Genomic DNA, 115,343 nt, shown 5'->3' on the forward strand with positions numbered 1-115,343 from the left:
TGAAAAGACATATTGAATTGGATGGTGATGATCATGGACCATTATCATTAAAAATGATTCAGGAACTTTGTGGAGATGATGGGAAAAAATGGAAGGATGTACTGCAATATTCACAAGAGGCCTTACAACAGCGAATAAATTTATGGGATTTTATTGCTTCTAAAATCAAGAAGCAGTCTTTGGCCACCGTATAACCATCGCAAGAATTAGCACAAAACCAAACTAGAATTGCACTATGGCAAACGTATCTTCAGATCAATTGGGATCGTATGCTATTTCAAAATTGCTGGTCAAACAGGCCGTACCTGCCAGTATTGGTATTTTGGTCATGTCACTAAATGTTTTGGTCGATTCAATCTTTGTTGGAAACTGGATCGGTTCCATAGCAATTGCGGCCATAAACGTTGTCTTGCCCGTTTCATTTTTTATAGGTGCTTTAGGTATGGCCATTGGTATTGGCGGTGCAAGTATGATATCTAGGGCACTAGGGGCCAATAACAGGGAAAAGGCGTTAAGAACATTTGGAAATCAAATTTGCTTTACGCTTATGGTAACCGTGATCATGGTTACGGTTGGCCTTGCCTATGTGGATGAACTTATACCTGCTTTTGGCGGTAAGGGATCTATTTTTGAAATGGCAAAAATCTATTATGTCATTGTATTGTATGGAGTGCCTTTATTAGCATTGAACATGATGGGTAATGCCGTAATTAGGGCAGAGGGTAAACCAAAATTTGCCATGATTGCCATGATAATACCATCAATTGGTAATTTATTGATGGATTTTATATTCATCAATGTATTGGATTATGGTATGCAAGGTGCTGCTTGGGCAACATCCATAAGTTATTTTTTATGCTTTAGTTATATTTTATATTTTTTTCTTTCCGGACATTCTGAGCTTAAATTATCGATAAGGCATTTAGGTTTTAATATTGGAGTTCTAAGGGAAATAAGTTCCTTAGGTTTTGTAACGCTTTCAAGACAGGCAGTGGTCAGTGTCATTTATCTTTTAATGAACAATATTCTTTTTGATTTGGGCGGGGAGGCAATGGTGGCAGTGTATGCGATCATAGGTCGTATGCTCATGTTTGCTTTATTCCCAGTTTTTGGTGTTACCCAAGGATTTTTACCCATTGCCGGCTATAATTATGGTGCCGCTAAATATGGCAGGGTCAAAGAATCCATTTATACGGCTATCAAGTATGCAGCCATATTGGCTACAGTGGTCTTTACTGGTCTAATGATTTTTCCTGAAGAAATTGCAGGTCTCTTTCTTAGTCACAAGCCCAATATGAGCGATGTTGAACTTGCTACGAACGCTTTTGTACTGGAGAACACACCTTCCGCAATGCGTTGGGTTTTTGCTGCAACTCCTATAATAGCTGTACAACTGATCGGGGCAGCTTATTTTCAGGCCATTGGTAAAGCCGTTCCGGCTTTATTGCTTACCTTATGTAGACAGGGATTTTTCTTTATTCCCCTTATTCTCATATTGCCTAATTATTTAGGGGAACTGGGTGTTTGGATTTCCTTTCCAATAGCAGATGTGCTTGCTACGATCGTAACAGGTTATTTCTTAAAAAAAGAAATCAGTAACACTCTTTTATAGGAAACAAAGGGCACTTCTTATAAATCATAAAGAATAATACTACAACAGGCGCTATATAGCGTATTTAATCGATAAATACCTAATACTAGGTAGTTTAGGTTCCTTTAAAATATGTTAAATTGTTCTATGAACACAATTTCAACTGATTATGAGAACTTTACTATTTTTTTCATTATGTATTAGTGGACTTGCATTTGGTCAAGTACAACCAAAAACCGGATTATTATTTGATGATGAGGCGTATGAACAAACCCCTGTTAAGGCTAGAAATGTTTCATTTCAAGATGTGGTTACCGAGGTTGCCAATGCTTCTTTAAAGCAATTTGTGCCGCAAATAAAAAACCAATCTACCTACAGTACTTGTGTGGGTTGGGCAAGTGCATATTATGGTAGAACAATTCTAGAATCAAGATTGCGTAATGAAACTGATTCCATACAAATAAACCAACACACATTTTCCCCTGTATTTACCTATTTAAATTCCAATGTCGAAAACGATTATAACTGCTCTGGAGGTGCTTTTATAGGAAAAGCCATGGAAACTATGGTTGAAAAAGGAGTTCCATTCTTCAAAGATTTTGATGTAATGTGCGAAACAACGATATCTGATGAATTATTGAAAAAGGCACAGGCAAATAAAATAAAAGATTTTACCAGGTTGTTCGGCGCAGAGGATGAAGATGTGGATAAAGTAGATAATGTCAAACGTTCTATTATTAACGGTAATCCTGTAATAATGGGGTTCATGGTAGAAAGTTCTTTTTTTAGTGCCAAAAACGTGTATGAACCGGATAACTTAGGAACGGATGGTGGACATGCCATGTGTGTAATAGGATTTGATGACGATAAATATGGTGGTGCTTTTGAGGTCGTGAACAGTTGGGGGGCATCTTGGGGAAATAATGGATATATGTGGATTAGATACAATGATTTTCCTACCTATACTCGGTATGCTTTTGAGATGATTCCATTTAGTGCCAAACCAAAGGAAAAGAAAATGCTGGCAGGTGAACTTCAATTACTTTTAAGAGACGGTAGCACCATGAACATTGCTAGAGGTAAAGGTGATTATGAAGGTTCGGTTTTTGGTTATCAAGATGTGGTGATCGAAGATGATGAAGAAAGTATAGGAGATTATAGTACCGTTGAACGTTTTCCTGTAGACACACGATATAGAATAAAGACAAAAGTAGATCAACCGGCCTATGTATACGTTATGGGGTGGGATTCTGACAATGAAGGTTCATTGCTTTTTCCTGAAACCGATTCTATCAGTCCATATATAAACTCCAATAAGGAAGAGGTTACTATACCTTATGCCCCCAAGGGTAAAAAAGCTTACTTTAGGTTGAATAAAGAAGTAGACTCAGACCATACAATCGTTATATTTTCTTTGGAAAAGATTGATTTGCCAAATGTCAAGAAACAAATGGAAACAATGGAAGGAAATCTAATGGATAAACTATATGTAGTTTTCAATGACAAGCTTATCCCAAAGGATAACATGGTATTTAACGAAGATAGTATGGGGTTCCAAGCTGAATTTGAAGAAGGCTCAATGGCAATGCTGATATTGGATATAAATAGATCTTAAGATGAGTGCTTTAAGGATAGTTCCATTTTGTTTTTTGATTATTATATCATGCAATTGCCAACATAGGGCAACTAAGTCTGTTGGAGAAAATAACAATGAAAACAATAGTGACTATATAGCAGCACTATTGCAAGAAAAGAATTTTACAATTCTAATAAATACTACAAGTATCGTAGAATATGAAATAAGACCAAACTTAATTGTAGGTACGGTAGATGAATATTCAAATAAGTTATTTTTAAAAGATACCTTGAATCAATCGCTTGTTGTTGATTTTATTGACCACTTGAACAATGATACTTCTTATGATTGGAACGTAGTGCCGGAAAATATCACTTTTGACCCAAAAACCCAATATCAATTACATAGCGATTTTGGTAAGTTGACCCTTTTGATTGATGAGCATTATAGATATATGCGCTTTATAAATCTAGAAGGACAAAAAATAGTGCTGTTGTCCCAAGAATTATCCCAATATTTAAAGAACCTGTAATCTAAAGAGTATTGAAATTACTTAAATCGATACTACATAAAATAAAGGGCAAGGACTTTCTTTTGGTCATGAAGGAGGCCTTTAAATGCATGGTTTTTTCTTTTATGGTATTAGGAGTGGTGATGTTGATAGGATTGAACCTCAATTTTTTTAGTCCCTTTAAAAATGCATTTAAGGATTTCAGTTATTTAGATCTGTATTATTCAGATAAGTTAAAGGAACAAAATTTTGATTTAAATGAAAATATTGTCTTGGTTAATATTGACCGACTTAATAGAAAGGAAATAGCAGATGTTTTAAATGACATACAAAGGCAATCCCCTAAAGTAATAGGGTTAGATGTCATCTTTAAGGAAGAACAAGATCCAATTTGGGATGCATTTTTAACCGAAAAGCTATCTAATGATGCATTTGTTTTTGCATATTCTTTTATAGATGATAAGGAAATATCAAACGCAGGCACGTTTAATTCGGTAGACGGTAATAAAGGGTATGCCAATTTCAACTTTAATGCTTCATCTGCAGTGGTTAGAAATTTTCAAGGAATTAGGTCTATAGGTGCACAAACCTATTTCTCGTTTCCGGTTATGATAGCTGAGCATTATATTGGAAAGGAATGGCTCATTGAAAAAAGTCGGTTTTTAAAAAAGGAACGGCCAATTAATTATACTGGTACCAGAGAGAATTTTTTGATTTTGGAAAGTAAGGATATTTTGGGCATTCCCGAAATACCGTTCATCAAGGATAAGATTGTTATGGTAGGGTATTTAGGCAATGAACGTACGCACCTATATGATATAGAAGACAAGCACTTTACCCCCATGAACAAAAAATTTGTAGGGAAAAGCCCACCGGATACCTTTGGTTTGGTCATACATGCTAATATTGTTCAAATGCTGTTGACGAACAATTATATTCAAGTGGTGCCAAACTGGTTTTTATTAGTGATAACCGTAATTTTGACATTTATAGGCTTGGCTTATTTTATTTACTTGAATAAACGGCAGTTGGCCAGTTATATATTAAGGCTAAATTTAGTTCAGTTATTATTTTCGGTTTCATTTGTATGGGTCTCCTTATTACTGTTCAGAAACGGAATACTTTTTAAAATTTCATCTGTAATAGCGGTTGTCGTTTTTAGTTTAGGGCTCATAGGTTATTATAAAAAATTAGCACATTATTTCTATAAAAAATACAAATGGGAGGGTTATTTCTATCACGATTAAAATATCTTGGGGTAATACTGTTGTTATCTAACTGGGCCTTGGCTCAAAACAGTTACTATGTATACAAAAAGTCTGGGCGCCCTTACTTTACCCAAAGTATGCCCGTAAAGCGTGGATTGGTCTTCAAAGATTTGGATACCTTGACCTTACAAAAATTGGATACGGTGTATTTAATTAATCAATTGGGAGAATTGTATGAATTGAACAAAGCCAACATCTATACGCATAATACATTACAACATTATAAAAAACATGAAAAGGAGAGTTCGTTTACCATAAAGTACTTTTCATATGTATGGAGACAATTCATGAACCAGCAAGAAAATAGACAGCGTCCCGGTGTGGTCTATAGGGAGGAAAGAAATATTCAACTAATTAGTCCAATGGATAGTATTAAATGGTCTGTGCCTAAAATAGAATTTACTTGGAAAAATAGAACAGATAGTTTAACTACCTATTTTCATTTACAAGAAATAGAGACTGCGCACATTACTAAAATTGGTGTAAATGCCAATTCTCTTATGCTTTTTAGGGATAATTTAATATTAAATCCTGGCAAGTCCTATAAATGGGCCGTGACTACAACCGCATTTCCAGATTATAAGAATGTAAGGTTCCATAATTTTGAACTTTTAACAAAAGCAGATTATAGGGCATTAGAGGAAGAAATGAAAGCCTTGACCATAGCTTTGCAATTATTGGGCTTTTCTGAAAAAGACATTAAAGAGGCAATTTGTGTGGACTATAAATTTTGCCAACAATAGGGACCAGGGAATATGGCTAAAAAAAAGAAAAAGCTAAGCAAATGGATTTTGATTAGGGACGGACTTTTCAGTACATTACTTTCACTGTTTTGCTGTTATCTATTGTCCCTTTTATTTTTTAATACTTCTTTTTTTAACCCACTCTCCAAGGCACTTCACGATTTTAGTTTTTTGGATGTGTATTATGCTGAACGATTGAATGAGAACTCCAAGATAAATCAGGATATAATTCTCATCAACGTGGAACATAAAAGCCGATATGAACTTGGGTTGGTACTGCAGCGTTTGTTGAAGGCAAACCCAAAAGTAATAGGTTTTGATGTTATATTAAAAGAGTTCAATAAGACTGTAGAAGACACCTTGTTAGCTAAGCAGTTGAACAATAGGAAGGTTATAGGTTCCACTATTATTACACAAGAGCAAGAAGTTTCCAATCACCCTTTTTTCAGATTCGTCAACCCTCCTGGATTTGTAAATTTTAATTTTGATGGAGGTATTGCGGTCATAAGGGAATTTGAAAGCAATATTCAAAAATTTAAGAATACACATCAATCCTTTGCTTCGGCTATAGCCCGGCGTTATTTGTCAGATAAAAAATGGAAGAAACAAAACCTAAATCAAAAATTACAAGGTTCCAATGTGATCAATTATCAAGGAAATTTAACCAGTTTCTTTCATTTTACCACAGATGACCTTATGGATTTAGAAGATATATCTTTTGTTACGGATAAAATTGTGTTGCTAGGCTACCTTGGGACCCCTACCAATAACGCACATGATGTAGAGGATAAACATTTTACCCCCTTGAACAAAATTACAGCGGGAAAAAGTATACCGGATATGTACGGATTGGTCATACATGCAAATATTATCGCAATGATATTGAACAACGGATTCATGTATGAAGTGCCAAGGATATGGCTTTTAATATTGACATTTATTTTCAGTTTTTTAGCAAGTATTTATTTTATATGGCTAAGTAAACGGTTAAAGATTAGTTATAGAACGGTGAGGAAAGCGGTGTTGTTCATTTTTGCCATATGCTTGGTATGGTTAACACTAATATTATTTAAAAAAGGAATAGTATTGAAATCTGCGCCAATTATTGCCGTGACCGTGTTTAGTGCCGGTTTTATAAAATTCTATAAGCATTTAGTGGGGTGGGTAAATACCAAGATTAAATTTAGGTCATACTTAAAGTAATTCATTCGTTCCTAGCAGCATCTATAATGAGGGTTTTAAATTTAGTTTCGTTATCCAATATGGTATAAAAACTTTGAATATAGTTTTTTGCTTGATCAAAAGTTTCCGGATCCTCAAAATATTCTTTATGCTCGTCCATCATGCTATAGATGGCAGCTCGCTGTTCTAAAAAGTGCTGCCGTGTTTTGTAATATATTGCAGTATCCCTTTTAAAACCTCTATACATACGTTCTTTTACATCTGTAATGTTCAATGAGGTGTTCTGTATATTGGAAACAACCGCGTAGCTTGCATTCACTAGGCCAGACATATCAAAATCGTAAGGTACAGGTATTGTTTCACCTTCTTTGAAAATCAATTTTTGATTATGTTGATATGCAGTCGAAAAATCTGTATTACCTATCATAAATTGAAAAAAAGCATTGTTCAAGGATTCTGTTTCTGCTTGGTTCAACGGATGTACAAAACGTTTTAGTAATTGCGCACCTTCTCTTTTGGCAACTAATTTGTCGTCCTCAATGATTATTGCCTTTAATATATATTTTTTAGGTTTTTTTAATGCAAAAGCTTCTTCTCCTTCGTAAAGAGCGGTATTTTTCAGTTCTGTAGGGACAAAGGTTGCCAATGGATGGATTTCAGCTTTATCGCCACGGGTATCAATGTATTCAATAGCTGCCAACCTGGTTTTAAAATGCGTTTCCGCAATAAGTTCATAAATTTTATAAGCCAAATATTCTTTTAGGACATCGTCATTACCTCTCTTTTGTAATAGGCAGGGTAACACCACTTTTAATTTTTTGTGACCCTTAAACAGTGTATTATTTGTTAGGGATTTCTTTAAGGTCATTTTAAGCGGAGGAAAATAGCAAGTAGATCTTCTAAAATTGCCACGTGCATTTAGATAAACCGGTAGAGTATCCCAAGTGTTATTGTTTTTGTAGATGAGGTCAGTGTAGACCGTATTGTGCTTGTCCGTTTCTTTTTTAAGTTGTTTGTTGGTGTATTGGAGTTTTAATGGTAAAAGTTCATTGTGTTCAATAAATAGCTGAGCTGAAATATTTTTAGTTGTTAAAATGAAAATGAATGAAATGATTAATTTCATATTTTTAGTTTTCGACCAACACTTTTATTAATGCTATAGATGCATTACCAAAGGAATTATCTTCAAAAACCTCTTTACTTACTATTTTAAGATAGTATTCGCTGCCAATTTTTGGGTTGGGAACTTCTAGCACTTCAGGTTCAAGCATATTGCTTTTTATTTCTGAAGGAGTCTCCCTTGTTTCCCCAAAAAAAGCATCATAAACCAACCGATCGTTATTTGGGTCAATTGGAGCAATCCAAGTGAAAATTAGTTTACCTTCGTTTCTTTGTCTTATAGTAATTTCTGCTGGAAATGGTGCGCGATTTATTGATGGAAATCCTTCACTATAAAAAGTAAATACTTCACTTTTAACACTTCCATTTCCTGCTGTTATTTGCCATTGGTACCATTTGCCAAAATCTAAGAATACATTTTCTGATGTTTGATCTTTATTTAAATCTATAATTTTTTGCCGCTCTGAATCAAGAATTTTTTTATTTGAATCTAATTCATCTATTAATAGCATAAGATTTTCATTATCGCCATCAACTGACCATTCAAAAGGAATATTGACCAGTAATCCATCAGATTCACCTTCAAGACAAGGAGTGTTGTCAAGTGGTGCTTTTAAGAATATAGCACGCTTATCTTTTACGAATTCTCCAGTGCATCCTATTGAAAATAGACTTAATATTAGTATACATTTTAATAGATGACCTTTCATGATTTTTAATCTTTAATTAATTTAAACTTTATGTTTTGTCCAGACTTAGTAAGAATTTGTCCAAAATATATTCCGGTCGGATAGGATGATAGATTTACTTCAATTGATTCATCAACAATATTTAGGATAGTGTTTAAAAAATTCTTTCCTGAAAAATCTGTAATTATGACCTGTGCTTCCTCTTCTAAAACGAACCCTGAAAATGTCAAAAAACTATCTGTAGGATTTGGAAAAGCATAAATCTTATTTAGAACAACTTGGGTTTTTACCAAACCTTGACAAGCAGCTTCTCCTGTTATCGTGATATCATTAATTCCGTCTAAAATTGGAATTGAAATAATTTTTTCGTTAAAATCATTAAACTCAAAAACATGTTCTTTGAAACCGTTGAAAATAGAATATCTTCTGCTCCCGGAAATTTTTAAGTCAACCATTTTTGAAGTTAAATTCACTTGTTTACCAGAAAGATTTAATCCATTAAGTTCTTTTATGAAAACTTCATATGAAGGGGGTATAATATCTACATTTTCATCAATAAATTTAAATGTTACCAAATGTCTGCCAGATGGGAGATTTGTAAATGTTGCTTCTTTGTTGCGCTCAATTTCTAAGTTCATACCTAAGCCGTTGATTGAAGCTATAAAATCAAAGCCAGAATTGTTTTTTATAGTCACGTCTCCTTCATTTGTATCCGCACAAGTATTTGTAGAAACTGAAACTTGAAGTGCCGTATTATTAAGACTGCTTGTATCAAACTCTGTACTAACAATTTCCATTTTTGCTTTGGCACCAGCTTGATATCTTTCTCCTTCACTTATAGACAAAGTAATAGTTTCTGGTTCTTCAATTCCGGAATCAGGATCTTCTAAAGCCACCACAGTTATTGTTTGAATATTTGATTCTCCACTTTTAAAAACTAAAACCCCTGTGCCATTTTGGGTGAAATCATTATTAGCACCCTCTATGGCAGGGTATAATTCATTATCATCAATAAATGAATAGTTTATATTTAAATCGATTCCCGAGGTGTTTGGAGGGTCAATGCTAATTTCAAAAGTTCCGGTATTGTTCTGAAGTGGATTTTCAAAAATCTGATTATTTAAAGGATTAATATCAACCTTAAATTGAATCTTATCTTGATCGTTTCTTGGAATGACTACAGTACCTCTATTGTTATTTTTATCAACCGTATACCCTTGACCATCTAACAGTGTCAAAATAATGGTTTTTTCATCTTCAGGAATGTCATCTGGAATTGCCTCTATTTCAATTGTTTTTTCCAAATCTCCAACTGAGAACAATACCGATCCTTCAATAGTTATATAGTCGTTACCATTTTCGGCAGTTCCTTCAATGAGATAAGCTATTTCAATATTAGTACTGGCACCATTTAAATCATCTATCTTTATTTTAAAAAGCCCCTTATTATTAATGAAGTCTTCTTCGTCAGCTATCTCATCTTCAATAGTCAATGAAGCTTCTACTGTTGGTAATATGACATAGTCTCTATAATATTGTCTGGTAGCTTGCAAATTAAAGTTGTCACTATATGATTTTAATTCGATTCCAAACCTTTCTGATACTTCGTCATCATCTGGGTTTGTTTGTATTACTAAATCATAATCTGGATTCTGCTCACCAACAGTAGCCGTTATAATTTCTGCCTCTATACCGTTACTATTGATAATATCTTCATGCATTGCAGTAGTATAATAATCATTTTCTAAACCTTCTTCGGCAGCACTTAAATTAGTTGGATTAGTTCCATCACTATATACTATTTCAATTTCATATTCTTCATTTAGCCGAGCACCCTTTTCCGCATTAAATGAGAATTTAATGGCATCTCCTTCTTCAATGGTATTGTGAGCACAACAACCAGCACCAGGACCATCAGCTACACTCATATTTGAATCATCCAACGTATAATATACTATGAATTTACCTTCGTCGTCAATAATTTTTGCTTGTAAAGGATTAGGAAGTGATATTTGAATTTCTTCATTTGGTTCCTGAACAGTTGCTATATAATACTCATGTGCATCATCAAATTCATTTTCTTGAGGTAGGGCTAATGTAATTGACCCACTTGAGGCTCCAATTGGAATAACAATTTGTGAAGTTATAGATTCATTAGGCCCAGGGGGAGTATTGATAATTTCAGAAGGAGAGATTAATTTTATATCATTTTCTGCTGGTATTTGCCCACCTTGATTATAATTAATTATTTCTGCTCTGAGATTTTCAGATAAGCTTAAATCTGGACTGAAAGTTATAGGGAAAGTTAGTTCTTGAGTAGTAATATACTCAGATCCATCATTATTTTTAAGAGTTAAAGTAAAGGTATCGAATCCTTCTCCATCTACTTCTTCGCCATCTCGACCTGCTTGTATTCCATTGCCCTCTGTTCCGCCAGTATTTTCAAGCTCTGCTAAAATTGAATTATTTGGACTAACATCATTTATTTTAATTGTTATTGTAAGTCCATTGTAATCAATAGAATCGGGGTCATAATTGTCAAAAACATATGGGCCATACCCAAATTCATTTCCAGGGAAAAAAAGCGTTATGGCCTCTTGTCCTGGTTCATTAAAATTATCAGTATTTATTTTTAATTCTAAAATACCATCTGGATTTTCACCATTGTTAATTGTTGTAGTAATACTACTATCAAAATTTAATTCGTAATCTTCATTAAGGACTGCTCCATCCTCTGTTATTGAAAAAATTATAGGAATCTCGTAGTTTTCCGCATTATTTGGAGTTCTTGCATTAAAGTTAATTAATAGTGTTTCTCCTTCATTAACAGTGTATTCATTATTATCTATTTCAAAATCACCATTTATTTCTGTATCAAAAATTATAAGTTCCTCACCTGAATAGATTTTAGAGTTTTTAATCACAACTTCAATTATTAGTTTTTCACCAGGATTCAAAACTTCTCCTTCAGGGTTTGTACTATAGTCTACAAGGGAAAATGTATTATCTGGAGGTGATATTTCAACAAAAAATGTTTCATCAAGTTCATCGAGTCTATCATCATTTAAGGCTGTTAAATTTGCTAGATATGACGAGTAGAAATCAAAACCATTATCGTTAGTAGTAATCGTTAAATTTTCATTTATAGTATTATAATCATTATTAGTAGCAATTGCACTATCGTCAAAAGTGGTAATATTGATATTATAATTAGATAATTCAGCAGCTTCTTTATTCAAAACATCAAAACCGAAGTTAATATTTGAACCGCCTTCAATAAGTATATATGGAGCTTGTAGTGCATTTTTACTGTCACTGACAAAATTCTCAAAAAGCTTTACTGCTATTAACGTATTCACTTGATTATGACCTTTATCCTTAATGGTCAAGGTAAAGGTGCTGGGTTCTAATATGGTAAATAAGTTTGTATCTGAAGAAGTTACTGTTATTGTGTAAATTTCATCTCCTTCCTCAATACCGTCATCAAATGCAGTAATGGATATACTACCATCAGGATTTGTAGCACTTACTGTTATGGGACTATTTGGTATGGTTGTTTCATTGCCATTGAACCTAAAATCTGTTACAGTAGAATTTCCATTGAGAGAAATATCAATTACAGGATTATACTGGGTGCCAGTTGAGACCGTATTATCCGCATCAAAATTTAAGGTAAATGTTTCACCTTCCGTAATTTCATAATTGGGGGCATTTCCTGCATTGGATAAGCTGGTAGATACGTTAAATGCATTTGATGCCGAACAATCTTCACTGTAATTAGTGTTAGTGTCCTTTTGCCAACCTGCCCGGTTATTGGCACTATTTACATCGCTTACTTGAATACATGTCAAGGCTGAATTTCCTGTAGCATTAAATGTTATTAAATTGCTGTCTACAGTAGAAATGTCCAATGAGGAAAGAGTATTTGAAAACAAATTTAATTCCTCTAATGTGGTCGTTTCCGGTAAGGTTAAAGATTCTAGATTATTGTCGGAGAGATCTACGGTAGTCAATAATATATTATTGGATATTGCTACCGTGTTTATGTTGTTGCCACCAGCTAATAACAGCGTTAACGAACTGTTGCTATTGGTATTTAAACTAGTTAAGTTATTTCCGAATATATATAATGCATCCAATAATGAATTTTGGGATACATCTATTGTGTTAAGATTACAAAAAGCAACATTTAAACTTGTTAGTTGGGTTAATTGGGAAAGGTTTGCAATTTCACTAAAATTATTATAGCGGACATCTAAATAAGCAACGTTAGGTATACCTGTAAAGCTAATGGTACCGTTATTGCCAATAGTATTGTTTTGTAGTTCCAAAGTTGTCACATTGGTTAAAACTACGGCATTGTCTATGAACGAAATGGGTTTGCCGCTTAAATTACATTCATTTGCCTTAATTATTTGCAACGTATTATTTTGAAGCGGAAGTGCGTCTAAATCATTAAAACTAACGTTTATTTCCTGTATTGATGAAAAGTCTTCTATTCCTGTTAAATCATTGATTCCTTCATTGGATATATCCAAAATGGTTATGGAGCTGATATCCGCAGTCAACACTCTGCCATTGGGTGCACCTCCTTCCGTATCTATTCCTTGGTCCAATAAGCTTTGTTCAAAATTTATATCTGGAATTAGAGTGTAAATACTTGGACAGTTGGCATTGAATACCGTTGATCCGTTTCTTCTAAAGTTGGTATTATTGTTTAAACTAGTGGCCCTTGCAGCATCTTCTACTTGTACACAGTTTAATTGTGGATTGTTCTGTAAGTTCATATTGGTAAGTGAGCCCAGCCCGCTAATATCCAATGACAACAAATTGTTATTGGCAATATCAAATATCCTTAAACTGGTATTGGTAGAAAGATCTATTGAAGAAATGTTGTTAAAGTCAAGTCCGGCTATTTCTAAATTTGTAAGCCCGTTAATATTAAGGTTTTCTATATTGTTATAAAACGCCCTGATATCCACTATGGTAGTCAAACCTTCTAGGTCTAAGCTCGTTAACTCGTTACCCTGTACCCATAGCTCTACTAAACTTGTAAAATCTTTAATACCGGTTAAATCCGTTATTCCTAGACCGATCTCATTTTCGTTAATATTAAAATTATCATCGTTCGTTAGGTTCAGGAATGTAATATTCTGAATATTGGACGTAAGCACACTGCCATCAAGTACGTCATCGTAATTTTGGTCAATTAAAGCCTGTTCAAAATTGGAATCGGGTATTAAGGTAACTTGTGCAAAGCCTATATTGACAATTAAAAAATATAGTATGAGTAATATTATCCTTTTCATTTTTTATAGTTTAAGCGCTATATCTATTATCTAAAAATATCTTGAAACAACGGGAGATTAAGCCCAACGTAAACATGCTTCATTTTACCATCCATTACTATACTGCTTAAAGCAGCAGAGCCTATTGTTAATGGACCATACCGAAGGCCAAATCCTGCATATACATCACTGGAACCTTGCTCATAGGTAATGGGCAAGTATAAACTGAATTTTTGTGTCTCATATCTTGGTGTTAGCGTAATTAAGTCTAACCTACTATTTGTATATAGATCATTATTCTTAGTCAAAGACTTTATATAGTTGATATTTAGATAATAGCTCTTATCATTAAATATGATATAGTCCAAACCAATATTTAAGGTTTGGGGAAGAACAAAGGTTACTTTTCCCTGTTGTGGATTGGGAGAAACATTGGGATTGTTCTTCAATGCATTGATCAACCCATTGTCTATGATTTCATTTTTTTCTACAGAAACTGTGGATCCATTGGTATTGATCAATTGATTTAAACCAACTCCTCTTTTGGGTTCTATATTGGCCATATGTTCATAGGTTATTTGACCTATATCCAAAATTGCGGCACTGATCTTTAATTTATAGGTATTAACGGCCCCAGCGTTGCTCCTGACATCTACCCGGTTGGTTTCTCTTGGACGCCACTCATAAACTAAGCCAATATCACCCCCATAACCCGTTCCATTATTATCAAAATTGCCAAAGGCGGTTGAATAGAATTTTTTTGGTTCATTTGGCAAATTTGTTTCTGTCGTTGAAAGGTATGTTAGATCTAGATCTGTAATGGTTACGTTGCCAGAAGCTCCAGGGGTATAGCTGCCGGATATGGTTCCCCTAGCTTCAACGGCTTTGCTGCCCATTAGATATTTTGCGGTACCACCAATTTTAACGAAATGATAATTAGAGTTTACAAGAACCAAGGCGTAGTTTAAACCTACTTCTTTCCAATGATTGGTAGTGTTATTAATGGTTGAATTAAAGGAAGCCTCCTCTGTATTGTCAAAATTGCTATTTAGTGCAGAAAATAATTGCCCGTTAAAACCTGTATAGTCAGAGAACGCCCTTGATCTTAAAATGAGGCTTACGGAATGGTTGTTACTAATATTGTATAAAACAGAGGGTAACATAATGTCTGAATCTGCAACCATAAAATTGGTGTTAGAGGATTGGTCTATGTTTTCCGAGAAGTTTAGGCCATTGAAAGCGTTTGGATTGGTTTCCAAGTCAAAATAATCAATAGCACCATAGTCCGCAATTCCTATTTGATGATAGGATATTCCATTGATATGCCATCTATATTTGGATTGTACACTATTGGCCGGATTGGTCGTTACGCCATAAATGCCATTGTAATTATCAAATCCAAATCCATGTCCGGTTTGTGAAAATGATATAAGCGGAAGCCAAAAAAGTAATGATAAAATCAGGAGTTGATTTTTTTTCATTTTGGTATGGGTAGTTTGGTGGTTCTATTATTTCTTAGGGGATTTTAAATGTATAAAAAGAATCTTACAATAAATAGTGCATTTCGTCGATTACACCGAATAAACAGTGGTTTTATCGATTACTCAAATGTAGAACCCATAGGATTGGTTAAAAATACCCAATATTGGGTATTTTTAACCTTAATGACTAATAATCAGATTCTTACAAAAACATATTAAGTAAACTTAAAGAGGTAGGAATTTTCCTTTAAATTTTAAAATGTAGAGGCTTGTTTAAGTTCAAGGTCAGTAATTTTTCTTTCTTGAAATATGGTTTCGTTTTCTTGAAGTATATCACTTTTATAAAAAGTAATCTTTTTGGAAATTATAGTTGGTAGTAAAATTACATCTACAGATTCATATCCGCTAAGTACCATTTCTGTTTTTCTGGTATATCCATTTTTAGGCTGTCCTCTTTTATATTCCGTAATTTCTTCTTCTTCTTCTATAGCATGTAGCAAACCGCTATAAGTACTATAATAATATCTTTTAGTCAATACAATCCGTTTTCCTTTTTTATTGAGATTGCCATGTTCCATGGTTATTTCAGGAAGCTCTATGGTAAAACATTCCTCATCATCTACATCTTTTCTTCTTCTATAATCAGTAATTTCAGGATTGGATATCCACAAAAAATCATCAAAAAAATAAAATATACTAGGTCTTATTTTTCGTTTAAAATCATAGGGGTCTTGATTTACTGTTGTTCCTATTTTTGGAGCTCCTTGATTCCATTTTTCTTTGTCTAAATACTTAAAGGAAAGAGAATCGTTATTCACAATTAGATATTCTTCCGGATCACTAAAATTTCTAGAAATGACTCTAGTTTTGTTTGAACTAAGCTCATATTCATAAGCATATTCTTTTGCTTTTTGCCCAACCTTAACACCAATTTTTTCAGATATTACTTCTTTAAATTGTATTTGTTTTACCAGCCCCATATTTTTAAGACCTCCCATTTTTTTAAAATAGCGGGTAAATATTAGTTCAGGGTTTATATCCCGGTCTGAAGTGTTTTCATTCAAAACAACGTTTTTGGTAGGATTATTAACATTCATCCAGCCGGTTTTTACAGCTTCAAGGCGTTTGACTTTTCCAGGATGTGTTCTACTGTCTTCAATTAGTGTATAATTATCGAACATGCTTTGAGCCTCTTCCAAAGTGCTTCCCATCATAGCCATAGTTTTACCGGCAAAACGATCAGCGTCAATTTCCCATCTGGGGTTACTGCCTTTCTTGTTTAATGCATGATATAGTAAAAAATGGCCAACTTCATGTGCCAAAACGCCAATAGAGGCCCAATCTGTTTTGGATGAGTTATCCATGCCATTTAACCATTTTGGATCGTAAAGAATATACGGTTGTGAATTGCCGTTTTCATCTTGCTCTATTGTTGCAATTGCATTGTTTATCTCAGCACATTTTCTCAGCTTAAACACTTTCTTTAATTGCATTTGTGCCATCATTTGGTCGACAATTAGTTCAGCTTCTGGGTCGGCCATCTCACTTTGATAGCCAAAACAGAGTTCATCTATATCTTCGATTACTATATCTTGTTGAAAACCTTGTGCGTTACTTTGGGCATGTAACAACAGTATTAACAAAATTGGAACTAAATATTTCATTTCTATCCTTTAGGTATACAAAATAAGAAATTATGCGAATTATTTCATTTTTAGAGACTTAGACTTTATTTTTCCTCTTGTGGTAAACAGGTATTTTTAAACCTAAATAAACATTTGCCATATTAGATTTTTTTGAAAGATTGGTAAATACTGTACCTGATCCTAAATATAATGGTCCCACCCTAATGCCGGCACCAATTGCAGTCTTTCCCAAGTTGCTAGTGGAAATTGGTAAATATGCACCAAAAATGCGTGACTCATATCTTGGTGTAAGCGTTATTAGATTTAATCCGTTGTTGTTGAAAAATGCAACTTTATTGACTAAACTTTGGTTGTAGTTTAAATTTAGATAAAACTTTTTATAAATGTTATAGTCAATATTTAAATTCATGGAAGTGGGTAGGGATAATTTAATAGGTTCCCTTAGAACATTTTGGGAGGCATTATTATCCAAAACTTCAATAAAATCTTCCTCAAGTTCTTGGGCATTTACATTGGCGTCTATCGTGTAGTTTGTAATTTGAGCATTGGTATAAGTTATGCTTCCAATATCAATTATAGAAAGCCCAATTTTAATTTTGTACTGATTAAATCCCCTTGGATTGTTTGCATTTGAATCTGCCAAGGTTGTAGCATTTCTATATTCATAAATAAATCCAATATCGGTACCAAAACCGTAGGATAGTTCTTTAAAATAATCAACCGCCTCTTGTTCATCATCAAAACTAACGGCGTATGAAAAATTTCCGTTCAGGGCAACCTGTTCGTTTTGGGTATCGTAAGCACCTGTCAAAGAACTGGAATTTCCTTGAACGGCCCCTCCGCCAACAAGGTATTTTAATGTAATGCCCCCTTTAAAAAGATTGTTAGTGTTGTTGAACAAAACTCTTCCATAAGTACCCCCAATCTCTGCCCAAGCGTGTGTAGTAAAGTCTAGATTCTCTTGTTGAAAATTGAAATTGCTATTTGGAAAACCATCGTAAATACCTTCGAACAATTCTCCGTTGATATTATTGAAATTACTGGCTAAACGCAAACGTGTGTATATTGCTAGGCTATTTTTTTCGTTTAATGAAAACATAAACGATGGTCCTAGTACCTCTGCATTGACTATAATTTCATTGTCGTTCAATGGATATCTTTCCAAGCCGGCAAAACCATCGTCCCCAAAAATACCGGAAAGGTTTTCCAAGCTTAAATATGTATAATCCGTGGCTAACAAACTATTTGCAGAAAATAGGTTTACCTCTGTTTTTATTCGTGAATCTGCAATAGTTCCCGGATTAAGGAATATTCCATGAATTCCACTGTAATTGTCGGTTTGATAACCAAGGGCATCCTGGGCATGTAATTGTTGACCTAAAAACAATAGTAGTGTAAAAACAAGGTATTTCATGATATATAATTTTATATACCATTCAAAACTAAAAGACCATATCCATAAAGTAAATACCCTTTGATGGGTATTTATTGAGTAGAGGGAATAGCCCTAATATATATGGAGGTTAAGAAATGTAGTAAACAATAAAATTAAAAAAACCATATGCTTACACTAATAAAACATAGGTGTAAACGTATGGTTTTAAAATTTTCCTATACTTATTTATAAGCTTGTAATCAATTCATTGGCCGCGCATGTAGTAACTCCATTCCTGTAGACGACCTTGGCTTAAAACCAGTCCAATCCTTTTCGTTAGAATTTTTCTGTAGCTCTAAATATTTGGAATTATTCTCGTTCTTAAGATGTTGTCCCAGAAAAGCGGTCACAAAATGTTGGTTGACATTGTTTAATTTTCGTTGGTCCCATGATGGTTCTGCATACCTGTAATACTCATCTATATGCAGACCTGGCGCCAAAGCTTCTGCCGGTGGTGGATTAGGGGCTACATTATGTCTTGCATTCATATAGGTCAACAAATAACGGTCGGCATTTACTGCACCCTGGTATATGGCTTTAATTCCCTTTTCATAACCAGAGATATCATCTTGGCTGCCGGCAATAAAGAAAGTAGGGGTTTTTAATCCTTTTAATCCTTCGGCATCCCAAACACCACGTTCCATTCCCCATGGTGCAAATGCTACGATTGCCTTAATTCTGGCATCGGTCATTTTTTCGTAAGCAGCATTTCCGGCTGTATGTACTGAGATTGCAGTGCTGCCGCCGGTCATTCCTGTAAAGAATTGTGCAAGACCAGCGCTATAACCGGCCCCGCCGACATTTAATACGCCGTAGCCTCCCATGGAGTACCCTATAATTGCGGTATTTTTAGCGTCTACTACACCTTCTAAATTATTTTTAGAGCCTTTTGCACCCATTTTTTCCATTTCATTGATTACAAAACGAATATCCTTTGGTCTATTCAATAATGTGCTTTGAAATGCATTGGCGTCTTTGAAAGTAGAATCGGTATGATCTATGGCGGCAACGATATACCCTTTAGATGCAAGGTTTTCGGTTAAATAGGTCATTAAGTATCTAGAGCCAACATAACCGTGAGAAACAACAACCAAAGGAAACTTATTCCCGGTCTTTGGTGCGGCATCTCTGTATGCCCGTCCCTTAAAGGTAAATGGAGTTAAAGGTCTTAACGAATCTCCCCTAGTCCCCATGACTTCATTATATACAACGGTTATAGCATCGTCGCCTACATTGGCAGGATACCAAACCTCTATAGTAATTGGCCGATCATATAAAGGATCTTTGCCTTCCTTGGTATTTAAAATATCTACCTGGCCTTTGTTTACAAGATTTATGGTCTGAACACCTACTTTATATTTTCCCCTTGCGCTAAGTTCTGGTGCATCTGGTAATTGGTCTCCGTAAAGAAAATCATTGGTTTGGGCATTAACCGTATTTATTGTCAATCCGTTGAATAGTATGGCAATTAACGATGCCGAAAATAATAGTGCTCTAAATTTCATAATTGTTAGTTTGTTGCTTTAAATATAAGAATACTTTAATTGTTCGCGTATTACATCGTTAATGTTACAGAACTGATTTTTTTACTTTCTGGGAATACTTAATTATTTAAATAGGAATTGTTAGCTTTCTTTTTGAAGATTGAATTTGTAAATGCCTAGTAAATTTTCATTTTGATAATAATCCTGTTCTAGAGATGCTAATAAAATCTTAAAATCAACATTTGCGATTCAATTTGTTTAATTTTAGGTGAGACTAACTTCAAACTATTAAAATGAAAAAGCACCTGACCAATGCTGGCATACTTATGTTGGCATGTTTACTATTACCGTTATCTGTTCTATCTCAAAGAAGAAACAAATCGCAAAGTTCCGTACCCACCTATCCAGAAGAATTATATTCTAGTTTGGATTATAGATTGATCGGACCTTTTCGTGGAGGTCGTTCCGCTGCGGTTACCGGTGTGCCTGGTAAACCTAATTTATTTTACTTTGGCGCTACGGGAGGTGGTGTATGGAAAACATTGGATGGTGGCCGTACCTGGGAGAATATTTCAGATGGTTATTTTGGCGGAAGCATCGGTGCCGTAGAAGTAGCAAAAAGTGACCCTAATGTCATTTATGTTGGCGGTGGTGAAAAAACCTTAAGGGGTAACGTGTCATCTGGGTATGGTGTATGGAAAACCGAAGATGGTGGTAAAACATGGGCTACCGCCGGTCTAAAACAAAGTAGGCATGTACCAAGATTACGTGTGCATCCTACAGATTATAATACAGTTTATGCTGCTGTACTTGGTGATATCTATAAACCAACAAAAGACCGTGGTATATATAAAAGTACCGATGGTGGCAAAAATTGGAAACAGGTGCTTTTTGTAAACGAACAGGCCGGTGCGGTAGATTTAACGTTTGATCCCAACAACCCTAGAATATTGTATGCCTCAACCTGGCACGCACAACGTACACCTTACAGTTTAATTAGTGGTGGTGATGGGTCTGCACTTTGGAAAAGTACCGATAGTGGTGAAACTTGGACCGAAATATCCAAGAACGATGGTTTTCCAAAAGATACTTTAGGTATTATTGGGGTAGCCGTCTCTCCTAAAAATTCTGAAAAGGTTTGGGCAATTGTAGAAAATAAGGAAAAAGGGGGCTTATATCGTTCTGATAATGGCGGTAAAACGTGGTCAATGGTCAATTCGGAAAGAAAGCTAAGACAACGTGCATGGTATTACACTAGAGTGTACGCCGATACTCAAGATGAAGATGTGGTTTATGTGCTGAACGTAAACTACCATAAATCCAGTGATGGGGGCAAGTCATTTAAAACATTTAACGCCCCACATGGTGACCATCATGATTTGTGGATTTCTCCTGAAAACGCCCAACGTATGATTATTGGTGATGACGGTGGTGCACAAATTTCCTATGATGGTGGCGAAACATGGAGTACGTATTACAACCAGCCTACAGCTCAATTTTATAGGGTAACTACGGATAATTCTTTTCCTTATAGAATATATGTGGCACAACAGGATAACTCTACATTGCGCATTGATCATAGAAGTGATGGTAGTGCAATTGATGAGGGCAATTGGGAAGAAACGGCAGGGGGAGAATCGGCACATATTGCTGTAGACCCACTTAACAACGATATTGTATACGGCGGTAGTTATGATGGGTTTTTAACACGGATCAATCATAAAACCGGAACGGTAAGGGGTATCAATGTGTGGCCGGACAATCCAATGGGAGCCGGAGCCGAAGCAATGAAATACCGTTTTCAATGGAATTTTCCAATTATGTTCAGTAAACATAATCCTAAGAAACTATATACCTTTTCTAACTACGTACATGTAACGGAAAATGAAGGTCAAAGCTGGCAGGTTTTAAGCGGTGATCTTACGAGAAACGACCCTACAAAACTAGGTTCTAGTGGCGGCCCTATAACACAGGATAATACCAGTGTGGAATATTACTGTACCATTTTTGCTGCCAATGAGAGTCCGTTGAAAGAAGGTCTACTTTGGGTAGGTAGTGATGATGGGTTAATACATGTTTCTAAAGATGCCGGTGCTACTTGGGAAAATGTTACTCCGCCGAATATGCCAGAATGGAATATGATCAATAGTATTGAACCTTCTAATTTTGATGAGGGTACGTGCTATGTTGCGGCTACGAGATATAAGCTGGGCGATTTTCAACCTTACCTCTATAAAACAACGGATTATGGTAAGACATGGACGAAAATAACGAACGGTATACCCGCTGAACACTTTACCAGAGTTGTTCGTGAAGACCCAAAAAAGAAAGGTTTGTTATATGCGGGTACAGAAACCGGTATGTATATTTCATTCAACGATGGGGCTAGTTGGTCTTCTTTTCAAATGAATTTGCCAATTGTTCCAATAACGGATTTAACAATTAAAGATGATAATCTAATAGTGGCTACACAAGGTAGAAGTCTATGGATTATTGATGATCTTACCGTTTTACATCAGTTAGATGAATCTAAGAAGAGTGCGAGTACCGTTTTGTTCAAACCAAAGGATTCTTACCGTACCAAGGGTAGGGCTTCTAAAAAACCTTCCAAAACATCGGGACAGAATTTGGAGAACGGTGTGATTACCCATTTTTTACTTAAGGATTATTCAGAAAAGGACACGGTTCATTTGACCTATACCAGTATGGCAGGTGATACCTTGGCGTTATATAAAAATCATTTGAAGAAAGATGGGTCGCTGAGCGGAGTCGAAGCGAAAAAACTTGAAGTTAAGAAAGGCGGTAACACTTTCGTTTGGGATACGCGAGGTAAAGGAGCTACTAAATTGGAAGGTATGATTTTCTGGTGGGCTAGTTTTGACGGGGCAAAAGCAGTGCCAGGTGATTATGAAGTGCATTTGAACGTAAATGGCAGCAATAGTAGCGAAACGTTTACCATTTTGCCAGACCCAAGAGCGGAGAGTTCTGTGGCAGAAATGCAACAGCAATTCGATTTTATTACCGATATCAACACTACCATCGAAAATGCGCATCAATCTATAAAGAAGATTAGAGATGTCACCAAGCAACTGAATTCATTTACGGAGCAGTATAAAGATGACGCCAGAACCAAGGATTTGATTGAAAAGGCAAAAGTGATGAAAGAAAAACTTGGTGAGGTAGAGAAGGCGCTGTATCAGACTAAAAATAGAAGTAGACAAGATCCTTTGAACTTCCCTATTAAGTTGACCAATAAATTGGGTCATTTAAACAGCTTGGTTTCTATAGGGGACTTTCCACCAACCGAACAAGACATCGCCGTAAAGAATGAACTGACAGCCAAAATCAATAAAGAACTTCAGATTTTTAATGAAGTAATATCATCAGAACTCAAAGAATTCAACAAAGAGTTTAATGAATTGAACTTGAACTATTTGTTTATTGAAGACGGAAAGTAAAAATCCATCAACATAAACCTCTCTATTTTTTAGGGAGGTTTTTATTTTTCAGATAAAACCTAACAGCCACACATGAAAAAACAATTACTCTACTTTGTAACGGTACTGGCAACCACCATAACTTTTGCACAAACTGCCAATGATTATTTTGAACCTTTAAAATTTAGAAATATTGGGCCGTTCAGGGGTGGGCGGTCGGTAACCGCTACGGGCGTTATTGGTGACCCCATGACGTACTATATGGGTACGACAGGTGGCGGAGTTTGGAAAACCGAATCTGCAGGGCAACGGTGGGTAAATATTTCTGACGGATATTTTGAAATGGGTTCCGTTGGTGCGGTTTCGGTATCGGCATCTAACCCTAATATTGTGTATGTTGGTATGGGTGAACATGCGCCACGTGGGGTAATGACATCTTACGGAGACGGTGTATTTAAATCTACGGATGCCGGAAAAACATGGAAGAAAATGGGACTTGAAAAAACCCAGCATATTTCGCGAATAATCATCCACCCGACAAATCCAGATATTGTTTATGTTGCCGCACAAGGAGCTCTTTTTGAAGGTAATGCCGAACGTGGCATCTATAAATCTACAGATGGAGGCAAAACGTGGAAAAATACGTTGTTCGTAAACAACTTAACCGGTGCTTCTGAACTGTCTATAGATGGCAATTATCCGGAAATTATGTACGCAGCCATGTGGGAACATCAACGTATGCCCAATATGGTGGTAAGTGGCGGACCCGGTAGTGGACTTTATAAATCTACCGATGCAGGTGAAACATGGCAAAAAATACACAAAGGATTACCTGAGGAAAAAGGAAAAATGGCTATTGCCGTTAGTCCGTCTAATTCCGATAAGGTATATGCATTAATTGAAAGTGATTCCAATGCGGACAAAGGTGGTCTGTTCGTTTCAAATGATGCTGGGGAATCTTGGAGTATGGTTAGTGGCGATAATCGTTTGGTACAACGGGCATGGTATTACATAGAGGTTTTTGTAGACCCTAATGATGAAGATACCGTTTATGTGTTGAGTGCTCCTGCTTTACGATCAGAAGATGGTGGTAAAACCTGGGAGGATCTAGATGTTGCACATGGCGATACGCACGATTTATGGATCAACCCTAATAACTCTAAAAATATGATCTTGGCAGATGACGGTGGCGCATCCGTTTCTTTTGATTATGCTAAAACGTGGTCTACACAAAGCAATATGCCAACAGCGCAGTTTTATAGAATTAGTGTAGACAATCTATTTCCATATAATATTTATGGTGGTCAACAGGATAATACATCTGTAAAAATTGCAAGTTTATCTACAGGTAGTGGTAGTATTACAACAAGGGATTGGACCGATTCTGCCGGTGGTGAAAGTGCTTTTTTGGCATTTGACCCAGATAACCCAAGGTATGTTATGGGCGGTCAATATTTAGGTACTGTTGAGGTAATGGATATGGTGTCAAAATCGGCTACCCAAATTATGCAAGCGCCTATTCAGTATTTAGGTCGCGAGGCTAGGGATATGAAATACTTGTTCAATTGGAACGCTCCAATTATAGCTTCGGTACATGAACCTGGTACTTTTTATCATGGTGCCCAATATGTTTTTAAAACCACGGATATGGGTAAAACCTGGGATATTATTTCACCGGACCTTACACGTGATATCGATGCAAAACAAGGAAACGGTGGTGGTCCGTACACCAATGAAGCTGTTGGTGCGGAAAATTACGGTACGTTGGCATATATCTTGGAATCTCCACACGAAAAAGGATATATCTGGACCGGAAGTGATGACGGATTGGTGCATTTGACAAAAAACGGTGGCGAAACTTGGGAGAACGTTACCCCTAAAGGGTTAAAGGAATGTTTGATCAATGCCATTGAAGTTTCTCCACATGATCCTGCTACGGCTTATATTGCTACCACAAGGTATAAGTTTAATGACTACACACCTGGCTTTTATAAAACAACCGATTATGGCAAAACATGGACGGCAATTAACTCAGGGATTCCGTATGGTGCATTTACCCGCGTAGTTCGTGAAGATGAGTTTAAGAAAGACCTGTTATATGCAGGTACCGAAAAAGGAATGTATGCATCATGGAACGGAGGTAAATCTTGGGAGCCTTTTCAATTAAATTTGCCAAAAACCCCTATTACCGATTTAAAAGTTCATAAAGGTGACTTAGTAGTGGCTACTTCTGGACGCTCGTTTTGGATTTTGGATGATGTCGTTGCCTTAGGTCAATATCAGCCTTCTAAAAAAGGACTTCAGATGCTGAAGCCAAAAGAAGCCTATAACGGTTCTTGGGGCAGTCCATTAAATGGTGATTCTTCAAAATTTACGGGCAGTGATCCTTTTGAAGGTGTCAACCCTGCAAATGGTGTGGTATTGTATTATGAACTTCCAAAATTAAAAGATAGTACGGCTATAACTTTAGAAATTACAGATGTTAAAGGAAAAGTAATCAGAACTATAAGTTCCGAAAAAGATCCTTCTTACAAACCTCATAATGGTGGTGGTGCTCCGCCGGCACCGGTTTTAAGTAAAAATGAAGGTTTAAACCGTTTTGTTTGGGATATGAAACATCCTATTATGCCAGGAATACCAGATGTCTATATTGAAGCTGGTTTTACAGGTCATAAAGTTTCTTCTGGTAACTACACTTTTACGTTAAAGGTTGATGATCAAAAAGTGACTACTACGGGTATTATAAAAGAATTGCCTACCTATGAAACAAAACTTGGACAATACGAAGAGTTCGATGTATTTATGACCGCTGCCGAAGCAGAATTGACCGCAATGCACAATATGGTCAATCAATTATATGCAGCTCAAAAAGAGTTGACAACGATTTTAAAAAAAGTAACGGATCCAACGGTGAAATCTGTAGGTGAAAAACTATTGGCCGATATGAAGGCCTGGGATGCTGAAATGGTGCAACGTAAATCCCAAGCTTATGATGATGTAGAGAACTTTCCTAATAAGTTTACGGCTGAATACCTGTTCATGATCAACCAGACCAATAGCAGTATCCCAAGATTGAATAAGTCCAGTATAGACAGAAAGACTGAATTAGACGCGCAATGGACAGGTCTAAAAGCTAGGGGAACTCAATTAAAGAATACATTAATACCTGCTTATAATAAAACCCTGTGGGATGCAGGAATTGGGGCAATAAGATTATAATATGAGTTTTATGCGCTTTTGCTAACTTTGAACTTCATTATAATAAGAAATGAGAATTGAGCTTGAACTTGTTTTTTGCTCTTGAACTTGCTTCTTGAACTTGAGTTTGTTTTTATAATCCTATGTCAGAATATTACAATTATATAAAGTCCTTGCATCTCATCTTTGTAATTACATGGTTTGCAGGACTTTTTTATATACCTAGGTTATTCATTTATCATATTGAGGCGAATGCTAAACCATCACCCGAAAAGGAAATTCTTTCCAAACAGTTAAAGTTGATGACCAAACGCTTGTGGTATATTATTACATGGCCATCAGCGGTATTGGCAGTGTTCTTTGCTGTTTGGTTACTTGTCATTTATCCAGGATGGTTATCACAGCCTTGGATGCATGTTAAACTAGGTTTCGTGGTAGTATTGATTTTGTACCATTTAAAGAACCATCAAATTTTTAATAGATTTCAGCGTGATGATATTAGATATACTTCTAACTACATGCGTATGTGGAACGAAGGGGCAACTTTAATACTCTTTGCCATTGTTTTCTTGGTCATTCTTAAACATTCCTTCAATTGGATTTTTGGAGTTATAGGAATTATTGTATTGGGCGTGTTGTTAATGCTGGGGATTAAGCTATACAAGAGAATTAGAAACAAGAACTCCGGGGTTTAAGTTTTTTAACATTCTCTTTTTTCTATTTTGAAGTTTTGCACCTTTTAAGTTAAAAAATGTATACTGACTCTAATTTTTTTTGGTGCGATATTTGCTAACTTTAGACGAAATGGCAAAATCTTGTTAACGAAGGTATCTTTACGGTCACGTATTTTCTTATCCATGATATTTTTGGTGCTCATTGCATCGGTTTTGATTGCTGGTGTAACGGTATATCAATACCGGGAGCAATCCAAGGATTATCATGAAAACAGAATGGAACGTAAGGAAGAACAGATTAGGCAGAGTATTGATCTAGCCATTCAGAAAACTACCTATCCCGTTACTACAGAAAATTTGGGCCTCATATTTAAAAATGAAATTTATGAGATTGCAGTTGTGCAGAACATGAACTTCAATATCTATAGCCTAGATGGGGAGCTTATAAAAAGTTCACGTCCAAAGTTTGCAAATGATTCTATCTCCATGTGCCTGGATGCCGAGGTTCTGAATCAATTGGAAATTAGTCCTAATAAACGTTATGTACGTGAAAATGCTTTGGCAGGGGATAAATATAAAGCATCGTTCACCTATATCGCAGACCAAAAGTTTAAACCCATTGGTATTCTAAATCTTCCCTATTTTGAGGACAACTCATTTAACGATTATGAGCTAAAGGAATTCTTAATGCGCTTGTCCGGAGTGTACCTGCTCATGCTTCTTATGGCTATTTTATTCGCCTTTTTCATTTCAAAATATATTACCCGGTCGTTGGAGACCATTTCCGATATGATGGAACGGACGGACCTTAGTAAGCAGAACAAAAAAATATTTATTGAAAATCCCGGAGAGGAAATTGAAAAATTAATTGGCGCATATAATGGCATGATAGACGAATTAGGGCATAGTGCGGTTAAATTGGCAAAAAGTGAGCGTGAACAAGCATGGCGTGAGATGGCCAAACAAGTAGCGCATGAAATTAAAAATCCCTTGACGCCCATGCGCCTAAGCGTACAAAGTTTTGAACGTAAATTTGACCCCAATGATCCCAACATACATGAAAAAGTAAAGGAATATTCCAATACACTTATCCAACAGATAGATACCATGAGCAGTATTGCCTCTGCATTTTCAAATTTTGCGGAAATGCCGGCACAGCAGAATGAAACCTTAAACGTGGTCAAGATCGTAAAGCTGGCCCTGGACATCTTTAATGAGGATTATATCCATTTCATTGCAGATGAGGAAGAAATAATCGCCAAGTTAGACCGTACACAATTAATACGAGTGGTCACAAATTTGGTGAAGAATGCCATACAGGCCGTTCCTGATGTAAAATCCCCAAGAGTATTGGTAAGTGTTGCTTCTGAAGGGAACATGGTGAAAATATCCGTTGCGGATAATGGCCACGGAATTGAAAAAGACCATGAGGAGAAAATTTTTGAACCAAAGTTTACCACCAAAACAAGTGGAATGGGACTTGGCCTGGGAATGGTCAAAAATATTGTGGAAACTTATAAGGGAACTATTAATTTTACCTCCCAACCCGGTAAGGGTACCGTATTTTGCGTAAAATTTCCAAAAGAAAACGTTTAATCAGACAATACTTAAATCATGTCATACAATAATATTTTAGTTCAAAAGCAATTACCAACAGCTTTAGTAACCATCAATCGGCCCAATAAATTAAATGCCTTGAACAAGGACACTATTGGTGAACTGCACAATGCATTTAAGGACTTGCAGAAAGACAAGGATGTAAAAGCCATTGTACTAACGGGTAGTGGGGAAAAAGCCTTTGTAGCAGGTGCCGATATTTCTGAATTTTCGGATTTCAGTGAGAAAGAAGGCAAGAAACTGGCTGCCAAAGGACAAAAGCAACTGTTCAATTTTATAGAAAATAGTTCTACCCCGGTTATAGCCGCAATCAATGGTTTTGCATTGGGCGGCGGACTGGAATTGGCCATGGCGTGCCATTTTAGGGTTGCAAGTAACAATGCCAAAATGGGTCTGCCAGAGGTTTCATTAGGGGTTATACCGGGGTACGGCGGCACCCAACGTCTGCCACAACTGGTAGGTAAGGGCCGCGCAATGGAAATGATTATGACTGCAGGTATGATTTCGGCAGACCAAGCATTGGCTTATGGTCTGGTCAACCATGTAACTTCACCAGAAGAATTATTGCCCCTCTGCCATAAAATTATAGGAAAGATTACCAATAACTCGCCTGTAGCCATTGCTTATGCAATAAAAGCGATAAATGCTGGTTTTAAGAATACTGTAAATGGTTATGAGCAGGAAATTGAAGCTTTTGGCGCTTGCTTTGGAACAGATGATTTTACCGAAGGTACATCAGCATTTTTGGAAAAAAGAAAAGCGGAATTTCCAGGTTCATAACATAAACCAAAGGGGTTATGTTAAAACGTAGCATTTTCTTATTTTTTCTATGTATCAATGTTTTTACGGCTCTTGCCCAAGAAGAGTTGGTAACCTATACCATTGGAGAAAAGTTCAATGATAAGTACAGGTATTCAAATATGTTGGCCATTGCAGATGATGGAAACGGGGGTACGGTTGTCGTTAGAGCATATTATACGGGCATTATCCTAAAACCAAAGGGCTATTTTATTGAACATTATAATAAAGATCTGGAATTGATTTCGGAGTTTAATTATAAGCTGAAGGACGCTAATTTTATTGATGCCTTTGTGCAAAACGGCCAGGTTTACCTATTGTTTCTTGAGTATAGCTTTAAAAACAGTAGTTATGTTTATGAAGTGCATCGTAGTCCGTTTACCCAGTTTCAGTTTACAAAAGAAACTATTCTATCCATAGCTTCAGAACCAGTAGTACAGCCGTTGGACCGTAATTACTATAATAGAAATTTTACTTCTGGTTTTACGACCTCTGTTTTGTTCAATGATGACAAATCTGCATTTGCGATTACAACGCATTACAAGAAAAGAAATGTGGATCAACATTTTATTCACGTGTTCAATGCCAATTTGAACAAAATAATGGAGCATGATTTTTCTGATGTGGTAGAGGAAAAGAACTATGCATTTGAAAATTTAGTGTTTTCCAAAGATTTGCAAAATGTATATTTAGTAGGAAAAGCATATTTTAAGAAAAAAAGGTTTAATACTACAGAGCGTAAGTTTCAATATGAAATGGTACGTATTTCAAAGACCGGGCGTAGTGTGCAATCTTTTTATACCCCAGGTAAATTTCCAGAAGCCTTAAAACCCATATTAAAAGGCAGTGACTTGCTTTGTATAGGTTTTTATGCGGATAGAAAGGACAATCGTTATAACGGAATATCATTTTTTAAATTGAATCCGCTTTCATTGGAGTTGGAAAAAAGTAAGTTCAATCCGTTTTCTGAGCAGTTCATGATAGATAAGTTTGGAAGGGAAGAGGATAAGGCGGTTAAAAATCTGGTCTTTAAAGGAATGGATATCACCAAAGAGGGTAATATATTATTTAATGCAGAGGAATATTTTACGAGTAACAGTGTACAATCCAATTCTAGTGGTGGCAGGGTCAAAATTACACGCTACCACTACAATGATATCATAAGTGCGAAATTAAGCGACCAAGGGGATTTAATATGGGCCAGGAACATCAATAAGACAGAAGTAACCCAGGGTGATGGTGCATACGCTTCCTATAGTACATATACTAAAGATGACGATACCTACTTTTTTATTAGTACATCTGCAGAAAATCCACAACAGTTAAGTGATGACCGCATTATGTTCAAACAAGGTTTTAGCAGGAATAGAAACGTCTTTTTAATTCTATTAAATGAAGACGGACATATGAAATACAATAAGGTTATTGATGATACGGAGGCGCGCTTGCCTTTAATGGTTTCCGTACCTTTTATTGATAGGCAAAACGATGCCTTGAAATTTTATGCTAAGCGTGGTACTAAAAAACAATTGGTACAAGTCGCTGTTAAATAAAATTATTGTTAGGATATTTTCCATATTTTTGGAATAAATCCAATCAATGAATGATAATTCTTATCTCAAGGGTAGGGGTGCGCAGCGGAATACAAACAATAAATTCTCGGCTTATAGTAATGAATTTCGTGACGATTTTTTGGAATTCTGTCACCTGGAAGGTGAAATAGCGGACGACAATAAGACACAATATATACCCATATTCCCTAGAACTATTGTAAATAAGGTCACGAGTCCAGATGTGGGCATGAACTATAGCATGAACATGTATCAAGGTTGTGAACACGGCTGTATTTATTGTTATGCTAGAAATGCTCATGAATTTTGGGGTTACAGTGCAGGTTTGGATTTTGAACGAAAAATTCTGGTAAAACAAGATGCCCCCGCATTGTTAGAAGCTAAATTAAAAAGCAAAAGTTGGAAAGCCGAGACCATTGTCATGTCTGGCAATACGGATTGTTATCAACCCGCTGAACGTAAATTTGAACTCACCAGGAAATGTTTGGAAGTCTTTTTAAAATATAGGCATCCAGTGGGTATCATCACCAAAAATGCATTGATATTGCGAGATTTGGATATTCTGAAAGAATTAAGTGCGCATAATTTAATTGGTGTTAATATTTCCATCACCTCTCTATCCGAAGAAACTAGACGTATGGTGGAACCTAGAACTACCACTATAAAAAAAAGATTGGAAGCAATTGGGGTATTATCTGCAGCAGGTATTCCCGTAAATGCTATGTTGGCCCCCATAGTTCCTGGAATAAACAGTCATGAAATTTTAAAATTGGCAAAAGCGGTATCTGATCAAGGAGCGGTTTCTATGGCATTTACGTTGGTACGATTAAACGGAGCTATAGGTGAAATTTTTACGGATTGGATTAGGAAAGCCTTGCCAGACAGGGCGGATAAAGTGTTACATCAAATAAGTGAATGCCACGGGGGATCGCTAAACGATAGTAGGTATGGAATACGAAAAAAAGGTCAGGGCAAAATAGCTTCTCAAATTCATGATATGTTTGGTCTGGCCAAACGTATGTACTTCAAGGATAAAAAATTTCCAATATTAAATACCGGTTTGTATGAGGCTTATAGAGATGGTCAGTTAAAACTATTTTAATTAATAATCAATAAGAAAGAAACTTTTTCAAAGGGAGTATATTTTGAAAAATTATAAGTGATAACCTTCCAATTGCAGCTAATATTTTATTCAATAAGTGGTATACATTATTAAGTCAGGGATAATTAATTCTTGGTTGATTGGAACAGCTATCATATTTGGTTTGAGCAACTCTAAATAACATTTATTACACGGTATAATAATTATAGTTTATATGAATTTTTTTAAAATGTTGAATTGTATAATTTAGGAGATAAATCAATGAAAATGAAAGATTTAATTTAAATGAATTAAAAAAATATGTCTTTGCAGCAGTATTTGCTACCTAAATAATATGCGGTTTTGCACCTAAAAAAAATTCTTTAAAAACTTTTGTTAAAATAACATCCAAAAGACATATATAAGCGTAGATATGGGGAATGTAATAAATACTAGAACCATTTATGAAAGCCAAGAATACTACCAAGAAAGATTTAAATATCCAGAGCCCACAAAATAAGTCGGCAAATACAAAAAAATCTATTTTTTCCAGATTAAAACATATCATTGAAAATGCCAATGCATGGGGTGTTTTTGTAATGGGAAGTACATTTGTTTTAATGTTTGGGAGTGCATATTTAGCATATATCCTACAGCATGATTTTACACAATTGCATCTTGAAAGAAGAAGCACGTTGATCGGACTTATTTTTATGGTCGTTGCAGCTGCTTTTTTTGTTTTTAAATTAAGTTTCTTTATCTACACCTTTATTAGGTTTTTAAAGTATAAGGCTATCCCATCGGTTTCAGATGAGGAATTGCCATCTGTTACCGTGATTGTACCAGCCTATAATGAAGGCAAGCAGGTATGGGCCACATTGAAAAGTTTAGCGGAAAGTGATTTCCCTGCACATAAAGTTCAATTATTGGCAATTGATGACGGTAGTAAGGATGATACATGGAATTGGATGCTAGAGGCCAAAAAGGAGTTGGGAGACAGGGTATCTATTTGTCAGCAACCCAAGAATATGGGTAAACGTCATGCGCTTTACAGAGGCTTTAAGGAAGGTACGGGTGAAATTTTTGTTACCGTAGACAGTGATTCCATTGTGGATAAGGATACCTTGAGAAATCTGGTAAGTCCTTTTATAGTTGATGAGAATTGTGGTGCAGTAGCAGGTAATATTCGTGTACTTAACAATAAAAAGGAAATTTTACCTAAGATGCTAGATGTAAGTTTTGCGCTTAGTTTTGAATTTGTACGGTCTTCTGAAAGTACATTGAATTCTGTACTATGTACACCAGGTGCATTGGCAGCATACAGGGCAACAGCTGTTTTTGGTTGTTTAGAGGAGTGGATCAATCAAACCTTTATGGGGCAACCTTCCGATATTGGGGAAGATAGGGCCATGACAAATATGATTTTGAAGCAAGGTTATCATGTATTGTTCCAAAGGAACGCGTTTGCTTACACCAATGTTCCTGAAAAATATAAAGGGTTGTATAAGATGTTCATTAGATGGGGTAGAAGTAATGTTCGTGAAAATATACAAATGTCCAAATACGTCTTTACAAATTTCAGAAAAGGACCTAAGGCAGGTACAAGGTTGTTGTTTTTTAGCCAGTTCTCAAGAATTGTACTTTGTTATCCTTTTGTATTGTTCATGTTGGTATTCGTATTTACACACCCACTGTTATTTTTAAGCTCTACGTTCTTAAGTATATTGGTATTATCTACTTTCCCTGTAATATTTTATGCTAAGCGTTATACATTAATAGAATCATTTTGGGCATATTCATATAGCGTGCTATATACATTTGGTCTATTCTGGATTACACCTTATGCAATAGCTACGGCAAGTAGAAGAGGTTGGTTGACTAGGGAATTACCACAGAAATAAGAGTAAAATTTTAAATAATATAAAAGGGCTTCAATAGTTGAAGCCCTTTTTACATTTCAAAAAAATAATAATTTGGGGTTTGTATTTAGATTTTTAATGGATTCCATTCCCTATAAAATTGCTCTAGGAAATCAATCATATATTGGTGTCGTTCTTCCGCTAATCGCTTACCGGTGTCCGTATTCATTTTATCCTTGAGCAACAATAATTTTTCGTAGAAATGATTAATGGTAGGTGCGGTAGATTTTTTATATTCTTCCTTGGTCATTCCTAAATTAGGGGAAATTTCAGGATCGTACATGGTCCTATTTTTAAACCCTCCATAATTAAATGCTCGGGCAATTCCTATTGCGCCTATGGCATCTAGACGATCGGCATCTTGTACAACCTGTAGTTCTTTGGATGTAAACAGTTTTTTCTTCAATTTTCCATCAACAATGCCTGATTTAAAAGAGCTGTATTTTATAATTTTTATAACGTGATTAATCGTCCTTTTTGGAACTTTTAGGCTAAGTAGAAAATTTTCCGCCATTTTAGGACCTAAGCTCTCGTCCCCCTTATTGAACTTTGCATCGGCAATATCATGTAAAAGAGCCCCCAAGCTAACGACCAAAATATTAACGTTTTCGTCCTTGGCAATGAGCATGGTATTTTTAAAAACGCGTTGTATATGAAACCAATCATGGCCTCCTTCCGCATTTTGTAATGTTTCTTTCACAAAAGTGATGGTCTCTTCTACTATTTCTGTTTCGGTCATTTAAAGGAGTTTATTCCGCTAACTACGGATGCTTCAATTTTACGGATTAGGTCATCTAGATTACCATTGTTCTCCAATGGTTGTTGAACATCTATACGGACCTTTGCGCCTAATCCCATAGGAAACTGACCATAACGTACCAATTTCCATGAATTGTTGATACTAATTGGTACGACCAATGCAGAAGGAGCTTTTTTTAATAATATTTTTAGGCCCATAGGTTTAAAAGGTTTTGGATACCCGTCCCTACTTCGTGTGCCTTCCGGAAAAATTACCGCACTTCTATTGTAATGTTCTATATAGGTTCCTAATTTTCCTATTTCCATAAGGGCGGACTTGCCATCATTTCTATCAATAAGTACGGAACCACCATGTACAAGATTGAACGAAACACTGGGAATTCCTTTTCCTAATTCTTTTTTACTCACAAATTTTGGATGGTGCTTTCTGAGATACCAAATCAATGGGGGTATGTCATACATGCTTTGATGATTGGTGACAATGATCAAGGGTCTATCTGTAGGCAGGTCATAGTTGTTGGTGTACCGATATGTTGTGCCCAGTATATTGGTACTGCGCATCAAAAAAAAGTTCAACTTGCTTACTACAGGCTTTAATCCATTATACCCAAACAGTTTAAAAGCGATCCATTGCATTGGATGAAAAACAAGCAGACATAGGCCAAATGCCACAAAAAAGAAGGGGGTAACAATATAGGAGAGCATTTTTTGCATGCTACAAAAATAAAAAACCGCTCAATTAGAGCGGTTTTTTAAACTTATTATTTTAGGGTAAATACGATTCTTGCAAACCTTAACAAAACTCGTCATAAGCTTGTACAAGATTTTGTGCGATCATTTCCGCAGGTCTTCCTTCAATATGATGGCGCTCGATCATATGAACCAACTCACCATTTTTGAACAATGCCATAGATGGCGAAGATGGGGGGAAAGGGACCATTAAATTTCTGGCCGCATCTACCGCTTCCTTATCCACACCGGCAAATACCGTAACTGCATGGTCCGGTTTTTTATCGTTCTGCAAACTCATTTTGGCTGCAGGTCTTGCATTGGCGGCCGCACAACCACATACAGAATTTACAACCACTAAAGTTGTTCCTTCTTTGTTGATAGCATTTGTCACTGCTTCCGCAGTATATAATTCTTCAAATCCGGCAGAAGCCAGATCATCTCTCATTGGTTTTACTAATTCCGCAGGGTACATATTCTTATTGTTTAAATTAAACTAATACAAAGATAACCAATTAGTCGTACAGGAGGAGAAGACCTTAACTTTTCATTGGCCCAACTTTCTATTGGTAATATTTTATCTTTGGCAAAATTCATACTACGAAATGATCAAATGGTTGGGAGCTGTAGTCGGCTTTTTTTTGAGAGGGTTATCTGGGGCAATACTAGGTTTTTTTGCAGGTAGCATTATAGATAATTTTTTTGGGTCAAGTACCGGTAGTGCCAAAAGTGTATTCCAAGATTATACCAGGCCAAATGTGACCCCTGCAGATTTTGAACTGAACTTACTTTCCTTGTGTTCTATCGTTATTAAGGCAGATGGACAAGTGAGCCAATCTGAAATGGATTATGTTAGACAATATTTTGTAAGTACTTATGGTAAAGAAAAGGCCAATGCCATTTTTAGGACATTTAACGACATCAATAAGAAAGGGCAAATCTCAGCACAAAGGATAGGTACGTTTTTAGCACAACGCACGCGTTATGAAGTGCGTTTGCAACTTCTTCATTTCTTATTTGGTATTGCACAGGCAGATGGTAGTATTAGTAATCCGGAAATACAAAAAATTAGGGAAATAGCAGGTTACCTTAGGGTTTCCATTAATGAATTTGATAGCATAAAGGCGATGTTCGTAAAATCTGCCAATAATGCCTATAAAATACTGGATATGCCAAAAACCGCTACAGATGCAGAAATTAAAAAGGCATATAGGACCATGGCCAAAAAATATCATCCTGATCGGGTAAACACCCAAGATGAAGCCATTAAAAAAGGAGCGGAAGAGAAATTTAAACAGGTACAGGAGGCTTACGAAACCATTCAAAAAGAACGAGGCATAAATTAATTAACTAAAACACATCCTATGCAAGATTTTTGGTTTTATTTACAATTGGGTTTACAACATGTCTTGAATATCAATGCATATGATCATATTCTATTCTTATCCGCCCTGGCGCTACCATTTACGTTTAAAAGTTGGAAAAAAGTTCTATTACTGGCAACCGTTTTTACCATAACCCACTGTTTGGCCTTAGTACTTTCCGTGTTTGAGCTAATTGTGGTCAATGCAGGATATATAGAATTTTTAATTCCGGTAACCATATTGGCAACGGCCCTCTATAACTTATTCATTCTTAAGGACGATAATAATGGGAAAACCATATGGTTTCACTTGCTTTCTACCGGTATATTTGGGTTGATTCATGGTTTCGGATTTTCAAATTATTTTAAAATGATGGTAATGGGAGAAGATGAAAAATTGATACCATTGTTGGGTTTTGCAGGAGGTATAGAATTATCTCAAGTGCTAATAGTCATGTTGGTATTGGTATTGGCATTTGTTTTACAGTCCATACTCAACGTAAAGCAACGTTTGTTCATTGCTGTTGGTAGTATGCTTATAATTTTTATTACTCTGCCGTTGCTTTATACAACTTTTCCCTTTTAAGATTGTTAAATTTGACCTTATGACGTGGTTCTTGCCAAATAAAGCAGGTACCTTAGTGTATTCAGCTTTTTTAAAGCTTGATCAAGATGAATAAAGAAAAACAGTTAAAGTATGATAGGGCTTATTTAAGAATGGCCAAGGAATGGGGTAAATTGTCCTCATGTAAGAGAAAACAGGTTGGTGCTATCATTGTAAAGGATAGAATGATTATATCCGATGGGTATAACGGTACGCCAACAGGTTTTGAAAATTATTGTGAGGATGAGGATGGATACACAAAGTGGTATGTTCTACATGCCGAGGCCAATGCAATTCTTAAAGTAGCCAGTTCTACTCAATCATGTCAAGGCGCCACGTTGTATATTACCTTATCTCCTTGCAGGGAGTGCAGTAAACTTATACATCAAGCCGGTATAAAACGTGTTGTCTATCAAATTGGCTACAAAGATGATTCCGGAATACGATTTTTAGAAAAGGCCAAAGTAGAAGTTGAACATATGCCAGAAATAAATGTTACTATATAACGTTTAAATTAAAGATGAATAAAAAATTTAATTTTCTATTACCATTAATTATTTCCGCAGCTGTGGCCTTGGGGGTATTTTTGGGTGGAAAGTTAAATTTCAACGATTCTCCGGAACGCCTTTTTTCTACCAACTCCAAAAAAGATAAGCTTAACAGATTAATAGATTATATTGACTACGAATACGTTGATGATGTCAATACAGATAGTATCGTAGATGTTACCGTTAATAGTATTCTAGAGAAATTGGACCCACACTCCGTCTATATTTCTGAAAAGGAAATGGACCGTGTTGCAGAAAACATGAAGGGCGATTTTGTTGGTATTGGCGTAAATTTTTATGCGTACCATGATACAATTACGGTTATAAAGACCGTAAAGGATGGGCCAAGCTATATAAAAGGAATTTTACCTGGCGATCGTATCTTAATGGCAGATAATGACACGCTGTTCGGCAAAGAATATCCAAGTGAAATTATAGTGGATAAATTAAAGGGTCAAGAAGGGACCATGGTCAATCTTACCATTTATAGAAAAGCGGAAGACAAAATTTTTAATGTCAAGGTGAAAAGAGGAGTGGTTCCATTAAAAAGTGTGGAGTCTTTCTATATGCTTACCAATGATATAGGATATATAAAGGTCAATAGATTTGCAGAATCTACTTATAAGGAGTTTAAGACCGCTTTAATGGTATTGCAGGACCGAGGTGCGGAACAACTAATTTTAGACTTAAGGGACAATCCTGGGGGATATCTTGGTATGGCAGAAGAAATGGCCGATGAATTTTTGGAAGACGGTAAATTAATATTGTTTACAAAAAATAAAAAAGGTAAAATCAATAAAAGTTTTGCTACGGATGATGGTTCTTTTGAGGACAAGCCCGTATATGTCCTGATTAATGAGCGATCTGCCTCTGCTAGTGAAATTGTAGCGGGCGCCCTACAGGATAATGATATAGGTACCATAGTAGGAAGAAGATCTTTTGGAAAAGGTCTTGTACAGCGAGAAATGGCTTTGGGAGACGGTTCTGCGGTAAGATTGACCGTTTCAAGGTATTATACCCCAACAGGCCGTAGCATTCAAAAAACATATGCCAACGGCACCAAGGATTATTACCAAAAATTTACGGACCGTTACCATAGTGGTGAAATGATATCCGTAGACAGTATAAAAGTAGCGGATTCGTTAAAGTTCGTTACCCCCAAAGGAAAAGTCGTATACGGCGGTGGTGGTATTATACCAGATGTATTTGTGCCTATTGGGAGTAATGAGGAAGAAGCGGTTGAGAGTATGGATAGTCTGGGATTTTTATCTTTTTTTGTATTTGAACACCTAGAGGAGGATCGGGACAGATATGCACAATACAGCCAAGAATCCTTTGTAAACGATTTTAATGTGGATGATATTCTTTTTGAAAGATTCGTAGAATATTCCATAGACAGAAATCTACGGATGAATTTTTACGATTATGAATCCAGTATAAAGCGTTTTTTAAAGGCCAGTATTGCAGAGCAATTGTTCAATACGAACATTCATGCCAAAATTAAGGCAGACGAAGATGCAATGCTGCAAAAAGTTTTAGAATTGGACAATGCTAGAAAATGGCAAAATAAAACCGCACAGATTAAAGCAAGTAATTAATCCTTGTTAATTTTATCCTGTATTTTTTTACTGGTAACAAAGACCAATAGCAATATAATGGCACACAATGAGGCCATAATACCAATTAATGCTATGGTACTATTTTTCTCAAAGGGATCGGCAAAATTTACCAAGGTTACATTGTAGGCTATTAAACCTACCGCCACAACAATGAAGATTATGGATAATGTCTTGCTCATAATTAATTTTTTATAAAAATACGACCTAATATTCGGCTAGAAAAGTTCATTGATATTGGCCGCAAATAATTTTACGGCAATGGCCATCAAAATTACACCAAATACCTTTCTAATAACATTGACACCACCGGACCCCAACATTTTTTCAATTTTTACGGAAGATTTTAGTACCACAAACACAAAAATAATGTTGACCACAATGGCCACAATAATGTTTTCCACATAGTATTCTGCCCTTAGGGACAATAATGAAGTCAATGTACCTGCACCGGCAATTAAAGGAAACGCAATGGGAACTATAGAAGCACTTTCCGGTTCATCATCCCTATATAACGTTATCCCCAAAATCATTTCAATGGCAAGGAAGAAAATGATGAAGGAACCGGCAACCGCAAAGGAATTTACGTCAATGCCTATTAAGTTCAAGATTTCCTCTCCTAAAAAAAGAAAGGCTACCATGATGATTGCCGCAACTATAGAAGCTTTTTCGGATTGGATATGGCCAACCTTTTTTCTTAGGCCAATGATGATAGGAATACTTCCTAAAATATCGATAACGGCAAACAAAACCATACTGGCTGTAATGATTTCCCTAAAGTTAAAATGAAATTCCATAATGAAAATTTTTGCAAATTTACGTTTATAAAAACCATTTAGATGTTTATTCATAAAATAATGTAAAGGCAATACTTTTCAAATAATGTATCTTGCGGCCTTTAAATTAGACCATGTTTCAATTAGGCAAGACCATAGTATCCGAGGAAATTATAGAAAATGATTTTGTATGTAATCTTAATGCTTGCAAAGGGGGGTGTTGTGTTGATGGTGAGGCAGGTGCTCCCGTAGAAGATAGCGAAACGGAAATCATGGTGGATATCTTTGCTAAAGTTAAACCGTTTCTACGGCCAGAAGGTATAAAGGTAATAGAAGAACAAGGTGCTTTTGTAAAAGGAGAGGATGGCGAATGGGAAACCCCGTTGGTCAATGGCAGTGAATGTGCATATGTGATATTTGATCAACATAAAATTGCAAAATGCGGTATTGAAGAAGCGTATAACCAAGGCAAGATCAAATGGAAAAAACCTGTTTCCTGCCACCTTTATCCTATAAGGGTAAAAGAGTATACGGAACTTACCGCGGTCAATTATCATAAATGGCATATCTGTGACCCTGCATGTGCCCTTGGGGAAGAACTTAAAGTGCCCATATATAAGTTTGTAAAAGAGGCCCTGATCCGTAAGTTTGGAGAAGCTTGGTACAGTGAACTGGAAGAAGTAGCCGCCGACCACCTTAAATAGTTGGTATGTAGATAATAATTTGAGTACCGGTAGGTATATTGTCCTCATTGTATTTATCTATAATCTCAACATGAAAATAGTTTTCATAATCTCGAGAAAAATTGGCCAACCGCTCTTTGGTAATATCTATACCTACGGATTTTCTTTTTAACACTTTACTGTTTTTTATTTTTTCAGCGGCATCCCTACCAACTCCGTTATCTGAAATGATAATCTCAATAAATCCGTTTTTACCTTTTTTAATTTCCAAATCTATGTTTTTGGCACCATCTTTAGAAGAGAGTCCGTGCCATAGTGCATTTTCCAAGAAAGGCTGTAAGATCAAAGAGGGAATTTTAATGTTATGGGTATCTATATCATCCTTAACATGTACGTTAAAGTTGATTTCATTGGAAAAGCGTATATTCTCTATATTCATATAAAGCTCTACGGTTTCCAATTCTTCTGCCAAAGTTATTTCCCGTTGTGAAGATGCTTCAAGTATTTTTCTTACCAATTTGGAGAATTTGTTCAGGTAATGAACGGCGTTCTTTTTTTCATTATTAATAATGTATAATTTGATGGAATTTAAGGAGTTGAATAGAAAATGGGGATTCATTTGGCTTCTCAACATACTTTGTTCCAAGGTCAGCAGCTTTTTTTCAGCATTTAACTGACTTTGTCTGTAAAGGATGTATAAAATGCCTATGAGTAAAATTAAAAAGATACCAATAATGATCAGCATGGTTCTGTTCTTCCTCAATTTTAAACGAACATTTTCATTTTCTGCGGCAAGGCGTTCGTATTGGTTCTCCCGTATTTGCGATTCATACCGCAAAATCATATCGTTTACATATCTTAGATTTAGGGAATTTGCTATACGGTCTTCATAATTCTTGAATTCCTTAAAATATTCCATCCCTTTTTCATAATCATCGCGTTTTATCCAAAGTTCTGAAAGAAATTTGTTCGCTTCTGCAATTTCAGAATCTAGGTTATAGTCTTTTCCCAGGTCCAACCCTTTTTCTAAATTTGCCTGTGCGGCATTAAAATCGCCCTTTCGAATAAAGGCCCAACCAAGGTTGATATAAATTGTGGCAATGATCTGTTTGTCCCCCAACCTAATGGCCCGTTGTAAGTTTTTATTTAAAATGTCAATGGCTTCTGTTATTCTGCTCAAATGAACATACACATGTGCAATACTGTAATTGCATATTACCTTACCTTTATCAGAATCAATGATTTCATTATAAACCAAAGATTTTCTAAAATGCTGTAGTGCAGGTTCAAGTTTGCCCTGTGCTTCATAACATTCGCCAAGATTTTGATGATTGATCGCCAGGCCCAGTTTATTGTCCAACTCCTGCTCCAATATCATGGAACGTTCAAATTTCTCAATGGCCAGTTCGTATTGTTCCAACATTTGATAAATGTTCCCTATACTGTTCAACGATACATTAATACTACGTTTTAACCCAATACTGGGTTCTGCAACGGTCTCGGCCAGTTCCAGTGCTTCTTGGCTATAATCCAAGGCAGATTTAACGGCATCTGTTCTCCTGTGGACTACACTGATCATATTAAGACTATATACCCTAAATTCTATACTTTCAGCCTCAATAGAGATTTTCAACGCTTGCTGAAAATATTCCAGTGATTTAGGATAAAGAGATATATCCCTGTAAATTCTTCCCAATTGGTTGTAGGCATAGGCCTGGCCGTACAAATAATTATTTGATTTTGATATATTGTTGACATAATGTAATAAAACACTGTCCTTTCTATACTGCCGCAATACATTGTCTATTTCCCTGTAGGTTTTGGGGGATGCCGCAATTAAGCTATCAACGTCTTTTTTGAACGGGGTTGGGATGTTCTGTGCAGATAGTAGAAATGGAAAAATAAGACATGCGAGGATACCTAAAATAAAGGTGTGCTTAAAATTTTTAAGGGGAAAGATACATTTTAAGGGGGCCATGAACATAGTTATAGCATGTCTAAAAAATCGGATTTTTTCTGCCTTGATACCGGTATTTTATGATTCGATTTTAAAATAACATAACCATCGGTCTTCAAAAATTCCTTTATTTTATTTAGGTTCACAATGTAAGAATTGTGAATTCTAAAAAAGGAATCATCCGGTAAGATTTCATTGACCTCTTTTAGTTTTTTAGTAAGCACTATTTTTTGACCGTCACTTAAGAAAATGGTGCTATAGTTTCCATCAGATTCTGCATAAAGTATTTCGTCACTTTCTAGAAACAATAATTTTCCATCCGTATTTAAGGTAATCCTATTATGAGAGGCTTTGGAATTAAAATTCAACAATGCCATCTCTAATTTTTCCATTGAAAAATTTTTGTTATTAAACTTTTTAATTTTGGTAATTGTTTCTTCAAGATCATCCGTATCTATTGGTTTTAATAGATAATCCAGTGCTTCGCTTTTAATCGCCTTTAGGGCATATTGGTTATAGGCCGTAGTAATCACGACCGGAAAATTTTTATTGGTAAGTTTTTTTATGAATTGAAAACCATCCATAGTGGGCATTTCAATATCTAAAAAAAGACAGTCTGGTGTATGTTTTTCAAGATAGTTTAGAGCATCATGTGGATTGGTAAAAGAGGCTACCACCTTTATCTCATCACTAAAGTTTGTGAGTTCCCAGGTTAAGCTTTGTAGAGCCTTTATTTCATCATCGACTATGACGGCTTGTAACATATTAGTATGGCTATGAAAATAGAAAGTTAGGAAAAATTAGGGGCTTCAATCGTTCTAAATTAAAATTTTGTGTCAATGGATGCAATTTTAGTGTAATCGGTAATAGAATGCTTTTCATTATCTGTCATATATACAAATCAATCAATTTGAAAGAAAAATATTACAAATTATAATCGTCTTTTTGGTTCTTGAAATTGTTTAAATCCAAATACACAAAAAAAACAACAGGTTATACAATACCAAGAAAAGACCTTTTATGTTCATCTACCTTAGCGACTAAGATGTAATGTAAATTTTATTGAGCAATGAGAAAATGTGGTTTAATGTTTGGGTTGTTTATTATCGTTTTGATAATTGCGTCTAAGATTAAACAATCAGAAGAAAAATTCAATGAAAATTTAACCGTGGCGGTAGAAACGCCAATAAAGCGGCCCTAACAAGTAGCAAAATCCTCCAAATGATTCAAGTAGTCATTAAATTTTTAAAAATGTTCTTATTTGGAATAACTCCATTGCTTTTGATAGCAGGAGGTTCTGAAAACCCAGTGAACAATTTAAGTGTTGACCAGGGTGCATTTTATTTTCAATTTTCCGGCATTAAAGATGAATCAATGGTAGGTAAGGCATCGTTTCAATTAAAGAACGATGTAGATGAATTCGGAAAAATAACAAAAAACATTGAATTAAGATTTGTTCCGGCCAATGGTTGCAAGGCCGATTTAATTTCGTTTATCATAGCCTCTAATGACAATCTCAATAGAATTAACGGTACGTATGAAATAAAAAATCTTGATAGATTAATACGTCAATTTTCTGGGGTGTATGGTTTTGCCGATATCAATGAATTGAGTGAACTGCCTTTTTTTGCAAAGGACGGTACAATAGCAATACATACCAACCGCAAAAAAACGGTTTATGGAAATATAGAAGTTACTTATGAAAATGCTGAAAGAGAACCTTTGATCATCAAAGGTTTTTTTAATGCAAATTAAATTTTAATACCAAGGAAAGTACGGTTCTTAATAAAATAGTGTATGTTATTTTATATCTAATGTTTTGAGCGCCAAAATATGTGAGGTTTACGTGTTCTGTACGTAGAATTACAATCTAAGAAAAGGTTTCGGGGGAACTACCTTGATTAGATTTGGTGGGCATTTTTCATAATATGAGCATTGGAGGGACCGTACAATTTGGTATTACCTATCTTAATATTCCTTTTTAAATCAAGTACATTATTTAAACCATTTAGTATGATTTTATATACTTTTTGGTTTATAAAATATTTGTTCAATTTGCTTAAAAGTTACCCGCAATTTCCTTTTGGCCTAAATGCAATAAACATCACTTGCGAGCCTAGATTTCAACATTTTGTGTTAAAAACTTTGTCCTTTAATTGGCTAAACGCACTTTAAAAATTCAAAGCATTTTTGAATCTTTGATACTCCCAATGAGAAGGTATTTTTCAACTTCTTTACTACTAACTTTTAAACCATAAATGATATGTCCACAGCCTTTGAGCCTATTTTGGAAGCAAATGATGACCGCTTTGTTATTTTTCCTATAAAACACAATGACCTGTGGGAATGGTATAAAAAATGTGAGGCTTGTTTTTGGACCGCAGAGGAAATTGATCTTCATGAGGATTTAAATGACTGGAACAATAAGTTAAACGAAGATGAGCGTTTTTTCATAAAACACATCTTGGCTTTCTTTGCCGCTTCTGACGGTATTGTAAATGAAAATTTAGCTGAAAATTTTGTGAGCGAAGTGCAGTATGCAGAAGCTAAATTCTTTTATGGTTTTCAAATTATGATGGAAAACATTCACTCAGAAACCTATTCCCTTTTAATAGATACCTATGTAAAGGACGAAAAGGAAAAAAACATTCTTTTCAAGGCCATCGAGAATTTTCCAGCTATTAAGAAAAAAGCAGATTGGGCCTTAAATTGGATTGAGTCTCCTAGTTTTGCCGAGCGCTTGATCGCTTTTGCCGCTGTAGAGGGGATTTTCTTTTCCGGTGCGTTTTGTTCCATTTTTTGGTTAAAGAAAAGGGGTCTAATGCCCGGACTTACCTTTTCTAACGAATTAATCTCAAGGGATGAAGGTATGCATTGTGATTATGCTGTTCATTTACACAACAAACACTTAATGAACAAAGTGCCCAAAGAACGGATTACGGAAATCCTTACCAATGCACTTAATATTGAGCGTGAATTCATTACAGAATCATTGCCCGTTAGCTTAATAGGCATGAATTCTAAATTAATGACCCAGTATTTAGAATTTGTTACCGATCGCCTACTGGTAGAATTGGAATGTGATAAAGTGTATAATGCATCCAATCCGTTCGACTTTATGGACATGATTTCGTTGCAGGGTAAAACCAATTTTTTTGAAAAACGAGTGTCTGAATATCAAAAAGCCGGAGTTCTGAACAAGGACAAAGATGAAGATTCGCAAAAAATTAGCTTCGACGCTGATTTTTAATAAACAGTATTTACAACCTCTTTACTTATCGATAAAGAGGTTTTTATGCCCTGGTCTTTATATGTTAAAATTATTAACATATTGAATAAAGTAATAGTAACCTAAAATATTTGTAGCCAATGTTTGTAATTAAAAGAGATGGAAGAAAAGAAGTGGTAATGTTTGATAAGATTACCGCAAGAGTACGAAAACTCTGTTATGGTCTTAACGGACTGGTGGATCCTTTAAAAGTAGCTATGCGGGTCATTGAGGGACTGTATGATGGTGTTACAACTTCAGAGCTGGACAACCTGGCCGCTGAAATTGCAGCAACTATGACCACTACGCATCCGGATTACGCTAAATTGGCAGCAAGGATATCTGTATCCAATTTACATAAAAACACAAAAAAATCCTTTTCCGAAACCATGAAGGATCTATATGTTTATGTAAATCCCAGAACAGGAAAAAAGGCCCCTTTGTTATCTGATGAGGTATACCAAGTAATTGCCGATAATGCGGAACGTTTGGACTCAACTATAATTTACAACCGAGATTTTGGCTACGATTATTTTGGTTTTAAAACATTGGAACGGTCTTATTTGTTGAAATTAAACGGTAAAATAGCAGAACGTCCCCAGCACATGCTTATGCGTGTATCTGTAGGAATTCATTTAAATGATTTGGATGCTGCCATAGAAACCTATGAGTTGATGTCCAAAAAATATTTTACCCATGCTACGCCAACATTGTTCAATTCCGGTACACCAAAACCTCAAATGTCTTCTTGTTTTCTATTGGCAATGAAAGATGATAGTATAGAGGGTATTTATGACACCTTGAAACAAACGGCTAAAATTTCCCAATCTGCCGGGGGTATAGGCTTATCCATTCATAATATTAGGGCAACGGGTTCCTATATAGCTGGTACTAACGGTACATCTAACGGTATTGTGCCCATGTTACAAGTGTTTAATGATACAGCCCGTTACGTAGACCAGGGTGGAGGAAAGCGCAAAGGTAGTTTTGCAATTTATTTGGAACCTTGGCATGCCGATATTTTTGACTTTTTAGATTTAAAAAAGAACCATGGAAAGGAAGAAATGAGAGCAAGGGACTTATTCTATGCTATGTGGATTTCTGACCTGTTCATGAAAAGGGTAGAGGCTAATGAAGATTGGACCTTAATGTGTCCTAATGAGTGCCCTGATCTGTATAATAAACACAGTGAGGAGTTTGAAAGATTATACACGCAATATGAGGCAGAGGGCAAAGGTCGTAAAACGATAAAGGCTAGAGAGCTTTGGGAGAAAATATTGGAATCCCAAATAGAGACCGGCACGCCATATATGCTTTATAAGGATGCCGCAAACCGTAAAAGCAACCAGAAAAATTTGGGAACGATCCGTTCCTCGAATCTATGTACTGAAATTATGGAATATACCTCGCCAGATGAGGTAGCGGTTTGTAATTTAGCTTCCATAGCTTTGCCCATGTTCATTAAGAACGGAGCCTTTGATCATAAAGAGCTCTTTAAGGTAACAAAACGTGTTACCAAGAATTTGAACAAGGTAATAGACCGTAATTATTACCCGGTAAAAGAAGCGGAAAATTCAAATATGCGTCACAGACCTGTTGGTTTGGGAGTACAGGGCCTAGCCGATGTGTTTATTAAACTTCGTATGCCATTTACCAGTGATGATGCCAAAAAACTAAATGAGGAAATATTTGAAACGTTATATTTTGCCGCTGTAACCGCTTCAATGGAAATGTCCAAGGAAGAAGGTCCTTATTCCAGCTATGAAGGCTCACCGATCTCCCAAGGAAAATTTCAATATAATTTATGGGGCATAAAGGACGAGGAATTGTCCGGTAGATGGGATTGGGAAAAATTACGAAAAGATGTGCTGCAACATGGCGTTCGTAATTCCTTGCTAGTGGCGCCAATGCCCACGGCTTCAACGTCACAAATATTAGGTAACAATGAATGCTTTGAGCCTTATACATCCAATATTTATACCAGACGCGTACTGTCTGGGGAATTTATAGTGGTCAATAAACATTTATTGGAAGACCTTGTTGAATTGGGAATGTGGAACGAGAACATGAAGCAAGAATTAATGCGTGCCAATGGGTCAATACAACATATAGAGACTATTCCACAAGATATTAGAGATCTCTATAAAACTGTATGGGAACTAAGTATGAAGGATATAATAGATATGTCCAGACAAAGAGGGTACTTTATTGATCAAAGCCAGTCCTTGAACCTTTTTATGGAAAATGCCAATTATTCCAAATTGACATCTATGCATTTTTATGCTTGGAAGAGCGGACTTAAAACTGGGATGTACTATTTGCGTACCAAAGCTGCTGTAGATGCCATAAAATTTACGTTGGACAATTCTAAGAAAAAAGAAAGCCCGGTTGAAGCAGAAGTGGTTACTTCCGTGGTCAATGAGCCAGTAGTGACAGATAATGCAGTTAAGATGGTGTCGCCACAGGCAGAAATTGACATTCAACCACTAACGCCACAAGAAATGAAAGAAATGATTGCTAGAGCTAAAGAAGGACAAGCAGATGATGATTGCCTAATGTGCGGGTCCTAAAACAAACATTTAATAAATAAAAAAGACCCCTGATCAGGGGTCTTTTTTAATAGCGGCTAAAGCCTAGGTTAAGTAAGGGAATTTTAATTATCGTTCTTTATATAGGGTTTGATCGCCGTTGTAAAGAACAACGCCACTACATAAATGATCAAAATGGTGATGTAAGGGTCCATAGCCTAAGTGTTTAGTATTAGATTATATACGGTAAAAACGTAAGTTTGGATTATGGAAACTTGATTAAATCGTTAAATAAACTGTTAATAAACAACTTTAGTATAGACGTAAAATTTTTCCAATGTTGTACAAGAAGCAAACGCTGGGTTGCAAATTCTTTTGATCGTATCTTTTTATACACGATATAAGATACTTTAGACGCCATTAGTAATATGACGTATATTGCGAGGGTATGTAGGTATTGGGACATATACAAAATAACGAAAAAGTAAGTTATTTCTTACATGTAAATTATGTATTTCAACGAATAGTTGATTATTTTTCGTTGAAATGCAACCCGACTTTGAAAAAGTCAGGTTGTTACTATTTTAATACCGAAAAATTCAAATAAAATTATCTACCTCTTTATATGCATTTATTAACGAAGTCTCTCCTTCTTTTCCTGATATAGAATTGCCATGCTCCATTCCCAATACTCCTTTAAATCCTTTTTGGTGAATCCATTTAAATACATTTTTGTAATTGATTTCCCCAGTGGTGGGCTCTTTTCTACCAGGATTGTCGCCTATTTGGATATATGCTATTTCTTCCCATGTCAAATCCATATGATGAATTAAGTTCCCTTCATTTTTTTGCATGTGGTAGATATCATAAAGAATTTTACAGGATGGACTATTGACCCCTTTGCAGATAAGATATGTTTGTTCTGAAGTTTGTAAATAAAGATCCGGTGAATCAGAAAGTGGTTCAAGAACCATTGTAAGGCCATGCGGTTCCAATATTTCTGCTCCACGGCGTAATGCTTCTATTACATTTGCATTTTGTATTCCAATAGGTAACGATCTTTCATAGCCGCCGGGAACTACGGTCATCCATTTTGCATTGACCCGTTTGGCCGTTTCAACGGCCTTTCGGCATCCGTCTAAAAAAATATTGATAAAATCCTCTTTACCAGCGGCGAGCGAGTTTGCCATGTTACCGCCCTTGTCTATTACAAAGACGCCCATAGTCATACCTCTCTTTGCCAAGGCAGCACCTATTTTTTCTTGCATGGCCACATCTCTCTTCATCATATTGTTATCCTCAAACGCTGTAAAACCTTGATCGGCCATAAATTGTATTTGATCTATGGGATCGTCTCCAGCATGATTGTTGAACATACCAAGATGAGGGGCATATTTTAAATTAAAGTTATACCTAGACATGGTTTCTTTGTTGGAATTTGCAAACGCCAAAGGACTCATTATTGTAAGAGCACTAGTACCTAGTGCGGTTTTTTGCATAAAATTTCTTCGCTTCATTTCAAAAAGGTGTTAAACTAAAAAAGCCAAGTGGTAGAAGTATCTATCTCTTGGCTCTTGTTAATGGTTGATCAATGTTATTTATAATGACCAATCTTTGCCTCCAGTGAGCTCCTGGGCATCACCACAGGCAATATACTCACCTGGTACGGGCAAATAGGCCAATACTTCTTCGCCAACATATTCAGAGGCTTTATAGCCCCAAATAGTAAGACCACGAAGATTGTTCGCAAAAGCAAATCTTGTAGTTTCATCATCTAACGTAGAAGTTTTACCTTCTGCTAAGGCTTCAGAATAACTGGTAATAGCATCTTGCATTTTTGTCTGGTCCTCTTTGGAATACTTCAATGAACTTGCTAAAACAGGCTCCAAGTCGTCCGTTGTCAAATCCGTTATATTTTCTTTACCTGAATCCGCCAACGCCTTTTCCACAAATTTGTTCATGGACATCGTAAAGAGCTCTTGTTGCTCTTTTTCCATTACTTCATTGGCAAATTTATCTATGAAAACATCTACCTGTACTTCAGAAGCGGCCGGTGTATCCGTTTTTGGTAAAATAAGGTCTACCAATTTGGTAAGTATGGCACCTTGGTCCTGTGATAGGAATTCTGGCGTCCAGGTTATTGCGGGTTCACTCTTACAACTTTGTACAAGACCTAGTAAGGTTGGAGTGGCCACCATATATCCAAGTGACAGCCCCATATTTTTTAATACGCGTCTTCTATCCATTATATATTTCCTTTTTTAAGTTCTTGTGCAGCATGGTTTGCCGCTCTTGCTGAAAATGCCATATAGGTCAATGATGGGTTTACACAACTGGCCGAGGTCATAAATGAACCGTCAGTTACATATACATTAGGCACGTCATGCAACTGATTGTTTCCGTTCAGTACAGAGGTTTTTCTGTCCCGTCCCATACGTGCGGTGCCCATTTCATGGATACCTAATCCTAATGCACCGGGATTGTCATACGGCGTTACATCCTTTAATCCTGCCTTGGTCAACATATCCACGGCAGACTGTTTCATGTCCTCTCGCATTTTCCATTCGTTTTCCTTGAATTCTGCATCAAAGGTTACAGTTGGTAGTCCCCAATCATCTAATTTATCATAGTCAAGGGTAAATCTATTTTCTTCGTAGGGAAGAACCTCACCAAATCCGGTCATGCCAAATTGCCAACCGCCCGGTTTCAATATAGCATCCTTTAAATCGGCACCATAGGCCAATTCGGCAACACTGTCCTCCCAATTTCCTCTAGAAGCACCACCTTGGTAACCAAAACCACGCTTATAATCAGATCTATTGGAATCTCCACCTAAATTTCTAAAACGCGGTATATAGATACCGTTCGGTTTTCTTCCTTTGTAAAATTTGTCTTCAAAACCATCAAATTTTCCACGGGCACCAACGCCTAAATGATGGTCCATAATGTTACGTCCCAATTGATCGGATGCATTACCCATGCCGTTAGGGAACGTATCTGATTTAGATTGCATTAATATTGACGTGGATGCTATGGCAGATGCACAAAGGAATATAACCTTAGCCTTAAATTCATAGGTTTCTTTGGTAACACGGTCAATGACCTTTACCCCGGTTGCCCTCTTCGTATTCGGGTCGTACATTACCTCATGAACGATAGAGTCTGGTCTTAACGTCATGTTACCTGTAGCTTCCGCAGCAGGTAGGGTAGATGATAAACTACTAAAGTACGCTCCAAAAGGACATCCGCGAATACATCTATTTCTAAATTGACATTTACTTCTGCCATCAAACTGTTTGGTGCCTGTTAGGTGAGCTACCCTACCGGCAGTTACTACACGGCCGTTAAAATTTTCCGCTACCTTTTCCCTAAATTCCTGTTCTACACAGTTCAGGTCCATCATAGGAAGAAACTGACCGTCAGGCAATTGCTCCAGTCCTAGATTTTCCCCACTTACTCCTATATATGTTTCGACCTTATCGTACCAAGGTGCTATATCCTTATAACGAACGGGCCAATCCACTGCTATTTTTTCATTTTTATTAGCGGTAAAATCAATATCGCTCCAGCGGTAACTATGACGGCCCCATTGTAGGGAGCGCCCACCTAGATGATACCCTCTCATCCAATCAAAACGTTTAGTTTCGTTATATGGATGTTGCTTGTCATTTACAAACCACATATTACTGGCCTGATTGGTAGTATAGCCGGTTCTGTTCTGTTTTGGTTGCTGCTCTAAAATTTCTTTGGTAGGTGCCCCTGCATTTGGAAAATCCCATGGATCTTTATTTGCGGTCACATAATCATCTATATGTTTTACCATACGACCGCGTTCCAATACCAATGTTTTTAACCCTGCTTCACACAGCTCTTTAGCGGCCCAGCCACCACTAATTCCAGTTCCTACAACTATAGCGTCATAGGACTCTTGCTCTTCATTGTAATAAAATTTGCTCATAAAAGTTGTTTATCCTCTAAATTTATTAAATATAAAATTAATTCTATACATTTAATGTCTATTCTTATTGCGAAATTCGCTAAAACTAGCATGTAGTCAGTTTAATGAACTTACTGGGAATTTTAACGTTCATTGCAATAATTATATTTTCAAACAACAACAAACAACCAAAAATGAAAAGAAAAAGATTTGTAAAAATTGCCTCCTTAGTAGGTATTGGAATCTCGTTACTAGGTACTTACGCCTGTAAGGAAACGAAAAAAGAAAATGTAGAAAATTCAGAAACAACTTCCACGGCCAGCACTGTTGAACCTTTCTTTGAGCTTTCATTGGCCCAATGGTCTATGCATAAAATGATCAGAGAAGACGGCGTAGACCCTTATACCTTTGCGGAAAAGGCTAAAAACTGGGGCTTTACCGGTTTGGAATATGTAAGTCAATTATATAACCCAGAGTTGGAGAGTGCAAATTATTCTGAGGAGGCCATGGCCAATTTTGTGGCAAAGTCCAACGCTGAAGCCAAAAAGCATGGAATGACCAATGTGCTGATCATGATCGATGGCCAAGGTAATTTAGCAGTTTCCGATGAAGCGGAAAGAAATGAGACCGTTGAAAAACATAAAAAATGGGTAGATGCGGCTGCTGCTATGGGTTGTCATGCAATTAGGGTCAATTTAAATGGAAGTAATGAACCGGAGGAATGGATCAAAAATTCTGTGGACGGTCTAACTAAATTGGCAACTTATGCCAAAACGAAGAATATTAACGTTTTGGTGGAGAATCATGGAGGTTTATCCTCTAACGGAGAACTTCATGCAAAAGTTATGGAAACGGTAAATATGGACAACTGTGGAAGCTTACCGGATTTTGGTAATTTCTGTATAGAGCGCAAGCCAAATAGTTGGGATTGTGTTAAGGAGTATGATAAATACAAGGGTGTAAAGGAATTAATGCCCTATGCGAAGGCGGTGAGTGCAAAATCCAACAATTTTGATGCCGATGGTTATGACACTGGTATAGACTATGTGAAAATGTTGAAAATTGTTAAGGATGCAGGATATACCGGTTATATAGGCGTGGAATATGAAGGGTCGGAAATTAGTGAGGAAGATGGAATAATTGCAACAAGGGATTTGCTTCTGAAGGCCGCCAACGAAATAGAATAATCTACATGAACTAGTGTATGGAACCATTTTTCAATGAATTATTCGATTACAATTTTCACTGTAACAAAAAGCTGATAGAAAAATGTCTGGCCTTGAACAACGTTCCGCCATATATTAGTAGGTTGTTCTGTCACATTTTAAATGCACACCATATCTGGAATGCAAGAATTTTGCAAAAACCCAGTGATTTTCAAGTTTGGCAAGAGCATGATCTAAAAGATTGGGCAGATATTCACTATGAAAATCAACGAAGTTCATTTGAGATCATTTCCAACGCCGATAATTTTGATAGGCGAATAGACTATGAAAATAGTGAAGGGAGGCTATCTACCAATACCTTACAGGATATACTTTTTCACATCATAAATCATTCAACGAACCATCGAGGACAAATAGCGGTAGATTTTAGAGTTCAAGGAGAACATCCTATTGGCCTGGATTACATTCATTATAAAAGATAAATGAAAAATGCGGTGAGGGCACAACTCTGCTCAATGATGTTCCTGGAGTTTTTTATTTGGGGGGCCTGGTTCGTAACCCTAGGAACTTTTTTAGGAAATAATTTACAGGCTACGGACGGGGAAATTGCCTTGGCCTTTTCCACGCAATCTTGGGGAGCCATTATTGCACCATTTGTAATAGGTATTATTGCAGATCGTTATTTTAATGCGGAAAAGATTTTAGGAGTATTGCATCTGCTAGGGGCGGTTCTTATGTATTTAATGTACGAAAGCTCGGCTTTTGAAGGATTCTATATTTTGGTCTTGGCATATATGATTGTTTATATGCCTACATTGGCCCTTGTAAATTCCGTTTCTTTTAATCAAATGAAAAATCCTGCAAAGGAATTTTCATTGGTCAGGGTTTTTGGAACCTTGGGCTGGATCGTTGCAGGACTTTCCATTAGCTTTATATTTCATTGGGATAAGGGAGAATCCATAGAACAGGGCTTTCTAAAAAACACTTTTTTAATGACCGCATTAGCCTCATTACTTTTGGGGTTGTTCAGCTTTACACTACCAAAAACACCGCCCAAGCTAATACGTTCCAAAAATGTTACGATCAAGGAAATTTTAGGGTTGGATTCTTTAGGCTTATTTAAGGATAGAAATTTTTTGGTGTTTTTTTTGTCATCGGTCTTAATATGTATTCCATTGGCATTTTACTATCAAAATGCTAACCCGTTTCTTGTTGAAATTGGTATGGATAATGCAACCGGTAAAATGACTATTGGCCAAATTTCTGAAATTGCCTTTATGTTACTTCTACCTTACTTTTTTACAAAGTTCGGTTTTAAGAAAACAATATTGGTGGCCATGGGCGCATGGGTATTGCGCTATATATTATTTGCTTATGGCGATGTTAACGAACTTGGTTTTATGTTGATTGTTGGCATTGCCTTGCATGGTATATGCTATGATTTTTTCTTTGTGAGCGGCCAAATCTATACGGACAGTAAGGCCGGGGAGGCATATAAAAGTTCAGCACAAGGGCTGATTACCCTTGCAACTTATGGTATAGGTATGTTAATCGGTTTTTGGATAGCGGGAAAAATTTCTACATGGTATCTCTTAGAGGACGGAACACATATTTGGAAGACTATTTGGATGTATCCCGCAGGATTTGCCTTTGTTGTATTTGTATTGTTCGCAATTTTCTTTAAAACCGAGAAAATAGATTATCAGTCTTAGATAAATTCTTTAATTTAAACGCCTGAAAATTGATTTCTGTCCACTAGATATACTAATAAAACCAATAACCAAAAAAGATAAACCATCCGTTAGGATACAATTTATAAATTTTTCAATTTAAACAACAACTAAAATGCCAAAGAAAATACGATTAGGAATATTAGGAGGGGGAGGCGATTCCCTAATAGGTGTACTACATAGGGTAGCCTCACAAATCAATGACAATTATGAAATTACAGGAGCAGTTTTCAATCCTGATTTTGAGGCCAACAAGGCCTTTGCCGAGGAGATTGATGTTCCCTTGAATAGAATTTATAAAGACTTTGATACTCTAATTGAGGAGGAATTGAAATTACCTGAGGATCAACGTATACAGGTCTGCTCAGTTCTAACCCCTAATTTCTTACACTATCCAATGGCCAAGAAATTATTGGACAATGGATTTCACGTTATTTGCGAAAAACCAATGACCACTTCTCTTGAAGAAGCAAAGGATTTGCAAAAGTCACATGAAAAAGCAGGTACGGTCTTCGCATTGACCCATACATATACAGGGTATCCTATGGTTCGTCAAATGCGTGAGATGATCAAAGCGGGTGCTTTGGGTAAAATTCATAAAGTAGATGCGGTCTATTATCAAGGTTGGATCAATACCATAATACATGATAAGGAGAAAAGATCTTCCGTTTGGAGGTTAGACCCCACTAAAGCTGGTATTAGTTCATGTATGGCAGATATTGGCGTACATGCCTTTAACATGGTGGAATATACTACGGGACTTAAAGTCAACAAATTGCTTTGCGATTTTAATTACCTGTATGAAGACAATAAGATGGATGTGGATGGAACGGTACTGATCCGTATGGGAGACCATGTAAAAGGGGTTATTAGAGGTAGTCAAGTAGCTACTGGGGAAGAAAACGGATTGGCCATAGCCATTTATGGAGAAAAAGGAGCTTTTAGATGGGAGCAGGAACGACCTAACTTCTTATATAAATTAAGTGATACGGAACCTACCCAGGTCTATAAACCGGGGCATGCCTATAACTCTGAATTGTCTTTGGACGGTACTAAATTACCGGCAGGCCACCCAGAAGGAATATTTGATTCTATGGCCAATATTTATAAAGGAGTCGCAAAAGCTATTAGGGGGCAAGCATATAATGACGGTGAATTCCCAACAATGACAGATGGCGTGCGCGGAATGAATTTTATTGAAGCGACGGTAGATTCCAATAAGAATGGAAATGTTTGGGTAAGTTTAGAAGATTAATAGGAAAGACCTACAATGAAATAGAGCCGCTATTAGCGGCTCTTTGTTTTAAAATACTTTTTCAAATTCTTGACAAACAATAATCATACTTTCCTTTGGTTCCCTGTCAAAGGCACTTAATTCCCTTGTATAATAGTCCCAGTGTACTTTTTTCCAGTAATCCAAGGACTTGTCGCCTTCACCTTCCAATTGAGCGTAAGATGCATTTATACTAAAATAGGGTTTTAGGGTTACGGCCGTTGTACGCACAATACATTGTGCTTCGCCTTTCCAATTTGTAACGACTATAAATTCACCTATTTTAGGAAGTGCTTCATTTCTATGTTGTAAACCTAACAAGGAATGGGACGTAGCTTTTTTGCTGCCATTTTTAGCCAATGCCGCCAATTCATCTGCGTCTTTTTCATTATCCCCAAAATAAAGGGTTTTTGGACTTTCGTTAAAAGCATGTTCCAAATGGGAGTCTAAATAATCTCCCCACATATTTCTTGCCGAAGCATTTTCCATAGCTATAAATTATCTTTTTAAATTGATATTATTTAAATGAATGCGATGTTCAAAATTACTTTATGATGAGAATTTGCCCAATTTTAATTGTTCTGCGGCGTGGTTTGCCGCCCTAGCGGTAAATGCCATATAGGTTAAAGAAGGATTTACACAGCTTGAGGAAGACATAAACGCCCCATCTGTGACGTATACATTAGGAACAAGATGCACTTGGTTGTGTTTATTGACAATGGAAGTTTTGGGAGAATGCCCCATACGTGCGCCACCCATTTCATGAATGCCCAATCCAGGACCGGTTTTCTGGTCATAGGCGCTTATACCCTTAAATCCGGCGCTTTTGAACATTTTTACAATTTCTTTTTTAATGTCTTCCCGCATGTTGTATTCGTTTTCCTTGAACTCCACATCAAAAGCTAATTGTGGAAGTCCCCATTTATCCTTTTTCGTAGGGCTTAGTGTTACACGGTTGTCGTCATAGGGTAAAAATTCCCCAAATCCTGTTACCCCTATGGTCCAATGGCCAGGTTTAAGAATGTGGTCTTTTAAATCTTTGCCATAGCTCATTTCGGCTATGGTTTCGCTCCAGTCGCCCCTACTTGCCCTTCCTTGATAACCAAACCCACGTACATAATTGTCCTTTTTGGTCTTATCGTTTAAATTGACAAAACGTGGAATATAAAATCCGGTAGGCTGTCTACCCTTGTAATATTTATCTAAATAGCCGTCAACCTTGGCAGATGCGCCCAATTTATAATGATGGTCCATGATACCACGTCCCAAGGCATCAGAATCATTGCCAAGCCCGTTGGGAAAACGTTCAGATTTAGATTGTAATAAGATACCTACGGATGCCATGGCAGATGCGCACAGAAAAATCACTTTAGCCTTGAATACCAATTGTTCATTGGTTTCCGCATCTATGACCTTAACACCGGTAGCTTTTTTTGTAGCATCGTCATATATGATTTCGTAGACGATGGAGTTTGGCCGTAAGGTCATATTACCTGTACGTTCCGCTGCCGGTAGGGTAGATGAATTACTGCTAAAATAACCTCCAAAAGGACAGCCCCTCCAACATCGGTCCCTATTTTGACAGGTGCCCCTGCCTTCAAAATTGGCATTTGGGTCGGTGATGTGCGCAGTACGGCCAATGGTAATTAACCGTCCGTCATCAAATTTTTCAGAAGTCAGTTTCTTAAAATCCTCTTCCACACAATTTAGTTTCATGGCCGGCTGAAATTTACCATCGGGCAATACCTCCAAGCCTAAATTTTCACCACTGACTCCTATATATTCTTCAACCTTATCATACCAAGGTGAAATATCCTTGTATCTAACAGGCCAATCAACACCAATATTTTCCTTTTTGTTCGCTTCAAAATCTATATCGCTCCAACGATAACTCTGCCGCCCCCATGTTAAAGACCTACCCCCAACTTGATAGCCCCTGATCCAATCAAAACGTTTGGTCTCTACATAGGGGTGGTCAAAATCATTGACAAAAAAATGCTTTACATCCTGTTTTGGCGCCCAGTTTACCCTAGATTGTACAGGGAAATTTTTCTTTTCTTCCTTGGATAGTTCCCCTTTTAAAGGATAATCCCATGGGTCATCATGCATGGTGGGGTAATCTTCTATATGTTTTACCATTCTACCGCGTTCAAGAACCAATGTTCTTAAACCGTTCTCTGTTAATTCCTTTGCGGCCCAACCACCACTTATTCCAGTTCCAACTACAATTGCATCGTAAACTTCATCTTGATTCATGCCTTAATTTTTATCTTTTTCTTTTGGTAATCCTTATATTTATAGCAATTCTTCAAGGTGTTCAGAATTGTGTTATAGAATTCTTAAATATAAGATAAATTGACATATTTGAGGAATTGGTACAACTAACTAATTAAAATAACCGATAGTATAAAAATTTATGAAAACAATTAAAGGTCCAGCGGTATTTTTGGCTCAATTCGTAGATAGTAAAGCTCCATTCAATACCTTGGATGGTATGTGTAAATGGGCGGCCGATTTGGGATATAAAGGAATACAAATACCCACTTGGGAAAGTTTTTTGATCGATTTGGATAAAGCAGCAGAAAGCCAAATGTATTGTGACGAGTTGAAGGGGAAGGTTAATTCGTACGGGTTGGAGATCACCGAACTCTCTACACACTTACAGGGCCAATTAGTTGCCGTTCACCCGGCATATGATTTAATGTTCGATTCCTTTGCCCCAAAAAATGTTCACGGCAACCCTAAAGCAAGGACGGCATGGGCCGTTGAAACCGTAAAAAAAGCGGCCACAGCAAGTAGAAGGCTAGGGTTAAAGGCACATGCTACGTTTTCAGGATCCTTATTGTGGCATACCATGCACCCTTGGCCCCAACGACCTGCCGGTCTCGTAGAAATGGGTTTTGAAGAACTGGCAAAAAGATGGATGCCGATATTAAATCATTTTGATAAGGAAGGGGTAGATGTGTGTTATGAAATTCACCCAGGGGAAGATTTACATGACGGAGATACTTTTGAGCGTTTTTTAGAAGCTACGGGTAACCATAAAAGAGTAAATATTCTTTACGATCCAAGCCATTTTGTCTTACAACAATTAGATTATATTGCCTATATAGACCACTATCATGAATTTATAAAATCCTTTCACGTAAAGGACTCGGAATTTAATCCTACAGGAAAGAAAGGTGCGTTTGGTGGTTATAATGATTGGGGAGACAGAGCGGGCAGATATCGTTCCTTGGGCGATGGACAAATTGATTTTAAGACCATATTCTCCAAGTTGACCCAATATGGTTGTGATGTTTGGGCGGTAATGGAATGGGAGTGTTGTATTAAAAGTCCTGAGCAAGGTGCTCGTGAAGGGGCCAAATTTATTTCTGACCACATCATTGAGGCTACTGAGAAGACCTTTGATGATTTTGCAGGCGCGGAAATTGACAAGGAGATGTTGAAAAAAATGTTAGGACTATAAATTAAAGCAAGAATGAAAAAAGTAGTATTAGGTGTTGCGGTATTGTTGTTAATTGCTTCATGTAAGCAGGAAAAAAAAGAGGCTACAGAAGCAAATGTGGCTGAGGTGGAAATGCCTAAAAATGATTGGGAAATTTTGTTTGACGGTTCTTCCTTGGACAAATGGAAAGAATTTCAAAGTGATTCCGTAAGCGGTGCATGGACCATACAGGGCGATGCCTTGGTGTATACGCCGCCTAGTGAAGGAGAGAAAAGAGTAAATCACGATTTGGTTACCAAAGAGGAATTTACCGATTTTGTCCTCTCCTTGGAATGGAAAATATCCGAAGGTGGAAACAGTGGTGTGTTTTGGGGGTAAATGAAGATGAAAAATTTAAGACCGGATACCAAACCGGACCTGAAATACAAATTTTGGACAATGACAAACACCCAGATGCCAAAGCTGGTACCACCCACCAGGCGGGTGCTTTATATGATATGGTGCCACCGGCAAAAGATGTTACGAAACCTGTTGGGGAATGGAATACCATGGAATTGACCGTAGACCACAAGAACAACCGTGGAAAAGTATTGTTGAACGGTACGGAAATGGTGACTTTCCCCATAACGAATGAGGAATGGAATGCCATGGTCGCCAATTCTAAATTTGCAGGTTGGGATGGGTTTGGAACATTTAAAACTGGTAAAATCGGTCTACAGGATCATGGTAATGTTGTATCCTTTAGAAACATCAAAATAAAACAACTATAACCTAAGCACACATTCATGAAAAATTTCTGTTTATTTAGTATTATCGCCCTGATGTTAGGGGTTACATCCTGTAAAGAAAAAGTTCAGGTAGAGCAGGTAGACGCCATAGAGAGCGAAGCGGGGGACAACGTTATTGTACATGAGGAATATACGGGTGATGAACCTACCACACCAGAGGAAACGGAGTTTTATGAGCCAAAGGTTCCTGTGGTAAAACCAAGTGTAAATGGGGCACCACCAAGTGATGCTATTGTACTCTTTAATGGTACAGGTTTGGAAAACTGGATCAGTGCCAATGATAGTACTGCCGCAAAATGGCATTTAAATGATGATGGCAGTATGACCGTTAATGATAAAACGGGTAATATACAGACCAAGCAAAATTTTGGTGACGTTCAATTGCATATTGAATGGAAATCTCCTTTGCCTGTGCAAAGCAAAGGTCAAAACAGGGGAAATAGCGGTGTATTTCTTAATGGCATTTATGAAGTTCAGATATTGGACCAAAATGACAACCCAACTTATGTAAACGGCCAAGTGGCTTCAATCTACAAACAACATGTGCCATTGGCCATGGCTTCTGTACCCACTGGAGAATGGAATACTTATGATATTATCTATCATGCCCCTGAGTTTAACAACGAAGGAGGTAAGATAAAATCCGGTGATATTACCGTTATTCATAACGGAGTTCTTGTACAAGATCACGTAGAGCTAAAAGGTACTACTCCTTATATAGGTTGGCCCAAAAATCCCCCTCACGGCAAGGGCCCCTTATTGTTGCAAGATCATGGGGACGATAGTCGTGTGAGCTTTAGGAATATATGGATTAGGGAACTATAATCTATTAAAAAATGCTTTAACGGAGTAAACGACCCATAGGCTGTTTGCTCCTTTTTTCTATTACAAGGTTACTATAAAACCTGAATTTTACATTTACCTTACCTTTGTTAAAATTTAAAATGCGTATATGATCCAATCCATGACCGGTTTCGGTAAGCATGTAATACAATTGCCCAATAAAAAAATTACGGTAGAAATTAAATCGCTCAATAGTAAGAGTATTGATTTAAATGCCCGTATGCCCTCAAATTATAGGGAAAAGGAATTGGAGCTAAGAAAGATAATAGCCAACTCCTTGGTGCGCGGTAAGGTAGATTTTAGTCTATATGTTGAACTTACCGGTGATGAAACTACTTCTCAAGTAAATGAGGTCGCGGTAAAGCAATATATGGGACAGTTAAAAAATATTGCCACAGGTGATGACCTAAGATTATTGGAAATGGCGCTTAGATTCCCAGATGCCATGAAAATCGCAAAGGAAGATATTGACGAGGAAGAGTATATAGCAATTAAAAAGGCACTGGAAGGGGCTTTGGTTGAAATCAATAACTTTAGGTCAGAAGAAGGCGGTGTACTAGAAAAGGATTTTTTGGATCGTATTGCCATTTTACAACAATTGTTGAAAGATGTGGTGGCCATTGATCCAGAACGTCAAGCAACCATAAGAGAAAGATTAGAGAAAGCCGTTCAAGACCTAAAGACCGATTTGGATGAGAACAGATTTGAACAGGAACTCATCTATTATTTGGAAAAATATGATATCACCGAAGAAAAGGTAAGACTGGCCAACCATCTTGATTATTTTGGAAAAACCTTGCGTTCAAGTGATAGTAACGGTAAAAAATTGGGCTTTATTTCTCAAGAGATCGGCCGTGAGATCAATACAATTGGTTCTAAGGCCAATTACGCACCTATGCAACAATTAGTAGTTCAAATGAAAGATGAGCTGGAAAAGATTAAGGAACAAATGTTAAATGTATTATAGATGAAAGGGGGAAAATTAATTATTTTTTCTGCACCCTCAGGAAGTGGAAAAACTACCATTGTACGTCACCTATTGGCCCAACCCGAATTGAATTTGGCCTTTTCTGTTTCTGCTACTTCAAGACCTAGAAGAGGAAAGGAAAAGAATAAGGAACATTATTATTTTATGTCCGTTTCCGAGTTCAAGAACCATATAAAAAACGATGATTTTTTAGAATGGGAGGAAGTATACAGGGATAATTTTTACGGTACACTTAAGAGTGAAGTAGAGCGCCTTTGGGCCGAGGGTAAGAACGTTATTTTTGATATTGATGTGGTAGGCGGTCTAAGAATCAAGAAAAAATTTCCAGATATAACCTTGGCAGTGTTCGTGAAACCTCCCAGTGTTGATGAACTTAAGATCAGACTTAAGAAACGAAGTACAGAGAGTGAGGATAAAATTAATATGCGTATTGCAAAAGCATCCGTAGAATTGGCAACTGCTCCACAATTTGATAAGATTATCAAGAATTATGATCTAGATGTTGCCTTAAAAGAGGCCGTTGACCTTGTGGCGGATTTCGTAAGGGAGGATTAAAATAGTTTCAATGAAGAATATTGGTTTATACTTTGGAACGTTTAACCCTATACATATAGGTCATTTGGTCATAGCGAACCATATGGTGGAGTTTTCAGATTTGGATGAGGTTTGGTTCGTGGTAACTCCGCAAAGTCCGTTTAAAACCAAAAAAACACTTTTGGACAACAATCACCGGTATGAAATGGTTTATGAGGCTACCGTTGATTATCAAAAATTAAAGCCCAGTAAAATTGAGTTTGATTTACCACAACCCAATTATACCGTAAATACACTTGCACACTTAATGGACAAACATCCTGCCCAATACACTTTTTCGTTAATTATGGGTGAGGACAATCTAAAAGGATTTCATAAATGGAAAAATTATGAAACTATTTTGGAAAACCATGCTATTTATGTTTACCCAAGAGTATCACAAGGAGTTGTGGAACACCGGTTTAAAACACATGAAAAAATACACAGGGTCAATGCGCCAATAATGGAAATTTCATCGACCTTTATTAGAAAAGCACATAAAAATGGTAAGAATATAAGACCCATGTTACCGCCGGAAGTCTGGAAATATATGGATGAAATGAATTTTTATCGTTAATTCTATTGTGGTATTCGTAACTTATCAGTGGCAAGATAGGTATCGTTCTTATTGTAATACCATGCCCTGGTTTTTGGAAATTTTATATCATTTATCGTTAATAAATCGGTCAAAAGAATATATTCCCCATCGTTCTTACTTTCATCATGATAAAATTGATAGATTTCCATGGCATAGGTGTTTGGATCAAAATAAAAATACCAAGTATCTTGCCCCACTTCTTTTTCATACTTGACCTTCAGTACTAAGTAATCTTTTCCTTTAAATGTGCGTTTCACCACCTTGGGGTCAATAAGGGTACCAGGATCTTTTAATTTCATTGGCAGGCCATATAAATACGTATAATAATCCTTCATTAGTTTAGTGCGGTCGCAGGTAATTCTTAAGCTATCCCTAACCTGTTGGGCAATATTGGTTTTGCCATTGTATTTTAAAACGCAATGCTCTTTTTGTAGTTCTGATTCTATGGTGTAATCATCCCTTTTTACGGTAGATTTAAAATAGGTTGCGGGTAGGTCCAGTTCAATTAGTGTGCTGCGCAAAGTTGCTTTGGGAGATTCCATTACAATAAGCAACTTGCCTTTAAATGTGTTCCAATTGTCCTGTGGATCATGAAAGGAAATGGCATTTTCAAGTAATTGTTCCCCTGTTAGTTCTTGGCCCTTAGTGTAAAAAGAAAGGAATAGTAGTGTGGCCAAATAAAAATACCTTGTCATCATATACTATTTATGAGGACAAGGTACTTATTATTTTAATGAGTGACAGCGGTATTATTTTTTAGGCGATTCTATCGTAGCCGGTGCTACGGAGCTATCGTGCTCATTGTGATATTGCTGTAGTAAATTCATTACGGATGTCATTAAATCCTTAGTTTCCAATAAGAGTGAAAAATAAAGGGTGGTGTTTTTTGGACTGGATTCTTCCGTCCTTGTTCTTGCCACTTGTGTCTGAATCTTATCGGATACCATCTGGAAAAGCTCCTGTTTCTGACTTAGTACATTCCCAATTTGTTCAAAAGATTGATTTGAAAAAGCATCTTGTGTCTGATTCAATATTTCCTCCAATTTTAAATCTATTTGCTTTAACTCCTTGATCTGGTTATACTTTAATTTTTTGTGATTGTTGTTTACATGCTTATGGCTAACTTTTCCAATATATTCAAGAGATTGAGCAATATCTGTTAAATAGCCCAAAGTATTAATGTAAAAATTACTGGCCCCAACGCTATTTTCATCTAGGTTTTTGATAAAATAGAAAATATGGTCTCTTAGGTCATCAATTTCATTAGAGAGTTTTTCACCTTGTTTTTTGTTCTTTTTAAGCAAGTTTACGTCCTGTTTGGCCAAACCATTTATAGTGTTGGTATAAATTTTATTGGTTCTTTTAAGAACATTGGAAATGTTCATGGCACTTTCAAATATTACCCCTTGTATAGAACTGCTCTCTGCCCTGTTAAGCGAATCTTCCGCTTTTAACTCCTTGGCTTTCTTGTTATGTGAAATATAATTTCTTGCCAATAATAAAATGGCGGCAAACAATAGTACTGCCAACGCGGCACCCTTTCCAAAACTGATCAAGGTTAAAATGATTCCAGAGGCTATAAATGCTATAATGGCGGTTCCAAACCATCCACCTATTACATTGAGCACCCCGGCAACCCTATATACCGCACTTTCAGCACCCCAAGCTCTATCGGCAAGTGAAGTACCCATTGCAACCATAAAAGTAACGTAGGTTGTAGATAACGGTAATTTGTAAGATGTGGCAATAGAGATTAATATGCCGGCTACCATAAGGTTTACGGCAGCACGTACCATATCAAATGCCGGAAGTTCATGGACCTTCTTTTTTGATAGGGAAATTACAGGTTTGTTAAACTGCTTATCTATCTTTTCCTGAAGGGATCTTGGAATTGCGTTCGTTAAGACCGTTGATAATGAAATGGCTAAACGAACCAACCCTCTTGACAAGAAGTTAGGCTGAAACCTTTCTTTGGTGTCTTCTTGACTGGACAGGTCTATGGAAGTTTTGACAACACTTTTGGCTTTACTGGAAAACCACAAGGTTAGGACCATGACCATACCTGCTATAAATAACAGTAATGTTGGTGTTGGGACTTTGTTGGCCAAAATCCCCATACTGAATTCCGATGCCTCTACCCCAGAGGCTAACCATGCCTCATATGATTGCCAAGCGGCAATTGGAACCCCTATAAAATTGACGAGATCATTACCGGCAAAAGCTAATGCCAAAGCAAAGGTACCAACGCCAATAATCAATTTATAAATATTTACATTGGCAAATTTCATTAAGATAAATGAAAACGTAGACCAAACCAGGAAGTTTGCCCCTACCAAAGCAAATAATTGGGTTTCTAAAAACTCTTTAATGGTTATACCCCCAATTAGGTCGTAAGATTCGCCGGCAAAAGCCGTTCCGCCAATTCCCTTTATTAATATGAAGTAGGTCATGGACGATAATGCAAAGCCTCCAAAAAGGGCACCTACCCATGTAGGTTTTTTTTCAAAATTATAGGACAGGAGCAATCTTGATACCCATTGTACCATTGCACCTATGGTAAAGGCGACAACTACAGATAGTAATATGCCAAATATAATCTGAATGGCCTTATCATTATTGATATAGTTGATTACATCTATAAAACTACCATTGTCCGCACCAATTTTAATCAATGACATGGCTACGGCCGCACCCAATAGTTCAAAAACTATGGATACCGTAGTTGAAGTTGGCATGCCCAAGGTATTGAAGAAATCAAGTAATAGAATATCCGTTATCATCACGGCCATAAAAATGAACATGATCTCATCAAAATAGAATTCACCAGGGTTAAAAATTCCTTTTCTTGCCACTTCCATCATACCACTTGAAAACAAAGCGCCGGCAGCAATTCCAAAACTAGCGACGATCATTATGGTCTTAAAGGAAATAGCTTTGGAACCAATGGCGGAATTCAAAAAATTTACCGCATCGTTACTAACACCTACCACAAGATCTGCTATGGCCAGTACGGCAAGTGCAATAAGCATTAAAAAAAATATATTATCCATAATTTCGTTCGATATCAATTTGCAAATATCATTATCGCCAATGGCTGCAATGTTAGGTTAATGTTATTATTTTACTAGAAGTGAACTTCTAATTGTAATCTATATGTCAAAATATTCGTGCTTGCTATTTGTGAAAGATAACTAAGATCACTTTGCACTTTAAGTTTATGACCCACAATATACTTTGAAAGTCCCAAAGTATATTGATTTTGAGTATTTTGACCTGTTATTTCCTGATCTAAACCAATAGTTGTAAAACGGCCAGATACTTCCCAGTTATTTTCAAATAAATATCCTGATTGCAAATTTAGGCCGCTACCCATATCAACTACAATCCCCGTGGCAGAGCCATCAGAATTTTTAGCTATAGGGTCTTTGGCCTGTCTATTGGCATATTCACCCATAAACGAAAAACCATTATACTTAAACATGGCATCTATAAAGACGGTATTGATATTGGTCTCAAAAAATCCTACATCATTAAATAGATAGGAGCCTTGGTTACTTCTCGACTTTACGGCATTCTGATTAGTGTCATAAGTGGCAGCGATCATCAGTTTTGGAGTCTTTTCCCTATTTAAATCACTTCCCTTATAATCCCCTCTTCCTAAAAATTCTCCAAATGGCAGTAATTCTAATCGTGATGTATATTGCAGTCCGCCCAAATTCCCGGTCGTAATATTTCTTCCTTCTCCTTGTGATAGTGCAAAAATCTCCCGAATCAAAAATTTTTGGCCTATATTGGTTTTATGCCTTAACTGGAAGCCCATATCCCTGTCAATTGTAAACCTTCCATTCAATAATGAGCGGTCTACTTGCAATAAATTACCGGAAGAAATTACGCGCTCTATATTACCGGGCAGTTTTGTTTGACCAAACCAAAGCACAAAATTTTCGAAAAAATTCCATTTTACCACTGCATCAAAAATATAGCGTGGGGCATTACCTGTAAACTGAGAAGCTCCGGAAATGTCACGATTGGAAAGTCCTAATTCTATTTTGTATACTAATTTGGGGGAATATGCAAAGCCATCAAATTTTAACCTGGCTCTCCTTACTAGAAAATTTTGTTCCGGGTCAGTAAGGCCTCCATTCTCCGAGTTCCACGTATTTGTAGCCAGAATCTGCATACGTGCCCCAACTTTCATTGTCCAGGAACTATCTTTTCCAACAAGGTTAAACAATCCATTACCAAAATTAGGAGCATTGGATTCCTGGCCTTTTATTGTACTGAAGTACAGCAAAAAAAGGCTAAACCAAAAAAGGTTATACTTCATTCACTACTAGTTTTTGTCGACTGAAAATTACCGAAATGAACTTTAAGTTCATATTTAATTAAAAGTAACCTGTATTTTTATGCCTCTCTTCTGTTATACAATGAATTTTTAACTGAATAACAATCATTGACTTCTGCATTGGACACATAAAAAAAGCTACCGGGCAGGTAGCTTTATGATTTCAAAAAACCAAGTCGACAAAAACTAGTAGTGTTGGAAATCAGATGTATTTTATATATGCTGAATAGTAGACGTACCTATTATCAATATATTATCTGGATGAGGTTTTTTGGGCTGATAAACCTGCCATGCTCATTGTTTTGGCCTTTAAGCTTGCCTGTATATTCTTGGTTTCACCAGATGCAACGGTTACAGGTAATTCTATTGGTTCATAACCTAAAAATTGAACTAAAAGTTGGTATGAACCGGGTGTAAGGTTATCAAACTCAAAGTTTCCCCTAAAATTAGTGTGGGTACTTATAGAAGTATTCTTAATGGTTACCGTAGCCATTAGTAATGGCTCATTGAATAATTCAGCGTCCAATATTTGACCCTGAATAGCACTAGTCTCCTGTGCGGACACTAAAGAACCAATTAATATTGCGAATAAAAGAACTAATCTTTTCATGTATTCTTTAAATTTCTTCATGCAAAGAAATGACTGCAAGGTTAAGTTAAGGTTAGGTCACAATTATGAATATATGTTCTTATGGTTAAGATTTTGGTTCCGGTTTTTATTTTTAAAGAAGCTTGGTCCATTTATGAAAAAGCAAAAAATGTATCTTGCAGCCTTCAAACAAAAACCAAATGAACTGGGAGCAATTACTTTCATTACGTAGACAGGGAGATAACAATAAACGCTTGCGCAATGAGCAGGATGAGACCCGTTTGGGTTTTGACGTGGATTATGACAGGATAATATTTTCTTCGGCTTTTAGAAGTTTACAGGATAAAACACAAGTAATACCATTGTCCAAAACAGATTTTGTGCACACAAGACTTACCCATAGCCTGGAGGTCTCTGTAGTTGGTCGTAGTCTAGGAAGGCTTGCAGGGAAGAAGATAATAGAGAAACATCCTTATTTACAGGAAGTACACGGATATAAGTTCAATGATATAGGCGCCATTGTTGCAGCTGCGGCCCTGGCACACGATATTGGAAATCCTCCTTTTGGCCATAGTGGGGAAAAAGCAATCGGTGAATACTTTAAAACCGGTAATGGTGTTCGGTTTAAACAACAGTTATCTGACGTGGAATATCAAGATATTATTGATTTTGAAGGAAATGCGAACGGATTTAGATTGTTGACCCAAAATAGGGCAGGTGTTACTGGTGGATTACGTCTTAGTAACGCTACTCTTGGGGCGTTTATGAAATATCCAAAAGAATCCCTTCCCAAAAAACCTTCCGATCATATATGCGATAAAAAATTTGGATTTTTCCAAAGTGAAAAACTGATTTTTAACGATGTTGCGGAAGATCTTGGATTACCATTTAGGGGTTCTACTAATACCATATCCTATGGGAGGCATCCATTGACATTCTTGGTAGAAGCGGCAGATGATATCTGTTATACCATAATTGATTTTGAAGATGGTATAAACCTTGGACTTATCTCAGAAGATTATGCACTTGAATATTTAATAAAACTTGTGAAGGATACCATTAATACCAAAAAATACAATTCTTTGGAATTTATGGAAGATAGGTTAAGTTATTTGCGTGCATTGGCCATTAATACCTTGATCCAAGATGCGGTTGCTATTTTTATAGCGAACGAAGACAGTATTCTAAATGGTACTTTTGACTGTTCGTTGATGGATAAAAGTAAGTATAAGGCCCAAATTGAAGATATCATCAATTTAAGCATACAGAATATTTACCAAGCTCAAGAAGTGGTAGAAAAGGAAATTGCGGGGTATACCATTATATCTGATATTCTTGAGGTTTATATTGCAGCGTTAATCGGTAAAAAAGAACGGAACGTGTCTAATTACCATAAATTAATTTTACGGACCTTACCTGGGCCATATAGGCAAACTGAGGGCTCTATCTATGAAATTTTATTGAACACCTGTAGTTATGTGGCAAGTCTTTCCGATAGTGCTGCCGTACATATTCATACCAAGATCAAAGGAAAGCAGCTTTAAAAGCCATAAAGTATACCTACGCCCAATACTTGTTTAAACTGTATTTTAGGAGTGCCGGGGTCTACAATTGTGCCATTGTCGTTTTTTACCACATCAAATAGGATATCGTCATCATAGATTAATTGGGTGCCCAGACTTGTGCTTATGTATTTGTTGACCTTCATGTGTAGGTTTAGCTCCCAATCTACATCAATATTACCAAAGCTTTTGATGTAGTCCGTATACAGGTTTACCCTACTTTTTAATTCAATGTTATCTGCTAGGGTATAATTGAAGTTGTTGGTTATAAGTATACCAATTTCCAGCAAATGGTTTTCACCTGGGGTTATTACATTACCATCCGCGTCTAAAACGGCTTCCTGTACACCAAACGACCCATTGTCCGCCAAATCCTGGTCTAAAACAAAAGTAGATTTTTGGGTTAGGGGAGATAGATAAAGATTAAACTTTTCGTCTTTTGTTATAAATGAGGTACCCGCCCCAAACAGTAGATAACCTGGTGCCATAAACCTTGAAATTGGGGTATCCCTATCGGGATATTTATAACCGTTGGAAAACTGGGTATTAAAATTGAGCTGTACCGAGTAAAACCATCTACTGGTATTATCCTTCTTAAAGCCTAAATTTGAACTTAATCGTATTACATCCTCGGTCTTTCTTAGCTTACGTCCTTCTTGTGCATTTAATCCATAGCGAAGCTCTAGGTTGTTTTCCCATTGAAAATTATTGAATTTGTACTTTCTTGCAAATTTTAAGAACCCTAATCCACTTACGGCATTATCTCCACCTGCGTTCCAATTGACAAAAGCAACTTCACTAATATTGATACCAAAACTATTTTCGGTTTCCCAGAAAGAGGGCACCCTAAATCGTTGAAAGCCTTTTTGTAAGGTTTTGGTTTTCTTAAAATCTATGTTTGGTATTTGCAGGTTAACGTCCTTCTTGGGTGAATAGATCTTATCCAATGTCCGGCGGATGACAATGGTATCTACCGCCGTACTATCTAAATACACACTATCTACAATAATTGGTGCCGGTATGGTATCCTGGGCCTGGGTTGCCAATGCAACCAAAAAAAACAACGGGAATAAATTTTGAAGAAATATTGAAATTATCCTTTTCATAGAAACTGTTGTACATATTTTTTTACGGACATCTTATCTATCCCTGCCTCTTTATACAATTCTAGGGTAGGCCCATGGGGTATAAAGACATCTGGGATACCAAATATCTTAATAATTTTATTCATTTCAATATTATTTGCAAAATCTAGCACCGCACTGCCAAAACCGCCAATGGCCGCCCCATCTTCCAATGTAATGATATGATCAAAATTTTGAAAAATATCTTTTAGCAACTTCTTGTCCAAGGGTTTAATAAATGGAAAATTATAATGCGCAATCTTGGATCCGGAATCTATTTCGTTTAGGAGTTCGATTACGTTGTTTCCTATAGGGCCGGTGCTCAGAATGGCTATATGGTTTCCTTTTCTTAATTGTTGACCCTTGCCTAAGGCCACTTTTTTCATTGGTTGTTGCCAATTTACTATAGAGCCCCTTCCTCTAGGATATCTAATAGCAATAGGCCCATGTAAACCAAGTTGCGCCGTGTACATGATATTACGCAGTTCAATTTCGTTCAAGGGCGAACATACTATTAAATTAGGAATACACCTTAAATAGGCTATATCATATACACCATGATGGGTAGGCCCATCCTCACCTACCAGACCTGCCCGATCCAAGCAAAAAATAACCGGAAGGTTTTGTAACGCCACATCATGGATTACTTGATCATAGGCACGTTGTAAAAATGTGGAATATATATTACAAAAAGGAATTAATCCATCTGCAGCCATGCCGGCCGCAATGGTTACTGCATGTTGCTCGGCTATTCCAACGTCATATGCGCGTTCAGGCAATGCATCCATCATAAATTTCATAGAACTCCCTGTGGGCATAGCAGGTGTTAATCCTACTATTTTATCATTTTTAAGTGCTAGTTCTACCAATGTCCTGCCAAACACATCCTGAAATTTAGGAGGTTGTGCGTTCGTGCTACTTTTTTCAAGTTCGCCGGTCTGTTTGTTAAATTTGCCCGGGGCGTGGTAAACAACCTGGTTTTCTTCTGCCTTCTTCAGCCCTTTTCCTTTTGTGGTAATGACATGCAATAACTTGGGGCCTTCAATTTTTTTTAATCGCTCCAGTTCGCTGATCAATAGGGGTAGGTTATGGCCGTCTACCGGACCGGAATAATGAAAGTTTAAGCATTCGAATATATTTTCTTCCTTTGCCGTTCCGGTCTTAACATTGGTAAGGTATTTTTTTAACGCTCCCACACTTGGGTCTATACCCATGGCATTATCATTTAAAACCACCAAAATATTTGCATTGGTCACCCCCGCATGGTTCAACCCTTCAAAGGCCATGCCGCTGGCAATGGATGCATCTCCGATTACCGCAATATGCTGGCGTGTAAAATTGCCCTGTAGCCTTGCGGCCAATGCCATGCCCAAAAGTGCGGAAATTGAGGTAGAGCTATGCCCCGTACCAAAAGCATCATACTCACTTTCCTCCATTTTGGGAAATCCGCTAATGCCTCCAAATTGTCTATTGGTATCAAAAATAGCTTTTCTTCCCGTGAGAATCTTATGGCCATAGGCCTGGTGACCCACATCCCAAATTAATTTGTCCGTAGGGGTATTAAATGTGTAATGCAAGGCAATGGTAAGTTCCACAACACCAAGACTGGCACCTAAATGTCCTTCTTTGGCAGATACTATATCTATAATGAATTGCCGTAGTTCAAACGCCAAATGAGTCAATTCCTCAAAATTTAAGGTTCTGAGATCTTTAGGGGAGTCTATATGTTCTAGAATAGCTTTCACTTTGTGGTCCTAATGAACCTACAAAAATACTTTAATAAAAATGAAACTGTTGTATTTTTGCTGGTATGGTTTTACCGTTAGATGATTGTTACTTTATGAAAAAAGCGTTGCAAGAGGCAACTTATGCTTTTGATGCCGGGGAAATACCCGTAGGAGCCGTCATCGTTATACAAGATAGAATCATTGCAAGATCCCATAACCTTACCGAAAAATTGAACGATGTAACAGCACATGCGGAAATGCAGGCAATTACTTCTGCGGCAAATTTCCTAGGAGGCAAATATTTAAAGGACTGTACATTGTACGTTACATTGGAACCTTGTCAGATGTGCGCGGGTGCCTTGTATTGGAGTCAGATAGGAAGGATTGTATATGCTGCCAAAGATCTTCAACGGGGTTGTGGGGCCATGGGAACGACCCTGCACCCTAAAACGAGCATTGAGGGCGGTATAATGGAACAAGAGGCGGCGTTGTTATTACAGCGGTTCTTTGCCGGAAAAAGAAAGTAACATTTTGCCATAAAAAAAACCATGTAAAACATGGTTTGTTCATTTTTTAAGTATAAAAGAATATGTTTATTGTACTTGAACTTGGCCTGCGACAATACCTTTTCTTCCTTCTTCTTCCTCATAACTGACTTTATCTCCTTCCTTAAGTTCAGTTCCGTTCAATGCTGTAGCATGAACAAAAATATCTTTGCCGGTTTCATCATTGGTTATGAAGCCATATCCTTTAGAAACATTATAAAATTTTACAGTACCAGTCATACGAATGCAATTTTGAAATTTACACTCTAATTTAAGTGTTTTTTAAATTGAATAGCAAAAAATAAGAAAATTATTTTTTTGGAGAGTCTTGATTATCAGTGTTTCTAGGTTTTTTTCCTTGCATTTTACGCACATTTTCATCGGTCAGCATATAATCCTTAAATTTTTTGCCTTTACTTTCTTTAATTAAAAATAAGGGCATGGCAATCAAAAAAAGCACTAGTGTTCCGGACCCAATATATTTGTTCGCCAAATCTGCATGTTCAGGCTCAAGGTTAAAGCCATAAATTATAAGGCCTATGGATAGGAGTACAACGGCGGTTATAATATATTTCATCATTAATGGTATAATTTTCTATTTATCATTTCTTACTTGGTAAACTTAATAAGTTCCCTTCTGTAGGCTGTCAATAATTTAGATTTGGATACAAAACCCATATATATTCCGTTATTGACTACAGGAAGGTTCCATGCACCGGTATCCTGAAATTTCTGCATTACCGTTTGCATACTATCCTTACCATAATTTATTTGGTCCGGAGCTTTATGAGTAAATGTTTCAACCTTGATGGTAGTATACAGTTTAGTGTCAAACATAAACTCCCGTATATCATCCAACAAAATAATACCAAGGAATTTGTGATTGGCATCTATTACCGGAAAAATATTCCTTGTAGATTTTGCAACGGAATCGTGCAACATTTGGCCCAAGGTCATTTCTGGATATACATGTTTAAAATTGGTTTCTATTACCGTATCCAGATCCATTAGCGTAAGGACCGCCTGATCTTTATTATGTGTCAATAATTCCCCGCTTTCTGCCAATTCCCTTGTATATATTGTATAATCTACTGCGTTTTTAGTAATAATATAAGAGATGGCCGCAGTAATCATTAAAGGCACAAATAGGGCATAGCCACCTGTAATTTCGGCAATTAGGAAAATTGCGGTCAGTGGAGCATGTTGTACCCCGGCAATTAATCCTGCCATACCTATCAAGGTAAAATTACTTTCGGAAACGGTAAATCCCAAACCTGAATTGTTGATCAGTTTAGCTACTACATTTCCTAAAGCGCTACCCATGACCATGGTGGGAATGAAAATACCACCGGCCCCACCGGCCGCTAGTGTAGTGGTCATGGCTACGGCTTTAAAAATGGTAATGCCAAAAAGCAAGGCTATTACGACCCAAATATTATCTATATAATTGTCAAAAGGCGTTTTACCCAAAGCCTGTATATGATCACCAATTAGTAAGTTGTTTATAAAAACAAAACCTTCACCATATAAAGGCGGTATCATATAAAGCATTACACCAATGGTTAGACCACCTACCAAAAGCCGGTATTTTGGACTTTTTAAGGGTTTAAACAAATTAATGATTCCAAAGTACATTTTGGTAAAGTATATAGAAGCTACGGCAGTACCAACTCCTAATAGAATGTAGAACAGGGTATCCTTTACTTCAAAAGGTTCTGTGATCGTAAAATTGAACAATACCTCATTTCCCATAAAAAAATAGGAGGTAAGCACACCACTTATAGATGCCAATAATAGTGGTAGCATGGATATCATGGTAAGATCAAGACTAAATACTTCTACTGCAAAGATGATGGCCGCAATGGGCGATTGAAAAATAGATGAAATGGCACCTGCAGATGCACAGGCAATTAGTAAGGACCTTGTCTTAGAGTTGATATGAAACAATCGCCCAAGATTGGAGCTTATAGCGGCACCGGTTGCCACGGCTGGCCCCAACAAACCCACCGAACCACCAAAACCAACGGTAAGAGGGGCTATTATAAGTTGGGTGTAGACCTGCTTTACATCTATAAGTCCTTTGTTTTTGGACAAAGAAAAAAGAATGGAGGATACGGCGTGATTCAATTTTTCCTTGTGCACATATTTAACATATAGATATACCAATGTGAGTCCAATAATAGGTAATATGAAATACAATTGGTTACTGGAAAAAATGATTCCTTTTTCAAGGGATGCTTCAATAAAATAGGTGATGTTTTTTAGGGTAACCGATGCTAAACCTGCTAACAGGCCAACTACAACACTTAGAATATATATAAATGTTTTCTGTGAGATATGTTTATACCTCCATTTATATATACGTTTTAAAAGTTTGTTTTTTTGGATGGGCATTCTTAAACCAAATCGATTATGGTCTCCAAAGGTATTTAATTAGTTGCTATGATTTTGTTTTTGATTTCTTCTAAATCTGATTGGTAGGTTAGGTATAGGTAGTGCTTTACCCTCTGGAATCAAATAATATGCTTCTAAAACAAAAAAACCTGCTCAGAGGCAGGTTTTTCATAAATAGTTAATGAAAATAGATTATTCTTGAATATCTAACTTCAAATTCAATTCTTTCAGTTGTTCGTTGTCAATTGCTGCAGGCGCATCGATCATGACATCCCTGCCACTATTGTTTTTAGGGAAAGCAATGAAGTCACGTATGGTTTCTTGTCCGCCTAAAATAGCTACAAGTCTATCTAGACCAAATGCCAATCCGCCATGTGGTGGGGCACCATATTGGAAGGCATCCATTAAAAACCCAAATTGAGCCTTTGCTTCTTCAGGTGTAAAACCTAAGTGCTTAAACATGGTTGCTTGTGTTTCTTTATCATGAATACGAATAGAACCGCCGCCTATTTCGTTACCGTTCAATACCAAATCATATGCGTTGGCACGTACAGCACCTGGATCAGTATCCAATAATTCTAATTGACCTGGTTTAGGTGATGTAAACGGGTGGTGCATGGCGTGGTAGTGACCTGTTTCTTCATCAAGTTCCAATAATGGAAAATCAACTACCCATAATGGCGCAAACTCATTTGGCTTTCTCAACCCTAATCTGGTAGCCATTTCCATACGTAGGGCACTTAACTGTGTTCTTGTTTTATTGGCGTCACCAGAAAGAACGCAAATAAGGTCACCTGGTTTAGCACCGGTTATCTCTGCCCATTTTACCAAATCGTCCTGATCGTATAATTTATCAACGGTAGATTTAAAACTGCCGTCTTCGTTAAATTTTACGTACACCATTCCATTGGCACCAACTTGTGGGCGTTTCACCCAATTTACCAAGGCATCTAATTCTTTTCTAGTGTAAGATGCTGCACCTGGTACTGCAATACCCACAACTAATTCAGCGGAATTGAACACGCCGAATTCTTTATGTTGTGCTACAGCGTTTAATTCGCCGAACTCCATTCCAAAACGAATATCTGGCTTATCATTACCATATTTAGACATGGCTTCATCATAGGTCATTCTTGGGAACGACTCAATTTCAACACCATTCACTTCTTTTAAAAGGTATTTGGTCAAATTCTCGAATACATTGAGAATATCCTCCTGTTCTACAAAAGCCATTTCACAATCTATCTGTGTAAATTCTGGCTGTCTATCGGCACGCAGGTCCTCGTCCCTAAAGCATTTTACGATCTGAAAATATTTATCCATGCCACCAACCATCAATAATTGTTTAAAGGTTTGTGGCGATTGTGGCAAGGCATAAAATTGACCTTCGTTCATACGGCTAGGTACTACAAAATCCCTTGCTCCTTCTGGGGTAGATTTTATTAAATACGGAGTTTCCACTTCTATAAAGCCTTCACCAGATAAAAATTTACGAACTTCCATGGTTACCTTACTTCTAAAAATAAGGTTGTTCTTCACCGGATTTCTGCGGATATCCAAATACCTGTATTTCATACGAAGGTCTTCGCCACCATCGGTTTCGTTTTCTATAGTGAACGGCGGAGTCTTAGATTCGTTTAAAATGGTCAATTCAGAAACCAAAACCTCAATATCTCCTGTTGGAATGTTAGCGTTTTTTGAAGCTCTTTCTATAACCTCACCCTTTATTTGTATGACAAACTCTCTGCCTAAATTTCTTGCCTGCTCTAATAATTCTTTTGAGGTACGGTCTTCATCGAGCACAAGTTGCGTTATACCGTAACGGTCACGTAAATCTATCCATACAACAAAACCTTTGTCCCTTGTTTTGGAAACCCAACCAGATAGGGTAACTGTTGTACCAATGTGTGAATTTCTTAACTCCCCGCAAGAATGGCTTCTATACATAATATGTGCTTTAATGAATGGGCAAATTTAAGAAGTCTATTTCATTATAGATCATTATTTGCAAACGGGTTTTCATAATTGAAAGCCACGGACAATGTGTTAAAATAAAATACATTAACTATTGATAAACAGTATGTTATATTTTCAATGTTAATTTAATGTTATGTAAAAGTTACCTAAACATTGATTAATTGCAAAATAATTGTATCTTTATACCGTTATCATACAAGAAATCAGTAATCAAAAAAAATATATAATTATGAAAAAGATACTAATTATTGCCGTAATGGCATTGTCGTTTGGAGCATACGCTCAAATTGATCCAGTTTTTGAAAAAGAAGGAGATAAAGTGAAAGCAACATATTTTCATGCTAATGGAGAGAAATCCCAAGAAGGTTATTTTGTAAATGAAAAGCTAGATGGGCAATGGAAAATGTTCAATGAAAAGGGAGAGAAGATAGCCATGGGTAACTATGATAGCGGTGTTAGAACCGGTAAGTGGTTGTTTTGGGAAGGTGATGTAAGAAGTGAAGTTAATTTTGATAACAATAGAATTGCAAGTGTTTCTAAAGCTAGCAAAAAAGATCCTGTGGTAATTAATTAATTTTAATTCAGGATAAAAAAAAAGGCCCGTATCATTGATACGGGCCTTTTTTGTTAAATGGAAGTTTGGTTAAACAGCGTTACCTAAATTTTCTTGACGTTCTTGCTTAGTTCCTAAACCTCTCAATTTTATCTTGATCCTGTAAACGATATTAAACAAAACAGGAACTATAATAAGTGTTAAGAACGTGGCTACGAGCAATCCAAAAATTACCGTCCATGCCAAAGGTCCCCAAAATATAACATTGTCCCCACCAATGTAAATATGCGGATTAAACTCAGAGAATAATGCGAAGAAATCAATGTTAAGGCCAATTGCCAGTGGAATTAATCCTAAAACGGTTGTTATTGCCGTTAAGATAACCGGTCTTAACCTTGCCTTACCACCTACGATCATGGCATCGGTGGCATCATCCATGGACAATAGGTCACTATCATCCATTCCTAATCGTACTTTTTTACGGTCTACCAATATTTGGGTATAGTCTAACAATACCACCCCATTGTTTACCACAATACCGGCAAGTGAAATAATTCCCATCATGGTCATCATGATCACAAATGACCATCCTGTCAACATTAATCCGCCAAATACACCAATAAAACTTAGAAAAATGGCAATCATAATGATCAAAGGTTTGGAAATACCACCAAATTGGAATATCAATATCAACATAATCAATCCTAGACCAGAGAAAAAAGCACCTACTAAGAAGGCTTGTTGTTTCGCTTGTTCTTCTAGTTGACCGGTGTAATCTATTTTAACGGTTGGCGGAGTACCATCAAAACTTTCCATTTCCCGCTGTATTTCCGTAACAATTGCACCGGCATCTGTAAAGCCTGGTTTCAATCCAGAATATATAGTTACAACTCTTTTACCATCCCTGTGTTTTATAGCACTAAAGCCCGATGTATTTTTTTCAGATGCTACCGCAGAAATTGGAATTTCCTTGATTTGCCCGTTTGCAGGATCTCTAAAAATGATATTTTGATTGAAAAGAGCACTTTTATTATACCGCAAATCTTCATTAAACCTAACGTTTATATCATAATCCTCACCATCTTCCTTATAAACACCGGCCTTTTCACCAAATATGGATCGCCTTAACTGACTACCTACCTGACCTACTGCAACGCCCAACTCACCTGCTTTTTCACGATCAACGATAACCTGCATGGAGGGTTTTCCCTTATTGACATCAATCTTTAGTTCTTCAATACCCGCAATATTTTTGGTATTGATGTAATTCTTAATGTCTTCCGCTGTATTGATCAATTCATCATAATCCTTACCCTCTAACTCAATATTGATCGGAAAACCTGCTGGCGGACCATTGGCATCTTTCTCTACGGATATGGCGACCCCGGGGTATATACCCTGTAATGCATTTTGAACACGAGCTCTTATATCTTCAGTGTTCAGGCCCTCCCTATATTTGTATTCACTAAAGTTAACCGTAACTTTTCCTTTATGGGGCATTTCCGCCGAAGAACCACCATCGGTTAACGGGTTACCGGCACCTTCACCAACGACCGATACCGCAGAGGCCATCATGAAATTCTCCCCGTTCTTCTTGTATTTAGGGTCATCCATTATGGCATAGACTTGATTTTCCACTTCTTTGGTGATTTCATTGGTCTTTTCTATGGATGTACCTTCTGGATATTCTACATAGACATAAATTTCATTGGGTTTGTTATCCGGAAAGAATTCAATTTTGGTCCGCCCGCTTCCTACGGACATACTAAACAACATGAAAACGGCAATTAATGCAATAAAGGTAAGTCCAAAATACCAATACACGTTACCACCACGTAAGGCATGCATTAAGCGGCGTTCGTACCAGTTTTCAAAACGTGCCATCGTCTTTTTCTGAAAATTCTGAGCACTACCTTTAATAACATATTTATAGGCCCAGAACATAATACCGGTCAAAATCAAAACGCTTCCCAAGCCTCGCATGGCCCCACCAAATAGTAAGATGAGGGTACCTAGCACACCTAGTATAACACTTATCCGAATAAGTTGTTTTAAAGTTAGTTCCTTTTCATCTGTACTCATAAACTGCGAAACGAGCATGGAGTTCATGAAAATGGCAACAAACAAGGATGAACCTAGTACTACGGAAAGCGTAATGGGGAAATAAATCATAAATTGACCAAATATCCCTGGCCATAAGCCCAATGGAACAAACGCTGCTACAGTAGTAGCGGTAGAAATTATAATAGGAAAGGCAATTTCGCCAATTCCTTTTTTTGCGGCCTCTACACGTGACATTCCTTCGTCCATTAAACGATACACGTTCTCGACAACCACAATACCATTATCTACCAACATTCCAAGCCCCATGATCATTCCAAATAGAATCATTGTATTTAACGTATATCCTAACCAAGAAAGAATTACGAATGACATGAACATGGACATAGGAATAGCAAAACCTACGAACAATGCATTTCTAAACCCTAAAAAGAACATTAACACGGTAACTACCAGAATTATCCCAAATATGATATTGTTTACAAGATCATCTACTTGGTTTAATGTTCGTGTAGACGAATCATTGGCAATAGAGATGTTCAAGTCTGGCGGGAAATAATTCTCTTTTTCCTTTTTTACCAATTCCTTGATCTTGTCCGCTGCAGAAATAGCATTTCTACCGGCCCGCTTCTTTACATCGAGCATGACGACATCACTGCCGTATTCACGAGCATAGGTAGTCTTGTCCTTGGCCTTGAAATTTACTTGTGCAATGTCCTTTAGATAAACAGCACCATTTTCAGATTTTACCACAAAATTATCCAGCTCCTTGGGGTCTTCTATTTCCCCTAATATTCTTATGGTACGGCGTTGTCCTGATGTTTTTAAATTTCCTGCGGACAAGGTCATATTACCATTGCTAATGGCATTGATGACATCCTGAAAACTTATTTTGGCCGCCATCATTTTATAGATGTCAACGGCTACCTCTACCTCTAGGTCCTGGGCACCTCTAATATCCGCTTGTTTTATTTCTGGAAGATCTTCTATTTCATCCTGCAGATACTCGGCAAACTCCTTTAGTTTTTCAACTGGATAATCCCCGGTAAAATTGATGTTCATAATAGGGACTTCTTCAGAAAAGTTAAGGTCAAATACATTTGGCTCTACTTTTGCCCCATTGAACGTAGGCCAATCCTCACTGGCCTTTTCACTATCTACTTCATCCTTAACTTTCTGTTTGGCCTGTTCTACCGTAATTTCTTCATCAAACTCTACGGTTAAAATTGCATAATCCTCTTGTGAGGTTGAGACAATCTCTACGACATTACTGATGTTTTTTAACCGGTCTTCCAACGGGTCTGTTATCAATTTTTCAATATCCTCTGCGGTATTCCCGGGGTATGGTGTACTTATGTAAATTTTAGTTTCTACAATTTCCGGAAAATCTTCCCTAGGCATATCCATATAGGCACTAAACCCTAACCAAAGAAATATACCGATCATTACATAAATGACCGATGGGTTATCAATGGCCCAAGACGATAGGCTGAATTCCTTATCAGCGTTTTTTTGTACTTTGCTCATTGACCTTATTTTTGAATTTTAACTTTTTGTCCGTCCTTTACGCTTCTTGCACCTTCCTTTACAATTTCGTCACCATTGTCCAAACCTGACAGAACCTCAATATTTGCACCTTGGGTTTTTCCTGTTTCAATGATTGTTCTTTTTACGATAGATTCCCCATTCTCATTAGGCTCTTCCGCTACAAAAACATATTGCTCACCTTCTGCATTTTCAGAGATTATACTGGTTGGTATTAGAATTGCACTTTCACTGGTATAATCGTTTAAACTAACCTTTGCCGTTAAATTTGGCTTTATTTTACCTTCCTTATTGGCCACTGGAATCTCTGCCTTGAACGATCGGTTTGCAGGATTGATAAAATTACCTGTCTCCCTAATCTTTGCAATGACACTGTCGCCCAATACGGGAAAATATACCAACGCTTCCTTTCCTTTGGAAACCGCACCTAAATACGTTTCTGGTACCTCAACTTCAATATACATATCCGATAAATTAACGAGACGGAATACTTCAGATCCAGGGCCCGGTGAAACTACCGTTCCTTGGTCCTTGATCACATTATCAATAATTCCTGAAAAAGGTGCCCTTATACTTGACTTGCCCAATTGACTTTGTGTTTGTGAAACCATATTTTCAGCAGCTTCATAATTGGTCTTGGCCTGTAAATACTGTATTTCTGACCCTATATTTTGTTCCCATAAACGCTCTTGACGTTCAAAAGTAGTTTTTGCCAATTCTGCTTGTGCCTTTAATTGGTTCAGTTGATTGGACATGCCCCCATCATCTATGGTAGCCAATAGCTGCCCTTTAGATACACGGTCCCCTTCTTGTACATATACTTTTTGTAACGTTCCGGACATTTCAGGATAGATAAGTACATTCTGCTTGGTACTTACATCCCCTTGTAATTCCAAATAATGGTTAAATACCTCGTTCTTGGCCGTTAATGTGTTTACCAAAGGTAATTTTTCTTCATTGCCCAATATGCCGATAACGGAATCCAAAGTCTTGATTTGAGATTCAATTAATTTTTGTTGTGATGTAATTTCGGTTTTTTTTGCGCGTATGGCCTCAAGGTCTCCTTGGGCTATGATTTCATCTACCGTTTGGTCTCCACCACCACAGGAAACTAGACCAACCGATGTTAGGAACAATGCTATAATTTTTTTCATGATATCTATTTATTGATTGATTATTAGGCTTTTTTATTTAGTATAATTTCTAATTCGGTCTTTTTGTTGACCACTTCTACCATGGACTGTAAATATTCTTGCTGCGTAGTATATAATTGTGTTTGCGCTTGTCTAAGTTCAAAGCTGGTAGCAAGTCCCTCTTTATATTTTATCTGGTTTTTTTGTTCTATACGTTCAGATAGTTCTAAATTCTGCTTGGCCGTTTCATAGTTGGAAATGGCCAGCGTATAACTATTTTTGGCATTTTCCAATTGTAAGCGGATCTGTTGTTCTGCCTCGGTCAACTGGGTCTTTGCTTTTTCCAAGGCTATTTTTGCTCTTTGGGTAGATGCACTACGTTTAAACGAACTGAAAATAGGAATGCTTAGGTCAAAGCCCAATATAGAAGAATCAAACCATTGCTGATCGTTGCTTAAAAAATCAAAATTATCAGAATATGCAGATGAACCATAATTTACAAATGCGTTCAACGTAGGCAACGCCCTGCTTCTGGCCAATTTCCATTCATAATAGCGTTGCTGGTTTACATTTTCCGCTAATTTATAGTCTACATTATCATTGATATTAAAATCTGAGCCCACAATGCCCAAATCTATTTTAGAAATGGTAAGGTCCTCTAGGTTTTCCTTAAGTTTTGTTGGTATATCCAAATCTAAGCCCATGCTCAAATTCAACATCTGTAGGGTAATTTCCTTAAGCCGTAAAGCGTTTTGCAGTTGGTTTTCAATAGACGAAAGGGTAATCTGAAGTTGATCTACACTTTCTTCATCCCCAAGGCCATTTTCATATAGTTTGGAAGTCTCGTATAGGTTTTTTTCAAGCGTAGCTTTGTTCTTTTCCAAAATATCCACACTTTCCTCTGCCAAAAGCACATTTCCATAAGCCTCTACTACTTGCTTCCTAACATCCAGAGCGGTCTTCTCCTTATTATTGGCACTATAGCTCAAAAACGCTTTCGTAGCCTGTACGCCAACAATATAAGAACCATCAAAAATTTGTTGGGTCAATGTTGCGGTAGCGGTGGCGGATTGGGGCTGTGAAAATATAACCGGAATAAACGTACCTGCCTCACCCCCCGCCAATTCTGCAGGCAACAGGGAAACAGGTTGCTTTAATTGGTTTTGATAACTTACGGCGCCGTTAATTTGAGGTAAACCGCTTGCGATAGTTTCCCATTTTTGTTTCTGGGCATCTATAATATCCCTTTCCGCATTAATTGCCGCGTAATTGTTCTCCAGGGCAAACTGCACAGCTTCCTCTAGTGTATAACTATATGTTTGTTCCTGTGCATATCCAAAATTTAAGTAGAGGACTGCAATAATAATCATTAGTTGGTTTCGCATTTATTCTTGATTTGAATTGATGATTTTGTTTAATATTTTTTTACCCTTAGGTGTTACAATACCACGTAAATGATACTCTAAAAATGAATCCATTAATTGCCCAATAGGAAATTGTTGTAAGGGGAACAGATTTTGATCTTTAATACTGTTCATACCAGAATAATATATCCTAGAAACAAACTCTGCATTTAAATTTGGCCTATAAAGCTCTTGTTCCAACCCTCTTTCCACATTGGATAGAACGCAAGCCTGCATTTTGTCAAATTGCATGAGCCTTAAATTCTTATAAATTTTAGGGTAATATTTCATTAGTTGAAACTGTGGCGATGCCTTTTCATCATTTAAATGAGCCATAACAAACTTCTTAATCTCATATAGTTCTTCAATGGCATTTTTGTCCATGGCAATGATGATGTCTATTCCAGCACTTAATTCATTGAATTTGTTAAGCATGCAATCCTGCACCAATTCTGTCTTATTGGTATACTCATTATAAATGGTCTTTTTGGACATGCCAATTTCATTGGCAATGTCATCCATTGTAATGCTCTTAAAACCACGTTCTAAGAAAAGTTGTGTTGCAGTATCTCTAATTTTATCTTTCATAAGGGCTGCAAATGTACAATAGGAAACTTTAAAAACAATAAAAGTTTCCAAAGTTTTACATTTATTTAATATTGATTTTCATCTAATTACAATTTTGAATAAGTAGATAAAATTTATGTCCTTAAGGTTTTGTAGGGTTATGCGCCGCTTCTGCACGTTTTTTCTCAATATAATTTTTATAGGATTGTTCTCCTTCTTCTTCCCAAAAGTCATCATAATGTTTCCATTGGGAAAAATCCCATTTCATATTGGAACAGGAATCTTTCTTGAATACTTCTTTCTTTTTTTTCTTTTTGGAATTACCAGATCCATTGCCGCCACCAAATCCAAAAATTATTTTGGATAACAACAGTATGCCCAAAGCCATCCAATAATCTACTTCAGGTAAGCCAAATAAATAAGGCATGAGCCAATTCCATAGGCGCATAAAAATATAACCTACCAAAAAGGTAATGCCTATACCCAATAAAATGTAAAAGAAAATTTTAAAGGTCTTATAAACATAAAATTTTACGGTCTTTTCCATGTTTTTATTTGTTTTAGTTTTCATAAGTGAGTTTTTTAAGTTCTTGAATTTCCATGTCTTTTAATAAAATTGATAAAGCCCGGTGCCTTCGCGACATTAAAGTACCAGATGAAATGCCTGTTTCCCTTGAAATCTCCCTATAGGTATAGCCTTCAAAATCAACAGCAATAATTATATCACGGTACATTGGTTTTAGATTGGCAATTGCAATCTTGAGCTTTTGCCTAATTTGTTCAGGGTACGTAGATGATGATCCATCATAAAATTTGACCGTAAAATCTGTCCAAAGTTGTTCTATCTCTTCTTGGTGGTCAACACGTCTTTTTTTGCTACGGAGTATGTCAGTAATTTTGTATCTAATGGCACCGTATACAAAACCACCAATATTGTTTATGGGTAGTGCATCTAAGGGTCTTGAAAAAATACGCAACGCTACTTCCTGAATGATGTCCTCTGCATCACTCTCTGAGGTTTGTTTAATTTTAGACTGAATATAGCGTTTAAGGGAGCCATATTCTTCTTCAAAGAAACTGTTCAGGTCGTTATTATTTTCTTGGTTGGATGCCATCCAATGGTTTTACAAGTGGTCTTCATATATAAAGACGAATTTTTTGGAGGCTATTGCATTTTTAGGGGATTATTTTTAAATGCTTAAAGTTTTAGGGGTTTTCATTTAGTAGTAAACCTCCTTTTGTAAAGTATAAAAAATATCAAAAGGACTATTGCCAAAGCGGCACTTATATACCATTTGGAAATTCTTTTTTCCTTTGGAGCAGGGGTTTCTATTATTTCCAATAATTGGTTGGCCGCTATTTGTGTTACCACTTGGGAGTTTCCACCGGTCCAGTTAACAATTACACTATCAATTTGTGTTTGTAAGCCTATTCCAAAATGGGCAATGACCGAATTTTGTGATAAATGGCTAGATCCGCCACCATCAATCTCCCTAATTTGTTTCTTGCCATTAGTAATAACGGTTACACGAGACCCTATGCCATTCGTTTCAGATGCAATCCCTTTTAAGGCTACTTTTAACCAATTGCCTTTTTTAATATCATTCCTAAATAATTTTGTTTTTGACGGAATAGGATAGTTTAAAATTGGTTTTTGATTTACCACCAATAAATCCATATCGCCATCATTATCCATATCAAAAATTATGGAACCTCTACCTATGCCATAATCGTTTATACCGTATTCCCTGCCATTTTCCGTAAAGGAGCTGTCCTTGTTTTCAAAATAGAAATTTCCCATTGGGGTACAGTTTGGATTTAAATCGCCATTGGATACAAAAAGGTCTACATCCCCATCATGGTCAAAATCCGCAAAATTAGCTCCCCAACTTATTGCAAGGTTGTACGTGCCCAATTCTTTTGCCCGATCTATAAACGGCCGGTCGCGGCCTTGGTTTTCCATTAACCAATTGAATTTAATATTGGTAATGTAATAGTCCATCCAACCATCATTGTTGAAATCCCCAACAGCGGAACCCATTGCATTAATTTTTAGGTCCATACCGGTTTCCTTACTGGCATCTTCAAACAGATTATCCGGATACTCGTTTTTGTACAAAAAATTTGGTACCGCTTTATATCCAAAATCTTGGTTGACCAACAAATCCTGGTCTTGGTCATTATCAAAATCCGTGAAAACCCCACCAAAACCAAATCCTTTATGCCCTAGACCATATTTTTCATATACATTTTTGTATTCCTTGCCTTTGACATTCTTTAATAAATAGCTTTTGGCGGTTTGGTTGGCGCTAACTATAGTAGCGTCTTTTATAATGCCCAGTTTTCCGGTAAATTCTTGAAAATAGTTGCCTACGAACAAATCTGGGTACCCATCTGCATCTATGTCCCCAAAACTTGGGCCTGTGCTAAAGGAGTTGAAATCCTCTAGGCCAAAATCTGTGGTAACATCCCTGAACGTTCCGTTACCATTATTCAGAAATAATAGATTTTTTGCCCTCGGAATAATGTTTTTGCCGTCTGTAGTAGTAATGGTAGTAATGAAGATATCTCTAAACCCATCACGATCAACATCTGCACTAACTACTCCTTGTGTAACAAATTGGTTGGTGAGTTCTAGACCGGAACCTGTAAATACATCTGTAAATGTACCGTCGCCTTTATTATGATATAATCTATCCGATACCATACCCCCGGTTATATATAAATCTTCGAAGCCATCATTATCAAAATCAAAAACGGTTGCTCCGCCACCAAATGTACCTTCATATACTTCATATTGGTGGTCTATACCTGCAGATACCGTAACATCCGTAAATTCTTGTTGGGCCAAAGCGTCCATTTTAACAAGGAGAAACAACAGGAATATAGCCGAGTTTTGAAAGAGTGATATATTTTTCATTTTATTTTTTCCATTCTAGTGCCGTGATGTTTTTGGCTATAACGACACCTTTTTCCAAGCCTACATCATTATCTTGTTTTGTGTGTATACCCCCGTAAAATCTAGAGTCTGCCGTTTCTAGCGCGGCATCCCAAAATGAGTCAAAAGTTCTGCTTACAAAATCGGTATCCTTTAATTCATCCCTTTCACGTCCTTCATGTGCCCTGTCCGTAAAGGTGAATTTGGGACCAAAATTAGATTCAAGTACCGTTGCCGCCGCTGCCGCTTGAATAGCATGGCCAGAAGGGAATGAAGGAAAGGGTGGATCTGGCCAGAAAGACTCCCATTCTTCGTCAATATATTTTGGTATAAAGGTATTTGGCCTTTCGGTAAAAAACTGATATTTCCATTTCCAACAGTTAATAAATGCATCTGCCACTGCCATACCCATTTGGGCAAATACTTTTGCACTTTCTATCATTGTACTATTATGACCTTCTACAGCCAAAACGGCAAAATAATAGGAATGGCCCGGCGGGGTGAAACTTACATCTGGATCGTCTCCCCACCAAATTGCGGCTTCTTTTTCTTTTTTGGTCAACTGTAGATCTTTGAGATATACGCCCTCAAATTGTTTGTAATATGGAGAACCCACCGTAGTATCATAGGGTATTATTGTTGGGTCCTCTACCATTTTGTTAGATACTGCAAAGGTTCTGTTCTTGCCCCAATGCGGATGTAAAGGATGGTGGCTGAAGGATTGTGCGAACAACGGTGGTTTCCAGGCCCCGGGACGATCAGGATGTATCAAAGTTTTATCAAAGTTAGCTAGATACCCCCTATGGCCACCGTCGTTTTTGGACCATTCAAAAATTGATTGGGCCACTGCCTTGCCATATGCTTCAGATCGTTGCCTCGTTTCTGGGTCTATTTGGTTTTTATATTGGTCATAAACCACTTTTTCCAGCGAATCTATTTTTTGAATGTTCTCTTCAGAAGTTTGAACATATATTTTTTTTAAAATTTCTGACTGTCCCGCATTTAACGATAATGGCCAATGATATTCTTTTTCAGTATCTATTTGGGGAATGGAATCAAAACCGCTTAATTGTCCGCTTAGGCTATTATATTGTCCAAAGCCCGGTACTATGGATTCATACATGGTAAGACCAACATATCCAAATGCACGTGAAGCAAAAGTGGGGGAGTTAGAGGGGGTATACCTTGTAATAAATAATGTCATATTTGCCCATTCCAACGCAATTTCTTTTTCTGTCATTGGGCGTTCTTCGCTTTTTTTGCACGCACTAAAAAGCATAATTATGCAGAGAAATGTTACACTATATTTTATTTTTTTGATATAAAATGTCACCATAAGATTGAAATTTTATTCTGAAAATGTATAGGTCTGTAATTCCTTACCATACGTAGTAATCATTAAGTGGCCATTGAGAAGAATTGCTTTAGGTTCACTGCCCAATATTTTAAGACCAGATTCTGATTGGGGTACGTATTTAAATTTACCATTGCCATCACCATACAGTAGGGTTCCATAATTGGCATCGAACTTTCCAATTCTTAATTTATAAAAATCATCATTACCTAAAACCAATATATCTAAATGACCATCCTTATTAAAATCCTTGGCAATTAGTTGTGATGTTGGAGCGTATTGTGCCTGTTGTGGTAAGATGACCTGTTTTAAGTTTTTCTTGCCCAAATTTAAAAACAAGGTCGTTTCTTGATGGTCAATAGTTAATTTTTGAGCTTTTTCTAATTCCGATGCACTAAAAATATCAGTAAGTTTTGCATTGGCATAGGTCTCATAATTTGTAAAGCGTTGTCTAAAACCTGCCAGCTGACCTAAGAGCTCATCCCTTGTTATATAGGGATAACTGGTATTACCAACATAAAAATTCAAAATGGGGTCTATAGAGCCGTTTTGATCAAAATCCGTATAGTAAAGTGTAGCTGGGGTGGCGGAACTTACCTTAAATTGGGTATTTACGCCTATGTTTCCGGCAAGTATATCAATATTGCCATCCTTGTTAATATCCGCAAGTTCCAATGTCGTCCAAAGGCCATTTAATTCATTTTTAAAATAAGTACCGGTCTCCTCTATCAACTTCCCATTTTTGTTCACATATATCCGTACTGGTGCCCAATTTCCCACAGTAACAAGGTCATCTATAGAATCACCATCAATATCTGCCCATTTAGCATCGGTTATTGCTCCGGGCATCTGTAATGAGGGCTGTACCTGTTGTGTTTGGTCAATGAACTCACCCTTGCCGTTGTTTATCAGCACATAACTTCTAGAACATTCTGGATACCTCCCAGGAATATAGTCACCACCAATGAACAGGTCTGTATAGGAATCCTTATTGATATCTGAAAAAGATATACTGCCCGTATTGGTCAGCATGGTCGGTAATGCAGATTTCATCCTGGAAAAATTACCCTTTCCGTCCCCTATGTACAGTCTATCCTGTAAACGAACATCATTTGGTTTTAGGTCATGATATCCACCACTTGCAATATATACATCCAAATTTCCATCTGCATTAGCGTCAAACACGGCAATATCGGTATCAAAATAGTCGGCTTCCTCTAAAAAATCATTTATAGGGCGTTGCGAAAATTTGTTTGCTTTGGTCTGTAAATAAAGTGAGGTGCCTTGTCCTATACCACCGCCTATTAGTATATCTTCCAATCCATTATTATCGATATCGGCTTTAACGATTACCGGACTTTTATGCGAAAATTGCTTCAATAACAAGGATTGCCTTTTAAAATCATTAAAGCCCGTTGATGCATGTTCATAGTTTACGGGAGATTGCACTTTGGTGAACAATGGTTTAAGCTTCTCTGTTTTTGAGACTTTTTTAGAGGCATTGACTTCTTCAATAACTACCGTTTGGTTTGTATGTACAGCAGTAAGTATTTCTTTTATGCCGGAATTCCACTCTATTTGAACTGAGTCTATTACTTGAATATCTCCCATGCCAAAATGTAGGATAGACGAAACTGTAGATAGGTAGCCTTGCGTTGGCATTTGCTCTAAAACCTGTAATTGGTTTTTGGCATATACACTTACTTTAGCACCAATACCAATGGTATTTTTGTTGGATCCTTTTAATTTAATCTTTAAATATCTATTGGTTGTAACATCGCTATCGTTCCTATAAATAAAAGCGGGCTTATTGATATTGTTAACTACTAAATCCAAATCCCCATCATTGTCCAAATCACTATAAACGGCGCCATTGCTATTGGCAGGATGATCTATTCCAAGTTCTTGGGTATGATCGGTGAATTCTGTACCGTTTACATTTGTGTAATAGTAATTGGTTAAATTGGAAGAAGGCATTTCTTTGATAAGTTCCAAAACATCCTGGCGTTGTAAACGTCCTTTGGTCTGTACAAAATCCTCCATGTAATTTATGAAGTCCAAATTGGTATAGTCCCTGTAATACCCATTGGTGATATATAGATCTTTGAAACCATCATTATTGAAGTCGGCAAAAAGCGGGGCCCAACTCCAATCCGTATTTGAAATACCGGATAATTGACCCACTTCGCTAAAGGTACTGTTGCCATTGTTTACTTGAAGCATGTTGCGCATGTACTGATGATGAAAGCCACTTCTAATATTCAGGTCGAATTTTTCATAGTTGTCCGGGGACAATAACAATTTCTGTCTTTTGTTATCCTCTGGCAACATGTCCAAGGTGAAAACATCTTGCCAACCGTCATTATTAATATCAGTGACATTATTACCCATCGAGAAATGGCTGGTATGTCCCATTTGTTTTCCTAATTGATCTGTAAACGTGCCGTTTTTATTGTTGATATACAAGTAATCTGGAACGGTATAATCGTTTGATATATAGAAGTCCTGCCATCCGTCATTATTGATGTCACCGATTCCAATACCTAGTCCATATGATAATGCGGAACCACTGATACCGGCTTCAACGGTTACATCTATAAAGGTTCCATTTCTCTGCTCAAAAAGTCGGGTGCCTTGTAGCGGATCATCTTTTTTAAGGAACTGTTTTGTACTTACCTCATTCAGAACGGGTAAGGATTTTGGATTATGGTTTAATAACAACATATCTAAATCCCCATCCTTGTCATAGTCAAAAAAATATCCCTGATTGCTAAATGCAGCACTTGCCAATCCATATTGAGCAGCTTCGTCCTTAAATATAGGAACATTGTTCTCATCATTGCCCTGATTGATAAAAAGTTGATTTTGTCTTTTTGCATCTGGCAATGCACCTGAATAACAAAGGTATATATCCAATTTTCCATCACCGTTTACATCAACTGAAGAAACCCCTGTTTTCCATGGCCCGGGCCTTCCGTTAATTTTGGCTATTGATGTTACATCCTTAAAATTTAGATTACCTTGGTTAAGGTATAGTTTATTGCTACCCATGTTGGAAGAGAAATACAGGTCCTCTAAACCATCCCCATTAAAATCTCCTGCCGCCACTCCGCCACCATTATACAAGTATTCATAAACCAGTACATTGGCGTTTAAGCCTTCGTTCAAGGTGTTTTCAAATGTTATATTCGTTTGTTCAGGGGTCAATAATGTAAAAAGGTGAGATTTTTTTATAGGGGTATCCGCAACATCAACAGGGTTCTTTTCCGGCCTTTCATTACAACCTATCAATAGAATAATACAAATAGAAAGAAGTGTAAATTGTTTTTTTGTCATTTGCTTAAATGTAAAAAATCTATCCCACAAAGGGATAGATTTTTCGAATAACTCAAAATTAAATTAACTTAATAGCCAGGGTTCTGGATCAATAATTCATTACGATTAATTTCATCTCTACTTAAAGGCATGAAATACATCTTATCATCCCAAATTCTGGTTTCATTATCGGTGTTGTCAACTACATTATAGGTATAGTCATACACCTCTGGATCGTATTGGTAAGGGCTTCTTGGCGTAGCACCCGGCTTTAATTTGGCGGAAACTTTCATAACCTTGATTCCCCTGCCTAAAGTCTGATCGGCTATCATCCACCTTCTGGCATCATGATATCTATGCTCTTCATAGGCCAATTCTATTCTTCTTTCGTTTATATATGCCTCCAATAAAGCGTCCCCAGATGCTGTAATTGCCGGCATACCTGCCCTAAACCTTATTTTGTTGAGCCAATTTCTTGCCTCGCCTTCATCACCGGTTGCAATAGAGGCTTCAACATAGTTCAATACAATTTCGGTATATCTAATAAATGGCCAAGGAACTACTTGTGCACTGGACTGATTATCTACCAAGGACGGGTCTGGATCTATAAACTTTCTTACATAATATCCAGTTCTACTTCCGTTCCAATTTTCAATTGGAGAATCGCGCATATCCACACCAGGAATAATTCCTCCACTACCGTCGTCATAGGTACCGGTCTGTATTTCATCATAAGGGTCAATGGAAGCTACATCATCAGGTCTTGGTTTCCATGGGGCGCCATCATATAGAATGGTAGCTTCCAACCTAGGGTCCCTGTTTTCATAGGGTGAGGCGGCATGATCAGGATTGCTCCAGTCAAACTCAGAACCGTCCATCATTTGATAATCATCCACCAATTGTTGAATAGGTGTATTACCTGCCCAGTTGTGGTACCCGTTTGGACCGTTGTTGATCCCTTGGTGAATACCTCCCAAAGGCCAGTTACTTTCTTGGGTAAATAACGGTGAATGCGTTCTTTCAAATAAAAGTTCAGATCTAGCAGCAGCATCACCAACAGCACTTCCACCTCCCATAGCAATAGAGATGTAGGTTTCTGTTGCTTCTTCCGCAGAAGCAGGTTCAGTTAAGTCCAATTTATATCCGCTGGCCTCACTGTCCAAAACTGCCTTTGCCGCATTTTTAGCTAAAATCCATCTTGATTCCCTATCTCCAGAAGTATAGGCAATCAAGTCTTGATTTGCATAGCTTCCTATTGTAGCCGATTTTTGTGCAGCAGTCGTTGCATCTCTTAGGTCACTTGCCGCATATAGCAATACCCTGGATTTTAGACCCATTGCACTTAATTGAGATGCCCTTCCAGGGGTAGTTTCCTTACCATCCAATAATGAAATGGCATTATCCAAATCTGCGACTACAAAATCGACATTTTCAGCATATGTACTTCTGGCGATGGAGTAATCCTCATCTAGACCATATGGCCTATCAATTAAGGGAGCACCACCGTAGTATCTCATTAATTGATGGTAGTAATAAGCTCTTAAAAAATGTGCTTCGCCAAGTAAACGGTCCTTTAATACCTGATCGTCAAATGTGGCATTTGGCAATTCTTGAATAGCAATATTAGCTTTCCTTATGGCTGAATATAATTCGTCCCACTGTGGAATAATATTAACATTACCGGTACCGGAAGGTGATAATGCCCCTTCTGTAATTACATTAATTCCTCTACCGGAATGCGTAAACATGGCTTCATCTGTCAATGAGGCCAAACCTTCTTCTTCAAACCCTCCATAGCCAAGGGATGCGTAGACATTAAAAACAAAAGCTTGAGCAAGTGCACCATCTGCCCAAGTGGCATCTGCTGAAATTGAATCTAAAGGTTGTGTTTCCAAAAAGTCTTCGTTACACGATATAGGTATCAACGCAATGGTCAATAAACCTAAGAGTAGTAATTTCCTTTTCTTCATAATTTTTTTTTTAAAATGTTAAACTAAAACCTGTGTTAATAATTGACTGCTGCGGATAAAACTGCCCACTATTACTCGTTGATTCTGGATCATAAATGTCTTGTGCTGCCCATGTGGCCAAGTTAAGACCACTCATATACACTCTAAAATTAGAAAGTCCAAACTGTTCTATCATTGAACTAGGAAAGTTATAGGCCAATTGCACGTTCTTAAGTCTAATATAATCTTTGCTGAATAGGTTATATGTATTGTTACCATAATCACCTCCTGTGTAATATGTGTCACCACGGCTTGCCAACCTTGGGTCTACACTACTTGGATTATCTGGACTCCATCTGTTATCAAAGCTATATTTTAGGAAATTTCCGATATCCCCTGATTCTGTCTGTATAAATAATTTTGCGCCGGTGGCACCTTGTAACAATACGGATAAATCAAAGTTTTTGTAAGAAGCATTGAAGGTTACACCAAAGTTAAAGTTAGGATTAATACTATTGGACAACCTCACTTGGTCTAAGTCATTGATGGCACCATCTCCGTTTATATCCTTAAATTTCATGTCCCCGGGCTCTAGTACCGGTTTTACCGCGCTATAATCTAACGTATTGGCGCTAATGGCTGCCTCGTCCCTAAAGACTCCGTCATATTCGTACACCAAATATGATCCTATTGGCTTACCTTCCTGTAATTGATAACTTGGTGCGCCAGGAATCTCATCTAAAAATTCTACCGAGTTTTGTGCATAACCACCATTTACACCAACATCCCATTTAAATCCTTCTACACTACCACCATAATAATTCAAAGCAAATTCAAAACCTTCGTTATTTACCTTACCTGCATTTACAGGAGGCAATAGATCAGAGATACCTGAAGACCCCGGAGTGGAACCTGTTTTTTGAATTAATATCTGGTCTCTTTTGTTCAGGAAATATTCCAATGTAAAACTAAGTTTCCCATCTAATACAATACCGTCCAAACCAACGTTGAAATTTTTGGCCCTTTCCCATGTAAAACTTGGGTTGGCCAACAAAGGCTCGTTAAGAATGGTCTGTACTTGCCCATTTATTGGATACTGCCCAAATTCATAAATTGACTTATATGCATATTCCTGTAATTCGTCATCTGTAATTTCACCATCGCCATTACTGTCAAAGGAAACTTGATCGTTACCCATTTCACCGTAAGATCCTCTAAGTTTTAGGTAGCTGATAGAATCTACATTAAACCAATCTTCATTATTAATATTCCAACCTACCAATAGACCAGGGAAGAATCCAAAACGATCATCTCCCGGGAAAATATAAGAACCGTCATATCTCCAGATAAACTCTGCCAAATATTTTTCTTTATAATTGTATTGAGCACGGCCATAATAACCCAATCTGGTCCTGTTATATGCGTAACCATCCGTTTCTTGGGCAATCTCACCACCAACTCCTAATTGGTCTACGGCTGTTGACAAAAAGTTTCTTCTAAAAGCAGAGAAAAATTCCCCTTGAAAATTTTCACGGGTTACACCCGCCAATAAGCCTATAGTATGGTCTTCGCCAAATGTTTTGTCATAGGCCAATAAACCGGTTAGGTTGGTATTCAGTACATTGTTGGATGATTGCAACAATCTAGGATCCGTGAAGTTAGATCTAATGGCCCCGCTCAAAACAGGATTGCCGGTAGCCATATAATTGGCACGGTCCAATGAATATAAAGTCCAAGGCGTTTGCCAAAGTTTTCTACGTAACTGACTTTGGTCTACACCCGCCATTAAGGTTAGCTTTAAACCATCTACCCAAGGGTTGGTAATGTCTACGGAACCTGTAAACTGTAAATAATCCGTAGGTTGTTTGTCGTAACCCGTTTCATTAGTGGTTACAACCACTGGTTGTTGTCCGTTTTCAATATCAGGACCTGGTAGTCCATTTGGCCATACTGCCGGTTCATTAGGTCTTCCTCTCATCAACATTCTAAATATAGCTCCGGCCCCTTCTGTAGGGAAAGTTCTATATTCCTTTCTGTACCCCATACCTAATTTGGTAGAGATGTAATCGTTGATCTTGGCGTCCGTATTCAACCTGAAATTGTACTGTTGATATCTGTTGGCAGAATTCTTATAGATAGCACCTTGATCGGAATAGCCCAAAGAGGCATAGTATTTTAAATCTTCACTACCACCACTAATGGATAGATTATGTCTTTGCTGTTCTGCCCAATCTTGAAAAGTAGCCCCAAACCAATCCGTATCCGGATATAACCAAGGATCTGCATTTGTCCTGTGATTGTTTATGGTTTCTGGACTAAACGCTGCGTTTACGGTTTCTGAACCTCCCGGTATTGTGTAGCTTCCGGTAGATTGAAAAGCGCTACTTGCGGCACCCCACTGACTGGCAGGAATATTACTGTTGTAAATGGCCAATTCATTCATAATGGTCTGGTATTCCACGGCACTGGCCATTTCAGGAACCCTGGTAGGCCTTGTAAGTCCAAAATCTGCTTTGTAATTGATTTTCATCTTACCAACACTACCTGTTTTTGTGGTAACGATAATCGCCCCGTTTGCCGCTCTTGCACCATATATGGCCGCGGATGCATCTTTCAGAACAGAAATGTTCGCAATATCATCGGCATTGATTCTTGCAATACCGCCATCCCTGTCAGGAATACCATCTATTACGATTAGCGGCTGATTGTTGCCAAGGGTATTGGTACCACGAATACTAATATTAGATTCATCATTCCCTGGTTCACCACTGGTTTGAACAATGACTACACCAGGTAACCTTCCAGCTAAGGAGTTAGATACACTAATTGCAGGAGAACTTTCTAAAACAGGTCCTTGAACTGCCGTTACCGCACCGGTCACCGTAGCCTTCTTTTGGGTACCATACCCAACAACAACAACTTCTTCCAAGTTTGCAACATCTTCCTCAAGTGTTACGTTTATGGTAGTTTGATTGTTTACGGGTACCACTACAGGCTTAAAACCAATGTAGCTAAACCGTAGACTTGTATTATTGTCGTCTAATGTAATTGTGAAATTTCCATCAAAATCTGCTTGCACGCCTTTAGTTGGATTATTGGCATCTATAACAGATACACCGGGTAGCGGCATATTGTCAGAGGCAGACGTAACCGTACCAGATACCGTTATTCCTTGGGCATATACACTCGTTAGGAGCATACCGCCAAAAAATAAAACCATCGTTAAGATTCCACGATTTCTAATCATGAAAAGCTTAGGGAATTTAAATTGATAATTCATAAAATTAGGTTCTAATAAGTTGTTAGTTAATTTAAATAGTAAAGGTACCGGCCGTCAATTTGAAGGTTACACTGATTTATACAAAGACTATGATACACTATGCTACTGTAAACAAATATATAATAAAATGTTAATTATTTAAATTAATATTATATAAATTTTCAATATGCTAATATAATAGGTTTTTATTGTTAATATCATATATTTTGGAGAACTATAAAATCCTTTTTTTTTCTCTAGTTTTTTGGCGCTAAGGTCTATTTGTTTGCTGGAAATGAATTATGGAGATTTTATAGAAATGTAGTTGTTTTTTTTGTTTTTACCTTTGTTTTCTATCATCAGAATTTCATGTTGTAACAGTACTGATTATATATGAATTGCTAAAAGTCAATTTTGAAATAATGTATTAAATTGTATATTGGACTGTTATAATTGTATTCTCTTTTATGGCCATTGTTGGAAAAATTTTAAAATTAAAACAGAACAAAAACCTCTCTAAGCACGAGCAATTAGTACAAGGTGTCATAGAAGCTATTGAGGAAGGAAAATTGGCCATTGGTGACCAGTTACCATCCATTAACAATATGGTCGATGAAATAGGATATGCAAGGAAAACCATCTTTAAAGCCTATGAAGAGCTGAAAGATAGAGGGTTGATCGAGTCCAGGCAGTTAAAAGGATATTTTGTAATCAGTCAAGAAACAAACATTACCAAGCGTATGGCTTTGTTATTGTTTGCTTTTCAAAGTTATCAGGAGGAATTCTATAAGACCTTTAGGAAGGAAATGGGTAAGCGTTTTCAAATTGATGTCTTTTTTCATCATAATAACCTAACCATTTTTGAAACCATTCTTAGCAATATTAAAGGTAAATACGGAATGTATGTTATTGCCCCAATACAAGACCCAAAAGTAGTTCCGCTATTGCAAACTATAGAGCCAAAAAAATTATTGTTGGTAGATAGATATCTGGATTTGGGTACACCTTTTTCATATATCTCACAGGAATTTGAACAAGTTATTTACAGTTCTTTGGTTCAATTGCTTCCTGAGATAAAAAAGTATAATAAGGTCATTTTGTATTTTAATGAAGAGAGCGATTATAGTCCAATATCTATTCGCAACGCGTTTGAAAGATTTTTGGAAAATTACGGAATCAAAGGTAGTGTCAAGAACAATTATTCTTTTGGTACCGCCACAAAAGGGAATCTGTATTTTATTTTAGGAGATACTATATTATGGCATGTTCTAAGGGACTGTGTTAGAAAAAAGTATAAAATTGGCGAGGATATCGGTATACTTTCACAGAATGATAATGTAGCCAAAGAGATTGTATTTGGAGGCATTACCACCATCTCTACCGATTTTAAGGAAATGGCCAAAAAAGCGGCCAGACATATTAAAAATGATAACCTAACCCAATGTATAATGCCATCTACATTAATTAAGAGAAATTCCTTGTAATACGTTCTTGTGCCAGAAATGATTTTTATATCAGGTTTTACCTTAGCGGGATGAGGTCTTAATTATGGTGTGATTCAATAGAAATGGTTTATTACTAGGCATTTTGTTCTATTTTTGAAGAAAATTGAGCGCATGCATTCCATTAGTGAATACCGAGAGGAGTTTGTGGCATATCTAAACTCTAAAAAACTAACCAAAGAACCTAGGAATTTATACGAACCGATCAGCTATATTTTAGGCCTTGGCGGTAAAAGACTTAGGCCGGTACTTGTTTTAATGACCGCGGAAATATTCAATTCCCAGTATAATAAGGCATTAAATGCCGCTCTTGCTATTGAGGTATTTCATAATTTTTCCTTGGTTCATGATGATATTATGGATGATGCCCCGGTAAGGAGGGGGAAAGTTACAGTACATGAAAAGTGGGATATTAATACCGGTATTCTTTCCGGAGATGCAATGTTGATCATTGCCTACCAACTTTTTGAAATTTATGAGCCTCTTGTGTTTAGGGAATTGGCCAAACTATTTAGCAAAACCGCTTTAGAAGTTTGTGAAGGGCAACAGTATGATGTTGATTTTGAAACTCGCGATGATGTTATGTTACCCGAATACCTTAAAATGATCGAATATAAAACTGCGGTTCTGGTCGCAGCGGCCCTTAAAATGGGTGCAATAGTTGCAGGTGCTTCCGCAATTGACCAAGAGCATATGTATGACTTTGGTTTGAACTTGGGTATTGCTTTTCAATTACAGGATGATTATCTAGATGTTTTTGGTGATCCTAAAACCTTTGGCAAGCAAGTGGGCGGTGACATTATAGAGAACAAAAAAACGTATCTCTATCTTAAGGCCATGAATTCAGGGTCAGAGGCCACTTCTAAGGAGTTGGAGCATTTATATTCCATTCAACCGGTTGAAACGGAAGCAAAGGTAAATGCGGTGCGGTCAATATTTAAAAAGACCAAAGCGGATGAAGCAACACAAAACGCTATAGCAGATTATACGGAAAAAGCGTTTAAGGTCCTTGAAAAGATAGATATTGAAGAACAAAAAAAGCAATTACTCAGAACATTCGGTGAAAACCTAATGAACAGAACTGTTTAAAATAGCCGGTTAATAAATGCCTTTATAAAAGGTAGTTTGGGACACGCGTTTATAAAAGTGATGTCTTCTTTTAAGTTGGTTTCTTCATCTAAAAATTTAAAAACTTTCTGTGGTTTTAATTTGCTGAACAATGATTCAAAAACTTTATGGCCATTTGCATTGTTAGCATAGAGCACATCAAGAAATAAAAGATCGTAAAACCAAAACTTATTCTTTAAATTAAGTTTTGACAAAGGTTTTCCATTTTTAATAAACTCTATTAATAATGGTATTTTTTTGGCCGTACTCATTAAGGTATATCCCGTACTAGGTTTTGCCCATCCGCCAGCGGTTCCTATATAGCGCATTCTATTGGTATGGTTTTCCCTAAAATCATAACTGGTCATGGGAATACTACCATATTCTTTTTCCACAATTTCAAAGGAATCGCATAAAAACCTACTTTTTATATAAATTTTCAGTTCTTCTTCGTATTCCTGTTTGTCCAATAAATGTTCTGAGAACAGTGTATATTCAATTAGTGCCGTATGTGTAGAATAGGGTAAAACATACATAAATCTAGTATTCCCTTTTTGAGGAACTGAGAAATCCATATAAGTAATTTCCTTGGGGTCAAAAACCGGTTTTTGGGTTTGTATTACCCAACCTGTAAAATGTTGTTGTAAAACAGGATACCGCTTTTGGTCTTTGGTCATGCTATAGTTAAAAAGACTATTGAAGATATAAGAACCGGTGTAGCTGTTATTTCTTGTTTTTACAGTTACTATTTCTGAATTTTCTACAAGGTCTATAACCTCTTCCTGAATAAATGTAACAGCAGGACTTTTGTTGATTTTGTTTAAGTAATGGGTGTAAAAATCAATTCCCTGTATCATTTTATAGGTGTAGGGAGCTATTAAAGTACGCTGGGATAATTTTTTGCTTTCAAAATGGACCGTGTTCCATTCTTTCTTTACGATTGTATCAAATTGACCGGAACCTTTTTCCCAAAAGCACCATGTGCGATCATTGGTTTTTTTGGCATTTTTATCTAAAAGTAAAATTCGTTTGGAATTAAAAAAAGAGTCATTGGCCATGGCGTTGGCCAATAAAAGTCCAGAGGCTCCGGCACCTATAATAATATAATCGTATTTATCCATGAATTCAGTGGTAGGTAGCGGATGATAGTTGTCCTTATTGCCTCAAAAATACAAAATACCAAACGTCTTTTATAGTCTAATTGATCGTGTAACGAAAGCCAAAAAATGTTCTTATACCTTGGTTTGGCGCATAAACATATGACGGGTCAAAAGTTAGGCCATAGGGATTGTTCTGTGTTGGTACTGCGTTACCATTGTTGTCAAAGGTTACTTCTTTATCAAAAGGATCGTTTGCGCGCGCTATTATGAACGGATTGCCCTTATTCGGTGTCCAGTTTAAAATATTTTTTACGCCACCGTATATCTCAATATTTGTAAGGCCTTTATGCGAAAATTGAATGTTTTGAATGCTCCAAGTGGGAGAATATTCCTTTCTAGGATCATTTGCACCCAAAGTAGGTAAGCGCATTGGCCCATAAAGATTTCCCGTATAATCTATGGTAATATCCCAAGAATTAACAGTGTAACTAACTCCCCAGTTTGCTGCATAACTTTCCGTTAAAATTTGCCTTGTAGTAGCCCCGTTCTCTGTTGTGCTAACATCCTGGAAGGTTGCTCCCAACATTATTTTTGGACCATTGTGGAAAGAAATATCCAAACTGGTACTCAGGCCCTTGGAAACGGATTTGCCTCTTAAATTATCATATATAATTTTATTTGGATCGGTGTCATAATCGGGTATAATGGCATTTTTAAAATTTGTGTAAAAGATAGACGCATCCAATGCGGCGAAAGTACCATTGTCGCTATATATTTTTTTAAGATAGTTGAGGTTGATATTAAAGGAACGTTCCGGTTTAAGTTCCTCTGCAATGATTACATCGCGCGCACCGGTTAAAGCGGCATGTTCTTCGGTAAATAAATTAACGACCCTAAAGCCGGTCCCTGCATTTATACGTAAGATGTCATTGTCGGTAAATTTGTAACGGTAAGCCCCTCTTGGGGTAAAAATGCTACCATGTCTTTTATCAAAATCATATCTAAGACCGCCAAGCAACGCATGTTTTTTATTAAAGGCAATTTCGTCCTGAATAAAAATACTTGGAATAAGGACTTCGTTGGGCAGGTTGCCGTTAAGATCCATCGTAGCGGTAGTATTATCATCATAATAGTTGTATCTCAGTGCAGTTCCTGCAAGAAGATTATGGGTGTTTAAGGTCTTGTCCCATGTAACCTGTGTAAAACCAATTCGTTGGTCCGCTAGGTAGGGTACATTTCCATAAACTGAATTTTGGCTATGGTCATTGTATGAAAATGATAGCATTAATTGCTCTTCTACAGGAAGCTGGTATTTGCCCAAAATCTCCCATCTTTTTGTATAAATACTTTCCCCATAAATTTCGTCACCTCCCCTAAATTGAGGTGTCCATTGTAGTTCTCCGCCCCAACGGTTTTCATAGAAATACCTACCTGCAATGGATAGAACCCGTGCATTGTCTTTTTTAAAATTCCATTTTTGAAAAATGGAAATCCGGTCCTGTAGGGTTAGGTCCGTAAAATTATCTCTGTTATTGTCAATTGGGTTGTCATATTTAAAATAGTTGATCCCTAAAAGCACATTGGTATTTTCACCTAGTTTAAATTTAGTTCCTATATCAAGGTTAAATTCTCCCCAATCCGTTATAAAACTATCCGCAACCAATTGTGAAGCGGATAAATTGTTTTTGGTAATTATATTAATTAGACCACCTACTGCCTCACTGCCATATAATGTAGATGCTGGCCCTTTAATAATTTCAACTTGCTCGATTAAGGAGTTGGGTATACCGGATAAGCCATATACCGTTCCCAACCCGCTGACAATAGGCATTCCATCTATCAGGACCAGTGTATATGGACCTTCAAGGCCGTTTATATGGATATCCCCTGTATTACATACATTACAATTAATTTGCGGTCTAACACCATTTACGTTCTGTAATGCCTCAAATATATTGGCAGTGGGGTTTTTCTTGAAGAATGTTGGTTTATATACTTCAACGGGCACCGGACTTTCCAATCTGTTGACCGGTTTTAAGGTTCCGGTAACCACCATTTCCTCTAATGACTCCACATTGGGTTCCAGCACTATATTTATCACCAGTTCTTCGTTTTTTGAAAGGGACAATTTTTTTTTAAAGGGAAAAAAACCAATGTTAGAGGCAATGAGGACATATTCACCAGGAGGTATTTCATTGATTATATACCTTCCATTTTCATCGGACGTGGTGCCTATTTGGGTATTCTTAAAATATATATTGGCAAAAGCCATAGTGTTGCCCTCTGCTACTATTTGGCCTTTTATGGTAGCATTTTGTGCATACCCCATGTTAAGGGTAAGTCCTAAGAGTAAACCAAACACTATTTTAATCATCTAAAAATAAATTTAGGCAAACCTAAAAAATTGTTTTTACATATAAAAATGTATTTTTACATTCTAATAATTTGAGATGACCTTATCAGAAGAAGATTATATCAAAGCTATTTATCATTTAAGCCAGATCGATAATAAATCAGTGGCTACCAATGCTATAGCGGAACAAATGAAGACCAAGCCTTCATCTGTGACCGATATGGTTAAGAAACTATCGGAAAAGTCATTGGTCAATTATAAAAAGTACCAAGGCGTATCACTATCCGAGAAGGGAAGGTTGGTGGCATTGTCCATTATTAGAAAGCATAGGTTATGGGAGGTGTTTTTGGTTGATAAGCTTAATTTTTCGTGGGATGAGGTCCATGAGGTTGCAGAGCAATTGGAACATATAAAAAGTGATGCACTGATTGATAAATTGGACAGCTATTTAGGTTTTCCAAAAGTAGACCCCCATGGCGATCCCATTCCTACCAAGGACGGCACCTTTAAAAAATCAATTAAAAAACTCATTAGTGAATTGCCCGTACTATGCGAAGGTGTATGCGTAGGAGTCAATGATTCTTCAGCATCCTTCTTAAAATTTTTGGACAAAAATAAAATTGCCTTGGGCGATACCTTCAAAATTTTGGACCGTGAGGAGTTTGATGGTTCAGTATCCATATCAACCAGAAGTGGAACCATTAGAATATCTGAACAAATAGCGTCTAATTTATATTTAGAAATTTCCGATACGGAGTAAAAACCAACAACATATGCAACAGATAATTAACTACTTTGAATCTATTGACCCCGTTTTGGCAGCATTTTATGCTACCTTATTTACGTGGGGACTTACGGCCACAGGGGCGGCTTTGGTTTTTTTGTTTAAAGGAATGAACCGTGCCTTGTTAGATGGTATGTTGGGATTTACGGGTGGTGTAATGGTAGCGGCCAGTTTTTGGAGTCTTTTGGCTCCAGGTATTGAGATGAGTCCTGGAGAAGGTTTTGTTAAGGTCATACCCGCCGCTGTAGGTTTTTTATTGGGTTCTGCCTTTATTTTTGGTTTGGACAAAGTGCTACCCCATTTACACATTAATTTTAAGGAGAGTGAAGCGGAAGGGGTTAAGACCCCATGGCACAGGACTACTTTGTTGACCTTGGCCATAACCTTGCACAATATTCCCGAAGGATTGGCCGTAGGCGTCCTTTTTGGTGGTGTGGCGGCTGGTTTTGACGGTGCTAGCATTGGCGGGGCCGTGGCTTTGGCATTGGGGATAGGGTTACAGAATTTTCCGGAGGGATTTGCGGTAGCCATGCCATTAAGACGACAGGGGCTTAGCCGTACAAAAAGCTTTTTATATGGTCAGGCATCGGCAATAGTGGAGCCTATTGCCGCTGTACTTGGAGCTTGGGCAGTAATGACCTTTCAGCCCATATTGCCTTATGCCCTTTCATTTGCTGCGGGGGCAATGATCTTTGTTGTTGTGGAAGAGGTAATTCCGGAAACCCAACAAGATAAATATACTGACATAGCAACAATGGGTTTCATAGCAGGGTTTATCATTATGATGACCTTGGATGTCGGGTTGGGTTAAAGGCCGTTTTGTAGATCATTGATTTATGGGTAAAGGATTGTCTTACCGCTTTGGTAATTTATGGCCGTTTTTTACGTTTCAACCATAACCTAAGTGACTTAAAGATATCTATAGTATTTATTTATGAGATTGTTACGGAATAATTGGTTTTGGAACATCATTCTAGTATTGACCTTGATAATTTGTGCAATGGTTTTGGCCATGCATTTTAAGAATTGGATAGGTACCGATGATGACGGGTTAAAGTTGCGGTCAGGATTTTACCGTGTTCATGTTCCCTACCAAGAATTGGATAGTGTACTATTAGTGGATAGAATACCCCCAATGGAACGCATAAACGGTTTTTCTGCATTGGAAAAGGAAAAAGGTATTTTTAGGGAGTTTAAGGATTCCCTGACCAATAAAAGAGTGCATGTTTTTGTAGATAATATTGGTCACCAGAAGATTAAACTGGTATATAAGGATTCTGTTTATATATACCTTAACTTAAAGGATTCAGTTGAAACCATACAATTAATGAATAACTTAAGTGCAAAAATTCCAAATGTGGAGTAAGGCACAAATGAGGATTATATTTTAGCATTAAAATTGAAATCTATCTATACTATTCAATGTATCTTATGAACCTTAGAAAATATATCTTGATTTTAATATTTTTAGCATTATCTCCTTTAGTTTACGCCCAACATAAACTTCAATTAAACGTAGAAGGTGTTCCTACCAAGAAAGGTACCATATGTTATGCAGTATATACCAATGAAAGCTCGTTCTTAAAATTTGATAAGGTGTATAAATCCGGTATGGAAAAAGCAGAAGAGGGTAAGACCACAATTGAAATCAACGACCTGCCCGACGGAGAATATGCCGTAGCAATTTTTCATGATGCTAATTCTAACAAAAAACTGGATACCAATATGCTGGGTATACCAAAAGAACAAGTGGCGTTTACCAAAGGAAGACTAAAAATGTTTGGACCGCCTAAATTTAAGGAATGTGCCTTTATACTGGATTCCAATCTTGACTTGACCGTTACCTTAGAGTAGTATAATGCATTATTGTTTCCTTACTTATAGGTAGTAATAATTATAACTCCATTAGAAGCTCTAGATCCGTACATACCTGCCTCTGCACTTGTAAGGATTCTTATTTTTTTTACGTTAAAACTATCTACCGCCTCGTTTACAGATGCAAAGGAGGTACCTATTTCATAACCATCCAAGATATATAGAGGTTCTTGCCTGCCTTGGTTGCTAAAGGAATTTGAGGTTTTTGATAGAACTGGCACCCCATTTCTGCTAACGATACCCGGCATTTTGGAAATACGTTCCAACAAGGTGAAATTAGTACGGTTCTTTTCATCTAATTCTTCTGCTACATTGCCTTTCTTGGTAAAGGTTTTCTGAGAAGAACCACAGGAATATAGGGTCATCATCCCTACTAGTAGATAAAATATTGTTCTTTTGTCCATAAGAATAAATATACGCCTTTTACCAGATTATTTTTTGACCAAAGGACCGGATATGTAATTCCAAGAAAATTGAAGGTATCTTTATAAAAAAATTATGGTCTTAATAGCACAATTGGCTGGCGCCATTTTTGGAGTTTTAGCTATCATATTCGGTGCCTTTGGCGCACATTTATTAAAGAAAAAGTTTACCGAAGAACAATTAAACAGCTTTGAAACCGGAGTGAAATATCAAATGTATCATGCTTTGGTATTATTGATGTTAAGTTTTAATCTTAATTTGGATACCAGCCTGGAAAAAAATATGGTCTATTCTTTCATAATAGGCACTTTCCTATTTTCATTCAGTATATATGGCCTCTGTATAAGCGCATCCGTAGGAAAAAAAATCAGGCTATTAGGTCCTATAACACCTATTGGGGGATTATTTCTGGTTCTAGGTTGGAGTTTTTTGTGTTACTACTTCATTAAAAATTTTATTTAATCATTCCAATTCAGAAGAAGTAAATTCCTTAATGGCCATATTAGGTTCCATAATGGTATGGCCTTTCCAAAAATTGGGGTCGTATTTTGGCATATAGGTAGGTAGTACATTATGGTTTTCCTCAAATGCATTAAACTGGGTTTCGTTTATTTGTTTCGTATCGAATACCACTAGTTCATTTTTTTCAATATCGGTAAAAACAAGGTCCATTTTTCCCGATAGTTCATTTTGTTTGTTTCTTCCCTTAACGACTTTATTCTTTTCTATTATCTTAAGAGGTCGTTTAACTCCAATACGTGTGCCGGTCTGTGTCTCAAAATATTGCAGTGCGTATCTTCCCAATGTTTGTTTATGGAAAATTACCTTTCCCTTGGTAAGGTAGGTATTGGTAGAAACCCCTAAAAGCTTAAATGAATGAACGGGTTTTATGTTCTCAAAATCGGCACGTAACAAAGCAAAGTCATCGGCATTGATATATAATGTTCCCCTATAGTCTGCGGAACCATCCGGTTGAAACTCCAGAACATAAACAGCATCATTGCCCAAATAGGTAAATTCTTTTAGAGTGTACGTATATTTTCTGGGCTTGATGATAAAATATAAGTCGGTATCCTCGTGTATGGGCAAGTTCTGTAGTAATTTGCCCAAGATTCCTTTCCTATAGTTGGCAAAATTTATTTTACGCTTCTTGTTATTTTCTTGTTTGCGTTCAATTTCTTGATTTACGGCCGCAATATCCGTAGAATCTATATCTGCCTCAAAAAGTTCGTCCGCATCTAGCTTTGTGCCAAAAAGGCCAGATTTAATCTTAAAATAGGAATCGGTCCTCACATTTTTTTTAATTATGCCGTTAAACTTCTCCTCAAGTTTTTCCATATCCATTTCCTTGCTCTTATCATAAAGTTCAGATGCTTTTATAAGTTCAAGTTTCTGTTCATCTTCCTCAAAACTGCCATAAAGATCACCAAGGATTTCGGTATAATAACTGTTGGATTTGGGTACCGTATAAATTATACTATCTATAAAATTTTGGTTTAGTGCTTTTATAGTGGATTCTTTGACCTTAAAATCTGTCTTTACCATACGATTGTACGATGAATTCCTGTAAAAAAGGCGTTTTTTGGTATAATCAAAATTATAGTTGCTATTTAGGTTGTCATTGACCAACTCCATAATTTCATCTGCAGTGTAGTTTTTGTTAGATACTATAACCTCTCTCAGTTCTATGGCTTTGGGACTTAGTAAAATGGTATTGGTGAAAAAGTGCGACAAAGGTTTGGCTACGGATTTATAACCAATACAGGAGATAAAAAGAGAGTCTGTTTCTTGAACGGTTTCATCTAACATAAAATTAAAATTACCGTCTTCATTGGTGATTACGCCTTTATTGTTCAATAGTACCGTTACATAAGGTATAGGGGCTTTGGTTATGCTGTCAAGTACATTGGCGCTTAAACTTTGTGCTTTAACTATATCGCTATTGCACAACAAAAAATACACGGGAAGAATAAATAATAGTTTTTTGCTCATGGTTATGGGTTATGCTCTCGCAATCTAAACGAACCAAGACAACAAACGTTACTATTTTACATACTGTTGGGAGATATTTAGGCCTTATTTAACTTTTTAATAAAGTTGTGGAAAAATCAAGCGCATTTAATGACAGCCACAATCATTTTGGCCACACGTTTTGTTATTCTTTTTTTTGGGATTCCATAAAGATTTAGGAATCAGAAATTTGTTGACGAGATAGACAATTGAAATCGACAATGTTATATATACCAAAATGTGCTGTAGCGTATCCATTTTATTTTAATAATTGATAGGCGATGAATGCAACAATATAAGCAAATAGACTCATAATTACCAATTGTCCTGCAGGCCATTTCCATGAATTGGTCTCTCTTTTCACCACTGCCAATGTACTCATACACTGCATGGCAAATGCGTAGAACAATAATAAGGAAATACCCGAAGCCAAATTGAACAAGGGTTTGCCCGTTCTTGGGTCCACCTCTGCGGCCATTCTATATTTTATGGTTTCCTCTTCATCATTGCCAACACTATAGATCGTTGCCAAGGTACCCACAAAGACCTCTCTTGCCGCAAAGGAAGTTAGTACCGCAATACCTATTTTCCAATCATAGCCCAAAGGTCTAACGATAGGTTCAATTGCCTTGCCCATATATCCCATATAGGAGTGCTCCAGTTTATAACTGGCAATTTCTTGGTTAAGGGCGCGCTCTTTCAGTTCCTCAAGTTCAAGTTGTGCACGAATCTCGTTATCGGCAGTGTTGGTACTAAGAGTTTGCTGTTTGTTTTTGATGTAGTCTTCGCTAAATGTAGTAAAACCCTCTTCCTTTACACGAGTGGTCACAATGCTTTCCGCATTTTTAAATTCATCTGAAAATCCGTTAGAACCAAGAAACCATAAAATAATGGAAATTGCCAAAATGATTTTACCCGCCCCAAAAACAAAACTTTTTGTTTTTTCCAAAACGGTATAACCAACATTTTTTAATAACGGTAATTTATAGTTTGGCATTTCAACCACAAAAAACGACTTGCTTTTAATGTTCATGACCTTGTTCAACACTAGGGCCGCTAAAATAGAAGCTCCAAATCCCAACAAATACAATAACATTAAGGTCAAGGCCTTGTAGCTTAAGCCAAACAAGCTGCCTTCCGGTATGACCAGGGCAATTATAATTAAATACACGGGTAATCTTGCAGAGCAAGTGGTAAACGGGGTCACTAAAATAGTGATCAACCGTTCTTTCCAATTTTCAATGGTCCTAGTGGCCATAATTGCAGGTATGGCACATGCCGTACCGGATATTAAAGGGACTACGCTTTTACCACTTAACCCAAAAGGTCTCATTATTCTGTCCATTAAAAAGACGACCCTGCTCATGTAGCCCGTTTCTTCAAGTAAAGCAATAAACAAGAATAGGAACGCGATCTGTGGAATAAAGATGACAATACCACCAATACCTGCCAATATGCCCTCGGCTATTAAATTGGTGAACACCCCGGGTGGTAGGGTTTCCTTGACCCATTCCGTTGCAGAGGCAAAAAAGCCATCAATTAAATCCATGGGATATTCGCTCCAACCATAGATGGCCTGAAAAATGGTCAATAATATCAAAAAGAAAATCAGGTACCCAAAAACTTTATGGGTCAATATCTTGTCCAAAGTTGCCCTAAAACCTTTTGCCGCATTGACGTCTACCTTATACGTTTCCTTTAGAATACCATTTATGAACTGATATCTTAATATGGTCTCTTTTTGTTGAAGTCGCTTTAGTTCAGATTTAGATTTTGTAGCAAACGAAGAAGTGTCCTTGATCAATGTTTTTTCAATAGGCATAAAGTTGACATCTTGGGTAATGACCAACCATAATTTATAAACATCTTCTTTGGGAAATGCTGCCCTTAAACGCTCAAAATATTCTGGGTCTATAACCGATGCATCTACATTTTGTGCCTTTGAAAGGTTCTTGTAATCTGCAATCAACACTTTTAAGGTTTCAATACCCGTACCCTTTCTTGTGCTGACCAAAGCAATTTTGGAGTTGAGCTTTTTTTCCAAAAGCTCAATATCAATGGTAATACCTTTTCTGGACATACGATCGGCCATATTGATGACCAAAATGGCAGGTATCTTTAAATCCTTTATTTGTGTAAAGAGGAGTAGGTTCCTTTTAAGGTTTTCTACATCTGTGACAACTACGGCTACATCTGGATGGTCCTTGTCGTTTTTATTCAACAACAATTCTACGGCTACGCTTTCATCCAATGACGTTGTATTTAAGCTATAGGTGCCGGGCAGGTCCAAAATATGGGCTTTTACCCCTCTGGGAAGCTTACAAATACCTTCTTTTTTTTCTACCGTTATACCAGGATAATTACCAACTTTCTGGTTTAGCCCGGTCAATTGGTTAAAAACGGATGTTTTACCTGTGTTGGGATTCCCTATTAGGGCTACATTGATTTGTTTGCTCATATAACCACATTGTCTTCTATGATTTCCAAAGCTATATGAAGCGCCATTTCCCTTCTAATGGCAATATGAGACCCGTTAACATTGATGTAAATAGGATCTTTTAAAGGAGCCACCTGTACCAATTCTACCATATTTCCGGGCAGGCAACCCATTTCCAATAACTTTATGGGCAGCAAATCTTCGGTAAATTCCTTAATGATTCCCTTCTGACCTCTCCTTAAATGTGCTACGGTAGTTTCCAATCTTTATTTAGATTCATTATAAGTAAGGCAAAAGTAACGGAAATAATCCAATTAATAAATTATTATAACCTATAAATAACCCCATAAGGTATAAAGTACCGCCCTGTTTTAGTCCTTGTAAGAAGCCTTTAATATTTCAAGGTCTGTCATAAGTTGATCAATGTCGTCCGTATTTGTACCATCATAAAAGCCCCTAATTCTTTTTTCCTTATCCACCAAAATGAAATTCTCGGTATGGATCATATCAAAAGGGCCTCCGTCCCCATCGGTCTTTACCGCCAAATAGGATTTACGGGCAAGTTCATAGATTTGCTTTTTGTCTCCGGTAACCAAATTCCATCTACTATCGTCAACCCCTTTTTCTATTGCATATTTTTTAAGCTGTGCTACACTATCTATTTCTGGCGTAACGGTATGTGATAACAATAATACCTCATTATCGTTTCCTAATCGTTGCTGTATCAAAGCCATGTTCTTGGTCATAATAGGGCAAATTGTGGGGCAGGTGGTAAAGAAGAAGTCGGCTATATAGATTTTATCCTCATAATTTTCCTGTGTAATAGTCTGGCCATTTTGGTTGGTCAAGGAAAAATTGGAAATTGTATGGTATTTACGTACATGTTGTATTTCTTGTGGTACTAATTCTGCATTGACCATGGCAGGGGTATACACCGGTAAAAGCTCTTTAGGTGTCAAAGCATTATAAAATAGGTAAATAATCACTCCAGAGACTCCAATGAGTACCGCACCAAAAAGCTTGAATTTACCGAAAAAAGAACGCATTATCTTTTTTGTGTAAAGGTACGTTAGCCTATGCAGGATTTCAAGAAAACTAGGACTAATGGCTGCCAAAATATTCATAAAAAATGCTGAGTGTGAACGGTTTCTTTTTTTAAGCGGCCGTAAAAATGTACTTTTGTCCGATTTTAATTTTCACGAAGAAAGAATGAGTCCCATTATAATTAAGACAATACAATTTTTTTTAAGCCTTTCATTGCTTATAGTCCTACATGAGTTAGGCCATTTTATCCCAGCAAAATATTTTAAGACCAGAGTAGAGAAATTCTATTTGTTCTTTGATGTAAAATTTGCGCTTTTCAAAAAGAAAATAGGGGAGACCGAATACGGTATAGGTTGGTTGCCTTTAGGCGGATATGTAAAAATATCAGGGATGATAGATGAAAGTATGGATAAGGAAGCCATGGCAGAGGAGCCGAAAGAATGGGAGTTTAGAAGCAAACCGGCTTGGCAACGTTTAATCATCATGTTGGGGGGTGTTACCGTAAATTTCATCTTGGCGGTATTTATCTTTATTGGTTTAGTCTTTACCTATGGTGAGGAGTATATTGCCAACGATAGTCTTAAAGATGGTATTTGGGTGACAGAGCCTGTGCTAGGAGATGCTTTGGGCGTACAGACCGGGGATAAGATTCTTGCCGTAGACGGCAATAAAATTAAAGCCCTGAACAGTATTGTTCCTGAATTGGTTTATGGTGAAACGATTACTATTGAACGTGATGGTGCTATCATTGAAAAGGAAATTCCGGTAGATTTTATTGAAACAATTTCTGATAATAAGGAGAATGCACGTTTTATAAGCCAAAGAAGTCCCTTTATCATTAATAGTATCCCTAAAAAATCTCCTAATGTTACAACAGGTTTTGAAAAGGGAGATGCACTTGTTGAAATTGAGGGCAACCCGGTTGAGTATCTTGACCAGGTATCTCCATACTTAGAAGCGAATAAAGGTAAAACCTTGGATGTTGTAGTCAATAGAAACGGAACCAGGGTTCCTTTACGGGCAAAAGTTTCGGATGAAGGCAAATTGGGCGTTAGTCTAGGATTTGATACTTATCAAGAATATGGTGAAAAGGGATATTTTAAAGTGGAGACCTTAAATTATTCTTTTTTGGAGTCTATACCTGCGGGATGGAACAAAGGGATAAAAACCTTGACCGATTATATTAAGGGGATGAAAAAGATTTTCAATCCTGATACTGGTGCATATAAAGAAGTAGGTGGTTTTGCGGCGATTGGAGGTATGTTTCCAGATACATGGAACTGGCCCGCCTTTTGGGGTACAACGGCTTTTATATCCATTATCTTGGCGTTTATGAACATACTTCCTATTCCTGCCCTGGATGGTGGTCATGTGATGTTCCTGCTTTATGAAATGGTTACAGGTAGAAAGCCTAGTGATAAGTTTTTGGAGTATGCCCAAATAACCGGTTTCTTTATTTTGGTGGCGCTTTTATTGTTCGCAAATGGTAACGATGTTTATAAATGGTTATTTAAATAAAAAAACAATTATTATTTATTTGGCGAATTTCAAAAAACTACTATATTTGCACCCGCTTTAGGAAACTAAAACGGGTTATTTTCCTCCTTAGCTCAGTTGGTTAGAGCATCTGACTGTTAATCAGAGGGTCCTTGGTTCGAGCCCAAGAGGGGGAGCAAAAAGCGAAAGCCTTATCAAATTTGATAAGGCTTTTTTGTTTTATGGCTGTGCTCTAATAAGGGGACTGGTCATTACGGACTAATCTAGTTGTTGTGCCACTACCGTAATTTTTTTGGATACGGTTAGCGGCTTACCGTATGATGTAAAACCATTTAATGTTATTTCAAAAACCCCATCAAGGTCAGAAGTGTAGAATTCAAAATCATAC

The 115,343-nt window shown here is 36.9% G+C and carries 94 protein-coding genes and 1 tRNA gene (2 of these 95 only partly in view); 47 read left to right on the forward strand and 48 right to left on the reverse strand.

Features of this window, described 5'->3' with window-relative positions:
- From Q2T41_RS10365 to Q2T41_RS10395, 7 genes are all read left to right on the forward strand, one after another.
- Positions 1–194, forward strand: partial view of a DUF3050 domain-containing protein gene (locus Q2T41_RS10365; protein ID WP_304436021.1) — the final stretch only. It extends 580 nt beyond the left edge of the window; only the last 194 of its 774 coding nucleotides appear in the window; its start codon lies off the left edge, out of view; its stop codon occupies positions 192–194.
- A gap of 41 nt (positions 195–235) precedes the next feature.
- Positions 236–1,612, forward strand: a complete 1,377-nt coding sequence (locus Q2T41_RS10370; RefSeq protein ID WP_304436022.1) for an MATE family efflux transporter — start codon at positions 236–238, stop codon at positions 1,610–1,612.
- A gap of 148 nt (positions 1,613–1,760) precedes the next feature.
- A complete protein-coding gene (locus Q2T41_RS10375; RefSeq protein ID WP_304436023.1) occupies positions 1,761–3,206 on the forward strand; it encodes a C1 family peptidase in 1,446 nt (481 codons plus the stop codon).
- A 1-nt stretch (position 3,207) separates the two neighbouring features.
- Positions 3,208–3,699, forward strand: a complete 492-nt coding sequence (locus Q2T41_RS10380) for a hypothetical protein (protein WP_304436024.1) — start codon at positions 3,208–3,210, stop codon at positions 3,697–3,699.
- Positions 3,700–3,710: 11 nt separating this feature from the next.
- Positions 3,711–4,925, forward strand: coding sequence for a CHASE2 domain-containing protein (locus tag Q2T41_RS10385; RefSeq protein WP_304436025.1), 1,215 nt, complete (start codon positions 3,711–3,713; stop codon positions 4,923–4,925).
- Positions 4,898–5,689: a hypothetical protein gene (locus Q2T41_RS10390; RefSeq protein WP_304436026.1), complete on the forward strand. Its 792-nt coding sequence runs from the start codon at positions 4,898–4,900 to the stop codon at positions 5,687–5,689. Before Q2T41_RS10385 ends, Q2T41_RS10390 begins: the two co-directional genes overlap by 28 nt.
- Positions 5,690–5,737: 48 nt before the next feature.
- Positions 5,738–6,892: a CHASE2 domain-containing protein gene (locus Q2T41_RS10395; protein ID WP_304436027.1), complete on the forward strand. Its 1,155-nt coding sequence runs from the start codon at positions 5,738–5,740 to the stop codon at positions 6,890–6,892.
- Between the two features lies 1 nt (position 6,893).
- On the opposite strand, the gene Q2T41_RS10400 is transcribed toward Q2T41_RS10395, so the two are convergent.
- The 7 genes from Q2T41_RS10400 to Q2T41_RS10430 all read right to left on the reverse strand — a co-directional run bounded on the left by Q2T41_RS10400 (position 6,894) and on the right by Q2T41_RS10430 (position 20,034).
- Positions 6,894–7,994, reverse strand: coding sequence for a hypothetical protein (locus tag Q2T41_RS10400; RefSeq protein ID WP_304436028.1), 1,101 nt, complete (start codon positions 7,992–7,994; stop codon positions 6,894–6,896).
- A gap of 4 nt (positions 7,995–7,998) precedes the next feature.
- Positions 7,999–8,700 (reverse strand): hypothetical protein, encoded by a 702-nt coding sequence (locus Q2T41_RS10405; RefSeq protein ID WP_304436029.1) that lies wholly within the window; start codon positions 8,698–8,700, stop codon positions 7,999–8,001.
- Between the two features lie 5 nt (positions 8,701–8,705).
- Positions 8,706–13,988: a Calx-beta domain-containing protein gene (locus Q2T41_RS10410; protein WP_304436030.1), complete on the reverse strand. Its 5,283-nt coding sequence runs from the start codon at positions 13,986–13,988 to the stop codon at positions 8,706–8,708.
- Positions 13,989–14,014: 26 nt separating this feature from the next.
- A complete protein-coding gene (locus Q2T41_RS10415; RefSeq protein ID WP_304436031.1) occupies positions 14,015–15,448 on the reverse strand; it encodes a DUF5723 family protein in 1,434 nt (477 codons plus the stop codon).
- 254 nt (positions 15,449–15,702) lie between these two features.
- Positions 15,703–17,112 (reverse strand): M48 family metalloprotease, encoded by a 1,410-nt coding sequence (locus Q2T41_RS10420; protein ID WP_304436032.1) that lies wholly within the window; start codon positions 17,110–17,112, stop codon positions 15,703–15,705.
- A gap of 58 nt (positions 17,113–17,170) precedes the next feature.
- A complete protein-coding gene (locus Q2T41_RS10425; protein WP_304436033.1) occupies positions 17,171–18,508 on the reverse strand; it encodes a DUF5723 family protein in 1,338 nt (445 codons plus the stop codon).
- A 221-nt stretch (positions 18,509–18,729) separates the two neighbouring features.
- A complete protein-coding gene (locus Q2T41_RS10430; protein WP_304436034.1) occupies positions 18,730–20,034 on the reverse strand; it encodes an alpha/beta hydrolase family protein in 1,305 nt (434 codons plus the stop codon).
- Positions 20,035–20,306: 272 nt separating this feature from the next.
- On the opposite strand from Q2T41_RS10430, the gene Q2T41_RS10435 reads away from it, so the two are divergent.
- The 8 genes from Q2T41_RS10435 (at position 20,307) to Q2T41_RS10470 (ending at position 34,290) form a co-directional block, all read left to right on the forward strand.
- Complete coding sequence (locus Q2T41_RS10435; RefSeq protein WP_304436035.1) at positions 20,307–23,471, forward strand: VPS10 domain-containing protein; 3,165 nt, start codon at positions 20,307–20,309, stop codon at positions 23,469–23,471.
- A gap of 72 nt (positions 23,472–23,543) precedes the next feature.
- Positions 23,544–26,669 carry a glycosyl hydrolase gene (locus tag Q2T41_RS10440; RefSeq protein ID WP_304436036.1) on the forward strand — a complete coding sequence of 1,042 codons (3,126 nt, stop codon included), beginning with the start codon at positions 23,544–23,546 and terminating at the stop codon, positions 26,667–26,669.
- Positions 26,670–26,791: 122 nt separating this feature from the next.
- On the forward strand, positions 26,792–27,343 hold the full coding sequence (locus Q2T41_RS10445; protein WP_304436037.1) for a CopD family protein: 552 nt from the start codon (positions 26,792–26,794) through the stop codon (positions 27,341–27,343).
- Positions 27,344–27,505: 162 nt separating this feature from the next.
- Complete coding sequence (locus tag Q2T41_RS10450; RefSeq protein WP_089258611.1) at positions 27,506–28,918, forward strand: sensor histidine kinase; 1,413 nt, start codon at positions 27,506–27,508, stop codon at positions 28,916–28,918.
- Between the two features lie 18 nt (positions 28,919–28,936).
- Positions 28,937–29,719, forward strand: coding sequence for an enoyl-CoA hydratase/isomerase family protein (locus Q2T41_RS10455; protein WP_304436038.1), 783 nt, complete (start codon positions 28,937–28,939; stop codon positions 29,717–29,719).
- 17 nt (positions 29,720–29,736) lie between these two features.
- Entirely contained in the window at positions 29,737–31,290 is a 1,554-nt protein-coding gene (locus tag Q2T41_RS10460; protein WP_304436039.1) for a hypothetical protein, read from the forward strand.
- A 46-nt stretch (positions 31,291–31,336) separates the two neighbouring features.
- Positions 31,337–32,410 carry a PA0069 family radical SAM protein gene (locus Q2T41_RS10465; protein ID WP_304436040.1) on the forward strand — a complete coding sequence of 358 codons (1,074 nt, stop codon included), beginning with the start codon at positions 31,337–31,339 and terminating at the stop codon, positions 32,408–32,410.
- Between the two features lie 443 nt (positions 32,411–32,853).
- Positions 32,854–34,290 carry a glycosyltransferase family 2 protein gene (locus Q2T41_RS10470; RefSeq protein WP_304436041.1) on the forward strand — a complete coding sequence of 479 codons (1,437 nt, stop codon included), beginning with the start codon at positions 32,854–32,856 and terminating at the stop codon, positions 34,288–34,290.
- An 85-nt stretch (positions 34,291–34,375) separates the two neighbouring features.
- Here Q2T41_RS10470 and Q2T41_RS10475 read toward each other — a convergent pair whose 3' ends face one another.
- From Q2T41_RS10475 to Q2T41_RS10485, 3 genes are all read right to left on the reverse strand, one after another.
- The gene (locus Q2T41_RS10475) at positions 34,376–35,047 is read right to left on the reverse strand and encodes an HD domain-containing protein (RefSeq protein WP_304436042.1); all 672 of its coding nucleotides are present in this window, start codon (positions 35,045–35,047) and stop codon (positions 34,376–34,378) included.
- The gene (locus Q2T41_RS10480; protein WP_304436043.1) at positions 35,044–35,781 is read right to left on the reverse strand and encodes a lysophospholipid acyltransferase family protein; all 738 of its coding nucleotides are present in this window, start codon (positions 35,779–35,781) and stop codon (positions 35,044–35,046) included. The genes Q2T41_RS10475 and Q2T41_RS10480 overlap by 4 nt, the downstream gene beginning before the upstream one ends.
- A gap of 79 nt (positions 35,782–35,860) precedes the next feature.
- A complete protein-coding gene (locus Q2T41_RS10485; protein WP_089258627.1) occupies positions 35,861–36,271 on the reverse strand; it encodes a BrxA/BrxB family bacilliredoxin in 411 nt (136 codons plus the stop codon).
- Positions 36,272–36,401: 130 nt separating this feature from the next.
- Here Q2T41_RS10485 and Q2T41_RS10490 point away from each other — a divergent pair, with 130 nt between their 5' ends.
- The 4 genes from Q2T41_RS10490 (at position 36,402) to Q2T41_RS10505 (ending at position 39,909) form a co-directional block, all read left to right on the forward strand.
- Positions 36,402–37,142: a TerB family tellurite resistance protein gene (locus Q2T41_RS10490; RefSeq protein WP_304436044.1), complete on the forward strand. Its 741-nt coding sequence runs from the start codon at positions 36,402–36,404 to the stop codon at positions 37,140–37,142.
- A gap of 18 nt (positions 37,143–37,160) precedes the next feature.
- Complete coding sequence (locus tag Q2T41_RS10495) at positions 37,161–37,745, forward strand: HupE/UreJ family protein (RefSeq protein ID WP_304436045.1); 585 nt, start codon at positions 37,161–37,163, stop codon at positions 37,743–37,745.
- 86 nt (positions 37,746–37,831) lie between these two features.
- Positions 37,832–38,269: a deoxycytidylate deaminase gene (locus Q2T41_RS10500; RefSeq protein WP_144803950.1), complete on the forward strand. Its 438-nt coding sequence runs from the start codon at positions 37,832–37,834 to the stop codon at positions 38,267–38,269.
- A gap of 14 nt (positions 38,270–38,283) precedes the next feature.
- Positions 38,284–39,909, forward strand: coding sequence for a S41 family peptidase (locus Q2T41_RS10505; RefSeq protein ID WP_304436046.1), 1,626 nt, complete (start codon positions 38,284–38,286; stop codon positions 39,907–39,909).
- Here Q2T41_RS10505 and Q2T41_RS10510 read toward each other — a convergent pair.
- Both Q2T41_RS10510 and Q2T41_RS10515 read right to left on the reverse strand, forming a co-directional pair.
- Complete coding sequence (locus tag Q2T41_RS10510; protein WP_304436047.1) at positions 39,906–40,109, reverse strand: hypothetical protein; 204 nt, start codon at positions 40,107–40,109, stop codon at positions 39,906–39,908. The genes Q2T41_RS10505 and Q2T41_RS10510 overlap by 4 nt on opposite strands.
- 36 nt (positions 40,110–40,145) lie before the next feature.
- Positions 40,146–40,724: a MarC family protein gene (locus Q2T41_RS10515; RefSeq protein ID WP_089259728.1), complete on the reverse strand. Its 579-nt coding sequence runs from the start codon at positions 40,722–40,724 to the stop codon at positions 40,146–40,148.
- A 113-nt stretch (positions 40,725–40,837) separates the two neighbouring features.
- Between Q2T41_RS10515 and Q2T41_RS10520 the strand changes: the two genes are divergently transcribed.
- Positions 40,838–41,407: a DUF3109 family protein gene (locus tag Q2T41_RS10520; protein ID WP_144803952.1), complete on the forward strand. Its 570-nt coding sequence runs from the start codon at positions 40,838–40,840 to the stop codon at positions 41,405–41,407.
- On the opposite strand, the gene Q2T41_RS10525 is transcribed toward Q2T41_RS10520, so the two are convergent.
- Positions 41,400–43,364: a tetratricopeptide repeat-containing sensor histidine kinase gene (locus Q2T41_RS10525; protein WP_304436048.1), complete on the reverse strand. Its 1,965-nt coding sequence runs from the start codon at positions 43,362–43,364 to the stop codon at positions 41,400–41,402. The two genes, Q2T41_RS10520 and Q2T41_RS10525, sit on opposite strands and share 8 nt — an antisense overlap.
- Positions 43,365–43,372: 8 nt before the next feature.
- Positions 43,373–44,107 carry a LytR/AlgR family response regulator transcription factor gene (locus Q2T41_RS10530; protein WP_304436049.1) on the reverse strand — a complete coding sequence of 245 codons (735 nt, stop codon included), beginning with the start codon at positions 44,105–44,107 and terminating at the stop codon, positions 43,373–43,375.
- A gap of 305 nt (positions 44,108–44,412) precedes the next feature.
- Here Q2T41_RS10530 and Q2T41_RS10535 point away from each other — a divergent pair, with 305 nt between their 5' ends.
- The 4 genes from Q2T41_RS10535 to Q2T41_RS10550 all read left to right on the forward strand — a co-directional run bounded on the left by Q2T41_RS10535 (position 44,413) and on the right by Q2T41_RS10550 (position 49,181).
- Complete coding sequence (locus Q2T41_RS10535) at positions 44,413–44,544, forward strand: hypothetical protein (RefSeq protein WP_304436050.1); 132 nt, start codon at positions 44,413–44,415, stop codon at positions 44,542–44,544.
- A 20-nt stretch (positions 44,545–44,564) separates the two neighbouring features.
- The gene (locus Q2T41_RS10540) at positions 44,565–45,098 is read left to right on the forward strand and encodes a hypothetical protein (protein WP_304436051.1); all 534 of its coding nucleotides are present in this window, start codon (positions 44,565–44,567) and stop codon (positions 45,096–45,098) included.
- 508 nt (positions 45,099–45,606) lie between these two features.
- On the forward strand, positions 45,607–46,593 hold the full coding sequence (locus tag Q2T41_RS10545) for a ribonucleotide-diphosphate reductase subunit beta (RefSeq protein ID WP_304436052.1): 987 nt from the start codon (positions 45,607–45,609) through the stop codon (positions 46,591–46,593).
- A 119-nt stretch (positions 46,594–46,712) separates the two neighbouring features.
- Entirely contained in the window at positions 46,713–49,181 is a 2,469-nt protein-coding gene (locus Q2T41_RS10550) for a ribonucleoside-diphosphate reductase subunit alpha (protein WP_304436053.1), read from the forward strand.
- A 557-nt stretch (positions 49,182–49,738) separates the two neighbouring features.
- Here Q2T41_RS10550 and Q2T41_RS10555 read toward each other — a convergent pair.
- The 3 genes from Q2T41_RS10555 to Q2T41_RS10565 all read right to left on the reverse strand — a co-directional run bounded on the left by Q2T41_RS10555 (position 49,739) and on the right by Q2T41_RS10565 (position 53,097).
- The gene (locus Q2T41_RS10555; protein WP_304436054.1) at positions 49,739–50,656 is read right to left on the reverse strand and encodes a hydroxypyruvate isomerase family protein; all 918 of its coding nucleotides are present in this window, start codon (positions 50,654–50,656) and stop codon (positions 49,739–49,741) included.
- 81 nt (positions 50,657–50,737) lie between these two features.
- Positions 50,738–51,385 carry a gluconate 2-dehydrogenase subunit 3 family protein gene (locus Q2T41_RS10560; protein ID WP_304436055.1) on the reverse strand — a complete coding sequence of 216 codons (648 nt, stop codon included), beginning with the start codon at positions 51,383–51,385 and terminating at the stop codon, positions 50,738–50,740.
- Positions 51,385–53,097 carry a GMC oxidoreductase gene (locus Q2T41_RS10565; protein WP_304436056.1) on the reverse strand — a complete coding sequence of 571 codons (1,713 nt, stop codon included), beginning with the start codon at positions 53,095–53,097 and terminating at the stop codon, positions 51,385–51,387. Before Q2T41_RS10565 ends, Q2T41_RS10560 begins: the two co-directional genes overlap by 1 nt.
- Before the next feature lie 173 nt (positions 53,098–53,270).
- Here Q2T41_RS10565 and Q2T41_RS10570 point away from each other — a divergent pair, with 173 nt between their 5' ends.
- From Q2T41_RS10570 to Q2T41_RS10585, 4 genes are all read left to right on the forward strand, one after another.
- Positions 53,271–54,263, forward strand: a complete 993-nt coding sequence (locus Q2T41_RS10570) for a sugar phosphate isomerase/epimerase family protein (RefSeq protein ID WP_304436057.1) — start codon at positions 53,271–53,273, stop codon at positions 54,261–54,263.
- Positions 54,264–54,280: 17 nt separating this feature from the next.
- Complete coding sequence (locus Q2T41_RS10575) at positions 54,281–54,724, forward strand: DinB family protein (protein ID WP_304436058.1); 444 nt, start codon at positions 54,281–54,283, stop codon at positions 54,722–54,724.
- Positions 54,725–55,954, forward strand: a complete 1,230-nt coding sequence (locus Q2T41_RS10580) for a nucleoside permease (protein ID WP_304436059.1) — start codon at positions 54,725–54,727, stop codon at positions 55,952–55,954.
- A gap of 133 nt (positions 55,955–56,087) precedes the next feature.
- Positions 56,088–57,227: a Gfo/Idh/MocA family protein gene (locus Q2T41_RS10585; protein WP_089258659.1), complete on the forward strand. Its 1,140-nt coding sequence runs from the start codon at positions 56,088–56,090 to the stop codon at positions 57,225–57,227.
- A 48-nt stretch (positions 57,228–57,275) separates the two neighbouring features.
- Here the strand turns inward: Q2T41_RS10585 and Q2T41_RS10590 are convergent, their stop codons facing one another.
- Together Q2T41_RS10590 and Q2T41_RS10595 are read right to left on the reverse strand one after the other, a co-directional pair.
- Positions 57,276–57,734, reverse strand: a complete 459-nt coding sequence (locus Q2T41_RS10590) for an ASCH domain-containing protein (RefSeq protein WP_304436060.1) — start codon at positions 57,732–57,734, stop codon at positions 57,276–57,278.
- A 60-nt stretch (positions 57,735–57,794) separates the two neighbouring features.
- On the reverse strand, positions 57,795–59,501 hold the full coding sequence (locus Q2T41_RS10595; protein ID WP_304436061.1) for a GMC oxidoreductase: 1,707 nt from the start codon (positions 59,499–59,501) through the stop codon (positions 57,795–57,797).
- Positions 59,502–59,661: 160 nt separating this feature from the next.
- On the opposite strand from Q2T41_RS10595, the gene Q2T41_RS10600 reads away from it, so the two are divergent.
- From Q2T41_RS10600 to nadD, 7 genes are all read left to right on the forward strand, one after another.
- Positions 59,662–60,714, forward strand: a complete 1,053-nt coding sequence (locus tag Q2T41_RS10600) for a sugar phosphate isomerase/epimerase family protein (protein WP_304436062.1) — start codon at positions 59,662–59,664, stop codon at positions 60,712–60,714.
- Between the two features lie 12 nt (positions 60,715–60,726).
- Complete coding sequence (locus tag Q2T41_RS20780; protein ID WP_367186855.1) at positions 60,727–61,071, forward strand: 3-keto-disaccharide hydrolase; 345 nt, start codon at positions 60,727–60,729, stop codon at positions 61,069–61,071.
- Positions 61,062–61,463 (forward strand): 3-keto-disaccharide hydrolase, encoded by a 402-nt coding sequence (locus Q2T41_RS20785; protein ID WP_367186856.1) that lies wholly within the window; start codon positions 61,062–61,064, stop codon positions 61,461–61,463. Before Q2T41_RS20780 ends, Q2T41_RS20785 begins: the two co-directional genes overlap by 10 nt.
- Positions 61,464–61,478: 15 nt before the next feature.
- Positions 61,479–62,306, forward strand: a complete 828-nt coding sequence (locus tag Q2T41_RS10610; protein WP_304436063.1) for a 3-keto-disaccharide hydrolase — start codon at positions 61,479–61,481, stop codon at positions 62,304–62,306.
- Between the two features lie 127 nt (positions 62,307–62,433).
- Complete coding sequence (locus Q2T41_RS10615) at positions 62,434–63,291, forward strand: YicC/YloC family endoribonuclease (RefSeq protein WP_304436064.1); 858 nt, start codon at positions 62,434–62,436, stop codon at positions 63,289–63,291.
- Positions 63,292–63,867 (forward strand): guanylate kinase, encoded by a 576-nt coding sequence (gene gmk / locus Q2T41_RS10620; protein WP_089258673.1) that lies wholly within the window; start codon positions 63,292–63,294, stop codon positions 63,865–63,867.
- 10 nt (positions 63,868–63,877) lie between these two features.
- Positions 63,878–64,462 (forward strand): nicotinate (nicotinamide) nucleotide adenylyltransferase, encoded by a 585-nt coding sequence (nadD, locus tag Q2T41_RS10625; RefSeq protein WP_304436065.1) that lies wholly within the window; start codon positions 63,878–63,880, stop codon positions 64,460–64,462.
- A gap of 2 nt (positions 64,463–64,464) precedes the next feature.
- Here the strand turns inward: nadD and Q2T41_RS10630 are convergent, their stop codons facing one another.
- From Q2T41_RS10630 to Q2T41_RS10645, 4 genes are all read right to left on the reverse strand, one after another.
- Positions 64,465–65,181, reverse strand: coding sequence for a DUF6503 family protein (locus tag Q2T41_RS10630; RefSeq protein ID WP_367186857.1), 717 nt, complete (start codon positions 65,179–65,181; stop codon positions 64,465–64,467).
- Between the two features lie 51 nt (positions 65,182–65,232).
- On the reverse strand, positions 65,233–67,533 hold the full coding sequence (locus tag Q2T41_RS10635) for an inorganic phosphate transporter (RefSeq protein ID WP_304436066.1): 2,301 nt from the start codon (positions 67,531–67,533) through the stop codon (positions 65,233–65,235).
- A gap of 74 nt (positions 67,534–67,607) precedes the next feature.
- Positions 67,608–68,810 (reverse strand): porin, encoded by a 1,203-nt coding sequence (locus Q2T41_RS10640; protein WP_304436067.1) that lies wholly within the window; start codon positions 68,808–68,810, stop codon positions 67,608–67,610.
- Positions 68,811–69,081: 271 nt separating this feature from the next.
- The gene (locus tag Q2T41_RS10645; RefSeq protein ID WP_304436068.1) at positions 69,082–69,459 is read right to left on the reverse strand and encodes a carboxypeptidase-like regulatory domain-containing protein; all 378 of its coding nucleotides are present in this window, start codon (positions 69,457–69,459) and stop codon (positions 69,082–69,084) included.
- Between the two features lie 158 nt (positions 69,460–69,617).
- Here Q2T41_RS10645 and dgt point away from each other — a divergent pair, with 158 nt between their 5' ends.
- Complete coding sequence (gene dgt / locus Q2T41_RS10650; RefSeq protein ID WP_304437430.1) at positions 69,618–70,961, forward strand: dGTP triphosphohydrolase; 1,344 nt, start codon at positions 69,618–69,620, stop codon at positions 70,959–70,961.
- On the opposite strand, the gene Q2T41_RS10655 is transcribed toward dgt, so the two are convergent.
- Positions 70,958–72,085 carry a DUF3078 domain-containing protein gene (locus Q2T41_RS10655; protein WP_304436069.1) on the reverse strand — a complete coding sequence of 376 codons (1,128 nt, stop codon included), beginning with the start codon at positions 72,083–72,085 and terminating at the stop codon, positions 70,958–70,960. The genes dgt and Q2T41_RS10655 overlap by 4 nt on opposite strands.
- Entirely contained in the window at positions 72,082–73,848 is a 1,767-nt protein-coding gene (locus Q2T41_RS10660; protein ID WP_304436070.1) for a 1-deoxy-D-xylulose-5-phosphate synthase, read from the reverse strand. The genes Q2T41_RS10655 and Q2T41_RS10660 overlap by 4 nt, the downstream gene beginning before the upstream one ends.
- A 65-nt stretch (positions 73,849–73,913) precedes the next feature.
- On the opposite strand from Q2T41_RS10660, the gene Q2T41_RS10665 reads away from it, so the two are divergent.
- Positions 73,914–74,357, forward strand: coding sequence for a nucleoside deaminase (locus Q2T41_RS10665; protein ID WP_304436071.1), 444 nt, complete (start codon positions 73,914–73,916; stop codon positions 74,355–74,357).
- A gap of 66 nt (positions 74,358–74,423) precedes the next feature.
- On the opposite strand, the gene Q2T41_RS10670 is transcribed toward Q2T41_RS10665, so the two are convergent.
- From Q2T41_RS10670 to aspS, 4 genes are all read right to left on the reverse strand, one after another.
- Positions 74,424–74,615, reverse strand: coding sequence for a cold-shock protein (locus Q2T41_RS10670; RefSeq protein ID WP_089258693.1), 192 nt, complete (start codon positions 74,613–74,615; stop codon positions 74,424–74,426).
- A 70-nt stretch (positions 74,616–74,685) separates the two neighbouring features.
- Complete coding sequence (locus tag Q2T41_RS10675; protein WP_367186858.1) at positions 74,686–74,955, reverse strand: hypothetical protein; 270 nt, start codon at positions 74,953–74,955, stop codon at positions 74,686–74,688.
- Positions 74,956–74,984: 29 nt separating this feature from the next.
- Complete coding sequence (locus Q2T41_RS10680; protein WP_304436072.1) at positions 74,985–76,769, reverse strand: chloride channel protein; 1,785 nt, start codon at positions 76,767–76,769, stop codon at positions 74,985–74,987.
- A gap of 192 nt (positions 76,770–76,961) precedes the next feature.
- Complete coding sequence (gene aspS, locus Q2T41_RS10685) at positions 76,962–78,716, reverse strand: aspartate--tRNA ligase (protein ID WP_304436073.1); 1,755 nt, start codon at positions 78,714–78,716, stop codon at positions 76,962–76,964.
- Between the two features lie 259 nt (positions 78,717–78,975).
- On the opposite strand from aspS, the gene Q2T41_RS10690 reads away from it, so the two are divergent.
- Positions 78,976–79,320: a toxin-antitoxin system YwqK family antitoxin gene (locus Q2T41_RS10690; protein WP_304436074.1), complete on the forward strand. Its 345-nt coding sequence runs from the start codon at positions 78,976–78,978 to the stop codon at positions 79,318–79,320.
- A 69-nt stretch (positions 79,321–79,389) separates the two neighbouring features.
- On the opposite strand, the gene Q2T41_RS10695 is transcribed toward Q2T41_RS10690, so the two are convergent.
- The 11 genes from Q2T41_RS10695 to Q2T41_RS10745 all read right to left on the reverse strand — a co-directional run bounded on the left by Q2T41_RS10695 (position 79,390) and on the right by Q2T41_RS10745 (position 98,811).
- Positions 79,390–82,887 carry an efflux RND transporter permease subunit gene (locus tag Q2T41_RS10695; RefSeq protein WP_304436075.1) on the reverse strand — a complete coding sequence of 1,166 codons (3,498 nt, stop codon included), beginning with the start codon at positions 82,885–82,887 and terminating at the stop codon, positions 79,390–79,392.
- Positions 82,888–82,892: 5 nt separating this feature from the next.
- Entirely contained in the window at positions 82,893–84,059 is a 1,167-nt protein-coding gene (locus tag Q2T41_RS10700; protein ID WP_304436076.1) for an efflux RND transporter periplasmic adaptor subunit, read from the reverse strand.
- A gap of 23 nt (positions 84,060–84,082) precedes the next feature.
- The gene (locus Q2T41_RS10705; protein WP_304436077.1) at positions 84,083–85,423 is read right to left on the reverse strand and encodes a TolC family protein; all 1,341 of its coding nucleotides are present in this window, start codon (positions 85,421–85,423) and stop codon (positions 84,083–84,085) included.
- On the reverse strand, positions 85,424–86,029 hold the full coding sequence (locus tag Q2T41_RS10710; RefSeq protein ID WP_304436078.1) for a TetR/AcrR family transcriptional regulator: 606 nt from the start codon (positions 86,027–86,029) through the stop codon (positions 85,424–85,426). It lies immediately after the preceding gene.
- A gap of 121 nt (positions 86,030–86,150) precedes the next feature.
- A complete protein-coding gene (locus Q2T41_RS10715; RefSeq protein ID WP_304436079.1) occupies positions 86,151–86,579 on the reverse strand; it encodes a hypothetical protein in 429 nt (142 codons plus the stop codon).
- On the reverse strand, positions 86,569–87,123 hold the full coding sequence (locus Q2T41_RS10720) for an RNA polymerase sigma factor (protein WP_304436080.1): 555 nt from the start codon (positions 87,121–87,123) through the stop codon (positions 86,569–86,571). Before Q2T41_RS10720 ends, Q2T41_RS10715 begins: the two co-directional genes overlap by 11 nt.
- 101 nt (positions 87,124–87,224) lie before the next feature.
- On the reverse strand, positions 87,225–88,928 hold the full coding sequence (locus Q2T41_RS10725) for a CRTAC1 family protein (protein WP_304436081.1): 1,704 nt from the start codon (positions 88,926–88,928) through the stop codon (positions 87,225–87,227).
- A 1-nt stretch (position 88,929) separates the two neighbouring features.
- On the reverse strand, positions 88,930–90,186 hold the full coding sequence (locus Q2T41_RS10730; RefSeq protein WP_304436082.1) for a phosphatase PAP2 family protein: 1,257 nt from the start codon (positions 90,184–90,186) through the stop codon (positions 88,930–88,932).
- A 108-nt stretch (positions 90,187–90,294) separates the two neighbouring features.
- Complete coding sequence (locus tag Q2T41_RS10735) at positions 90,295–93,636, reverse strand: VCBS repeat-containing protein (protein WP_304436083.1); 3,342 nt, start codon at positions 93,634–93,636, stop codon at positions 90,295–90,297.
- Between the two features lie 68 nt (positions 93,637–93,704).
- Positions 93,705–95,585: a RagB/SusD family nutrient uptake outer membrane protein gene (locus Q2T41_RS10740; RefSeq protein ID WP_304436084.1), complete on the reverse strand. Its 1,881-nt coding sequence runs from the start codon at positions 95,583–95,585 to the stop codon at positions 93,705–93,707.
- A 10-nt stretch (positions 95,586–95,595) separates the two neighbouring features.
- Entirely contained in the window at positions 95,596–98,811 is a 3,216-nt protein-coding gene (locus Q2T41_RS10745) for a SusC/RagA family TonB-linked outer membrane protein (protein WP_304436085.1), read from the reverse strand.
- Positions 98,812–99,290: 479 nt separating this feature from the next.
- On the opposite strand from Q2T41_RS10745, the gene Q2T41_RS10750 reads away from it, so the two are divergent.
- Positions 99,291–100,307: a GntR family transcriptional regulator gene (locus Q2T41_RS10750; RefSeq protein WP_304436086.1), complete on the forward strand. Its 1,017-nt coding sequence runs from the start codon at positions 99,291–99,293 to the stop codon at positions 100,305–100,307.
- 132 nt (positions 100,308–100,439) lie between these two features.
- On the forward strand, positions 100,440–101,414 hold the full coding sequence (locus tag Q2T41_RS10755; protein WP_304436087.1) for a polyprenyl synthetase family protein: 975 nt from the start codon (positions 100,440–100,442) through the stop codon (positions 101,412–101,414).
- Here Q2T41_RS10755 and Q2T41_RS10760 read toward each other — a convergent pair.
- On the reverse strand, positions 101,411–102,553 hold the full coding sequence (locus tag Q2T41_RS10760; protein ID WP_304436088.1) for a lycopene cyclase family protein: 1,143 nt from the start codon (positions 102,551–102,553) through the stop codon (positions 101,411–101,413). The two genes, Q2T41_RS10755 and Q2T41_RS10760, sit on opposite strands and share 4 nt — an antisense overlap.
- A 76-nt stretch (positions 102,554–102,629) precedes the next feature.
- Positions 102,630–104,906 carry a TonB-dependent receptor gene (locus tag Q2T41_RS10765; protein ID WP_304436089.1) on the reverse strand — a complete coding sequence of 759 codons (2,277 nt, stop codon included), beginning with the start codon at positions 104,904–104,906 and terminating at the stop codon, positions 102,630–102,632.
- 76 nt (positions 104,907–104,982) lie between these two features.
- Here Q2T41_RS10765 and Q2T41_RS10770 point away from each other — a divergent pair, with 76 nt between their 5' ends.
- The 4 genes from Q2T41_RS10770 (at position 104,983) to Q2T41_RS10785 (ending at position 107,523) form a co-directional block, all read left to right on the forward strand.
- A complete protein-coding gene (locus Q2T41_RS10770; protein ID WP_304436090.1) occupies positions 104,983–105,645 on the forward strand; it encodes a metal-dependent transcriptional regulator in 663 nt (220 codons plus the stop codon).
- A gap of 13 nt (positions 105,646–105,658) precedes the next feature.
- Complete coding sequence (locus Q2T41_RS10775) at positions 105,659–106,480, forward strand: ZIP family metal transporter (protein WP_304436091.1); 822 nt, start codon at positions 105,659–105,661, stop codon at positions 106,478–106,480.
- A 123-nt stretch (positions 106,481–106,603) separates the two neighbouring features.
- Positions 106,604–107,035 carry a hypothetical protein gene (locus Q2T41_RS10780; RefSeq protein ID WP_304436092.1) on the forward strand — a complete coding sequence of 144 codons (432 nt, stop codon included), beginning with the start codon at positions 106,604–106,606 and terminating at the stop codon, positions 107,033–107,035.
- 65 nt (positions 107,036–107,100) lie between these two features.
- Positions 107,101–107,523, forward strand: coding sequence for a DUF2141 domain-containing protein (locus tag Q2T41_RS10785; protein WP_089259732.1), 423 nt, complete (start codon positions 107,101–107,103; stop codon positions 107,521–107,523).
- A gap of 20 nt (positions 107,524–107,543) precedes the next feature.
- On the opposite strand, the gene Q2T41_RS10790 is transcribed toward Q2T41_RS10785, so the two are convergent.
- On the reverse strand, positions 107,544–107,948 hold the full coding sequence (locus tag Q2T41_RS10790) for a TonB-dependent receptor (RefSeq protein ID WP_304436093.1): 405 nt from the start codon (positions 107,946–107,948) through the stop codon (positions 107,544–107,546).
- Positions 107,949–108,042: 94 nt separating this feature from the next.
- On the opposite strand from Q2T41_RS10790, the gene Q2T41_RS10795 reads away from it, so the two are divergent.
- On the forward strand, positions 108,043–108,429 hold the full coding sequence (locus Q2T41_RS10795) for a DUF423 domain-containing protein (protein ID WP_304436094.1): 387 nt from the start codon (positions 108,043–108,045) through the stop codon (positions 108,427–108,429).
- On the opposite strand, the gene Q2T41_RS10800 is transcribed toward Q2T41_RS10795, so the two are convergent.
- From Q2T41_RS10800 to Q2T41_RS10815, 4 genes are all read right to left on the reverse strand, one after another.
- Positions 108,430–109,959 carry a carboxypeptidase-like regulatory domain-containing protein gene (locus tag Q2T41_RS10800; protein ID WP_304436095.1) on the reverse strand — a complete coding sequence of 510 codons (1,530 nt, stop codon included), beginning with the start codon at positions 109,957–109,959 and terminating at the stop codon, positions 108,430–108,432.
- A gap of 277 nt (positions 109,960–110,236) precedes the next feature.
- The gene (gene feoB, locus Q2T41_RS10805) at positions 110,237–112,435 is read right to left on the reverse strand and encodes a ferrous iron transport protein B (RefSeq protein ID WP_304436096.1); all 2,199 of its coding nucleotides are present in this window, start codon (positions 112,433–112,435) and stop codon (positions 110,237–110,239) included.
- Positions 112,432–112,677, reverse strand: coding sequence for a FeoA family protein (locus Q2T41_RS10810; protein WP_089258746.1), 246 nt, complete (start codon positions 112,675–112,677; stop codon positions 112,432–112,434). Before Q2T41_RS10810 ends, feoB begins: the two co-directional genes overlap by 4 nt.
- A 108-nt stretch (positions 112,678–112,785) precedes the next feature.
- Positions 112,786–113,460 carry an SCO family protein gene (locus Q2T41_RS10815; RefSeq protein WP_304436097.1) on the reverse strand — a complete coding sequence of 225 codons (675 nt, stop codon included), beginning with the start codon at positions 113,458–113,460 and terminating at the stop codon, positions 112,786–112,788.
- Between the two features lie 163 nt (positions 113,461–113,623).
- Between Q2T41_RS10815 and rseP the strand changes: the two genes are divergently transcribed.
- On the forward strand, positions 113,624–114,976 hold the full coding sequence (rseP, locus tag Q2T41_RS10820; RefSeq protein WP_304437432.1) for an RIP metalloprotease RseP: 1,353 nt from the start codon (positions 113,624–113,626) through the stop codon (positions 114,974–114,976).
- Positions 114,977–115,057: 81 nt separating this feature from the next.
- Positions 115,058–115,131, forward strand: a tRNA-Asn gene (locus tag Q2T41_RS10825).
- A gap of 82 nt (positions 115,132–115,213) precedes the next feature.
- Here Q2T41_RS10825 and Q2T41_RS10830 read toward each other — a convergent pair.
- On the reverse strand, positions 115,214–115,343 hold the end of the coding sequence (locus tag Q2T41_RS10830; protein ID WP_304436098.1) for a hypothetical protein. 1,652 nt of this gene lie beyond the right edge of the window; 130 of the gene's 1,782 nt are visible here — the last part of the coding sequence; the start codon falls outside the window, past its right edge; it ends in the stop codon at positions 115,214–115,216.

Source organism: Maribacter confluentis (assembly GCF_030505015.1).
GTDB lineage: Bacteria > Bacteroidota > Bacteroidia > Flavobacteriales > Flavobacteriaceae > Maribacter > Maribacter sedimenticola.

Excerpts from the sequence above, each read along its gene's own strand:
- Q2T41_RS10720 (WP_304436080.1), bottom strand. The coding sequence starts at position 87,123 with ATGGCATCCAACCAAGAAAATAATAACGACCTGAACAGTTTCTTTGAA.
- Q2T41_RS10575 (WP_304436058.1), top strand. The coding sequence starts at position 54,281 with ATGGAACCATTTTTCAATGAATTATTCGATTACAATTTTCACTGTAAC.
- Q2T41_RS10760 (WP_304436088.1), bottom strand. The coding sequence starts at position 102,553 with ATGGATAAATACGATTATATTATTATAGGTGCCGGAGCCTCTGGACTT.
- Q2T41_RS20780 (WP_367186855.1), top strand. The coding sequence starts at position 60,727 with ATGAAAAAAGTAGTATTAGGTGTTGCGGTATTGTTGTTAATTGCTTCA.
- Q2T41_RS10695 (WP_304436075.1), bottom strand. The coding sequence starts at position 82,887 with ATGAGCAAAGTACAAAAAAACGCTGATAAGGAATTCAGCCTATCGTCT.
- gmk (WP_089258673.1), top strand. The coding sequence starts at position 63,292 with ATGAAAGGGGGAAAATTAATTATTTTTTCTGCACCCTCAGGAAGTGGA.
- Q2T41_RS10610 (WP_304436063.1), top strand. The coding sequence starts at position 61,479 with ATGAAAAATTTCTGTTTATTTAGTATTATCGCCCTGATGTTAGGGGTT.
- Q2T41_RS10735 (WP_304436083.1), bottom strand. The coding sequence starts at position 93,636 with ATGACAAAAAAACAATTTACACTTCTTTCTATTTGTATTATTCTATTG.
- Q2T41_RS10515 (WP_089259728.1), bottom strand. The coding sequence starts at position 40,724 with ATGGAATTTCATTTTAACTTTAGGGAAATCATTACAGCCAGTATGGTT.
- Q2T41_RS10785 (WP_089259732.1), top strand. The coding sequence starts at position 107,101 with ATGAACCTTAGAAAATATATCTTGATTTTAATATTTTTAGCATTATCT.
- Q2T41_RS10815 (WP_304436097.1), bottom strand. The coding sequence starts at position 113,460 with ATGCGTTCTTTTTTCGGTAAATTCAAGCTTTTTGGTGCGGTACTCATT.
- Q2T41_RS10680 (WP_304436072.1), bottom strand. The coding sequence starts at position 76,769 with ATGCCCATCCAAAAAAACAAACTTTTAAAACGTATATATAAATGGAGG.
- Q2T41_RS10590 (WP_304436060.1), bottom strand. The coding sequence starts at position 57,734 with ATGGAAAATGCTTCGGCAAGAAATATGTGGGGAGATTATTTAGACTCC.
- Q2T41_RS10500 (WP_144803950.1), top strand. The coding sequence starts at position 37,832 with ATGAATAAAGAAAAACAGTTAAAGTATGATAGGGCTTATTTAAGAATG.
- Q2T41_RS10490 (WP_304436044.1), top strand. The coding sequence starts at position 36,402 with ATGATCAAATGGTTGGGAGCTGTAGTCGGCTTTTTTTTGAGAGGGTTA.
- Q2T41_RS10425 (WP_304436033.1), bottom strand. The coding sequence starts at position 18,508 with ATGAAATACCTTGTTTTTACACTACTATTGTTTTTAGGTCAACAATTA.
- Q2T41_RS10615 (WP_304436064.1), top strand. The coding sequence starts at position 62,434 with ATGATCCAATCCATGACCGGTTTCGGTAAGCATGTAATACAATTGCCC.
- Q2T41_RS10800 (WP_304436095.1), bottom strand. The coding sequence starts at position 109,959 with ATGAGCAAAAAACTATTATTTATTCTTCCCGTGTATTTTTTGTTGTGC.
- feoB (WP_304436096.1), bottom strand. The coding sequence starts at position 112,435 with ATGAGCAAACAAATCAATGTAGCCCTAATAGGGAATCCCAACACAGGT.
- Q2T41_RS10640 (WP_304436067.1), bottom strand. The coding sequence starts at position 68,810 with ATGAAGTATAACCTTTTTTGGTTTAGCCTTTTTTTGCTGTACTTCAGT.
- Q2T41_RS10570 (WP_304436057.1), top strand. The coding sequence starts at position 53,271 with ATGAAAAGAAAAAGATTTGTAAAAATTGCCTCCTTAGTAGGTATTGGA.
- Q2T41_RS10790 (WP_304436093.1), bottom strand. The coding sequence starts at position 107,948 with ATGGACAAAAGAACAATATTTTATCTACTAGTAGGGATGATGACCCTA.
- Q2T41_RS10750 (WP_304436086.1), top strand. The coding sequence starts at position 99,291 with ATGGCCATTGTTGGAAAAATTTTAAAATTAAAACAGAACAAAAACCTC.
- Q2T41_RS10370 (WP_304436022.1), top strand. The coding sequence starts at position 236 with ATGGCAAACGTATCTTCAGATCAATTGGGATCGTATGCTATTTCAAAA.
- Q2T41_RS10480 (WP_304436043.1), bottom strand. The coding sequence starts at position 35,781 with ATGCAAAAAATGCTCTCCTATATTGTTACCCCCTTCTTTTTTGTGGCA.
- Q2T41_RS10560 (WP_304436055.1), bottom strand. The coding sequence starts at position 51,385 with ATGGATAGAAGACGCGTATTAAAAAATATGGGGCTGTCACTTGGATAT.
- Q2T41_RS10475 (WP_304436042.1), bottom strand. The coding sequence starts at position 35,047 with ATGACCGAAACAGAAATAGTAGAAGAGACCATCACTTTTGTGAAAGAA.
- Q2T41_RS10485 (WP_089258627.1), bottom strand. The coding sequence starts at position 36,271 with ATGTACCCTGCGGAATTAGTAAAACCAATGAGAGATGATCTGGCTTCT.
- rseP (WP_304437432.1), top strand. The coding sequence starts at position 113,624 with ATGAGTCCCATTATAATTAAGACAATACAATTTTTTTTAAGCCTTTCA.
- Q2T41_RS10545 (WP_304436052.1), top strand. The coding sequence starts at position 45,607 with ATGTCCACAGCCTTTGAGCCTATTTTGGAAGCAAATGATGACCGCTTT.
- Q2T41_RS10645 (WP_304436068.1), bottom strand. The coding sequence starts at position 69,459 with ATGAAGAAATTTAAAGAATACATGAAAAGATTAGTTCTTTTATTCGCA.
- Q2T41_RS10405 (WP_304436029.1), bottom strand. The coding sequence starts at position 8,700 with ATGAAAGGTCATCTATTAAAATGTATACTAATATTAAGTCTATTTTCA.
- Q2T41_RS10495 (WP_304436045.1), top strand. The coding sequence starts at position 37,161 with ATGCAAGATTTTTGGTTTTATTTACAATTGGGTTTACAACATGTCTTG.
- Q2T41_RS10445 (WP_304436037.1), top strand. The coding sequence starts at position 26,792 with ATGTCAGAATATTACAATTATATAAAGTCCTTGCATCTCATCTTTGTA.
- aspS (WP_304436073.1), bottom strand. The coding sequence starts at position 78,716 with ATGTATAGAAGCCATTCTTGCGGGGAGTTAAGAAATTCACACATTGGT.
- Q2T41_RS10595 (WP_304436061.1), bottom strand. The coding sequence starts at position 59,501 with ATGAATCAAGATGAAGTTTACGATGCAATTGTAGTTGGAACTGGAATA.
- Q2T41_RS10465 (WP_304436040.1), top strand. The coding sequence starts at position 31,337 with ATGAATGATAATTCTTATCTCAAGGGTAGGGGTGCGCAGCGGAATACA.
- Q2T41_RS10770 (WP_304436090.1), top strand. The coding sequence starts at position 104,983 with ATGACCTTATCAGAAGAAGATTATATCAAAGCTATTTATCATTTAAGC.
- Q2T41_RS10710 (WP_304436078.1), bottom strand. The coding sequence starts at position 86,029 with ATGAAAGATAAAATTAGAGATACTGCAACACAACTTTTCTTAGAACGT.
- Q2T41_RS10550 (WP_304436053.1), top strand. The coding sequence starts at position 46,713 with ATGTTTGTAATTAAAAGAGATGGAAGAAAAGAAGTGGTAATGTTTGAT.
- Q2T41_RS10460 (WP_304436039.1), top strand. The coding sequence starts at position 29,737 with ATGTTAAAACGTAGCATTTTCTTATTTTTTCTATGTATCAATGTTTTT.
- Q2T41_RS10375 (WP_304436023.1), top strand. The coding sequence starts at position 1,761 with ATGAGAACTTTACTATTTTTTTCATTATGTATTAGTGGACTTGCATTT.
- Q2T41_RS10450 (WP_089258611.1), top strand. The coding sequence starts at position 27,506 with ATGATATTTTTGGTGCTCATTGCATCGGTTTTGATTGCTGGTGTAACG.
- Q2T41_RS10555 (WP_304436054.1), bottom strand. The coding sequence starts at position 50,656 with ATGAAGCGAAGAAATTTTATGCAAAAAACCGCACTAGGTACTAGTGCT.
- Q2T41_RS10470 (WP_304436041.1), top strand. The coding sequence starts at position 32,854 with ATGAAAGCCAAGAATACTACCAAGAAAGATTTAAATATCCAGAGCCCA.
- Q2T41_RS10600 (WP_304436062.1), top strand. The coding sequence starts at position 59,662 with ATGAAAACAATTAAAGGTCCAGCGGTATTTTTGGCTCAATTCGTAGAT.
- Q2T41_RS10775 (WP_304436091.1), top strand. The coding sequence starts at position 105,659 with ATGCAACAGATAATTAACTACTTTGAATCTATTGACCCCGTTTTGGCA.
- Q2T41_RS10525 (WP_304436048.1), bottom strand. The coding sequence starts at position 43,364 with ATGGCCCCCTTAAAATGTATCTTTCCCCTTAAAAATTTTAAGCACACC.
- Q2T41_RS10415 (WP_304436031.1), bottom strand. The coding sequence starts at position 15,448 with ATGAAAAAAAATCAACTCCTGATTTTATCATTACTTTTTTGGCTTCCG.
- Q2T41_RS10705 (WP_304436077.1), bottom strand. The coding sequence starts at position 85,423 with ATGCGAAACCAACTAATGATTATTATTGCAGTCCTCTACTTAAATTTT.
- Q2T41_RS10535 (WP_304436050.1), top strand. The coding sequence starts at position 44,413 with ATGAGAAAATGTGGTTTAATGTTTGGGTTGTTTATTATCGTTTTGATA.
- Q2T41_RS10585 (WP_089258659.1), top strand. The coding sequence starts at position 56,088 with ATGCCAAAGAAAATACGATTAGGAATATTAGGAGGGGGAGGCGATTCC.
- Q2T41_RS10400 (WP_304436028.1), bottom strand. The coding sequence starts at position 7,994 with ATGAAATTAATCATTTCATTCATTTTCATTTTAACAACTAAAAATATT.
- Q2T41_RS10435 (WP_304436035.1), top strand. The coding sequence starts at position 20,307 with ATGAAAAAGCACCTGACCAATGCTGGCATACTTATGTTGGCATGTTTA.
- Q2T41_RS10700 (WP_304436076.1), bottom strand. The coding sequence starts at position 84,059 with ATGAAAAAAATTATAGCATTGTTCCTAACATCGGTTGGTCTAGTTTCC.
- Q2T41_RS10520 (WP_144803952.1), top strand. The coding sequence starts at position 40,838 with ATGTTTCAATTAGGCAAGACCATAGTATCCGAGGAAATTATAGAAAAT.
- Q2T41_RS10730 (WP_304436082.1), bottom strand. The coding sequence starts at position 90,186 with ATGACAGAAAAAGAAATTGCGTTGGAATGGGCAAATATGACATTATTT.
- Q2T41_RS10675 (WP_367186858.1), bottom strand. The coding sequence starts at position 74,955 with ATGATGAAATATATTATAACCGCCGTTGTACTCCTATCCATAGGCCTT.
- Q2T41_RS10725 (WP_304436081.1), bottom strand. The coding sequence starts at position 88,928 with ATGAAAAATATATCACTCTTTCAAAACTCGGCTATATTCCTGTTGTTT.
- Q2T41_RS10565 (WP_304436056.1), bottom strand. The coding sequence starts at position 53,097 with ATGAGCAAATTTTATTACAATGAAGAGCAAGAGTCCTATGACGCTATA.
- Q2T41_RS10580 (WP_304436059.1), top strand. The coding sequence starts at position 54,725 with ATGAAAAATGCGGTGAGGGCACAACTCTGCTCAATGATGTTCCTGGAG.
- Q2T41_RS10795 (WP_304436094.1), top strand. The coding sequence starts at position 108,043 with ATGGTCTTAATAGCACAATTGGCTGGCGCCATTTTTGGAGTTTTAGCT.
- Q2T41_RS10780 (WP_304436092.1), top strand. The coding sequence starts at position 106,604 with ATGAGATTGTTACGGAATAATTGGTTTTGGAACATCATTCTAGTATTG.
- Q2T41_RS10540 (WP_304436051.1), top strand. The coding sequence starts at position 44,565 with ATGATTCAAGTAGTCATTAAATTTTTAAAAATGTTCTTATTTGGAATA.
- Q2T41_RS10530 (WP_304436049.1), bottom strand. The coding sequence starts at position 44,107 with ATGTTACAAGCCGTCATAGTCGATGATGAAATAAAGGCTCTACAAAGC.
- Q2T41_RS10630 (WP_367186857.1), bottom strand. The coding sequence starts at position 65,181 with ATGATGACAAGGTATTTTTATTTGGCCACACTACTATTCCTTTCTTTT.
- Q2T41_RS10635 (WP_304436066.1), bottom strand. The coding sequence starts at position 67,533 with ATGGATAATATATTTTTTTTAATGCTTATTGCACTTGCCGTACTGGCC.
- Q2T41_RS10380 (WP_304436024.1), top strand. The coding sequence starts at position 3,208 with ATGAGTGCTTTAAGGATAGTTCCATTTTGTTTTTTGATTATTATATCA.
- dgt (WP_304437430.1), top strand. The coding sequence starts at position 69,618 with ATGAACTGGGAGCAATTACTTTCATTACGTAGACAGGGAGATAACAAT.
- Q2T41_RS10390 (WP_304436026.1), top strand. The coding sequence starts at position 4,898 with ATGGGAGGGTTATTTCTATCACGATTAAAATATCTTGGGGTAATACTG.
- Q2T41_RS10430 (WP_304436034.1), bottom strand. The coding sequence starts at position 20,034 with ATGAAATTTAGAGCACTATTATTTTCGGCATCGTTAATTGCCATACTA.
- Q2T41_RS10505 (WP_304436046.1), top strand. The coding sequence starts at position 38,284 with ATGAATAAAAAATTTAATTTTCTATTACCATTAATTATTTCCGCAGCT.
- Q2T41_RS10655 (WP_304436069.1), bottom strand. The coding sequence starts at position 72,085 with ATGAAAAGGATAATTTCAATATTTCTTCAAAATTTATTCCCGTTGTTT.
- Q2T41_RS10410 (WP_304436030.1), bottom strand. The coding sequence starts at position 13,988 with ATGAAAAGGATAATATTACTCATACTATATTTTTTAATTGTCAATATA.
- nadD (WP_304436065.1), top strand. The coding sequence starts at position 63,878 with ATGAAGAATATTGGTTTATACTTTGGAACGTTTAACCCTATACATATA.
- Q2T41_RS10690 (WP_304436074.1), top strand. The coding sequence starts at position 78,976 with ATGAAAAAGATACTAATTATTGCCGTAATGGCATTGTCGTTTGGAGCA.
- Q2T41_RS10665 (WP_304436071.1), top strand. The coding sequence starts at position 73,914 with ATGGTTTTACCGTTAGATGATTGTTACTTTATGAAAAAAGCGTTGCAA.
- Q2T41_RS10755 (WP_304436087.1), top strand. The coding sequence starts at position 100,440 with ATGCATTCCATTAGTGAATACCGAGAGGAGTTTGTGGCATATCTAAAC.
- Q2T41_RS10715 (WP_304436079.1), bottom strand. The coding sequence starts at position 86,579 with ATGAAAACTAAAACAAATAAAAACATGGAAAAGACCGTAAAATTTTAT.
- Q2T41_RS10440 (WP_304436036.1), top strand. The coding sequence starts at position 23,544 with ATGAAAAAACAATTACTCTACTTTGTAACGGTACTGGCAACCACCATA.
- Q2T41_RS10670 (WP_089258693.1), bottom strand. The coding sequence starts at position 74,615 with ATGACTGGTACTGTAAAATTTTATAATGTTTCTAAAGGATATGGCTTC.
- Q2T41_RS10740 (WP_304436084.1), bottom strand. The coding sequence starts at position 95,585 with ATGAAGAAAAGGAAATTACTACTCTTAGGTTTATTGACCATTGCGTTG.
- Q2T41_RS10455 (WP_304436038.1), top strand. The coding sequence starts at position 28,937 with ATGTCATACAATAATATTTTAGTTCAAAAGCAATTACCAACAGCTTTA.
- Q2T41_RS10765 (WP_304436089.1), bottom strand. The coding sequence starts at position 104,906 with ATGATTAAAATAGTGTTTGGTTTACTCTTAGGACTTACCCTTAACATG.
- Q2T41_RS10745 (WP_304436085.1), bottom strand. The coding sequence starts at position 98,811 with ATGATTAGAAATCGTGGAATCTTAACGATGGTTTTATTTTTTGGCGGT.
- Q2T41_RS10510 (WP_304436047.1), bottom strand. The coding sequence starts at position 40,109 with ATGAGCAAGACATTATCCATAATCTTCATTGTTGTGGCGGTAGGTTTA.
- Q2T41_RS10420 (WP_304436032.1), bottom strand. The coding sequence starts at position 17,112 with ATGAAATATTTAGTTCCAATTTTGTTAATACTGTTGTTACATGCCCAA.